This is a genomic window from Brevibacillus humidisoli, from assembly GCF_020923435.1.
In the GTDB taxonomy this organism is placed as follows: Bacteria; Bacillota; Bacilli; order Brevibacillales; family Brevibacillaceae; genus Brevibacillus_E; species Brevibacillus_E humidisoli.
In genome coordinates this window covers 2,012,869-2,128,211 of sequence record NZ_CP087263.1, presented here as the reverse complement: position 1 = coordinate 2,128,211, position 115,343 = coordinate 2,012,869, and the positions used below count along the sequence as shown (strand labels likewise).

The 115,343-nt window shown below is 51.5% G+C and carries 121 protein-coding genes, 1 tRNA gene and 1 other annotated feature (1 of these 123 running past the window's edge); of the genes, 105 read left to right on the top strand and 17 right to left on the bottom strand.

What is annotated here, in order from left to right; genetic code table 11:
• From LOK74_RS10525 to LOK74_RS10515, 3 genes are all read right to left on the bottom strand, one after another.
• On the bottom strand, window positions 1-376 hold the 5' portion of the coding sequence (locus LOK74_RS10525; protein ID WP_230046583.1) for a hypothetical protein. 278 nt of this gene lie to the left of the window's left edge; the window shows 376 of its 654 coding nt (coding positions 1-376); it begins with the start codon at window positions 374-376; the stop codon falls past the left edge of the window.
• A 39-nt stretch (window positions 377-415) separates the two neighbouring features.
• The gene (locus LOK74_RS10520; RefSeq protein WP_230046582.1) at window positions 416-1,168 is read right to left on the bottom strand and encodes a MerR family transcriptional regulator; all 753 of its coding nucleotides are present in this window, start codon (window positions 1,166-1,168) and stop codon (window positions 416-418) included.
• Between the two features lie 192 nt (window positions 1,169-1,360).
• Window positions 1,361-1,636 carry a DUF2627 domain-containing protein gene (locus LOK74_RS10515; protein WP_230046581.1) on the bottom strand — a complete coding sequence of 92 codons (276 nt, stop codon included), beginning with the start codon at window positions 1,634-1,636 and terminating at the stop codon, window positions 1,361-1,363.
• Window positions 1,637-1,750: 114 nt separating this feature from the next.
• Here LOK74_RS10515 and LOK74_RS10510 point away from each other — a divergent pair, with 114 nt between their 5' ends.
• The 12 genes from LOK74_RS10510 to LOK74_RS10455 all read left to right on the top strand — a co-directional run bounded on the left by LOK74_RS10510 (window position 1,751) and on the right by LOK74_RS10455 (window position 19,780).
• Window positions 1,751-3,802, top strand: a complete 2,052-nt coding sequence (locus LOK74_RS10510; RefSeq protein WP_230046580.1) for a sigma 54-interacting transcriptional regulator — start codon at window positions 1,751-1,753, stop codon at window positions 3,800-3,802.
• 300 nt (window positions 3,803-4,102) lie between these two features.
• Window positions 4,103-5,194 carry a Leu/Phe/Val dehydrogenase gene (locus LOK74_RS10505; protein ID WP_230046970.1) on the top strand — a complete coding sequence of 364 codons (1,092 nt, stop codon included), beginning with the start codon at window positions 4,103-4,105 and terminating at the stop codon, window positions 5,192-5,194.
• A gap of 197 nt (window positions 5,195-5,391) precedes the next feature.
• Window positions 5,392-6,813 (top strand): dihydrolipoyl dehydrogenase, encoded by a 1,422-nt coding sequence (gene lpdA, locus LOK74_RS10500; protein WP_230046579.1) that lies wholly within the window; start codon window positions 5,392-5,394, stop codon window positions 6,811-6,813.
• 20 nt (window positions 6,814-6,833) lie between these two features.
• Window positions 6,834-7,835, top strand: coding sequence for a thiamine pyrophosphate-dependent dehydrogenase E1 component subunit alpha (locus LOK74_RS10495; protein ID WP_230046578.1), 1,002 nt, complete (start codon window positions 6,834-6,836; stop codon window positions 7,833-7,835).
• Between the two features lie 14 nt (window positions 7,836-7,849).
• Complete coding sequence (locus LOK74_RS10490) at window positions 7,850-8,833, top strand: alpha-ketoacid dehydrogenase subunit beta (RefSeq protein WP_230046577.1); 984 nt, start codon at window positions 7,850-7,852, stop codon at window positions 8,831-8,833.
• Window positions 8,834-9,038: 205 nt separating this feature from the next.
• The gene (locus tag LOK74_RS10485) at window positions 9,039-10,367 is read left to right on the top strand and encodes a dihydrolipoamide acetyltransferase family protein (protein WP_230046576.1); all 1,329 of its coding nucleotides are present in this window, start codon (window positions 9,039-9,041) and stop codon (window positions 10,365-10,367) included.
• 304 nt (window positions 10,368-10,671) lie between these two features.
• Window positions 10,672-12,720: a copper amine oxidase N-terminal domain-containing protein gene (locus LOK74_RS10480; protein WP_230046575.1), complete on the top strand. Its 2,049-nt coding sequence runs from the start codon at window positions 10,672-10,674 to the stop codon at window positions 12,718-12,720.
• Between the two features lie 379 nt (window positions 12,721-13,099).
• Complete coding sequence (locus tag LOK74_RS10475) at window positions 13,100-14,752, top strand: acyl-CoA mutase large subunit family protein (RefSeq protein WP_230046574.1); 1,653 nt, start codon at window positions 13,100-13,102, stop codon at window positions 14,750-14,752.
• 38 nt (window positions 14,753-14,790) lie between these two features.
• Window positions 14,791-15,636, top strand: a complete 846-nt coding sequence (gene mce, locus LOK74_RS10470; RefSeq protein ID WP_230046573.1) for a methylmalonyl-CoA epimerase — start codon at window positions 14,791-14,793, stop codon at window positions 15,634-15,636.
• Complete coding sequence (locus tag LOK74_RS10465) at window positions 15,629-17,185, top strand: acyl-CoA carboxylase subunit beta (RefSeq protein WP_230046572.1); 1,557 nt, start codon at window positions 15,629-15,631, stop codon at window positions 17,183-17,185. Before mce ends, LOK74_RS10465 begins: the two co-directional genes overlap by 8 nt.
• An 84-nt stretch (window positions 17,186-17,269) precedes the next feature.
• Window positions 17,270-18,385, top strand: coding sequence for a M20/M25/M40 family metallo-hydrolase (locus LOK74_RS10460; protein WP_230046571.1), 1,116 nt, complete (start codon window positions 17,270-17,272; stop codon window positions 18,383-18,385).
• Between the two features lie 132 nt (window positions 18,386-18,517).
• On the top strand, window positions 18,518-19,780 hold the full coding sequence (locus LOK74_RS10455; RefSeq protein ID WP_230046570.1) for a DUF3866 family protein: 1,263 nt from the start codon (window positions 18,518-18,520) through the stop codon (window positions 19,778-19,780).
• On the opposite strand, the gene mciZ is transcribed toward LOK74_RS10455, so the two are convergent.
• Window positions 19,701-19,922, bottom strand: a complete 222-nt coding sequence (mciZ, locus tag LOK74_RS24240; protein WP_338148652.1) for a Z-ring formation inhibitor MciZ — start codon at window positions 19,920-19,922, stop codon at window positions 19,701-19,703. The two genes, LOK74_RS10455 and mciZ, sit on opposite strands and share 80 nt — an antisense overlap.
• An 18-nt stretch (window positions 19,923-19,940) precedes the next feature.
• Here mciZ and LOK74_RS10445 point away from each other — a divergent pair, with 18 nt between their 5' ends.
• The 22 genes from LOK74_RS10445 to LOK74_RS10340 all read left to right on the top strand — a co-directional run bounded on the left by LOK74_RS10445 (window position 19,941) and on the right by LOK74_RS10340 (window position 41,684).
• The gene (locus LOK74_RS10445; RefSeq protein ID WP_230046569.1) at window positions 19,941-20,498 is read left to right on the top strand and encodes an NUDIX domain-containing protein; all 558 of its coding nucleotides are present in this window, start codon (window positions 19,941-19,943) and stop codon (window positions 20,496-20,498) included.
• Window positions 20,499-20,523: 25 nt separating this feature from the next.
• Window positions 20,524-21,678, top strand: a complete 1,155-nt coding sequence (locus tag LOK74_RS10440) for an endonuclease Q family protein (protein WP_230046969.1) — start codon at window positions 20,524-20,526, stop codon at window positions 21,676-21,678.
• Between the two features lie 102 nt (window positions 21,679-21,780).
• The gene (gene spoIIM, locus LOK74_RS10435) at window positions 21,781-22,407 is read left to right on the top strand and encodes a stage II sporulation protein M (protein ID WP_230046568.1); all 627 of its coding nucleotides are present in this window, start codon (window positions 21,781-21,783) and stop codon (window positions 22,405-22,407) included.
• 92 nt (window positions 22,408-22,499) lie between these two features.
• Entirely contained in the window at window positions 22,500-22,961 is a 462-nt protein-coding gene (gene fur / locus LOK74_RS10430; RefSeq protein WP_230046567.1) for a ferric iron uptake transcriptional regulator, read from the top strand.
• Between the two features lie 94 nt (window positions 22,962-23,055).
• Window positions 23,056-24,186, top strand: coding sequence for an alanine dehydrogenase (gene ald / locus LOK74_RS10425; protein ID WP_230046566.1), 1,131 nt, complete (start codon window positions 23,056-23,058; stop codon window positions 24,184-24,186).
• Between the two features lie 64 nt (window positions 24,187-24,250).
• Window positions 24,251-24,490, top strand: coding sequence for a DUF4227 family protein (locus LOK74_RS10420; protein WP_230046565.1), 240 nt, complete (start codon window positions 24,251-24,253; stop codon window positions 24,488-24,490).
• Between the two features lie 114 nt (window positions 24,491-24,604).
• Window positions 24,605-25,492, top strand: a complete 888-nt coding sequence (gene xerD / locus LOK74_RS10415) for a site-specific tyrosine recombinase XerD (protein ID WP_230046564.1) — start codon at window positions 24,605-24,607, stop codon at window positions 25,490-25,492.
• A 66-nt stretch (window positions 25,493-25,558) separates the two neighbouring features.
• The gene (gene deoB, locus LOK74_RS10410) at window positions 25,559-26,734 is read left to right on the top strand and encodes a phosphopentomutase (protein WP_230046563.1); all 1,176 of its coding nucleotides are present in this window, start codon (window positions 25,559-25,561) and stop codon (window positions 26,732-26,734) included.
• Between the two features lie 29 nt (window positions 26,735-26,763).
• A complete protein-coding gene (locus LOK74_RS10405) occupies window positions 26,764-27,573 on the top strand; it encodes a purine-nucleoside phosphorylase (protein ID WP_230046562.1) in 810 nt (269 codons plus the stop codon).
• Window positions 27,574-27,585: 12 nt separating this feature from the next.
• Entirely contained in the window at window positions 27,586-28,407 is an 822-nt protein-coding gene (locus LOK74_RS10400; RefSeq protein ID WP_230046561.1) for a purine-nucleoside phosphorylase, read from the top strand.
• A gap of 4 nt (window positions 28,408-28,411) precedes the next feature.
• Complete coding sequence (locus tag LOK74_RS10395) at window positions 28,412-29,722, top strand: pyrimidine-nucleoside phosphorylase (protein ID WP_230046560.1); 1,311 nt, start codon at window positions 28,412-28,414, stop codon at window positions 29,720-29,722.
• A 589-nt stretch (window positions 29,723-30,311) separates the two neighbouring features.
• Window positions 30,312-30,782, top strand: a complete 471-nt coding sequence (locus LOK74_RS10390; protein WP_230046559.1) for an Lrp/AsnC family transcriptional regulator — start codon at window positions 30,312-30,314, stop codon at window positions 30,780-30,782.
• An 89-nt stretch (window positions 30,783-30,871) separates the two neighbouring features.
• Entirely contained in the window at window positions 30,872-32,536 is a 1,665-nt protein-coding gene (locus LOK74_RS10385) for a peptide ABC transporter substrate-binding protein (protein ID WP_277613434.1), read from the top strand.
• Between the two features lie 244 nt (window positions 32,537-32,780).
• Complete coding sequence (locus LOK74_RS10380) at window positions 32,781-33,713, top strand: ABC transporter permease (RefSeq protein WP_230046557.1); 933 nt, start codon at window positions 32,781-32,783, stop codon at window positions 33,711-33,713.
• 7 nt (window positions 33,714-33,720) lie between these two features.
• The gene (locus LOK74_RS10375) at window positions 33,721-34,635 is read left to right on the top strand and encodes an ABC transporter permease (protein ID WP_230046556.1); all 915 of its coding nucleotides are present in this window, start codon (window positions 33,721-33,723) and stop codon (window positions 34,633-34,635) included.
• Between the two features lie 11 nt (window positions 34,636-34,646).
• Window positions 34,647-35,642 (top strand): ABC transporter ATP-binding protein, encoded by a 996-nt coding sequence (locus LOK74_RS10370; RefSeq protein ID WP_230046555.1) that lies wholly within the window; start codon window positions 34,647-34,649, stop codon window positions 35,640-35,642.
• 15 nt (window positions 35,643-35,657) lie between these two features.
• Window positions 35,658-36,617 (top strand): ABC transporter ATP-binding protein, encoded by a 960-nt coding sequence (locus tag LOK74_RS10365; protein ID WP_230046554.1) that lies wholly within the window; start codon window positions 35,658-35,660, stop codon window positions 36,615-36,617.
• Window positions 36,618-37,034: 417 nt separating this feature from the next.
• Window positions 37,035-37,850: a HesA/MoeB/ThiF family protein gene (locus LOK74_RS10360; RefSeq protein ID WP_230046553.1), complete on the top strand. Its 816-nt coding sequence runs from the start codon at window positions 37,035-37,037 to the stop codon at window positions 37,848-37,850.
• 24 nt (window positions 37,851-37,874) lie between these two features.
• A complete protein-coding gene (locus LOK74_RS10355) occupies window positions 37,875-38,213 on the top strand; it encodes a hypothetical protein (protein ID WP_230046552.1) in 339 nt (112 codons plus the stop codon).
• A 17-nt stretch (window positions 38,214-38,230) separates the two neighbouring features.
• A complete protein-coding gene (locus LOK74_RS10350; protein WP_230046551.1) occupies window positions 38,231-38,401 on the top strand; it encodes a hypothetical protein in 171 nt (56 codons plus the stop codon).
• Window positions 38,402-38,492: 91 nt separating this feature from the next.
• Window positions 38,493-39,314, top strand: coding sequence for a hypothetical protein (locus tag LOK74_RS10345; protein ID WP_230046550.1), 822 nt, complete (start codon window positions 38,493-38,495; stop codon window positions 39,312-39,314).
• Window positions 39,315-39,581: 267 nt separating this feature from the next.
• Window positions 39,582-41,684 (top strand): methyl-accepting chemotaxis protein, encoded by a 2,103-nt coding sequence (locus LOK74_RS10340; RefSeq protein WP_230046549.1) that lies wholly within the window; start codon window positions 39,582-39,584, stop codon window positions 41,682-41,684.
• Window positions 41,685-41,776: 92 nt separating this feature from the next.
• Here LOK74_RS10340 and LOK74_RS10335 read toward each other — a convergent pair whose 3' ends face one another.
• A complete protein-coding gene (locus LOK74_RS10335) occupies window positions 41,777-43,345 on the bottom strand; it encodes an IS1182 family transposase (protein WP_230042947.1) in 1,569 nt (522 codons plus the stop codon).
• 196 nt (window positions 43,346-43,541) lie between these two features.
• Here LOK74_RS10335 and LOK74_RS10330 point away from each other — a divergent pair, with 196 nt between their 5' ends.
• The 16 genes from LOK74_RS10330 to LOK74_RS10255 all read left to right on the top strand — a co-directional run bounded on the left by LOK74_RS10330 (window position 43,542) and on the right by LOK74_RS10255 (window position 57,950).
• Entirely contained in the window at window positions 43,542-44,720 is a 1,179-nt protein-coding gene (locus LOK74_RS10330; RefSeq protein ID WP_230046548.1) for a D-alanyl-D-alanine carboxypeptidase family protein, read from the top strand.
• A gap of 136 nt (window positions 44,721-44,856) precedes the next feature.
• Window positions 44,857-45,207 carry an anti-sigma F factor antagonist gene (gene spoIIAA / locus LOK74_RS10325; protein ID WP_230046547.1) on the top strand — a complete coding sequence of 117 codons (351 nt, stop codon included), beginning with the start codon at window positions 44,857-44,859 and terminating at the stop codon, window positions 45,205-45,207.
• A gap of 18 nt (window positions 45,208-45,225) precedes the next feature.
• The gene (spoIIAB, locus tag LOK74_RS10320) at window positions 45,226-45,654 is read left to right on the top strand and encodes an anti-sigma F factor (protein ID WP_420908782.1); all 429 of its coding nucleotides are present in this window, start codon (window positions 45,226-45,228) and stop codon (window positions 45,652-45,654) included.
• Window positions 45,655-45,664: 10 nt separating this feature from the next.
• On the top strand, window positions 45,665-46,420 hold the full coding sequence (gene sigF, locus LOK74_RS10315) for an RNA polymerase sporulation sigma factor SigF (protein ID WP_230046546.1): 756 nt from the start codon (window positions 45,665-45,667) through the stop codon (window positions 46,418-46,420).
• Between the two features lie 123 nt (window positions 46,421-46,543).
• Window positions 46,544-47,158: a stage V sporulation protein AA gene (locus LOK74_RS10310; protein WP_230046545.1), complete on the top strand. Its 615-nt coding sequence runs from the start codon at window positions 46,544-46,546 to the stop codon at window positions 47,156-47,158.
• Complete coding sequence (locus LOK74_RS10305) at window positions 47,155-47,574, top strand: stage V sporulation protein AB (RefSeq protein ID WP_277613432.1); 420 nt, start codon at window positions 47,155-47,157, stop codon at window positions 47,572-47,574. The genes LOK74_RS10310 and LOK74_RS10305 overlap by 4 nt, the downstream gene beginning before the upstream one ends.
• A 106-nt stretch (window positions 47,575-47,680) precedes the next feature.
• Complete coding sequence (gene spoVAC / locus LOK74_RS10300; RefSeq protein ID WP_230046544.1) at window positions 47,681-48,154, top strand: stage V sporulation protein AC; 474 nt, start codon at window positions 47,681-47,683, stop codon at window positions 48,152-48,154.
• Between the two features lie 19 nt (window positions 48,155-48,173).
• Window positions 48,174-49,199 carry a stage V sporulation protein AD gene (gene spoVAD / locus LOK74_RS10295; RefSeq protein ID WP_230046543.1) on the top strand — a complete coding sequence of 342 codons (1,026 nt, stop codon included), beginning with the start codon at window positions 48,174-48,176 and terminating at the stop codon, window positions 49,197-49,199.
• 143 nt (window positions 49,200-49,342) lie between these two features.
• The gene (gene spoVAE / locus LOK74_RS10290) at window positions 49,343-49,693 is read left to right on the top strand and encodes a stage V sporulation protein AE (protein ID WP_230046542.1); all 351 of its coding nucleotides are present in this window, start codon (window positions 49,343-49,345) and stop codon (window positions 49,691-49,693) included.
• Between the two features lie 22 nt (window positions 49,694-49,715).
• Window positions 49,716-50,354 carry a stage V sporulation protein SpoVABEA gene (gene spoVAEA, locus LOK74_RS10285; protein WP_230046541.1) on the top strand — a complete coding sequence of 213 codons (639 nt, stop codon included), beginning with the start codon at window positions 49,716-49,718 and terminating at the stop codon, window positions 50,352-50,354.
• Window positions 50,293-51,774, top strand: a complete 1,482-nt coding sequence (locus LOK74_RS10280) for a spore germination protein (RefSeq protein WP_230046966.1) — start codon at window positions 50,293-50,295, stop codon at window positions 51,772-51,774. The genes spoVAEA and LOK74_RS10280 overlap by 62 nt, the downstream gene beginning before the upstream one ends.
• Window positions 51,775-52,003: 229 nt before the next feature.
• Entirely contained in the window at window positions 52,004-53,326 is a 1,323-nt protein-coding gene (gene lysA, locus LOK74_RS10275) for a diaminopimelate decarboxylase (protein ID WP_230046540.1), read from the top strand.
• A gap of 123 nt (window positions 53,327-53,449) precedes the next feature.
• A complete protein-coding gene (locus tag LOK74_RS10270) occupies window positions 53,450-55,747 on the top strand; it encodes a bifunctional diguanylate cyclase/phosphodiesterase (protein ID WP_230046539.1) in 2,298 nt (765 codons plus the stop codon).
• A 79-nt stretch (window positions 55,748-55,826) separates the two neighbouring features.
• On the top strand, window positions 55,827-56,261 hold the full coding sequence (locus LOK74_RS10265) for a peptidylprolyl isomerase (protein WP_230046538.1): 435 nt from the start codon (window positions 55,827-55,829) through the stop codon (window positions 56,259-56,261).
• A 290-nt stretch (window positions 56,262-56,551) separates the two neighbouring features.
• On the top strand, window positions 56,552-57,523 hold the full coding sequence (locus tag LOK74_RS10260; protein WP_230046537.1) for a hypothetical protein: 972 nt from the start codon (window positions 56,552-56,554) through the stop codon (window positions 57,521-57,523).
• 49 nt (window positions 57,524-57,572) lie between these two features.
• Entirely contained in the window at window positions 57,573-57,950 is a 378-nt protein-coding gene (locus LOK74_RS10255) for a hypothetical protein (RefSeq protein ID WP_230046536.1), read from the top strand.
• A gap of 117 nt (window positions 57,951-58,067) precedes the next feature.
• On the opposite strand, the gene LOK74_RS10250 is transcribed toward LOK74_RS10255, so the two are convergent.
• A complete protein-coding gene (locus tag LOK74_RS10250; protein WP_230046535.1) occupies window positions 58,068-58,520 on the bottom strand; it encodes an Lrp/AsnC family transcriptional regulator in 453 nt (150 codons plus the stop codon).
• Window positions 58,521-58,814: 294 nt separating this feature from the next.
• Here LOK74_RS10250 and LOK74_RS10245 point away from each other — a divergent pair, with 294 nt between their 5' ends.
• The 13 genes from LOK74_RS10245 to LOK74_RS10185 all read left to right on the top strand — a co-directional run bounded on the left by LOK74_RS10245 (window position 58,815) and on the right by LOK74_RS10185 (window position 71,548).
• Window positions 58,815-59,483 carry a site-2 protease family protein gene (locus LOK74_RS10245; protein WP_230046534.1) on the top strand — a complete coding sequence of 223 codons (669 nt, stop codon included), beginning with the start codon at window positions 58,815-58,817 and terminating at the stop codon, window positions 59,481-59,483.
• A 49-nt stretch (window positions 59,484-59,532) separates the two neighbouring features.
• Entirely contained in the window at window positions 59,533-60,321 is a 789-nt protein-coding gene (locus LOK74_RS10240; protein WP_230046533.1) for a segregation and condensation protein A, read from the top strand.
• Window positions 60,290-60,886: an SMC-Scp complex subunit ScpB gene (gene scpB, locus LOK74_RS10235; RefSeq protein ID WP_230046532.1), complete on the top strand. Its 597-nt coding sequence runs from the start codon at window positions 60,290-60,292 to the stop codon at window positions 60,884-60,886. The genes LOK74_RS10240 and scpB overlap by 32 nt, the downstream gene beginning before the upstream one ends.
• A gap of 84 nt (window positions 60,887-60,970) precedes the next feature.
• Window positions 60,971-62,152 (top strand): D-alanyl-D-alanine carboxypeptidase family protein, encoded by a 1,182-nt coding sequence (locus LOK74_RS10230; protein ID WP_230046531.1) that lies wholly within the window; start codon window positions 60,971-60,973, stop codon window positions 62,150-62,152.
• Window positions 62,145-62,735: a nucleoside recognition domain-containing protein gene (locus LOK74_RS10225; protein ID WP_230046530.1), complete on the top strand. Its 591-nt coding sequence runs from the start codon at window positions 62,145-62,147 to the stop codon at window positions 62,733-62,735. The genes LOK74_RS10230 and LOK74_RS10225 overlap by 8 nt, the downstream gene beginning before the upstream one ends.
• 11 nt (window positions 62,736-62,746) lie before the next feature.
• On the top strand, window positions 62,747-63,280 hold the full coding sequence (locus tag LOK74_RS10220; protein ID WP_230046529.1) for a spore maturation protein: 534 nt from the start codon (window positions 62,747-62,749) through the stop codon (window positions 63,278-63,280).
• Between the two features lie 105 nt (window positions 63,281-63,385).
• A complete protein-coding gene (locus tag LOK74_RS10215; protein WP_230046965.1) occupies window positions 63,386-64,129 on the top strand; it encodes a pseudouridine synthase in 744 nt (247 codons plus the stop codon).
• A gap of 187 nt (window positions 64,130-64,316) precedes the next feature.
• Window positions 64,317-64,844 (top strand): thiol-disulfide oxidoreductase ResA, encoded by a 528-nt coding sequence (gene resA / locus LOK74_RS10210; RefSeq protein WP_230046528.1) that lies wholly within the window; start codon window positions 64,317-64,319, stop codon window positions 64,842-64,844.
• A 4-nt stretch (window positions 64,845-64,848) separates the two neighbouring features.
• On the top strand, window positions 64,849-66,522 hold the full coding sequence (gene resB / locus LOK74_RS10205) for a cytochrome c biogenesis protein ResB (RefSeq protein WP_230046527.1): 1,674 nt from the start codon (window positions 64,849-64,851) through the stop codon (window positions 66,520-66,522).
• A 46-nt stretch (window positions 66,523-66,568) separates the two neighbouring features.
• Complete coding sequence (gene ccsA, locus LOK74_RS10200; protein WP_277613431.1) at window positions 66,569-67,795, top strand: cytochrome c biogenesis protein CcsA; 1,227 nt, start codon at window positions 66,569-66,571, stop codon at window positions 67,793-67,795.
• Window positions 67,796-67,875: 80 nt separating this feature from the next.
• Entirely contained in the window at window positions 67,876-68,592 is a 717-nt protein-coding gene (locus tag LOK74_RS10195) for a response regulator transcription factor (protein ID WP_230046526.1), read from the top strand.
• Window positions 68,593-70,356 carry an ATP-binding protein gene (locus LOK74_RS10190; RefSeq protein ID WP_230046525.1) on the top strand — a complete coding sequence of 588 codons (1,764 nt, stop codon included), beginning with the start codon at window positions 68,593-68,595 and terminating at the stop codon, window positions 70,354-70,356.
• A 58-nt stretch (window positions 70,357-70,414) separates the two neighbouring features.
• Entirely contained in the window at window positions 70,415-71,548 is a 1,134-nt protein-coding gene (locus LOK74_RS10185; RefSeq protein WP_230046524.1) for an HAD family hydrolase, read from the top strand.
• Between the two features lie 62 nt (window positions 71,549-71,610).
• Here LOK74_RS10185 and LOK74_RS10180 read toward each other — a convergent pair whose 3' ends face one another.
• The 7 genes from LOK74_RS10180 to LOK74_RS10150 form a co-directional block, all read right to left on the bottom strand.
• Window positions 71,611-71,886: a hypothetical protein gene (locus LOK74_RS10180; RefSeq protein ID WP_230046523.1), complete on the bottom strand. Its 276-nt coding sequence runs from the start codon at window positions 71,884-71,886 to the stop codon at window positions 71,611-71,613.
• Window positions 71,887-71,930: 44 nt separating this feature from the next.
• Entirely contained in the window at window positions 71,931-73,208 is a 1,278-nt protein-coding gene (locus LOK74_RS10175) for an ArsB/NhaD family transporter (protein ID WP_230046522.1), read from the bottom strand.
• Between the two features lie 112 nt (window positions 73,209-73,320).
• On the bottom strand, window positions 73,321-74,904 hold the full coding sequence (serA, locus tag LOK74_RS10170; protein WP_230046521.1) for a phosphoglycerate dehydrogenase: 1,584 nt from the start codon (window positions 74,902-74,904) through the stop codon (window positions 73,321-73,323).
• Window positions 74,897-76,051 carry a pyridoxal-phosphate-dependent aminotransferase family protein gene (locus LOK74_RS10165; protein WP_230046520.1) on the bottom strand — a complete coding sequence of 385 codons (1,155 nt, stop codon included), beginning with the start codon at window positions 76,049-76,051 and terminating at the stop codon, window positions 74,897-74,899. The genes serA and LOK74_RS10165 overlap by 8 nt, the downstream gene beginning before the upstream one ends.
• 64 nt (window positions 76,052-76,115) lie before the next feature.
• Window positions 76,116-76,361, bottom strand: a binding site (T-box leader).
• Between the two features lie 253 nt (window positions 76,362-76,614).
• Window positions 76,615-77,112 (bottom strand): inorganic diphosphatase, encoded by a 498-nt coding sequence (locus LOK74_RS10160; protein ID WP_230046519.1) that lies wholly within the window; start codon window positions 77,110-77,112, stop codon window positions 76,615-76,617.
• Between the two features lie 160 nt (window positions 77,113-77,272).
• Entirely contained in the window at window positions 77,273-77,482 is a 210-nt protein-coding gene (locus LOK74_RS10155; protein WP_230046518.1) for a ferredoxin, read from the bottom strand.
• Window positions 77,483-77,583: 101 nt separating this feature from the next.
• The gene (locus LOK74_RS10150; protein ID WP_230046517.1) at window positions 77,584-78,507 is read right to left on the bottom strand and encodes a hypothetical protein; all 924 of its coding nucleotides are present in this window, start codon (window positions 78,505-78,507) and stop codon (window positions 77,584-77,586) included.
• A gap of 84 nt (window positions 78,508-78,591) precedes the next feature.
• Here LOK74_RS10150 and LOK74_RS10145 point away from each other — a divergent pair, with 84 nt between their 5' ends.
• From LOK74_RS10145 to LOK74_RS10120, 6 genes are all read left to right on the top strand, one after another.
• The gene (locus LOK74_RS10145; protein ID WP_230046516.1) at window positions 78,592-79,701 is read left to right on the top strand and encodes a YpbB family protein; all 1,110 of its coding nucleotides are present in this window, start codon (window positions 78,592-78,594) and stop codon (window positions 79,699-79,701) included.
• A gap of 1 nt (window position 79,702) precedes the next feature.
• Window positions 79,703-81,286, top strand: coding sequence for a RecQ family ATP-dependent DNA helicase (locus tag LOK74_RS10140; protein WP_230046515.1), 1,584 nt, complete (start codon window positions 79,703-79,705; stop codon window positions 81,284-81,286).
• Window positions 81,283-81,855: a CPBP family intramembrane glutamic endopeptidase gene (locus tag LOK74_RS10135; protein ID WP_230046514.1), complete on the top strand. Its 573-nt coding sequence runs from the start codon at window positions 81,283-81,285 to the stop codon at window positions 81,853-81,855. The genes LOK74_RS10140 and LOK74_RS10135 overlap by 4 nt, the downstream gene beginning before the upstream one ends.
• A 380-nt stretch (window positions 81,856-82,235) precedes the next feature.
• The gene (locus LOK74_RS10130) at window positions 82,236-82,604 is read left to right on the top strand and encodes a LysM peptidoglycan-binding domain-containing protein (RefSeq protein WP_230046513.1); all 369 of its coding nucleotides are present in this window, start codon (window positions 82,236-82,238) and stop codon (window positions 82,602-82,604) included.
• 59 nt (window positions 82,605-82,663) lie between these two features.
• Window positions 82,664-83,587, top strand: coding sequence for an NAD(P)/FAD-dependent oxidoreductase (locus LOK74_RS10125; RefSeq protein ID WP_230046512.1), 924 nt, complete (start codon window positions 82,664-82,666; stop codon window positions 83,585-83,587).
• A 105-nt stretch (window positions 83,588-83,692) separates the two neighbouring features.
• The gene (locus LOK74_RS10120) at window positions 83,693-84,160 is read left to right on the top strand and encodes a hypothetical protein (protein WP_230046511.1); all 468 of its coding nucleotides are present in this window, start codon (window positions 83,693-83,695) and stop codon (window positions 84,158-84,160) included.
• On the opposite strand, the gene LOK74_RS10115 is transcribed toward LOK74_RS10120, so the two are convergent.
• A complete protein-coding gene (locus LOK74_RS10115) occupies window positions 84,157-85,047 on the bottom strand; it encodes a polysaccharide deacetylase family protein (protein WP_230046510.1) in 891 nt (296 codons plus the stop codon). The two genes, LOK74_RS10120 and LOK74_RS10115, sit on opposite strands and share 4 nt — an antisense overlap.
• Before the next feature lie 368 nt (window positions 85,048-85,415).
• Here LOK74_RS10115 and LOK74_RS10110 point away from each other — a divergent pair, with 368 nt between their 5' ends.
• Window positions 85,416-86,012: a genetic competence negative regulator gene (locus LOK74_RS10110; RefSeq protein WP_230046509.1), complete on the top strand. Its 597-nt coding sequence runs from the start codon at window positions 85,416-85,418 to the stop codon at window positions 86,010-86,012.
• Between the two features lie 170 nt (window positions 86,013-86,182).
• On the opposite strand, the gene LOK74_RS10105 is transcribed toward LOK74_RS10110, so the two are convergent.
• On the bottom strand, window positions 86,183-86,929 hold the full coding sequence (locus LOK74_RS10105) for a PIG-L deacetylase family protein (RefSeq protein ID WP_230046508.1): 747 nt from the start codon (window positions 86,927-86,929) through the stop codon (window positions 86,183-86,185).
• Between the two features lie 339 nt (window positions 86,930-87,268).
• Between LOK74_RS10105 and LOK74_RS10100 the strand changes: the two genes are divergently transcribed.
• A complete protein-coding gene (locus LOK74_RS10100; protein ID WP_230046507.1) occupies window positions 87,269-88,561 on the top strand; it encodes a Glu/Leu/Phe/Val family dehydrogenase in 1,293 nt (430 codons plus the stop codon).
• Window positions 88,562-88,622: 61 nt separating this feature from the next.
• Here LOK74_RS10100 and LOK74_RS10095 read toward each other — a convergent pair whose 3' ends face one another.
• A complete protein-coding gene (locus LOK74_RS10095) occupies window positions 88,623-89,591 on the bottom strand; it encodes an asparaginase (RefSeq protein WP_230046506.1) in 969 nt (322 codons plus the stop codon).
• Window positions 89,592-89,678: 87 nt separating this feature from the next.
• On the opposite strand from LOK74_RS10095, the gene prsW reads away from it, so the two are divergent.
• The 15 genes from prsW to LOK74_RS10020 all read left to right on the top strand — a co-directional run bounded on the left by prsW (window position 89,679) and on the right by LOK74_RS10020 (window position 101,688).
• Window positions 89,679-90,353, top strand: coding sequence for a glutamic-type intramembrane protease PrsW (gene prsW / locus LOK74_RS10090; RefSeq protein ID WP_230046505.1), 675 nt, complete (start codon window positions 89,679-89,681; stop codon window positions 90,351-90,353).
• A gap of 22 nt (window positions 90,354-90,375) precedes the next feature.
• Window positions 90,376-90,537 (top strand): hypothetical protein, encoded by a 162-nt coding sequence (locus tag LOK74_RS10085; RefSeq protein ID WP_230046504.1) that lies wholly within the window; start codon window positions 90,376-90,378, stop codon window positions 90,535-90,537.
• A 113-nt stretch (window positions 90,538-90,650) separates the two neighbouring features.
• Window positions 90,651-91,187, top strand: a complete 537-nt coding sequence (locus LOK74_RS24365) for a cell wall hydrolase (RefSeq protein WP_420908756.1) — start codon at window positions 90,651-90,653, stop codon at window positions 91,185-91,187.
• Between the two features lie 21 nt (window positions 91,188-91,208).
• Entirely contained in the window at window positions 91,209-92,588 is a 1,380-nt protein-coding gene (ypeB, locus tag LOK74_RS10075) for a germination protein YpeB (RefSeq protein WP_230046503.1), read from the top strand.
• A gap of 98 nt (window positions 92,589-92,686) precedes the next feature.
• Entirely contained in the window at window positions 92,687-93,397 is a 711-nt protein-coding gene (locus LOK74_RS10070; protein ID WP_230046502.1) for a flagellar brake protein, read from the top strand.
• Entirely contained in the window at window positions 93,394-93,576 is a 183-nt protein-coding gene (locus LOK74_RS10065; RefSeq protein WP_230046501.1) for a hypothetical protein, read from the top strand. Before LOK74_RS10070 ends, LOK74_RS10065 begins: the two co-directional genes overlap by 4 nt.
• 194 nt (window positions 93,577-93,770) lie before the next feature.
• Entirely contained in the window at window positions 93,771-94,442 is a 672-nt protein-coding gene (gene cmk, locus LOK74_RS10060; protein WP_230046500.1) for a (d)CMP kinase, read from the top strand.
• Entirely contained in the window at window positions 94,439-95,032 is a 594-nt protein-coding gene (locus LOK74_RS10055) for a lysophospholipid acyltransferase family protein (protein ID WP_230046499.1), read from the top strand. The genes cmk and LOK74_RS10055 overlap by 4 nt, the downstream gene beginning before the upstream one ends.
• A gap of 169 nt (window positions 95,033-95,201) precedes the next feature.
• Complete coding sequence (gene rpsA / locus LOK74_RS10050; protein ID WP_230046498.1) at window positions 95,202-96,380, top strand: 30S ribosomal protein S1; 1,179 nt, start codon at window positions 95,202-95,204, stop codon at window positions 96,378-96,380.
• Window positions 96,381-96,459: 79 nt separating this feature from the next.
• Window positions 96,460-97,542 (top strand): type 2 isopentenyl-diphosphate Delta-isomerase, encoded by a 1,083-nt coding sequence (fni, locus tag LOK74_RS10045; RefSeq protein WP_230046497.1) that lies wholly within the window; start codon window positions 96,460-96,462, stop codon window positions 97,540-97,542.
• 60 nt (window positions 97,543-97,602) lie between these two features.
• Window positions 97,603-98,259 carry a YphA family membrane protein gene (locus LOK74_RS10040; RefSeq protein WP_230046496.1) on the top strand — a complete coding sequence of 219 codons (657 nt, stop codon included), beginning with the start codon at window positions 97,603-97,605 and terminating at the stop codon, window positions 98,257-98,259.
• Window positions 98,260-98,378: 119 nt separating this feature from the next.
• Window positions 98,379-99,692 carry a ribosome biogenesis GTPase Der gene (gene der, locus LOK74_RS10035; protein WP_230046495.1) on the top strand — a complete coding sequence of 438 codons (1,314 nt, stop codon included), beginning with the start codon at window positions 98,379-98,381 and terminating at the stop codon, window positions 99,690-99,692.
• An 11-nt stretch (window positions 99,693-99,703) separates the two neighbouring features.
• A complete protein-coding gene (plsY, locus tag LOK74_RS10030) occupies window positions 99,704-100,315 on the top strand; it encodes a glycerol-3-phosphate 1-O-acyltransferase PlsY (RefSeq protein WP_420908755.1) in 612 nt (203 codons plus the stop codon).
• Window positions 100,316-100,331: 16 nt separating this feature from the next.
• Window positions 100,332-101,354 carry an NAD(P)H-dependent glycerol-3-phosphate dehydrogenase gene (locus tag LOK74_RS10025; RefSeq protein ID WP_230046494.1) on the top strand — a complete coding sequence of 341 codons (1,023 nt, stop codon included), beginning with the start codon at window positions 100,332-100,334 and terminating at the stop codon, window positions 101,352-101,354.
• A 76-nt stretch (window positions 101,355-101,430) separates the two neighbouring features.
• Window positions 101,431-101,688, top strand: coding sequence for a stage VI sporulation protein F (locus LOK74_RS10020; protein ID WP_230046493.1), 258 nt, complete (start codon window positions 101,431-101,433; stop codon window positions 101,686-101,688).
• A gap of 131 nt (window positions 101,689-101,819) precedes the next feature.
• Here the strand turns inward: LOK74_RS10020 and LOK74_RS10015 are convergent, their stop codons facing one another.
• A complete protein-coding gene (locus tag LOK74_RS10015) occupies window positions 101,820-102,317 on the bottom strand; it encodes a hypothetical protein (protein ID WP_230046492.1) in 498 nt (165 codons plus the stop codon).
• Between the two features lie 15 nt (window positions 102,318-102,332).
• Here LOK74_RS10015 and LOK74_RS24235 point away from each other — a divergent pair, with 15 nt between their 5' ends.
• The 19 genes from LOK74_RS24235 to hepT all read left to right on the top strand — a co-directional run bounded on the left by LOK74_RS24235 (window position 102,333) and on the right by hepT (window position 115,336).
• Window positions 102,333-102,626, top strand: a complete 294-nt coding sequence (locus LOK74_RS24235; RefSeq protein WP_338148651.1) for a DUF2768 domain-containing protein — start codon at window positions 102,333-102,335, stop codon at window positions 102,624-102,626.
• 11 nt (window positions 102,627-102,637) lie between these two features.
• Window positions 102,638-102,934, top strand: coding sequence for a 2Fe-2S iron-sulfur cluster-binding protein (locus LOK74_RS10005; RefSeq protein ID WP_230046491.1), 297 nt, complete (start codon window positions 102,638-102,640; stop codon window positions 102,932-102,934).
• 12 nt (window positions 102,935-102,946) lie between these two features.
• Window positions 102,947-103,294, top strand: coding sequence for a 2Fe-2S iron-sulfur cluster-binding protein (locus tag LOK74_RS10000; RefSeq protein WP_230046490.1), 348 nt, complete (start codon window positions 102,947-102,949; stop codon window positions 103,292-103,294).
• A gap of 14 nt (window positions 103,295-103,308) precedes the next feature.
• Window positions 103,309-104,037 carry a hypothetical protein gene (locus tag LOK74_RS09995; RefSeq protein WP_230046489.1) on the top strand — a complete coding sequence of 243 codons (729 nt, stop codon included), beginning with the start codon at window positions 103,309-103,311 and terminating at the stop codon, window positions 104,035-104,037.
• Window positions 104,038-104,221: 184 nt separating this feature from the next.
• Window positions 104,222-105,700: a stage IV sporulation protein A gene (gene spoIVA / locus LOK74_RS09990; protein WP_230046488.1), complete on the top strand. Its 1,479-nt coding sequence runs from the start codon at window positions 104,222-104,224 to the stop codon at window positions 105,698-105,700.
• A 253-nt stretch (window positions 105,701-105,953) separates the two neighbouring features.
• Window positions 105,954-106,226, top strand: a complete 273-nt coding sequence (locus LOK74_RS09985; RefSeq protein WP_230046487.1) for an HU family DNA-binding protein — start codon at window positions 105,954-105,956, stop codon at window positions 106,224-106,226.
• Window positions 106,227-106,455: 229 nt separating this feature from the next.
• The gene (folE, locus tag LOK74_RS09980; protein ID WP_230046486.1) at window positions 106,456-107,019 is read left to right on the top strand and encodes a GTP cyclohydrolase I FolE; all 564 of its coding nucleotides are present in this window, start codon (window positions 106,456-106,458) and stop codon (window positions 107,017-107,019) included.
• A 115-nt stretch (window positions 107,020-107,134) separates the two neighbouring features.
• Window positions 107,135-107,211 (top strand) — tRNA-Pro (locus LOK74_RS09975).
• A 149-nt stretch (window positions 107,212-107,360) separates the two neighbouring features.
• Window positions 107,361-108,050, top strand: coding sequence for a lytic transglycosylase domain-containing protein (locus LOK74_RS09970; protein WP_230046485.1), 690 nt, complete (start codon window positions 107,361-107,363; stop codon window positions 108,048-108,050).
• A 179-nt stretch (window positions 108,051-108,229) separates the two neighbouring features.
• Window positions 108,230-108,640, top strand: a complete 411-nt coding sequence (locus LOK74_RS09965; RefSeq protein WP_230046484.1) for a hypothetical protein — start codon at window positions 108,230-108,232, stop codon at window positions 108,638-108,640.
• A gap of 51 nt (window positions 108,641-108,691) precedes the next feature.
• Complete coding sequence (locus LOK74_RS09960; RefSeq protein ID WP_230046483.1) at window positions 108,692-109,255, top strand: hypothetical protein; 564 nt, start codon at window positions 108,692-108,694, stop codon at window positions 109,253-109,255.
• A 135-nt stretch (window positions 109,256-109,390) separates the two neighbouring features.
• The gene (gene mtrB / locus LOK74_RS09955) at window positions 109,391-109,642 is read left to right on the top strand and encodes a trp RNA-binding attenuation protein MtrB (protein ID WP_230046482.1); all 252 of its coding nucleotides are present in this window, start codon (window positions 109,391-109,393) and stop codon (window positions 109,640-109,642) included.
• A gap of 65 nt (window positions 109,643-109,707) precedes the next feature.
• A complete protein-coding gene (locus LOK74_RS09950) occupies window positions 109,708-110,229 on the top strand; it encodes a hypothetical protein (protein ID WP_230046481.1) in 522 nt (173 codons plus the stop codon).
• Window positions 110,230-110,427: 198 nt separating this feature from the next.
• Entirely contained in the window at window positions 110,428-111,261 is an 834-nt protein-coding gene (locus LOK74_RS09945) for a heptaprenyl diphosphate synthase component 1 (RefSeq protein WP_230046480.1), read from the top strand.
• A gap of 19 nt (window positions 111,262-111,280) precedes the next feature.
• Window positions 111,281-111,985 carry a demethylmenaquinone methyltransferase gene (locus LOK74_RS09940; RefSeq protein WP_230046961.1) on the top strand — a complete coding sequence of 235 codons (705 nt, stop codon included), beginning with the start codon at window positions 111,281-111,283 and terminating at the stop codon, window positions 111,983-111,985.
• Between the two features lie 40 nt (window positions 111,986-112,025).
• Window positions 112,026-112,901 (top strand): UbiA-like polyprenyltransferase, encoded by an 876-nt coding sequence (locus LOK74_RS09935; protein WP_230046479.1) that lies wholly within the window; start codon window positions 112,026-112,028, stop codon window positions 112,899-112,901.
• On the top strand, window positions 112,892-113,494 hold the full coding sequence (locus LOK74_RS09930) for a UbiX family flavin prenyltransferase (RefSeq protein WP_230046478.1): 603 nt from the start codon (window positions 112,892-112,894) through the stop codon (window positions 113,492-113,494). Before LOK74_RS09935 ends, LOK74_RS09930 begins: the two co-directional genes overlap by 10 nt.
• The gene (locus tag LOK74_RS09925; protein ID WP_230046477.1) at window positions 113,491-114,360 is read left to right on the top strand and encodes a menaquinone biosynthetic enzyme MqnA/MqnD family protein; all 870 of its coding nucleotides are present in this window, start codon (window positions 113,491-113,493) and stop codon (window positions 114,358-114,360) included. The genes LOK74_RS09930 and LOK74_RS09925 overlap by 4 nt, the downstream gene beginning before the upstream one ends.
• A gap of 10 nt (window positions 114,361-114,370) precedes the next feature.
• Window positions 114,371-115,336 carry a heptaprenyl diphosphate synthase component II gene (gene hepT, locus LOK74_RS09920; RefSeq protein WP_230046476.1) on the top strand — a complete coding sequence of 322 codons (966 nt, stop codon included), beginning with the start codon at window positions 114,371-114,373 and terminating at the stop codon, window positions 115,334-115,336.
• Window positions 115,337-115,343: the final 7 nt, after the last annotated feature.

Below are 115,343 nucleotides of genomic sequence, written 5' to 3'. Positions count from 1 at the left end.
GGGCAAAGCCGTACGAGCTTCGTTTCATCTGACCTGTTTCTTCATCAGGCAAAGGGATGCCTTTCCACGTCGCCACCCGTCTTCTGACAAAAGAGTCGAGTCGCGCCAAGTCTTTCTTTCCGTATACCACAGCGTAGAGAAGGAACAGGAAGATGACGACTTGGAAGGTCTCAATGGTTCCTGTACGCAAATAATCAAGCACCCCGATAAACAGCAGCCAGAGATCGCTGGCCAAGAACAGGAGAAGAAACACGCTGCTGTATCCAACCAACCCTAACCAGTAGCGAAAGAATAAGAAACTGAGGATACTGCCCCAGAAAATGACTTCGCCAAGAACAAAAAACGTCCATTTATGATCTAGGACAAAATCGACCATTGTTCCACTCCTTGTCTTTCGCTTCTATGATACAAGCGGCTACTTTGTATGTCGCTGTTCGTAGATGTCGAACGCTTTGTCGAGAAAGGCTAGCAGTTCTGGCTCTAGGGGATACAAATGCATCTGGCGTGATTGCTCCGGTGACTTCCGAATATCCCACAACTTCTTCATCAGCTGTTCGTCTCCGTCGAGCAGCTTCTCCGTACTTATGATCATCCGTTCCACAAGCTGCTGCACTTCCGGGGAAGCGGGATCGTCCCGTAGTCGTCGGCGTGCTTCATCAAGCAACCCCATCCATTCACGGCTCACCTCGTCATTTCGTGCCGTATTGGGCAGACGGAGGATCAGCTCCCGTTCTTTCTCGCTAAAATGGGTTTTGCGGAACTCGTCGCGCACGGAGGATGGCTGCATGGATAATTGGATCAATTCATAGAGTAGTGGTGTTTTCAAGCCTCCCTCAAACCGGGCGATGGTTACGATCTCCTGCAGGCGCCGTTCTCTCACCTGCCACTCTGCTATTTGTTCACGCACCAGTTGCAACTGTCTTTCCAGATAGCTTTCCCAACTCCACGTCTGCATGTCCAGCATCTGTTGAATGTCAGACAGGCGGAATCCAAGCTGTTTGAGGAACAGGATCACATAGAGCTTCTCTATATCCTGCTGCGAATAGAGACGGTGCCCTCCGGGTGTGCTCCCGGACGGCCGCAGTAATCCGAGCGAATCGTAATAACGCAGTGTACGGTCGGTGATTCCGGTCTTCCGTTTCAATTCTTTGATCGAAATCATGTCCATAACGCTTCTCCCTTTCTGTTGTATGAGTAGTAGTATAAAAGATGACGTAACGTCAAGTTCAACTGTTTTTTTGCCTCTTCTGGCCATCATTTTTCCCAAGTTGCCTGCAGCCTCGCTAGCGGAGCAAAAAAAGACCTGCCCACAGCTGGAAATACAGCCGGGACAGGTGACGCCCATCCTTTATTCTCTCGGTTACACTTCTTCATCTTCTTCATCCGGTTCCCGCTTCATAAAGCGGGGCTGGACGCGGTTCCGCTTGCGGTCGTGGTGCAGGATGAACCCTCCGATAAAGAAGACAGGTACGACAAAAAGCAATAGTCCAAACAAGAATGGCCCCCACAAGCTCCCACCGGTGTATTCTGGATCAAAGGCGAGGTAAAACGTGTCTCGCATCAACTTGATTCCGTATACGGCAATTGCAGCCGGTACCAGCATAATCAACAGAGCAACCAGCTTTTGGCCCAGCATCGCAGTCACATCCTTTTTTTACACTATCACTCATCTTAAAACATTCCTCCGCCCTTGTCCATTGAACCGTAAAATGGGGTACAATTGGGGAGGATGCGGAAAAGAGGTGAGGGAATGCATAAACTCCTGATCGTCGGAGCAGGTCGAGGTGGAACAGCTCTTTTGCAGGTTTTGCAGAAAATGGAGAAGATTCAGGTGGTCGCATTGGTCGACCGTCGTCAGGATGCGCCGGGGCTCGCCCTGGCAAGGGAGTATGGCATCGAAGTGGCGACCGATTACCAACCGTATCTGGCACAAGTGGACGTGATTTTGGAAGCGACGGGAGACCCAGTCGCTTATGAAGATATTTTGCACAAGAAACCGGACGCTACCGTATTGATTCCCGGTACCTTTACCAGCCTGATTATGCGTTTGATCCATGAGCGTGAGCAGTTGATCGCCAAACTGACGGACAGTCAGCGGGAATACGATACGATGCTGGACTCCACGCATGACGCGATTATCGCCGTTAACGCACAGGGTATTATCACCTTGTTCAACAAAGCAGCAGAGCGATTGATGGGAATCAAGGCAAAGGACGTACTGGGCACCGAAGCGTCCGCGAGCATTCCCAATACCCGCCTGCACATTGTGCTAGAGACGGGACAGCCGGAGTTGAATCAGGAGCAGGTCTTGCCTAACCATACACGGATTATCACGAACCGCGTTCCGGTGCGGGACGAACGCGGGGAGCCTGTTGGTGCTGTAGCTGTTTTCCGTGACATTACCGAGATCATGAGCCTGGCAGAAGAAGTTACCGATTTGAAGGAATTGAAAAGCATGCTGCAGGCGATCATCAACTGCTCAGATGAAGCAATCTCCGTTGTAGATGGTGACGGAAACGGTCTGCTGATCAACCCGGCTTACACTCGGATTACCGGGCTTACCGAAGAAGATGTGATCGGAAAACCGGCTACCGTCGACATCTCGGAGGGAGAGAGCATGCACATGCAGGTGTTGAAGACACAAAAGCCGGTGCGGGGCGTTCCGATGAAACTAGGACCAAAGCGGAAGGACGTGATTGTCAATGTCGCGCCGGTGATGGTCGATGGGGTATTAAAAGGCAGTGTCGGTGTGATCCACGATATTACCGAGTTTAAGAGCTTAACCGAAGAACTGGAGAAGGCGAAACGGATCATCCGTACGCTAGAGGCGAAGTACACGTTTGAAGAAATCACTGGTGAGAGTGAGCCGATGCGGGTGGCCATCGAACAAGCCAAAAAGGCGGCACTGACACCAGCGACCGTCCTGCTGCGGGGCGAATCGGGGACGGGAAAAGAGTTGTTTGCCCACGCGATTCACAACGCCAGTGAACGGAAGTACAACCAGTTCATCCGGGTCAACTGTGCGGCCATTTCAGAATCCCTTCTAGAAAGCGAACTGTTCGGCTATGAAGAAGGTTCGTTTACCGGGGCCAGGCGGGGCGGGAAGCGCGGCTTGTTTGAGGAAGCCAGCGGCGGTACGATTTTCCTCGATGAGATTGGCGAGCTCTCCATGAGCATGCAGGCCAAACTGCTGCGGGTGCTGCAAGAGAGGGAAATCGTCCGTGTCGGCGCGACCAAGGCAACACCGATCGATGTGCGGGTGATCGCGGCGACCCATGTGAACCTGGAATCGGCAATTCAAGCAGGCCGGTTCCGCGAGGATTTGTACTACCGGCTTCAAGTGGTCCCCATCCACATCCCGCCGCTCAGGCAGCGCCAGGAAGATATCAGGCCGCTGGTTATGCACGTGCTGCGCAAGCACAACCAGGAGTACGGTCGTAACGTCAAGCAAATCGCGGACGAGACGCTGCAGATTCTACGCGCTTATCACTGGCCGGGAAACGTGCGGGAGTTGGAAAATGTACTGGGGCGGGCGATGATCAACATGAAGTTCAGCGAAACGTGCATTGAGCCGGAGCATCTGCCGCCCCTCGGCAGCAGCCTGGAAGAAGCGGCTGGAGAGCGGGGTAGGTCCTCTACGGCAGCTGCGCTTTCTTTGAAAGAGGTATTGGAGGAGGCGGAGCGAAAGCACATCGCCACAGTGCTCGCCGCTTGTGAGGGAAACCGTACGGAGACAGCCCGTCGCCTAGGGATATCGATCCGCAGCCTCTACTACAAGCTGGAGAAGCTTGGTATCGAGTAGCAGGTAGCAAAATCTGTTACTCTGATCCAAAGTGTGCATGTTATCTTCATAACATAATAATTATTATGTAAACAAAATGGCTTGTGCATTTTCTTGCACGCAAAATGTTGCAGCAACCTGCATCTTTTTGCGTGCTTCTTTATGGGCTGGCAGCGAGGGAGCACCAAAAATAAAGCGCTTACATTTTTATCTCCGTTTTGGCACGCTCATTGCAAAAGCTACATAGTGGATGTAATGAGAGTAAACCCTATATGCTATGAAGCTGTTTCAGAATGAGACCGAACGACGGAGGGACCGATGATGCAGATTTTTGAATACATGCAACGGTATGATTATGAACAACTGCTGCTTTGCCATGATCAATCGTCAGGTTTGCGGGCGATTATTGCAATTCACGATACCACACTGGGGCCGGCTCTCGGAGGAACCCGGATGTGGACCTACAACTCCGAGGAAGAGGCAGTTATTGATGCACTGCGTCTGGCGCGTGGCATGACATATAAGGCAGCCGCAGCCGGACTTAATCTCGGAGGTGGAAAAGCAGTCATTATCGGCAACCCCAAAACAGACAAAAGTGAAGCCTTGTTCCGTGCATTTGGCCGCTATATTCAAGGGTTGAATGGGCGTTATATCACCGCTGAGGACGTGGGAACCACCGTCGCAGATATGGACATGATCCACGAAGAGACTGATTTTGTCACAGGCGTCTCTCCTGCATTTGGTTCCAGCGGCAATCCGTCGCCTGTGACGGCATACGGCGTCTATCGCGGGATGAAGGCAGCGGCCAAGGTGGCTTATGGCAGCGACAGTTTGTCAGACAAGGTAGTCGCTGTACAAGGGGTAGGCAATGTCGCATACAATCTCTGCAAGCACCTGCATGAAGAAGGAGCCCACTTGGTGGTTACCGATATCAATGAGGAAAATGTCAGCAGAGCGGTGGCCGACTTTGGAGCCAAAGCAGTCGGCGTTCAGGAGATCTTTTCTGTCGAGTGCGACATTTTCTCACCCTGTGCACTGGGTGCAGTGGTCAATGACGACACCATTCCGCTGCTCAAGGCGAAGGTGATTGCCGGCGCAGCGAACAATCAGTTGAAAGAAGAGCGCCATGGCGATCTGATCCACGAAAAGGGGATTATCTATGCTCCGGACTACGTCATCAATGCTGGAGGATTGATCAATGTCGCTGACGAATTACAGGGGTACAACCGTGAAAGGGCATTGAAAAAAGTAGAAGGGATCTACGATAATATCATGCGTTTGTTTGAAATTGCCGAGCGTGAAGGGATTCCCTCCTATCAGGCGGCTGACCGAATGGCAGAAGAGCGAATCGCCCGGATCGCCAGCTCCCGCAGTATGTTTGTGAGAAACGAAAAGTCGATTTTATCCAGATAGTCAGGTATGATGGGAGAGGTAAGGATTTGCCTCTTCTCGCATTTGGTCGTTGCGGCGGCTGCTACACGGCAGCCGCCCGATGATGGCAGATAGCCAGTTTGCGCATCTTGGCCAGTCCTGTGAAAAGGCAGGATACAGTGGCTTGGGAGCGTACTAGGGGTATGCGACGGCAAACTGATATAAAGGAGATTAGCCCTATGTCTCAAGAATATGATCTTGTTGTACTTGGCGGCGGCACAGGAGGATATGTGGCAGCGATTCGCGCTGCACAGTTGGGGATGAGCGTCGCAATCGTCGAAAAGGAGAAGCTGGGCGGTACATGCCTGCACCGCGGCTGTATACCGTCGAAGGCGTTGTTGAGAAGCGCCGAAGTCTATGCGACGATGAAACAGAGTGAAGCGTACGGGGTTCTCGCGGAAAACGTCAGCCTCGACTTTTCCAAGGTGCAGACTCGCAAGCAAGGGATTATCGACCAACTGCATAAAGGCGTACAATATCTGATCAAGAAGGGCAACATCAAGCTGTATCAGGGATACGGCAGGGTGATGGGGCCGTCGATTTTTTCGCCGCAGGCGGGTGCCGTGCGTGTGGAGATGGCAGACGGTGAACAGGAGATGATTGTCCCACGTTTTCTGATGATTGCGACCGGTTCCAGTCCGCGTTCACTGCCAGGACTTGCAATTGATGGAGAATACGTGATTACCAGTGACGAGGCGCTGCAGCTAGACCAATTGCCTCAGTCGATCTTGATTGTCGGCGGAGGTGTGATTGGAATTGAGTGGGCTTCGATGTTAAGCGATTTTGGCGTTGAGGTGACCATCCTGGAGTATGCAGAGCGCATCTTGCCCCTCGAAGATGAAGAGATTTCCCGTGAAATGACCAGACTGTTGAAAAAGCGGAAGGTAAAAGTGGTGACCGGGGCCAAAGTTCTGCCGGACACGCTGAAAAAAGCAGAGGGAAGCGTAGAGGTTCATGCTGTTATCGGAGAGGGTGAACAGCGTTTCGAGGCGGAGAAGGTGTTGGTCTCCGTCGGACGAAAGCCTAATGTAGAGAGTCTGGGATTGGAAGCGACCGAGATCAAGCTAGAGCAGGGAGCGATCGCCGTCAATGCTTACTACCAAACGGCGGAGCCGCACATCTACGCGATCGGCGACTGCATCGGCGGGCTCCAATTAGCTCATGTCGCTGCCCGTGAAGGCACGATTGCTGTTGAACATATGGCTGGTTTGTCGCCAGAGCCGCTCGATCCCGCCAAGGTGCCCCGCTGTACATACAGCCGCCCGGAGATCGCCAGTGTTGGCCTGACCGAAGCGGAGGCGAAGGCACAGGGTTACGAGATCAAAACAGGCAAGTTCAGCTTCAAACCGCTCGGCAAGGCACTTGTTTTCGGTGAAAACGACGGTTTTGTCAAGCTGGTTGCTGATGCCAAAACAAACGATTTGTTGGGCGTGCACATGATTGGACCCAACGTGACTGACCTGATCTCCGAGGCAGGTTTGGCGATGGTGCTGGATGCAACTCCCTGGGAGATCGCACATGCGATCCATCCGCATCCCGCTCTGTCCGAGGCGATTGGCGAAGCGGCGCTGGCCGTTGAAGGAATCGCCATTCATAGTTAATTGATAAAGGGGGCATACCGATGACAAAATCGACCCAAAACCGTCACGCCGCTGTAGGCTTGACTGACCAACAGGTGCTTGACATGTATTATTATATGCTTCTGGCGCGTCGGATTGACGAGCGACAGTGGCTGTTGAACCGGGCAGGAAAAGTGCCGTTTGTCATCTCCTGCCAAGGGCAGGAGGCAGCACAGGTAGGTGCGGCGTTTGCCCTGCAAAAGGATAAAGACTACCTCTGTCCGTATTACCGTGATCTGGCGATGGTGCTGGTGTTCGGCCAGACAGCACGCGACTGCATGCTGTCCGCATTCGCCAAGGCGGAAGATCCGAACAGCGGCGGACGGCAGATGCCCGGCCACTTTGGCAGCAAAAAATACAACATCCTGACAGGTTCCAGTCCGGTTACCACCCAAGTTCCCCATGCAGTCGGCATTGCACTGGCCGGCAAGATGCAGAAAAAAGACTTGGTGGTGTTTACCTCTTTTGGGGAAGGGTCAAGCAACCAGGGAGATTTTCACGAGGGTGCCAACTTCGCCGGCGTGCATAAGCTTCCCGTTATTTTCTTCTGTGAAAACAACAAATATGCGATTTCGGTGCCGGTCACGAAGCAGCTCGGCTGCGAGCGGGTATCGGACCGGGCCGCTGGATACGGCTTCCCGGGGATTACGATTGACGGGAACGACCCGCTCACTGTGTATGAGAGCATGAAGCAGGCCGTGGATCGCGCCCGGGCTGGTGAAGGGCCCACACTGATTGAAGCGATTACGTATCGGTTGGTTCCCCATTCCAGTGACGATGATGATCGCACCTACCGTACCAGAGAGGAAGTAGATGAGGCGCGCAAAAAAGACCCGATCTTGCAGTTTGCCGCCTACCTGAAAGAAGCAGGTGTGATGGACGAGGAGAAAGAGCGTGAGATCGCTGAACGTGTCCAGGCAGAAGTGGATGAGGCCACGGAGTATGCGGAAAACGCACCGTACCCAACTCCGGAATCGGCACTGGACCACGTATATGAGGCGTGAGGGGGACGAGAGAGATGGCAGTGATTTCGTTTATTGATGCAGTTACCCAAGCGATGCGTGAAGAGATGCAGCGAGACCCCAGCGTGTTCGTGCTGGGAGAAGACGTTGGTGTTCGCGGAGGCGTATTTCGGGCAACAAACGGGCTGATCGAAGAATTCGGCGAAGAGCGGGTGATTGACACACCGCTGGCGGAATCGGCGATTGCCGGTGTAGCGATTGGTGCAGCAGCGTATGGAATGCGCCCGATCGCTGAGATTCAATTTGCTGACTTTATCATGACTGCGGTCAACCAAATCGTCAACGAAGCGGCGAAAATGCGGTATCGCTCCAACAATGACTGGAACTGCCCGATCACTATCCGTGCACCGTTTGGCGGTGGAGTGCACGGGGCCCTCTACCATTCGCAATCCGTGGAGGCTATGTTTACCAATATCCCCGGATTGAAAGTAGTTGCCCCGTCTACTCCTTATGACGCCAAAGGGCTGTTGAAGGCAGCGATACGTGCCAATGATCCGGTGCTGTTTTTTGAACATAAGCGCTGTTACCGTCTGATCAAGGGAGAAATACCGGAAACTGATTATGTCCTGCCTATTGGCAAAGCCGACGTAAAGCGGCAAGGAGATGACATAACGGTGATTTCATACGGGCTTACTCTCCACTTTGCCCTGCAGGCAGCGGAAAAACTGGCTCAGGAAGGGATCAGCGCCCATATCCTCGACCTCAGGACCCTGTATCCTCTAGACAAAGAAGCGATTATGCAAGCTGCCTCGAAAACGGGAAAAGTGCTGATTGTACACGAGGACAACAAAGAGGGCGGCGTTGGTGGCGAAGTAGCCGCCATCATCGCAGAGCACTGTCTGTTTGATCTGGATGCCCCGATCAGACGACTGTGCGGTCCGGACGTACCGGCCATGCCCTACAGTCCGTCGCTGGAGAAGTTTTTTATGTTGACCCCGGACAGTGTTTTGGAAGCGATGCGTGAACTGGCTCACTTTTGATAGGGGTACTCGGGTCTGGCTGCAGAGAAGTTCGTTCGACGCAGCAGTCGCCAGTATGAGGTACCTGAGGGCACCTGGATCTGGCTCAGCGAGGAAGTGTATTCGACGCAGCAATCGCCAGTATGAAGTACCCGAGGGCACTTGGATCTGGCTCAGCGAGGAAGTGTATTCGACGCAGCAATCGCCAGTATGAAGGAGGAGCGAAATGGCTACGAGTGTGCTGATGCCGCAATTGGGGGAGAGTGTAACGGAAGGCACGATCTCCAAGTGGCTCGTTAAAGTAGGTGATGTCGTCAACAAGTACGATCCGCTGTGCGAAGTGACGACAGATAAAGTAAATGCGGAGGTACCGTCAACCGTCTCCGGCAAGGTGGCGGAGATTGTAGTGCCGGAAGGGGAGACGGTAGAAGTAGGCACTTTGATCTTGTATATTGACGAGGGTGGAGCAGAGGCTGGCGATCCCTCTCCCGGGCGGGGAGAAGTTGATGCGAGCGCCTCGGTGCAACCTGCTGAGTCGGCGGGATCTGCTAGGGAGTCGACCGGCCAAGAGCGGGACCGGTCCGGAAAACAGCGGTACTCTCCGGCGGTCATGCGCTTGGCGCAGGAGCACAACCTGGATTTGATGAAGATCAAAGGAACGGGTGCAGGCGGACGAATCACCCGTAAAGATGTGCAAAAGGTAGTTGATCAGGGTGGTCTGCCTGTGGAGGCATCCCAGCAGTATACAGACGCCATCCCTGCAAATAGCGGACTGGTTCATGAGACAGCAGAGCAGTCCGCCCATCTGTCCACTGCTGGGCAGATTGGGCAAGGAGCCCATGATGTTTCCACTGCTGAAGGCGATCAGGTGATCCCGGTCAGCGCGATTCGTCGGACGATTGCCAACCGCATGGTACAGAGCAAACACGAGGCGCCGCACGCTTGGACGATGGTGGAGGTGGATGTCACCAATCTGGTCCAGTTGCGCAATCGGGTGAAAGACGAATTCATGAGAAAAGAAGGTGTGAACCTTACGTTCCTGCCGTTTTTTATTAAGGCTGTGGTCGAGTCATTGAAAGAATATCCGATGCTGAACGCTACCTGGGCAGGGGACAGCATTATTGTCAAAAAGAATATCAACATTTCGATCGCTGTCGCTACCGATGAAGCTCTTTTTGTGCCTGTCATCAAAGATGCCGACCAGAAATCGATCTACGGGATTGCCAGAGCGGTCGAAGACCTGGCCGCTCGTACCAGGGCCGGCAAGCTGACCATGGATGATATGAGCGGTGGCACGTTCACCGTGAACAATACTGGCTCGTTTGGCTCCGTGCTGTCGATGCCCATCATCAATTCGCCACAGGCGGCGATTCTAAGTGTCGAGTCGATCGTTAAACGCCCTGTCGTTATCGAGGACATGATAGCCATCCGTTCTATGGTCAATCTCTGTCTGTCACTTGACCACCGGGTTCTCGATGGATTGATCTGCGGCCGATTCCTGCAGGCGGTCAAGCGGCGGTTGGAATCGATCGGACCGGATACCGCTCTGTATTAAGTGGAGATCTACACTGTCGAGAAGGGAAAAAAACCAAGGCTGAAAACGCCTTGGTTTTTTTCAGATACACTCCCTCGCACTCAGCGAACGGAGTGCGAAAAAAGACCCAAAAAAAGAAGCAGTTATGAAAATTTTTTAAAAAAATATGTAACCTTTTCCTCACCTGTGCGTCATACATTATGGGATATCTTTATTTGAGCGGCTTAGGTTAAATAAAGATTCATTAAATTCTCTTGTTGGTTCGTGCCTCTGCTGGTACAACTATGCTAGAATGAGAACGATTACTAGAATTGGGGAGGAGAACATGAAGAAGACAAAAAAGCGACTTTCGTTTGTACTCGCGGCTACAGTTGCAGCAAGTACGTTCGTTGCTGCACCGCAAGCCTATGCCATTGATGATTTAGATGTAGATCCAGAGACAGATCAAGCGGACGAAGAGAGTAAATATACGATTACATTTACCTTAGAGGATGATCTCGAGAAGGGTGATGAGATCACCATTCGTTTTGAAGATGAGTATGAGATAGACGACAATATCGATGAGCGGGACATCGAGGTGAACGGTGATGATGCCGATGAGGTAGAGGTGGATGACCGCGAGAATGAGATTGTGATTGAGGTTCCGGAAGATCTGGAGGACGGCGATGACGTAGAGATTGAGATCAAGGACGGGATTACCAATCCGGATAAAGACGGCGAGTTTTATGTTAAAGTAAGGACGGAGCACGAAAGCTGGAAAACCTTCGATGTGGACATCGAGGAAGACGATGACGACGATGAAGAGTTCTCCGTCGACATCGACGAAGATGACGCAGGTGCCAAAACCTCCTACACTTTGGGGAAATTTGACCTGAAGGGCAGCGACGAGCTGAAAAAAGGAAAAACGATCACCGTCAAATTCCCTGATGACGACATGCTCCCCAGCAGCATTGACACAGATGACGTAGAAATTAACGGTGAAGAAGCGGAAGACGTCGATGTAAACGGTGATGAGGTAGACATCGAAATCCCTGATGATGTGGACGGTGACGATGACCTCAAAATCGAATTCAAAAAAGCTGCCGGCCTCAAAAATCCAAGCAGTAAAGGGGATTATACGATCGAGATCGAGTATGACGGAGAAGACTACGAATCGGAAGAGTTTGAGATCAAAGGCTCCAGCAGTTCTGCCAGCACCGATTTCACCGTCGACCTGTCTGATAAGTCAGTAGGGGCCAACTCTTCCTACAGCTTTGAAGTGGATCTCGGCAGTAAAAAACTTTCCTACAACAACGAGATTCAGGTGGAGTTCCCGTCGAGCGAAATGGTCCCAAGCTACATAGCACCGGCAAGTGTCACCATTAACGGATCAAAAGCGAGCAGTGTTTGGGTATACGGAAACAAAGTATACATTTCCACGCCGTTTAGCTTCACCCCGGACAACAACGTAAAAGTGGCGTTCTCAAAAGATGCTTACATCACCAATCCGAAATCGGCCGGCAACTATAAACTGTCGGTGAAGATGGCTGGCACAACGATCGAGTCCAAAAACTTCTCCATTAGCGGTACGATGATTTCCGTACCAAATGGATCGGTCGACAACAGTACCGCTACCGTCACGCTGTCCAAAACGGCACTAAACACGCCAACGGCGATTACCGTAGGTATCAAAGGATTGGCGGCACCACTCACCCGCGGCCAGGACTTCCTGGAACTGGCGATTCCTGCTGAGTTTGCCGTGCCAACTGCGATTAACGCCTCCCATGTCAAAGTGAATGGACTGGCTCCCAGCTACGTGACCACGCGGGGACAGAATGTGGTGATCTATCCGTCTCAAGATCTGTACGCCAATGCGGCGGTTAGTCTGGCAATCGCCGAGACAGCCAACATTAAGACACCGTCGACAGCGAAAGCCTACAGCATCGGCGTCTATTCCTCCGAAGAGCGCGAACCGTTGTTTGTACGCTCTGTCGGGGTTGGCGGCGTCAATGTGCCACCGCCGGTTCCCGCAGACGCAGCCCGCTTAAAACTAAACGTGGCTTCCTTTACCAAAAATGGCCAATCACATGCGCTGGCCGTTGCCCCGTACACGGCAAACGGGAACACACTAGTACCAGCCCAGTTCTTCCGGGACGCATTGGGGCTTAGCACACAGTGGAACGGCAACTCGGCCGTGGTTGTCAGCGGCTCCACTGTGATCCGCTTCACCGTCGGTTCCGATACTGCCATGATCGGCCAGACGACAGTGAGACTGCCGGTTGCCGTCCAGGTAAAAGAAGGCATGCCGATGCTGCCGATCCGCTTCGTCTCCGACACGCTGAAGTATACGCTTGGATGGGATGGTGCGACTTCCAGCATCGTGATGTACAAGTAAACGGTTTGTAGCACAAAAGACTCCTCGACCACGAACACCTCGTGGGAGGAGTCTTTATTGGTTGTGGTGCTTGCCCTACCAAGGCTGGGCCATCAAAAAGGTAGGGATGACCAGCGACAACACCAGCAATATGATAACCACCTTCATCGCTGTCGATCGTTTCATCTTTCTTGCCTCCTTTATGAAACTGCGTGTTGGATGTAACTATCAGCTGCTACAATCATTCAGAAACACTCACTGCTGTCTAAACCGGTCAGTATAGAGATCACCGATTTATTGAAAAACCGGCAAGCTGTGCTAGAATTGATACGAAGGTTTCTCACCGATTGGCCAAAAAAGAAACGGAATTCACAATCCAGGAGAAACGGGGGGAAAATATGTGTCCAACAAAGATTTTACCCAACTCTATCAGGAGTGGCAACAGCAGGTAGCGGCACGATTGGCAAAAGTGCCGGAGCGAAAGGAACGGTTCGCTACCTCTTCCGACATCGAGGTGGATCGTCTCTATCTGCCCGATCAGATTGATGACGCTTACATGGAAAAGCTTGGTTTTCCCGGTGAGTATCCCTACACCCGTGGTGTACAGCCTACGATGTATCGCGGGAGACTGTGGACGATGCGGCAATATGCCGGTTTCGGCACCGCAGAAGAGACGAATAAACGGTTTCGTTATTTATTGGAACAGGGGCAGACCGGATTAAGTGTTGCCTTTGATCTGCCGACACAGATCGGATACGATTCAGACGATCCGATGGCTGCCGGTGAAGTAGGGAAAGTGGGGGTGGCCATAGACTCCCTGGAGGACATGGAGACACTGCTCAACGGGATACCGCTTGACAAGGTCAGTACCTCGATGACGATCAATGCGCCAGCTTCTGTGCTGCTGGCGATGTACATCGCTGTCGCGGAAAAGCAGGGGATCCCCTCAACAAAGCTGTCGGGCACCATCCAAAACGATATACTGAAAGAGTACATCGCGCGAGGTACATATATATTCCCGCCCAAACCGTCAATGCGCCTGATTACGGACATCTTTGCCTACTGTGCCGAGCATGTGCCGAAGTGGAATACGATCAGTATCAGCGGCTACCACATCCGCGAGGCCGGGGCAACGGCCGTTCAGGAGGTCGCCTTTACTCTCGCAGACGGGATTGCCTATGTGGAGGCGGCATTGCAGGCCGGTTTGGACATTGACCAGTTCGCGCCACAGCTCTCCTTCTTTTTCAACGGACACAACGATTTTCTGGAGGAGATCGCCAAGTTCCGTGCGGCCCGTCGCATGTGGGCACGTTTGATGCGGGAGCGGTATGGGGCGAAGAATCCCAAATCGTGGCAGTTTCGCGTTCACACCCAGACAGGCGGCTCCACTCTGACCGCTCAGCAGCCGGACAACAACATCGTCCGGGTGACGATTCAGGCGCTGGCCGCTGTGTTGGGTGGCACGCAAAGCCTGCATACCAATTCGCGCGATGAAGCACTTGCCCTGCCCACCGAAGAATCAGCGCGGATCGCACTGCGGACACAGCAGATCATCGCCTATGAGAGCGGTGTTACGGATACCGTGGACCCGTTGGCCGGCTCTTATTACATCGAGTACCTGACTGATCAAATCGAACTGCGCTCATTGGAATACATGGAAAAAATCGAACAGATGGGCGGTGCGGTGGCAGCAGTGGAGGCCGGCTACATGCAGCGGGAGATCCACAAGCAGGCGTATGAAACGCAGCGCCGGATCGAAGCAGGAGAAGAACTGGTCGTTGGAATGAACTGTTTCCAGATCGCAGATGAGGCGCAGCCGGAACTGCTGCGTGTCGATCCAACGCTGGGCAGGAGGCAAAAAGAAAAGCTGGATGCTCTGAGGACTAGACGCGACAACAGCGCAGCAGAGCAAACGCTCGCTCGGTTGCGTCGGGGTGCCGCCGGGGCGGAAAACCTGATGCCGCTGATCCTCGATTGTGTGCGGCAGTACGCCACCATCGGTGAAATCTGTGGAGTACTGCGCGAGGTCTTCGGGGAATATCGTGCAGTCTGATACAGCCTCAGCCAAAGTAGCAAGGGGGAATAGTAGGCATGGAGAGAAAGATTCGCGTACTCGTTGGCAAGCCAGGCTTGGATGGTCATGACCGTGGGGCTTTGGTCATCGCCCAGGCTCTGCGCGATGAGGGAATGGAAGTGGTATACACCGGACTGCGTCAGACACCTGCGCAGATCGTCAGCGCGGCGATTCAGGAGGATGTTGATTGCATTGGGCTGTCGTGCCTGTCAGGGGCCCATAACGAGCTCTTTCCCGAAGTGGTTCGGCTGCTGAGAGAGCAGCAAGCGGATGACATCCTGGTGGTAGGGGGCGGTGTCATACCGAACGAAGATATTCCCTATCTGGAGTCACAAGGCATCGCCAAGATTTTTACGCCTGGTTCACCCACCAGAGAGATTGCCGGCTTTATCCGGGAGCGCGTGAAGCCCAAGCAGACGCGTTTTGTTGAGCCACCAAAAAAAATAGTCCATATCGGGATTGCCGTCAACAAGATTGAGACGGCTCTGCCTTTTTACTGTGGTCAGTTGGGACTGCCCCTGCTCGGGCAGGAAGAGGTAGCGAGTGAGCAGGTAAAAGTGGCGTTTCTCGGGATTGGTGACACGCGTCTGGAACTGTTGGAACCGCTTGGCCCGGATAGTCCGATCGCTTCGTTTTTGGCGAAACGCGGTGAAGGAATTCATCACATCGCACTGGAAGTAGACGATCTCGAGCAGCGTTTGGCCACGCTGCGGGAAGGTGGGGTCAGGCTGATCCACGAGACGCCAAAGGAAGGGGCGCATCAGGCACTGATCGCTTTTCTGCACCCGAAACAGGCGAATGGCGTTTTGTTTGAACTGTGCCAGTACCCGCAGCAGAGCAAGGAGGAGACGACAGATGAGTGAGGAGATGTACCAAAAGATCGATGAGATGTACGAGCGAAAACGCAAAATAGAGTTGGGCGGCGGTGACAAGCGGATCGAGGCCCAGCACCACCGCGGCAAACTGACTGCGCGGGAGCGGATCGACATCCTGCTGGACCGAGGGACGTTTGTCGAGTTGAACCCGTTTGTCAAGCACCGGGCAACCAACTTCGGCATGGATCAGTTGGAAGGACCAGGCGAGGGAGTGGTGACCGGATACGGCAAGATAGAGGGTCGTTTGGTCTACGTGTTTGCCCAGGACTTTACTGTGTTCGGCGGTGCGCTCGGCGAGATGCACGCCAAGAAGATCGTCTCGGTTATGGATCTTGCCGCCAAAAACGGCGCACCGGTCATTGGATTAAACGATTCTGGCGGCGCTCGCATTCAGGAGGGCGTCGTCTCACTGGACGGCTATGGTCACATTTTTTATCGCAATTCGATCTACTCCGGGGTGATTCCGCAGATTTCCGTCATTCTGGGACCTTGCGCCGGCGGGGCTGTCTATTCTCCAGCGATCACTGATTTTGTCTTTATGGTGGAAAAAACTTCCCAGATGTTTATCACCGGACCGAAAGTGATTGAGACGGTCACGGGTGAAAAGATCAGCAGCGAAGATCTGGGCGGAGCCAGTGTCCATTCCGCGATTAGCGGGAACGCCCACTTTAGCGCTCCAACCGAGCCGGAGGTGCTGGAGCAGGTTCGTACACTGCTCGGTTTCCTGCCGCAAAATTACCGGGAAGCTCCGCCACGAATTCCTTATCAGGGGGAAGCGGGAGATTGGCTGGAAGAGATGATCGAACTGGTGCCAGTAGCCGGCACAAAAGTGTACGATGTGAAGAATGTGCTCAAACTGATCGTAGATGACGGCAACTTCCTGGAGGTACAGCCCAACTTTGCGCGAAACATCGTGGTCGGTTTTGGTCGGATCGATGGACAGAGCGTCGGTCTGATAGCAAACCAACCGAAAGTGATGGCGGGCGGGCTGGACATCGATTCATCAGATAAACTGGCCCGCTTTATCCGTACCTGTGACGCGTTTAACATCCCACTGATCACCTTTGTCGACGTGACTGGGTTCTTCCCCGGCATTAATCAAGAGCACGGCGGGATTATCCGGCACGGTGCCAAAATCTTATATGCCTACTCGGAAGCAACAGTGCCCAAAATCAGCGTAATTACCCGCAAAGCCTACGGCGGGGCATATGTGGCGCTCAACTCCAAAGCGATTGGAGCAGATGTGGTCTACGCGTGGCCAAATGCAGAGATTGCCGTGATGGGACCAGAGGGGGCAGCCAATATTATCTTCGCCAGGGAAATCGAGCAGAGTGACAACCCTGCTGCCGTCCGCCAGGCGAAAATCGCCGAATACCGTGAAAAGTTCGCCAACCCGTATGTGGCGGCGGAGCACGGCATGGTGGATGATGTGATCGATCCTCGGGAGACGCGCAAACATCTGAAGCAATCGCTGGAGATGCTGGCCGGCAAGCAGGAGAGCCGTCCGGCCAAGAAGCATGGCAATATCCCGCTCTAACCTGCTTGGAAGAACCCGGGAGATACGCTATACTGGAGTGGCGTGAGGGCACTGATTTGATCGAGATAAGTAGGAGGGTTACGATTGATTAATCAAGAGCGTTTGCTGGAAGAGTTTCTGGAGTTGGTCCAGATCGATAGCGAGACCAAACATGAAGCGGCGATTGCCAAGGTAATCAAAGAGAAGCTGCATGCTATGGGGTTTACTGTCGAAGAAGACGAGGCAGCAGCCAAAACAGGCCATGAGGCCAACAACCTGATCGCTACGCTTCCCGGCACGGCGACGGGACCGACCATTTTGTTCAGCAGCCATATGGATACGGTGGTTCCCGGCAATGGGGTGAAACCAACGATTCGCGACGGGTACGTCTACTCGGACGGAACGACCATCCTGGGAGCGGACGACAAAGCTGGGATCGCTGCCATCTTTGAAGCAATCCGCACATTAAAGGAGAAAAATCTGCCTCATCCCACCATTCAGGTGGTCATCACGGTTGGGGAAGAATCGGGATTGGTCGGTTCCCGGGCCATGGACAGCTCACTGTTGAAAGCGGAAATGGGCTTTATCATGGATTCTGATGGAAAAGTGGGAGAGATCATCGCTGCAGGAGCTGGGCAGTATCGGATCGTCACCAAGATCTACGGCAAAGCGGCTCATGCTGGTGTCAATCCGGAAGATGGCATTAGTGCCATCAATGTGGCGAGCAAAGCCATTTCCCGTATGCCGCTGGGGCGGATCGACGAAGATACGACGGCCAACATCGGACGATTTGAGGGTGGCAAGGCATACAACATCGTATCCGACTATGCAGAGGTCTGGTCGGAAGCGCGCAGCCTGGTGATGGAAAAGCTGGAGGCCCAGGTAAAGAAAATGACCGAAGCTTTTGAGTCGGCTGCAGCGGAGATGGGAGCCCGTTGTGAGAACGAAGTGATGTTCATGTACCATGGATTTAAGTTCGATGAGAATACGCCTGTCGTGGCCAAAGCCATTGCTGCTGTTAAACGGATTGGCAGAGAGCCCAAACTGGGCAGTTCTGGTGGCGGCAGCGATGGCAATGTGTTTAACGGATTTGGCATCCCTACGGTGAACTTTGGGATCGGATATGAACAGATTCATACGACCAACGAGCGGATGCCGCTGGAGGAGCTGTATAAGGCATCGGAACTTGTTCTGGCCTTAGTCGAAGAGTCATTGGCGTAAGAAGACCGACAGAGAGGCTACATAACAAATGGAAAAGAGGCAGAGGGAAAACGAAAGGCCCGGCCTCTTTTTTGTATCTCCTCCTCCTGTCCGGCATACGATCTAGGGAGAAAACGGAAAGAGGGGAGCCGAATGCTTGAGGTCGTTACCGGTACGGTGCTAAGCGTGGTAGAGGAAGATGCAAGAATGCAGATCTTAGAGGTAAGGTGTGGAGCGGAGCGAGCGGGCGAACAGCCAGAGCGGGCAATCTATTTCTGCAGTGGCAAAGAGCGTTGCGCGGCAGGCGACAAAGTGCTGCTCAATGTTACCGCTGTGCGGATGGGACTGGGTACGGGAGGCAGTCACTTCGTCATCGGCAGGTGGACAAAGAGGCCTACAGATTACCATCCTACCGATTGGGGACATATTGTAAAGATGCGATACTCTCCTTGGCAGTTGACGGTAGATGCGGTGGAGGAGCAAAACAGCCCATGGCACGATGTGTTCCTGGACGAGTCACGTCACCTGGAGCGAACGCCAGTGCTAATCGGAGAACTGCATAGTCTGCTGCCGTTTCTTGTGCTCACACTCAAGCGGATTCGTCCGCAGGCGCGAATCGTCTATGTGATGCCAGATGGCGCTTCCCTACCCATCGCACTGAGCCGTCATGTCCGACACCTCAAGCAGCAGGGACACCTGGAAGCGACAGTAACGACCGGACACGCCTGGGGCGGCGACCTCGAAGCGGTCAATCTCTATACAGGATTGCTAGCGGCCAAGCATGTGACCAACGGGCAGTTCATCCTCTGCATACTGGGGCCGGGTGTAGTTGGAACCGGTACACCGTACGGGTTCTCTGGCATGCAGTTGGCTGAAGCGATCCACGCCGTCTCCCTGCTGGGAGGCATTCCAATCTATGTGCCGCGGATCAGTTTTTCTGATCGGCGCAGCCGTCACTATGGCATGAGCCATCATACCTTGACCCTGTTGAAACGCTTTGTTCTGCAGCCCTCACTGGTGCCAGTACCTCATTTTGGTGATGAGCGGGACAAAGTGATCGGCGAGCAGGAGCGACGGGCAAACCTGTACCAAAACCATTGCCGCCTATCTGCTGCTGCTCCTTCACTGGAGACGGTTGCTAGGGTTCAACGGGACTACCCGGAATCGATCACGACGATGGGCAGGGGAATCCAGCATGATCCCGCTCCATTACAGACCGCTTATGTGGCGGCACAGGTAGCCGATTTTTGTCGCAGTTGGGCTGATCGGGAAGCGAACAGCTCCAGACAGGTCGCTTCAGATGAACTGACTGTCAGCGGCAGACAGCAGCAGGGGGCTAGCGCTGTACCGCCCGATCGAGACGAGCTAGCCACTCTTGCAACGTTATGGGCTTGTTTGACAGACGGCGCAGAGTAGCGCGGATTTCCCATGCTTTTCCGACCAGACGCAGGTGATGTAGATCGGTATAGGTTTTCATTTGACAACGCCTCCTGTTATGATGAGATGGGACAAGCAATCCTGTTGCTACTCTATGGAGCTTACGATCACTGTAGAACACCTTTTTGGAGGGGAAATCATGCGGAATACGGACCGCTTTTACGAGAAGACGATCAGTAGCGAACAGATCTACGACGGACGAATTATCAAGGTGAAAGTGGATGAAGTGCTGCTCCCCAACGGGAAAACCGGCAAGCGCGAAATCGTCAATCATCAGGGAGCAGTTGCCGTTCTGGCGCTCACAGACGATGAAAAGCTGGTAGCAGTGCGCCAGTTCCGCAAACCACTGGAGCGGACGATCGTTGAGATTCCCGCCGGCAAGCTGGAACCCGGGGAAGATCCGCTCGACTGTGCCAAGCGGGAGTTGGCTGAGGAAACAGGCTATCAAGCAGAACAGTTTTCCCATATAAGCTCGTTTTATACCTCGCCTGGCTTCGCCGATGAGCTGCTCCATCTCTACCTGGCAACTGGATTGCAGCCGGGGGCGGCACAGCCGGATGAAGACGAGTTCGTGGACGTATTGGAACTAACCATGGAAGAAGCAAAGACGCTGCATGAGACGGGGGAGATCCGGGACGCCAAGACGGTGCTCGCTTTGTTCGCCTGGGAGAATCGGGTGTTGAAACAACGTGGTTAATGCGCTTCCCAGCTATTTCTGCGACATGCATATTCACATCGGTCGGACATGGAGCGGAAAGCCGGTCAAGATCACCGCATCCCGTCAGCTTACCTTGACCCGCATTCTGGAGGAGTCGTCTGAGCGAAAGGGGATGGACATGATCGGGATTATCGACGCTCATTCGCCAGAGGTGCAGGTTGAATTGGAGGATCTGATTGCCCAAGGTCAGGCAGCGCCGCTCCCGGAAGGCGGCATTCGTTACAAACAGACGACGTTGATTCTCGGCTGCGAGGTGGAGATCAAGGAGGCTGGGCGCGGGGAGGCCCATTTTCTGTGCTATCTTCCTTCCCTCGAAGAGATGAGGCGCTTCACCCGTTGGTTGGCCGATCGCTGTAAAAACGTACAGCTTAGCTCCCAGCGGATCGGTGCGACAGTGAGGGAACTGCAGGAGTACACCACAGAGCTAGGCGGGGTGGTTGTACCGGCGCATATCTTTACACCACATAAGGGGTATTACGGCAATTGCGCCGATCGGCTGAGCGAGCTTGCTGATCCGGCTCTGATTTACGCAGTGGAGTTGGGGCTTAGTGCCAACACGGAGATGGCAGACCGGATCAGCGAACTGCACGACAAGACATATCTTACCAACTCCGATGCTCACTCGTTGGCCAAGATCGGTCGCGAGTACCAGCAGGTACGGATGGCGGAGCCAACGTTTGCCGAGTGGCTCAAGGTACTGCGACGGGAGGAGGGGCGATGCGTTGGGACCAATTACGGACTGCACCCTCGTCTTGGAAAATATCATCAAACGAGATGCCAAGCCTGCCAATCTCCGCTGCCTGAACAAGGGGATGGACGATGTCCGGCTTGTGGATTTCGTGCAATTGTCAGAGGAGTAGAAGAGCGGATCGCCCAGCTTGCCGATCTGCCGGCTGGTAACCATCCGGGACATCGTCCGCCTTATGTAGAGCAGATCCCGCTTGAGTTTGTGCCGGGACTAGGCCCGAAGACGATCGGCAAACTGTATACTGCATTTGGCACCGAGATGAATGTGCTGCATCGAGCCAGTCAGTCTGATCTGGCAGTGGTCGTCGGGGAGAAAACAGCCCATCTGATCGGCTTGGCAAGAGCCGGTCAACTCCCGATCAAAACAGGAGGGGCCGGTGTATATGGCCGGATTGACCGTCCACTTGCATAAGACCGCCAGCATAGGCCGAGCTTGCCGCCAGCGGCTGCTTGTCATACTTGTCCACTTGATTGCATAGAGATACAGTATCCAGCGATCAGGAGGCGAGCAGGCGTGCGCAATCGCTTTGGGCAAACCATCCAGCTCTACCTTGTGGAACACCGGACTCTTTACCTGTTTACCATCGTCTTGTTTGCGATGGGGATTATCTTTGGGACATTGATCGTCAACGCATTAGCGGCAGAACAGAAGCAGGAATTGCTCTCTTTTCTCCAGTACTTTTTCGGCAGTGTGAGTGACCAGGGTATTCCTGAGACCAATCAGCACTTTCAACAGTCTTTCGGACAATATCTGAAGACGGTAGCGGTGATGTGGGTCTTCGGTCTGTCGATTATCGGCCTGCCGGTTATTCTGCTGCTATTGTTTTTAAAAGGGTTGATCGTCGGCTTTACTGTCGGTTTCTTGGTCAACCAGTTAAAGTGGCAGGGTGTCACCTTTTCGCTTGCAGGCGTTCTACCGCAAAACATGTTGGTCGTCCCTGCGCTGCTGATCGTCGGCGTAGCCGGCATCTCTTTTTCCCTTCGATTAATTCGCACCCGGCTGCTGACCAGACAGGGTCAAATCCTGCCTCACTTTCTGAGCTACACCTGTATCTCTCTGGCCATGCTGGGTGTGATGACGATGGCTGCTCTGTTCGAGACGTTTGTCTCGCCTCACCTGATGCGTTACGTGCTTAATTAAGAATAATTATCACTTGATAACGTATTTGACTTACTCCAAGCCGCTCCTCTATAATAGGAACAGGTTTCATGCGCACGGGGAGGGGCATTTTTATGGAAGATAAAATAGAAAAAATTAAACAGCAGCTGCATTCCCGTAACTATAAGCTGACACCGCAGCGGGAGGCCACGGTTCGCGTATTGCTCGAGCACGAAGAAGACCATCTGAGTGCGGAAGACGTCTACATGCTGGTGAAAGAGAAAGCCCCTGAGATCGGCCTTGCTACGGTTTACCGTACGTTGGAACTGTTGAGTGAACTGCGCGTCATCCATAAAATGAACTTTGGAGACGGTGTAGCCCGTTACGATCTCCGTGACGACAACGCCGAGCGCCATCACCATCACTTGATCTGTATGAACTGCGGAACGGTGGATGAAATCTTTGAAGATTTGCTTGGCGGGGCAGAAGATAGGGTGCGAAACGCATACAACTTTTCCATATTGGATCACCGGCTCAATTTTTATGGCATTTGCCACCGTTGCATCGACAAAGTGAATCTCGACGACTTCAAGTAACCGCTTCTCTCTTTACGAGAGAAGTTTTTGTTTGCAAACTGTCCCTCTGAGACATGATAAGAACGTACATCATGTCATAGGAGGCAGAGACGAGATGATCATTGGGGTTCCGAAAGAAATCAAAAATAATGAGAACAGGGTGGGACTTACACCCGCTGGTGTCGTTGCCTATAGCCAGGCTGGTCACGATGTGCTGGTTGAGACAGAGGCCGGGCTGGCAAGCGGATTTTCCGATGAGGAATATCAGCGGGCGGGAGCGCAAATCGTTTCCGATGCGGCTGAAGTGTGGGGGCGGGCCGAGATGATTTGCAAAGTGAAGGAGCCGCTGCCGGAAGAATATGAACGGTTCCGTGACAATCAGATCTTGTTTACCTATCTCCATCTCGCAGCCGCACCGGAGTTGACGCACGCACTGATAGAGAAAAAAGTAGTTGCGATCGCTTACGAAACCGTCCAGTCAAAGGACGGTTCTCTGCCGCTGCTCACCCCGATGAGCGAAGTAGCTGGACGGATGTCGGTACAAGTCGGGGCACAGTTTTTGGAGAAACCGCACGGCGGCAAGGGCATTCTGCTGGGCGGGGTTCCCGGAGTACTGCCAGGGCGGGTCGTGATCATCGGCGGGGGCGTTGTCGGCACCAATGCAGCCAAGATGGCGATGGGGTTAGGAGCGGAAGTAACCCTGCTGGACATCGACGCTGATCGGTTGCGCGAGTTGGACGACCTGTTCCACGGTCGAATCCGCACCCTGATGTCCAACCCCCATCATATCGCCGAGATGGTAAAAGAGGCCGATCTGCTGATTGGTGCCGTTCTCGTGACGGGTGCTCGCGCTCCCCGGCTCGTCACCGAGGAGATGGTGAAACAAATGCTGCCAGGTTCGGTTATCGTTGATGTCGCGATTGATCAGGGGGGATCGATCGAGACGATAGACCGGATCACCACCCACAGTGATCCCGTCTACATCAAACACGGAGTCGTTCACTATGCGGTCGCCAATATGCCTGGCGCAGTGCCACGCACGTCCACGTTTGCACTGTCCAATGTGACCGTTCCGTACGGGCTGCAGTTGGCAACCAAGGGATATGAACGAGCTATTCGCGAAAACAAGGAACTGGCACGCGGTGTCAACGTAATTGACGGACGGGTCGTATACGAAGCCGTCGCCACTTCTCTCAATCTGCCCTATACTCCTCTGAGTGACGTTCTTGCCGGTGTACCGGTTTGACATGACGTCCACAGAGAGCGCATAGACTTGAGCATAGGGCTTGTTTCACGAATGGGGGATATCGATGGGCGGCAGATTTCGACGAATCATGGACGTCGTTCGCTTCTTTCTCGTGTTTGTGACCTGTTCACTGTTGGGCTATGGAATCGTCACGTTTCTGTCGGAAAACTTTTTGCCGGCAAACCCGTATCGTGAACCGCAGGGCAATGCTGTCAAAGTGGTTCGTTTGCTGCAGGAGAATAGCTCGACTGATCTCGATTGGTATCTGGAGCGCCTGCAGCTGTTTTATCTGGTAGGAGAATAGGGACAGTGCTCGGTAGTAAAGGCCACAGTCCACGGTGACTCGTGCAAAAAGAGGAATTTGGGAACAGGTGTGGAATGCAATAGTGAAATCCACCCAATTGAAGGAGAGCACCCGATGGACTTGCTGATCGACAACTTTACCCACTTTCTAGCAGTCGAAAAAGGGTTGGCTGCCAATACGCTTGAATCGTACCAGCGCGATTTGGTGATGTATGTATCGTATCTGCGTGATCAGGGGATTGAGCAAATTGAGCAGACAAGCCGAGCCCACATCGTTGGCTATCTGATGATGCTGCAGGAAAAAGGACGGGCTACGGCGACGTTGTCCCGCAACATGGCTTCGATTCGCGCTTTTTATCAGTTTTTGGTGCGCGATAAGTATCTGGACAAAGATCCCTCCATTCACCTGGAGACCCCCAAGATTGAAAAACGGCTGCCAAAAGTGTTAACCATCGACGAGGTAGAGCGCCTGCTCGAAGGACCGCCCCTTCATCATCCGGCCGGCATCCGTGACAAGGCGATGCTGGAACTGCTCTATGCGACAGGTATTCGAGTGTCTGAACTGGTCAATCTGAACCTGGGCGATGTCAATCTTGAGATGGGATTTCTCAAGTGTATGGGAAAAGGCTCAAAAGAGCGGATTATACCACTTGGCAAAATTGCGATTGAAATCGTCCGCCAATACATGGAAACCGGCCGTCCCCGTCTGTTCAAGGGAAAGACGGAGACGGCCCTCTTTCTCAACCATTTGGGCAAACGGATCAGCAGACAAGGCTTCTGGAAAATCATCAAAAAATACGCGCAGCAGGCCAACATACGGACTGAAATCACGCCGCATACACTGCGTCATTCGTTTGCTACACACCTGCTGGAGAATGGGGCCGACCTGCGCTCCGTACAGGAAATGCTCGGTCATGCCGACATCTCCACTACTCAGATCTATACGCACGTGACACGTACGCGGATCAAGGATGTGTATGCCAAAACGCATCCGAGAGCATAATCTCTTTTTCAGACTGTTGGCAGACGTCAGTCAAACAAACAAACATACATACATAGGAGGGATACGATGCCGCGTTTTCGTCGTGTTTTTTTAATCGTACTGGACAGTGTCGGAATTGGCGCACTGCCCGATGCTGCCGCATTTGGCGATGAAGGTGCGCATACGCTGGGCCACATCGCCCAACGAGTAGAATCTTTTGCCCTGCCCCATCTGGCATCGTTGGGGCTCGGCAACATTGAGCCACTGCGCAATGTGCCCCCTACAGAGCACCCAAAAGCGCACTGGGGGAAAATGAAGGAAATTTCCGTCGGCAAGGATACAACGACCGGCCACTGGGAAATAATGGGACTTCATGTGTCCAAGCCGTTTCGCACCTATCCGGATGGCTTTCCCGATGCCTTGATCCGATTGCTGGAAGAAAAGACGGGGCGCAAGGTGGTAGGGAACAAAGTGGCATCCGGGACAGAGATCATTGAGGAACTGGGCGAGCACCAGATGAAAACGGGTGATTTGATCGTCTATACGTCGGCTGACAGTGTGCTGCAGATTGCGGCGCACGAAGAGGTGATTGGGCTCGACGAGTTGTATCGGATTTGTGAGATCGCCCGTGAACTTACGTTGCGCGATGAGTTTGCTGTCACCAGAGTGATCGCCAGACCTTACCTCGGCCAGCCCGGTTCGTTTACCCGCACGGCCAACCGACATGATTATTCCGTCAAACCGTTTGGGCCAACCGTGATGAATCGGTTGCAAGATGCCAACTACGACTCGATTGCGATCGGCAAGATAGCTGACATATATGCGAACGAAGGGGTTACCCGTGAGATGCGGACTGATGACAACATGGATGGAGTCGATCAACTGCTGAAGACGATGAGAGAGAGCTTTGAAGGGCTCAGCTTTGTCAATCTCGTCGACTTTGATGCAAAGTACGGCCATCGGCGCGATCCGGAAGGATACGGACGGGCGCTGATGGAATTCGACGCGCGCGTCCCGGAACTGCTCGCAGCTCTTGAAGAAGACGATCTGTTGATCATTACGGCCGACCATGGTAATGATCCCGTACACCATGGAACGGACCATACCCGGGAGTATGTGCCGCTGCTGGTCTACGCCAACAACACGGGGCAGGCCAGTCAGCTTGGAGTGCGCGAGACATTTGCCGATATAGGCGCTACGATTGCCGACAACTTCGGTGTAACTATGCCGGAGATTGGCACGAGCTTTTTAAACGAGATATGAATCAATCTTGAGAGAAGGAGAGGAAAGCGATGAATGCAATCGAACAGGCAAAAACGTTCATAGAAAGCAAGATAAACGCACAGCCGGAGATTGGTCTGGTGCTCGGGTCGGGACTTGGTGTGCTGGCAGATGAAGTGGAAGAGGCCGTCCGGATTCCTTACGAGGAGATTCCCCATTTTACCAAGTCGACGGTAGAAGGGCATAAAGGACAATTGGTGATTGGGAAGCTCCGCGGCAAGACGGTGGTGGCGATGCAGGGTCGCTTCCACTATTACGAGGGGCACAGTCTCGACGCTGTTACCTTCCCGATCCGCGTGATGAAGGCGATTGGGGTGAACAAGATTGTCGTGACCAATGCAGCTGGCGGCATCAACTTTGATTACCGGCCAGGCGATTTGATGTTGATCACCGATCATATCAATTTTACCTTCCGCAATCCGTTGATCGGTCCCAATGACGATACGTTGGGTGTCCGCTTCCCGGATATGTCAGAGGCGTACTCCAAACGACTGCGCGCTCTTGCCAAGGAGTCAGCTGCAGCATTGAACATCCCCTTGCAGGAGGGAGTATACGTCGGTCTGCTTGGGCCCAGTTACGAGACGCCTGCTGAGATTCGGATGTTGCGTACGCTGGGTGGTGATGCAGTAGGGATGTCAACCGTACCGGAAGTTATTGTCGCCCGTCACGCCGGTATCGAAGTACTCGGGATCTCTTGCATCAGCAATGTGGCAGCAGGGATTTTGGAGCAGCCCTTGTCTCATGAAGAAGTGATGGAGACGACGGAGCGGGTGAAGGAGAAGTTTCTCTCGCTCGTACAGGATATTGTTGGCAGGATGTAGGAGGACGCCACGATGACCAATCGATTGCAGCAGATCCGCGAGACGGCAGCATACATATCTGCCAAGATGCAGCTGAAACCACGTGCAGGGCTGATCTTGGGTTCTGGACTTGGCGTATTAGCCGATGAGATTGACAACCCTGTCACGATCCCGTTTGGAGAGATTCCGCACTTCCCTGCCTCCACAGTGGCCGGACATGCAGGAAAACTGGTGATGGGGATGCTCTCGGGCACTCCGGTTATTGCGATGCAGGGCCGCTTTCACTATTACGAAGGGCACAGCATGCAAACCGTGATCTTCCCTGTCTACGTGATGAGGGAACTGGGTGTTGAGACCCTGATCGTCACTAACGCCTGCGGCGGCATGAACCGCTCCTTTGCTCCGGGGGATTTGATGATCATCACCGACCACATCAACATGATGGGTGACAATCCGTTGATCGGTCCCAATCTAGACGAGTTCGGGCCTCGTTTCCCCGACATGTCCAGCGCCTACACACCGGAGTTAGTGTCACTGGCAGAGGAGAAGGCCGAGCAAGCAGGGATCGTCATCCACAAAGGCGTATGCTGCGGTGCGAGCGGTCCCACCTATCTGACACCGTCCGAGCTAGCGATGCTGGCACGGCTCGGCGGCGACGCCATCGGGATGTCGACCGTCCCTGAAGTGATCGCAGCCAGTCACTGCGGGCTTAAAGTGCTAGGGATCTCCTGCGTGACAGATATGGCAATCGGCGAAGAATTAGAGCCGCTGACGCATGAGCAGGTGGTAGCGGTGGCCAACCGTACCCGTCCTCGCTTCATCGCCTTGATGAGAGCGATCATACAGGAGGTGTAGCCGGATGAACATGGTGGACTTGATCGCCAAGAAGCGAGACGGTGGTGTCTATGCACCAGAAGAGATTGCCTTCATCATTCGTGGATACACGGATGGGTCGATTCCCGACTACCAGATGTCAGCCTGGGCGATGGCCGTTTTCTTCCAGGGCATGACCCCGCAGGAAACGGCAGAACTTACCCTGCAGATGGCCGAGTCTGGTGAACAGCTCGATTTGTCGCCGATTCCTGGCTGCAAAGTTGACAAGCACAGTACGGGAGGGGTAGGGGATAAAACGACGCTGATCGTCGCCCCGCTGGTGGCGGCGGCCGGCATTCCTGTTGCCAAGATGTCGGGCCGCGGGCTTGGTTTTTCCGGCGGGACGATTGACAAGCTGGAATCGTTCCCCGGTTTTCAGGTGGAACTTAGCCGTGATCAATTTTTTCAGCAGGTAAGAGACGCCGGCTTGGCTATCATCGGCCAGTCCGGGAACCTGACCCCTGCTGACAAAAAGCTGTATGCCCTACGGGACGTGACAGCGACGGTGGAAGCTGTTCCGTTGATCGCCAGTTCGATCATGTCAAAAAAAATTGCGGCGGGAGCAGACGCCATTTTACTCGATGTGAAGGTAGGCCGAGGTGCATTTATGAAAACATTGGACCAGGCTAACGAATTGGCTCAGGCAATGGTGCAGATCGGTCATAATGTAGGGCGGCAGACAGTTGCCGTGATCAGTGACATGAATCAGCCGCTCGGATTTGCAGTCGGAAACGCACTGGAAGTGAAGGAGGCAATTGCCGTGCTCTCCGGTCAGGGGCCGCGAGATGTGGAAGATCTCGCTCTCACAATAGGAGCGCATATGCTGTTGCTGGCCGGCCAAGAGACGGAGTTGGAAGCCGCCTATCAACGTTTGCAAACCATGCTGCAGAACGGCAAAGCACTCGCCAAGCTAGCGGAGATGGTACAGGCACAGGGAGGCGATCCGGCATTTGTTTACGAGCCGGATCGTCTGCCACAGGCAGCCTATACACGGCAGCTACTTGCTTCCCGCTCCGGTTATCTATCCCAAATGGATGCAGAAAAAATAGGGCAGGCAGCAGTATTACTAGGTGCAGGAAGAGTAACCAAAGAGACCCCTATTGATTTAACTGTCGGGATATTGTTGAATAATAAAGTAGGAGATGCAGTGGAAAAAGGCGGAGTACTGGCTGAAATCCATGCAAATGACCTTGGAAAAGCGGAACAAGCGATTAAGAAAATAGAATCAGCTCTGGAAATCGTTGATCAATCAAGTAGTACACAGAGATTGATCTATGACGTTGTGAGTGCTTCGTAATAGGAACAGGGAGAAAGCTCATAGCTCTCTCCCTGATTTCCATGCGATTCCTGACCCAATCTTACTTCCTAAGTTTTTGCATAGAATTTCTCTCATCGACGATCAAATCACTTGTAGGGTGAGCACAGTTGGACGTGAAGGGAGAGACGTATGCTTCCAGCGTGGAAAAGCTGTCGCGGGAACACCGGGGACAAAATTCCCTAACCAGTTTTCCCTTTAGCAACGAGCGGAACCCGATCTTTTTCAAAGGGACGACAGGGATTTCACAATGAGTGCAATACTTCATAGAGCCCACCTCCACATGTATATTTACAGTTTATTCTAAATAGACTGAATTGAATAGTAGCAGCTTGAATGGATTGGGCTGCATTTGCAAAAAAATATTTATTGTTAGGATTCAGTTTATAATTTTTTATTTTTTAGCCCGCCAAATTTCGTTGACACCGTTATCAAATCAGTATATTTTAAATTTGACAGCTAAATTGTTAAGGAATTTTACGTTTTTCGTAAAAAATGCGCAAGCTATATTCCCATATCGAAATCAGTCATCTATCTGCTGCATGCTTAGACACAACGGAGTGGTTTGGGATTGAAGAAGACAATCGATCAGGTAGACAAGCAAATTCTGCAGATCCTGCGGCAGGACGGACGGACTGCTTACACGGAAATTGCGCATCAGTTGGGGATCAGCGAGGGAACGGTACGATCGCGAATTACCCGGTTGCTGCAGGAGGGTGTATTTGGTTTTAGTATTCATACCGATCCCAGCAAGTTGGGCCTGCATGTACAGACCATTGTCGGGCTTACCACCAAGCTCGGGCTCCAGCAAAACGTTGCAGAAGAGTTGTGCAAACTGCCGGAGGTGTATTTTGTTGGAGCTTTTAGCGGCAAGCACGACCTGATTATCCAAGCCTGCTTCCAGGACAACGAAGAGTTAATTACCTTCGTCAACGAACGTCTCTCACAGATTGAGGGTATCCTTGCTGCCGACGTGTCACTTGAGTTAAAGCGGTATAAGGATTCAATCTCCTTTGTTCGTCACGACGAGGTGGTCATATAACGAAAGGGGTTGATGCCTCTCTTGACAGCAGGCATTGGTTCGCTTTTTGTAAGTTCAGAAAATAAACAAAAGTAATGGGGGTTGTAACGTTGAAAAAAAGTGTGTTTGCATTGGTAAGTTCCGTTCTGGTTCTTGGTACGGCTCTAGCGGGTTGCGGAGGCGGCGATCAGTCCGCGTCGCAAGGCAACAACAGCGGCGGTGACACCACGCAACAAGAACAACCAGCTGCTGGTGAAAGCGATAAGCCTCAGGTTTTGCGGGCCAACCTTCACTCCGAACCGCCGACCGCTGACCCAGGACTTGCGGAAGACTCTACTTCCGGTGCCATCGTGCGGGCTACGTTTGACGGTTTGACTCGTCTCGACGAGAATGGAGTTCCCCAACCGTCTGTTGCCGAAAAGATTGAGAAGTCGGAGGACCTGAAGACATACACCTTTACCATTCGTGATGGTGCTACTTGGAGCAACGGCGACCCGGTAACAGCACACGATTTCGAATACGCATGGAAACGGGCACTCGACCCGGCGACTGCTTCCAACTATGCATACCAGCTCTACTACATCAAAAACGGTGAGAAGTTCAACAAGGGTGAGGAGGGTGTAACCGCTGACCAGGTCGGCGTCAAAGCGCTGGACGACAAGACCCTGCAGGTTGAACTGGAAAACCCGACACCTTACTTCCTGGAACTGACCGCATTCTACACCTACTATCCGGTCAACAAAAAAGTAGTTGAAGCCAATCCGAAATGGGCTGCCGAAGCGGCAACGCACGTAGGGAACGGTCCATTCAAGTTGGAGACCTGGGAACATAAGAGCAAGCTGGTCCTGGTGAAGAACGACAGCTACTGGGACAAAGAGAACGTGAAGCTGGACCGCATCGAATTCGCGATGATCGAGGATCTGAGCACCGAGCTGTCCATGTATGAAAACGGTGAGTTGGATTGGGCCGGTGAACCGACAGGCGACCTTCCGCTGGATGCCATCCCGGCGCTGCGCGATGAAGGCAGACTGACCACCCAGCCGATCGCCGGTACCTACTGGTACAAGTTTAATACGGAAAAAGAACCGTTCAACAACGTGAAGGTCCGCAAAGCTTTTGCCTATGCGATCAACCGTCAAATGATCGTAGACAACGTAACGCAAGCGGGTGAAATCCCAGCAATGGGTGCGGTACCTCCGTCGATGAACCTGAACACGGAACCGTTCTTCAAGGACAACGACGTAGAAACAGCCAAGAAGCTGCTTGAAGAGGGTATGCAAGAGTTGGGCATTTCCGAACTGCCGCCGATAACGCTCTCGTACAACACCCACGACGGGCACAAAAAGATTGCGGAAGCGATCCAAGACCAGTGGAAGAAAGCGCTTGGCGTAGATGTTACCCTGAAAAACACCGAGTGGAAAGTGTATATCGAGGATCTGCATGAAGGGAACTATCAAATCGGCCGGATGGGCTGGTTGGGTGACTTCAACGATCCCATCAACTTCCTTGAGCTGTTTAAAGACAAATACGGCGGTAACAACGATACGCGCTGGGAGCATCCGAAGTTCAAGGAACTGCTGAACAAATCCGCGGTTGAGACCGATCCGGAAGCGCGCAAAAAGCTATTGGCTGAAGCCGAGCAGATCTTTATGGAAGAAATGCCTGTTGCACCGATCTACTTCTATACCATGTCCTGGGTGAAAGACGAAGATGTAAAAGGCGTTCTCGTCGGCGGACTTGGCAACGTAGATTACAAGTGGGCTTATATCGAATAGGAAAACACCCATTGGAATAAACGCGTGTAACTAGATCCACGCAAGGTTCTGCAAGTTAAGGTATATGGGTCACCATATACCTTAACTTTTGCAGACCGTTCAAAAAATAGAGAGAGAAAACAGGAGAGCATCGCTCCGGATGGGGTTATTCCACAATCGATTTTTGCACTGTGGGGGCGCACTCACCCGGCAGTGTGAAAATGGGAAGTGAAAGCAGCTAATCCACATGAGGGGGTAAGTCACATTGATTCGCTATATCGGCAAGCGCATTGTATACATGATCGTTGCGCTGTTTCTCATCGTCACCGCCACGTTCTGGCTGATGCAGGCTGTGCCAGGCGGACCGTTCACCGCAGAGAGACAGGTACCACCAGAGATTGAGGCGGCACTAAACAAGTACTATGGTTTGGATAAACCGCTCTATGAGCAATACGTTGAATATTTGGGCCGGGTCGTTACCTGGGATCTGGGGCCATCTTTTAAAGAGAAATCATCCACTGTTAATCAGATCATTGAACGCGGCTTTCCCGTTTCCTTGCATCTGGGCTTGCAATCTCTCGCCATTGCGATCTTCGGTGGAATCACCCTCGGCGTGATTGCAGCTTTGCGACACAACAAATGGCAGGACTATTCAGCGATGGTGATTGCCGTGTTGGGGCTGTCCGTACCCAACTTTATTCTCGCCTCTTTTTACCAATATATCTTTTCGATCAAATTAGGCTGGTTTCCGATCGCTCAGTGGGAAGGGTTTGAGTATACGGTACTACCCTCATTTGCGTTGGCAGCACTGCCACTGGCCTTTATCGCTCGGTTGACCCGTTCCAACATGATTGAGGTGATGAGCCAGGACTACATCAAGACGGCCAAGGCGAAGGGACTAAGTACCTTTACAACTACTGTCAAGCATGCGATTCGCAATGCCTTGCTGCCGGTTATCACCTACCTGGGCCCGCTCAGCGCCAATATTCTCACCGGTTCGTTTGTCGTAGAACGGATCTTCGGTGTTCCTGGCTTGGGACGTGAGTTTGTGATCTCGATCAGCAACCGTGACTATACGGTGATCATGGGAACGACTGTCTTTTACGCTATCATTCTCGTGGTTCTCGTACTGTTGGTCGACCTGGCGTATACGTTAGTCGATCCTCGGATTAAACTGGCCGGCGGCGGAAAGGAGTAGGATAGCGATGCAACTGACAAAAGAACATTTCCAGCCCATCTCTGTAGATCTTCACGAGGCCGAACAAATCAAGCGTCCGTCCCTTTCCTTTTGGGCAGATGCGTGGCGCCGACTGAAAAAGAATAAGGTAGCGATGGCCTCGTTGGTCTTTCTGATCCTGCTGATGCTTTGTGCCATTCTCGTACCGTTTTTCAGCTCCCACGATTATTATACGACTGAATTAACCAATAAGAACAAAGCGCCGTCTGCTGAACACTGGTTTGGCACCGACGATCTGGGACGTGACGTGTTCGTCCGTATCTGGCATGGGGCCCGGATCTCGCTGGAGGTAGGATTTGCCGCCGGGATCATAGATTTGATCATCGGGGTGATCTGGGGCGGTATTGCTGGGTTCTTCGGAGGACGAGTCGACGAGTACATGATGCGTTTTGCCGATATTTTGTACGCTGTACCGTACCTCCTGGTCGTTATCCTGTTGCTGGTTGTGCTCTCACCTGGGGTGGGGACAATCATTATCGCCTTGACCATTACCGGTTGGATCGGGATGGCTCGGATCGTGCGTGGTCAAGTTCTACAGTTAAAAGCCCAGGAATTCGTACTGGCGGCTCGTTCACTGGGGGCGGACAATGCACGGATTATCTTCAAACACCTGATTCCAAACGCACTGGGCCCGATTCTGGTTACGCTCAGTCTGACCGTACCGCAGGCGATTTTCACGGAGTCCTTCCTTTCTTTCCTCGGTCTTGGTGTTTCCGCACCGGTCGCATCATGGGGAACGATGGCTTCCGAGGGATTATCTGCGATGCGCTACTACCCGTGGCGTTTGCTGTTCCCGGCTATATTCATCAGTATCACCATGCTGGCATTTAACTTGTTAGGTGACGGTATACGCGACGCCGTAGATCCAAAACTGCGGAAATAGGGGGGAGCATAATGGAGCGCATACTCGAAGTAAACGATCTGCACGTATCTTTTCACACCTATGCCGGTGAAGTAAAAGCTGTTCGCGGCGTAAACTTTCACGTGAATAAAGGGGAGGCAGTGGCGATTGTCGGCGAGTCCGGCTGTGGGAAGTCGGTGACCGCACAATCATTGATGAAGCTGATCCCGATGCCTCCAGGTGAAATCAAATCAGGGGAAATCCTCTTTCAAGGGCAGGACATAGTCAAAAAATCGAACAAGGACATGGAAGAAATTCGCGGAAAAGATATCGGCATGATCTTCCAGGATCCGATGACATCCCTTAATCCAACGATGACGGTAGGAAACCAGATCGTTGAAGGCTTGATCAAGCACCAGAAAATGAGTAGATCGGCAGCTCGCAGCCGCGCTGTTGAACTGCTTGAGATGGTTGGGATTCCTCAGCCGGATAAACGGATCGATCAGTACCCTCACCAATTTTCCGGTGGAATGCGTCAGCGTGCGATGATCGCGATCTCGCTCGCCTGCTCACCCAAGCTGTTGATCGCCGACGAGCCGACGACAGCACTTGACGTGACCATTCAGGCGCAGATCCTTGAACTGATGAAAGACTTGCAGCAGAAAATGGATACCTCCATTATCTTGATTACCCACGATTTGGGGGTTGTTGCCGAGGTTTGTGACCGGGTCATCGTCATGTATGCCGGGAAAGTGATTGAAACTGGAACGGTTGACGATATTTTCTACAACCCGCAGCATCCCTATACAAAAGGGCTGCTTCGTTCAGTTCCGCGCCTCGACCTGAACAAGGACGAACCGCTTACCCCGATCTTCGGTACGCCGCCGGACCTGTTGAGACCGCCGGTGGGCTGCGGATTCACTGCCCGCTGCGAGTCAGCGATGAAGGTGTGCCAGGAGATCGATCCCGAACTAGGTGAGGTAAGCAAAACACAAAAGACGGCTTGTTGGCTGCAGCATCCGCTCGCACAAAGCCGAGTTGGTTCTTAGGAAGGAGGGGCAACTTTGTCAAATCAAGAAGCGTTGTTACAGGTTCGCAACCTGAAGAAATACTTTCAAGTAGGCGACCATACGTTAAAGGCGGTCAATGACATCACCTTTGATATCAAGCGTGGCGAAACGCTGGGGATCGTAGGTGAATCAGGCTGCGGAAAGTCGACGGCAGGCAGAACCATTCTGCGTCTGTATGAGCCGACAGCAGGCGAAGTAATATTTGACGGCAAAAACATCAATCAGCTGAATGCACAGGAAATGAAGGCGATGCGGCGCAGCATGCAGATGATCTTCCAAGACCCGTACGCATCCCTTAACCCGCGGATGACCGTTGGCGACATCATCGGAGAGGCATTGGACATCCACGGCTTGGCAACAGGCCAAAAACGGAAAGAGCGGATTCAAGAACTGCTTTCGCTCGTCAGCCTAAACCCTGAGCACATGAACCGGTTCCCTCATGAATTCTCCGGGGGACAGCGTCAGCGGATCGGGATTGCCCGTGCCTTGGCGGTAGAGCCGAAGTTTATTGTCTGTGACGAGCCGATCTCGGCACTTGATGTGTCGGTGCAGGCGCAGGTAGTCAATCTGTTGGAACAACTTCAGGAAAAAATGGGCTTGACCTACATGTTTATTGCCCATGACCTGTCAATGGTGAAATACATCTCCGACCGTGTCGGCGTGATGTACTTGGGGAAAATGGTGGAGATTGCTGAGAGCGACAAGTTGTACGACAAACCGCTCCACCCTTATACACAAGCCCTCCTGTCAGCGATTCCGATCCCGGATCCGGAGATTGAGCGGAAGCGGGAGCGGATTGTCCTGGAAGGTGATGTCCCTAGCCCGATGAACCCGCCGAGCGGCTGTCATTTCCGGACTCGCTGTCCGAAAGCAATGCCGGAGTGTGCGGAGATCGAACCAGTGTGGAAAGAGGTAGAGCCAGGACACTATGCGGCTTGTCATCTGTACAGTTAGTCCATGTTGAAATCGTACACACGATTAGGTAGTTGTCGACTGTCTACTAGATAGTGACCGTGTAGGACAAAAAAAGCAGGAATTGTTTCTATAGCCTGGGGATCGGTATGATAAAGTACCGATTTTCAGGCTCTTTTTTTCCTTGGAGCAAAACAAAAAATCTTAAATCAAAAAAATATTATTGACAGGCACAGGATTGTCTTTATAATAAAAATTGTAATAAAATACAAAATATTTTGTGAGTTTAGAATTTATGAAAATTAAGGCAAAAAAAGTGGAAAGTGTTCGCACGACGGTTTTCACGTCCAACGTTTAAACACCTCAGATGAATCACGTTCAGGTTTTTGACACGAAGAGATGACGGCATGGTCTTATGCCGTCTCTCTTCTTACTTCATTTTTGGGGGAGGAGAGGCGAGTGGCGGTAGATTTGTATCCCAAATTTAAAGCGATTCACCCCATTTACCGGTTTGACGATCGTTCGCTTCGTCTGGGCGATGTTCCCGGGATTGCGGTTGATGTAGAAGATGAAATAGGATTTGTAAGCGAACTGACAAAAATGTTGGATGGAAGTCGATCGGTGGAAGTGATTCACAACGAGCTGTTGTTGAAGTATCGGGAGTTAGACTTGGAAGATGTTCAGGAGGCTATTGATGAATTAAATACTCTTGGGTTTATCGAGAATGAATCGTTCGGCACCCAAAATAGCTTGACAGATCGGCAACGGGAGAGATATAAAGCCAACGTTCGCTATTTCTCTTTTTTTACCGATGCACACTACAGTCCGTACGCCGTACAGGAAAAGCTTTTGCAAACAAGGGTCACTGTCCTTGGCATGGGAGCGTTTGGCTCCAGTATTCTGGTTAATTTGACCGGGCTGGGATTTGGCCATATCCGGATTTTGGATTTTGATACAGTAGAGTTGAGTAATTTAAACCGGCAGTTCATGTTTAAAGAGGGTGATATAGGACGCAAAAAGATAGAGGTTGCTCAAACCTTCGTCAATGAGTTCAATTCTGACCTTGCGATTGAGACGCTTTCTGTCCAATTGAGATCGGTAGACGAGATTCGTACAGCGATACAAGGGAGCGATCTTGTCTTGCTAGCCGCTGATCAACCATTTGTCATTCTGCAGCGTATGGTCAACCAGGCGTGTGTAGAGCTGGGTATTCCCTTGATCGGGGGAGGCATCAATCTGACAGAGGGAATGGTATACACCATCATTCCCGGGTAGACCGGTTGTGTCGATTGCCTGCATTTGCACCGCAGCAGGGAAGAGAGCTATCCTCGCTTTTTATCAGAAGTGATGGAATCCAATTATCGCCACCCCACCGCCGCTGTCTGTCCCAATGTGATGATCACAACCGGTATGATCGCAGCAGAAGCGATGAATCTGATAACGGGGATTGCAGAGGTTCAGTCTCTGAATAAAATCATCTCGATTCGTTTACATACCTTTGAGAAGAATACAGTCATCGAATGGGGAAGGAATGAAGCCGATTGCCCGACATGCGGGAGGGGGACGGGTGAACACCGTATCTTTCAAGTACTGGGGCAATATGATACGGGCATTCCCGAATTCGTTCGTAGAGGATAGAGAAAGGAGTGCTGACCGTGCAGGTATCGGAAGACAGCATCCTCATCATGCACGAGTTGCAGTCTAGAGAGGAGAACGAGGAGGAAATCTTAATTGGCCGACCCGATGTGAGCAACTACATTGTACCCCGACTATCGGAGTACAGATTATTCATCTGCTTGATCAGGGAAAGACGGTCGCCGAAGTGAAACAAATCGTCGAAGAAAAACTCGTATCTCGTTTGGTCTATATCTCATCCTATTTCTCTCCGCTGTCTTGCTTTGTCTGCTGCAGCCAGGGTTGATTCCACAGCATGCCGATCTGTTTTTCTCCCCTTCCCTGTCCATATCCCTGATTGTTGCTTTTGCCACAGGTTGGGTGCTGGTCTTTTTACACGAATTGGCTCACTTGATGGCCGCTCGTTCCCTCGGAGTGGGCAGTCGCATCGGACTCAGCCATCGGCTTGTTTTTGCCGTTGCTGAAACAAACATGTCCAATATCGTGCTGCTTCCCCCTGCAAAACGATACCGGGCCTACTTCGCGGGGATGGCATGGGATGTGACTTTTTTGTCCCTTGGAATCTGGGTTCTGTTTGCACACGATGTAGGGTGGCTTTCGGTCCCCATCGAGGTCGTTGCCTTCTTGCAGATGGTGAATCTGATCATCATCATGTCGCTCGTTTTTCAATTCATGTTTTTTATGGAGACCGACATATATTACGTTTTTACTACACTGTTCCGCTGTCAGAACTTGCTCGCCAACACAAGGCTTTATTTGCGCAGGTTTTTCTTTAGACTCTCGGACGATGAGCTAGCCATGTGGGAGTATGTAACCGATCATGAAAAAAAGGTGATTCAATGGTACGGTTGGTTTTATCTTTTTGGCTTGGGATGGACGGTTTGGTTCTTTTACGCGTTTCAACTTCAAATCGCCATCGACTTCATCGTCAGAATTGTAGGCAACATATATCATCAATCCATTTTCTCGTGGGCGTTTGTGGATGGCATGCTGCTGATCCTGCTCACGCTTGTGCCATTTATCATTGTAGTGTCGTACGTATCAAGAGCGGAAGCGGCTGCAGCGGGTTACCGAACGTTCGGCCTCTTAGTCGATCCAACATAAAAAAACAGCAGCAAAAAAGCAAGGAAGACCAAGAAAGCAATGATGTGAGATTGATGAACAACGACAGAGGGGATCCCTTCTCATTAGGGAACCCGTCTTATTTTTTATGGTCTTTTCTAAGTAACCTCTGTTCAAGCTACTGCAAATGAAAAAGGATACAAGGGAATGATCCAGAAGACCTGATGGAAAATTGGTTCAAAAGAAGGATTTTTACGGGAAAAAGAGAATTTATTATTGGATCCGGCATGTATGAAAGGGGGCTTCATGATGACCACGACGAAAAAAAGAGAGTTCCTTGGTCCTAGTCAAAAAGGGTGGAGTCGGCTGTTGGGGAGCAAAGAGAAGAAGCAATGGTCAAACGAAGATGGCAAACCGGAGCAGATGAAGCAAATGAACGGTTCGCTTGCCAGAAAGATGGTTGGGTTTGGAATTGTTCTTGTCATCCTTATTATGGTATTATCTCAATTCATTGCCTTGACGTATTCCAAAGAAACGTTGATGAGCATAACCTCCAGACAGGCTAAAATGTTGGCAGAGCAGCACAGTGCCAGCACGGAAGAATGGTTGCAAGGATTGATCAACTCGACGAAAGCGACGGCATCCAAACGGGTGATGACCACCGATTTGGAGACGTTGATTCTGGAGCAGTTCCGTCTCTTGGCGCAAAGCCATCCAGAGGTGATCAAGGTATTCCTGTTGAACGGAACGACAGGCCAACAGTTGTTTTCGCTGACAGGCAAAATCGATGAGAACTTTGTCGACAAACAGTACGTTAAACAGGCTGTGCAAACCAAAGCGACATACATATCAGATGAAGAAATTGTCCCCGGTGCGGAGCGAAGCGTCCTCTACATCGCAGCTCCAATCGGTGATCAAAATAGTGACCCGAGTCGTGTTCTCGTTGTCGGCTTCTCCATTCAGCAGCTTATCGATAAAGTATCCGCGATTCCATTCATGGAGCAGGGATACGCCTACATGGTCAATGGAAATGGCTTGGTGATCGCACATCGTGACACCAAACACAACAACACGCTGGAACTGCACAAAGATCCTGCTTATCAGGAAATGTTGGAACGGATGAAACAGCAGCAAAGCAGCAGTTTGATCTATGACCGAAACGGTGATTCTTCCTTTGCTGCATTTGCGCCAATCCCTTCCATTGGCTGGAACATCGTGCTTACCACCTCCGTTGATGAGATTTACGGTGAAGTGGATCATATGGGGCAGTTTTTCCTGCTGATCAGTATTCCGATCATCTTGCTGGCTGCACTTTGCATTTGGTGGTTTGCACGGCGCATTCGCCGCTCCCTTCATCAGATCGCCCAGGACATGCAGCGCATCGGCAGTGGAGACTTCAATATACAGGTAGATGTGCGCGGAAACGATGAATTGGCACTGCTTGGCCAAACGATGAACCGGATGGTAGGGGAACTACGCGGTTTGATCTCTTTGGTACAGGGGCAAGCCTCTCATCTAAACGAAGCGGCAGAGGATCTCCATGTGTTCGCCCAATCAAACCGGCAGGCTGTTGATCAGATCTCCGACAATATTGGTGTGATTTCGGAGAGGGTCGGTCAGCAGACGAAAGAGGTCCAGTCAGCAGCTGCCACCGTGACAGAGATCTCACAGGGCGTCGAACAGGTGGCGATTGCAGCCGAGTCTACTTCAACGGCGACCACTCGTACATTTGAACGTGCACAGAGCGGAGTCACCCTGGTACAAGAAGTAATCGACAAAGTGAGGAACGTAACTACGGAAGTGGAGCAGACGACAAAACGGATGCACAGCCTCCGCGACCGAGCCAAGGAGATCACCAGCATCGTGGAGATGATTACGACGATCGCATCCCAGACGAATTTGCTTGCGCTCAATGCTGCAATCGAAGCGGCACGCGCGGGAGAAGCGGGGAGAGGTTTTTCCGTAGCGGCCAGCGAGGTACGCAAGCTGGCGGAGGAAAGCAGTGCCTTTTCAGAAAAAATTGCCAACATCGCCCACTCGATTAACGAAGAAGCTACTGATATGAGCGGCAACATGGACCAAGTCGTACAAATGGTTGGCGACGGACTGAACGCAGTCGAAACAGTAGGGGAGTCTTTCCAGCACATTCTCCGGGAGATTCAGTCAGCTGCCGAACAGAGTGAAGCGATGACGGCTACCTCGGAGGAAATGGCGGCGGGCAATCAGGTGGTCATCTCCTCCATGCAGCGACTCTCTGCCATGTCAGATGAAATCAACGGCTCCATCGGTGGCGTAGTGGGGACGATCGATCAGCAGCTTGACTCGATTGCCCAGATGACGGAAAACGTAGAGAATCTGAAGAAACTAGCCGACGATCTAGCCAAACAAGTGAAACGGTTCGTCATCTCGTAAGGACTAACGAGGGTGTCCCAAAAGTAAACTTAGGAACGACCTCATCAGAAAAAAAATTAGATAAGTCTCGGAAGAAACAAAAAACAAAGGAGCTAAGCGACCTGTTCTCGCTTAGCTCCTTGTCTTTGGGCGTCCACTGCAGCCTTCTTGAGCAAATTGTGGGCAAGGGAAAGCCACCCGACCTCCAGACTTACTTTCGGTAAGCCTCGAAGCAGGAACCTTTTGAACCCTCGATTGTTCTTCATAGCACCAAACACGGGCTCCGGCTCAATCATGCGCCTCACTGCCAGGGCATACCCTTCTTCGCTGCGGAGCTTCTGCTTTGCTTGGTTCTTTAGCCGCAAATACTTCATGCTGACTTTGACTTCGCGATTGCCTTGGGCTTTCGTACACTGAGACTTCAACGGACAGTCCTCGCAACCGGCGCTTCTGTAATGACGGTACACGATTTCGTATCCACTTTCCGTTTTCTCCTTGCTCTCTCTTCGGAAATGGAGGGTTTGCCCCGCTGCGCATGTCCACGTATCTTGCTCACTGTTATACGTCCAGTTGTCGATCTTGCTGATGTCCCTTTGCCATGCCTTGCTTTTTTCGCGGTGATACGTGCTGTATTTGACGATGGCTTCGACTTCGTTTTGTTCGAGATAGTCATAATTCTCTTCGCCGCCATAACCCGCATCTGCGATGACGCTTCTCGGTAGCTTTCCGATCTGCGCCTTTACTTTTTCAAGATGAGGGATAAAGCAGCGCGTATCGGTCGGCCGCTGATGCACACTGTAGCCGACAATGAATTGATTTTCGGTGCCAATCTGCACATTGTAGCCAGGTTTGAGCTGGCCGTTTCGCATGTGGTCTTCCTTCATTCGCATAAAGGTAGCGTCAGGGTCCGTTTTGCTGTAACTATTTCGAGTGCCTAGTATCTTCTCATGTGTTTCATACTTTTGGAGGCGAGGAAGCAGGTCTTTGCGGATGGTGCGAACCGCCTTCTTTAGTGGCTTGTCTTTTGGCTTCTCCTGCAGGCGTTCCTCCAATTGCTTGACGGCATGCTCCAGCTTTTCACTTGTGAGGGTAGAGGACTCGCCCAGCTCGCGAAGATCTTGGCCCCCGTGCGCTCCTTCTTCTTGCTTTTCGGCTTCCTCAATGGTGGCAAACAAGGTCTTCACTTTCTCCTGGAGCTTGGCTTTGTGCTTGACGACAGCCTTTCCCCAAACAAACGTATACCGATTCGCATTGGCTTCGATCTTGGTACCGTCCACAAAGTAATGCTCCAGCTGCACGTAATTCTCCTCGACCAAGAATTGAAGAATGGCGGTAAACACAGTCTCCAGTACGGGTTTCATTCGTTCCGAGCGAAAGCGGTTGATGGTGCGGAAGTCCGGACGTTGTCTGCCTGCGATCCACATGAACATTATGTTTTCACGGACGGCCTTGGCAATCTGGCGAGAAGAGTAGATGCGCTGGGTGTAGGCATAGATGATGATTTTGGTGAGCATCTTGGGGTGATAGCTGTCTCGTCCGCCTCCGGGGTAAGCCGCGTCAAAGATGGCGTCGTCGAGACGATTGACAGCGGCGTTGACCACACGAACGAGATGATTGGCGGGAATGTCCTCTTCTACATCCATTGGTAAACAAAGTTGATCCATGGTATATTGAATGTACAAAGAAACCACTCCTTTTGTATGTGTTGGGTCGCACTTACATTTTACCAAAGGATGGTTTCTTTTTGTTTTTCTAGATTGAAAAAAAAGGGGGATCCCTCAGCCATTATTCATGGCTTTTGGGACACCCTCTTTTTTGTGAATATTTTCCTCTATCCTTGGAGAGAATAAGAGCATGAAATGGAGGGAAGAGAGCGTCATGAAAAGCAGATATCGCAGTCTGGTTTGTACCATCCTTTGTTTCGTCTTTTTTTCCTCGCCAGTCCTGGCTGCATCGGAAGCAGCTCCTGAGTTGAATATGGCGCCAAAGGCCACCTCAGCCATTCTGATGGAGATGGATTCAGGAACCGTTCTGTACGAAAAAAACAGTCACCAAAAACTGCCTCCAGCCAGCATCACCAAGGTTATGACCCTGCTGTTGATCATGGAAGCGATTGACCGCGGAGAGTTGAAGTTGACGGATACCGTGCGAACCAGTGAACGCGCTGCTTCCATGGGTGGCTCGCAGATCTTCCTGCAAGCTGGTGAAACGATGACCGTAGAAGATATGATCAAAGGAATCGCGGTCGCGTCCGGCAATGATGCTTCCGTAGCAATGGCTGAGCACATCGGCGGAACAGAAGAAGCGTTTGTCGCCAAGATGAACCAGCGGGCCAAGCAGTTGGGGATGAAAAACACCCATTTTGTCAACTCGAACGGACTGCCCGCTCCCGACCACTACTCAACCGCCCACGACATCGCGATCATGTCGCGAGAACTGCTGAAATACGAACTGATCACCAAGTATACGGGAATCTATCAGGATTACCTTCGCAAGGAAAGCAACAATCCATTCTGGTTGGTCAATACCAATCGACTGGTACGTTTTTATGAGGGGGTAGACGGTTTAAAAACGGGCTACACCTCACAAGCCAAATACTGCCTGTCCGCTACGGCGAAACGGAACAACATGCGGGTGATTGCCGTGGTGCTTGGCGAACCGGACACCAAAACACGCAACAGTGAAGTAACCGCCATGTTCAACTACGCCTTTAATCATTACCAAGTGTACCCTATCTACAAAAAAGGGGAACCCGTAAAGCAGCTTTCGGTCGATAAAGGACGAGAACCGCTAGTCAATGCGGTCACCTCGCAAGATGTGAGTCTGCTTACCAAACGCGGCGAAAAACCGGAGATGTTTACACGGGAAGTGGTGGTCAAGTCATTTGTCCAGGCTCCTTTGAAAAAGGAAGAGGTGATCGGTCATATATTCATCAAAAAGGATGGAGTCGAGGTTGCCCGTATCGATCTGCATCCGGAAAAAACGATACAGCAAGCAAGCCTGTGGGAGATTCTCAAGCGAACATCCAAGCAAATCTTGATCCACTATCACTCCTGACAATCTACGCAAAGAATCGAGATGTCCCGGAATCGACATGGCTTCTCGATTTTTTTGTTCTTTTGTCGACTGGGAGGAATTGCCTGCTGGTGCGGAGAAAAGAGAGTCTATCAACGGGAAGAGGAGTGTTCCGAACATGAGTCTGTCTGTCGACATGGAGACGAAACACGATGTTCTCGTCGTTCGCCTGCGAGGAGAGCTGGATCATCACACGGCTAACGATCTGCGTAACAAAGTGGATGAGGTTCTTCGTAATGCGGATATACGTCACATTGTACTAAGTCTAAAAGACCTGGAGTTTATGGACAGTTCCGGAATCGGTGTGATTCTTGGGCGGTATAAACAGGTATCAGCCCGTTCGGGAGAGATGGTTGTTTGTTCGATCAATCCGACCGTTCAACGGATCTTCGAAATGTCGGGACTGTTTAAAGTGATCAAGTTTCGTGAGAGCGAAGCAGAAGCTTTGCACGTATTGGGGGTGGCGTAAGTGAGTCTGCGGAATTTCATGCGCCTCCAGTTTGCTGCCCTCAGCCAAAATGAATCGTTTGCCCGTGTCGCTGTCGCATCGTTTATCTCCCAGTTGGATGTGACGATGGAGGAGATGGAAGAGATCAAGACGGTCGTATCAGAAGGGGTCACCAATGCCATCATCCACGGATACGAAGAAAATCCGGAGGGGATCGTCTACATTGAGGTATCGATCCAGGATGACTTAATTGAACTGGTCATTGAAGATAACGGGAAGGGCATCGACGACCTGGATCAAGCGATGCAGCCGCTGTACACGACAAAGCCGGAGCTGGAACGATCGGGTATGGGTTTTACCATTATGGAGAACTTTGTGGATTCAATCGAGGTGGCAACCAGCGTCGGAAAAGGAACGAGAATACGCATGACCAAGCGTCTCTCCTTCGCAAAAGCCATGCAAAACTAGGGGTAATGCCATGGGAGCTGAAATCAAACAACCAGGTCAGCCGTTTTTGACGAATGAACAAGTAAAAAAGTTGATTGCAAAGAGTCAAAGCGGGGATGCCGAGGCCCGCGAATGTCTGGTAAACAGCAACATCCGCTTGGTGTGGTCAGTCGTACAGCGGTTTATCAACCGTGGCTATGAAGCGGATGACTTGTTCCAGATCGGTTGTATCGGGCTTTTGAAAGCCGTGGACAAGTTTGACCTGAACTATGACGTCAAGTTTTCCACTTACGCAGTGCCGATGATTATCGGCGAGATACAGCGTTTCCTGCGAGATGATGGGACGGTAAAAGTAAGCCGTTCGCTAAAAGAGACGGCCAACAAGGTGCGCCGCACCAAAGACGAGCTGTATAAGCACTTCGGACGTTCGCCTACTGTGGGCGAAGTGGCCGAAGCGCTGGGCATCAGCCCGGAAGATGTTGTGTTTGCCCAAGAGGCAAGCCGGGCACCTTCTTCGATCCACGAAACCGTGTTTGAAAACGACGGAGATCCCATCACGCTGATTGATCAGATTGCTGATGACAACATGGGAAAATGGTTTGACAAGATCGCGATCAAAGATGCGATCAGTCGGCTGAGCGAGCGAGAACAACTGATCGTCTACCTCAGGTACTACAGGGATCAGACGCAGTCGGAGGTAGCGGAGCGTCTGGGCATCTCACAGGTGCAGGTTTCTCGGTTGGAAAAACGAATCTTAAAAACGATACGCGACCAGATTGAGCAGTAGCTTGATCTGGTCTTTTTTTGTCCTCCTTCTTGGCATGGGGGTCAGGGTCGCGCGCCTGTTGCATTTTCCTGTTGTCCGGGGCACATACTAGCCTATAACCAGCCTGTCAGAGGAGGGAGCTTGATGAGCGAGCCGTTGTATCTGCGCCTGCGCAAGCGTCTGTCAGTCAAACCAGGTGCAGTGATCTCGCTTGGCGATATCTGCCAGCTGTACTGGGATGGAGAAAAAGAAAAGGGTATCGCCAAACTGCACGTTTACCAAGTCAAACCGGAAGATGGGGATTTGATTATCATTGATATTATGCAGGTGATCGGCAAGTTGCGGCAGATGCTTCCCGAAGTGCCACTAGAGGTTCAGGGTGCACCACAAATAATCGTGGAAGTGGCCCGTCCGCACCGGAATCCCAATTTATTATTGGTAGGTTTTGTGTGGGTGGTTCTGTTTATCGGCTCGGGATTAGCCATCATGAACTTTCACACGGATGTCAGCATGCTTCAGGTCCATCAGCGACTTTACTATCTGATTACGGGTGAGCACAATCAACAGCCGCTGCTGCTGCAGATTCCCTATTCTTTGGGGATCGGATTGGGGATGGTGCTGTTTTTTAATCATCTCTTTCGAAAGCGGATCAATGAAGAACCAAGTCCGTTGGAAGTGGAATTGTTTCTCTATCAGCAAAACGTTGACCAGTACTACTTGCAGTACGAAAACAAGGAGAACGAAAAGACCAAACCATGAGCATGATCCAGCTATTCTTGCTGATCGTGGTAGGGTTGGGTGGAGGATTGGCCGTCGGCAGCGGCCTGGTTGCCTTTATAACCGTTCTCGACATTATTCCCAGGTTGACGCAGCTAACCAATAGCCGCCGCTATATCAGGTGGTACGAGTGGGCATTGGTCTGTGGGGCTCTGTTTTTCACCGTGACCGATTTTTTTCATCTCAAGTACAACGCTAGCCGTTACACAACACTTTTTTGGGGATTGTTTGCGGGGATCTTTGTTGGGATGCTGGCGGCCGGCTTGACTGAAGTCCTCAACGTTTTTCCCATTCTCGCTAAGCGGTTGCGGATGAATCGGTATATCATCGCCCTGCTGATGGCAATGGTTTTGGGCAAGGTGCTGGGTTCAGGTTTGCAGTGGTTGCTCCATTTATGAGTGTGGTAATAAAATCCGCTTATAGATTCGTCTGGAAACAGGAAAACTATCTGTGCAAATCAACTCGATACCGTCAAAACGTTATGTAGAAAGGATGTGATCAGCGATGGCGACGAAATCCAATCAGCGGCTCCAGCAGCTGACCAAGGAACGGTACAAGCAGCAGGCAGCGAGGTTTCAGCCAAGACGCAATGTACTGCTCAACTCCTGGCGGGCCTTTTGGGTTGGTGGAATGATCTGTCTGCTTGGTCAGGGGCTGCAGAACTTTTACATCGCCGTCTTTGATTTTACGGAGAAGACAGCCAGCAATCCAACGGTGGCAACGCTGATCTTTCTCTCCGTTCTGCTGACGGGCCTGGGTGTATATGACAACATTGGTCAGTATGCCGGAGCAGGCTCAGCCGTACCTGTGACGGGCTTTGCCAACTCGATTGCATCAGCGGCAATTGAGCATCGCAGCGAGGGGTATGTGCTGGGAGTAGGCGGAAATATGTTTAAACTAGCTGGATCGGTGATCGTATTTGGAGTAGTGGCGGCCTTCATCGCTGGCTTGATCAAGAGCTTATTCGGGCTGGCCTAGTGGGGAGGAGGTGTCAGTTGTGACAAACCTGACTGCGCCATCGCGAAAACTTGGAAAGCAAACGTGGAAATTTACTGGTAATGTGCGTTTGAAAGCATCAGCGGCCGTCGTTGGCCCGAAAGAAGGGGAAGGTCCGCTCGCAACCTTTTTTGACAAGGTTCATTCCGATCTGTATGCCGGTCAGGATTCGTGGGAAAAAGCCGAACGAAAACTGATGGAAGATGCCGTCACAATCGCCCTTGAGAAGGGCGGACTGTCTAAAGAGGATGTGGACCTGATTCTCGCAGGTGATCTGCTCAACCAAAATATCACGACATCGTTTGCTGCAGAGTTGCTGGGAATGCCGCTCATGGGCATGTATGGCGCATGTTCCACATCGATGTTGACCTTGGCTAATGCAGCTGCTCTGGTAGATGCCGGATTCGCCGACCATGTGATTGCAGCCTGCAGCAGTCACAATGCCACCGCAGAGCGCCAGTACCGCTATCCCACTGAGTACGGTGGACAAAAACCGCCATCCGCACAGTGGACGGTGACTGGCGCAGGTGCTGCTCTGGTGGGAAGAGATGGGAGCGGTCCTGCGATAACCTACGCGACGTTGGGACGAGTCTTGGATTTGGGTATTACCGATCCCTATGACATGGGCACAGCGATGGCTCCTGCAGCTGTTTCCACACTGGCGGCCCATTTTCGCGATACTCAGCGTCAACCGCAGGACTACGATCTGATCGTCACGGGTGACCTGGCTGCGGTGGGGTACCCGATTGCCAAGGAGCTGATGCGCAAGGAGGGATTTGATCTGGAACACGTCTACGATGACTGCGGGTTGATGATCTATTCGCCGGAACAGCAGGTGTTTGCCGGTGCGAGCGGATGTGCCAGCAGCGCTGCCGTTACGTATGGTTATCTCGTTTCCCAACTGCAGAGAGGTCAACTGAATAAGGTTCTGGTTTGTGCGACAGGAGCGCTTCTTAGTCCGGTTAGTTACCAACAGGGTAGTTCCATCCCGTGTATTGCTCACGCCGTAGCCTTGGAAGTATTCTGATGCAAAACGACAGTAGTTTTCAAGTGGAATCGACGAAGCAGCGCCAGTTCATTGGAAGTACCCTCTCCAGGGCACTTCAGATTCTGGCTTGCTAGGAAGTAAATCGACGAAGCAGCGCCAGTTCATTGGAAGGGGTAAGAGCAGTGGAGTATGTAATCGCATTTGTGGTGGGCGGCTTGATCTGTGTGATTGGCCAGCTGCTGCTGGACGTGGTCAAGCTGACACCGGCCCACGTGATGAGTACACTCGTTGTTGCAGGTGTCGTGCTCGACTTTGTCGGTGTATACGATCCATTTATCGAGTTTGCCGGTGCAGGAGCTACTGTACCGATTACCAGTTTCGGACACTCGTTGTACCACGGAGCGATAGCAGAAGCCGAGCAGCACGGTATTGTCGGGGTGTTGACAGGTATCTTTGAGGTTACCAGTGCTGGTATATCCGCTGCGATTGTTTTTGGATTTCTTGCTTCGCTGCTCTTCAAGCCGAGAGGGTGACCAGCATGTGGTGGTGGAACATATGGGAGAGAAGTCCCGCAAAGTAATTCTTATCACCGATGGTGATCATGTTGCCCAGCGGGCGATCGAGACGGTAGCCAAGCAGGTGGGTGGACGATGTATTTCGCTGTCTGCAGGCAACCCAACGCCGCTGAGCGGATCACAGGTGGTGGAGCTAATCAAGCAAGCTGCTGCCGACCCCGTATTGGTCATGTTTGATGACAATGGGAATTACGGTCGCGGCCTTGGAGAGCAAGCGATCGAGTATGTGATGCTCCATCCTGATGTGGAGGTCCTTGGCGTGATTGCCGTTGCCTCCAATACGCGCTGGGTGCATGGCACGAGTGTCAAGTATTCCGTAGACAACAAAGGCAACATCATTGAGGAAGCAGTCGACAAAGACGGAAATCCGGCCAAGCATCTGGAGAACCGAATCTACGGTGATACTGTCGATATCCTCAACAAATATCGGATTCCTTGTGTGATTGGAATCGGCGATATCGGAAAGATGCAGGGGAAAGACAGCGTTCGCCGCGGCTGCCCGGTTACGCGGAAAGCAGTGGAATGGATTCTGGAAAGGAGTGAGTGGGGTGGTAAACATGACAAGCCTGCGGGGGAACAAAGAAGGGGAGAGTCGACCCATATCGACCAACGTGGATGAAAATAAAGAATATCTGGATGCGAAACTGGGAGTCGGCGAGAGTTTTGACATCGATGCTCATGAGCTGAAGGTGGGCGGACGGCGAATTGTTCTGTACTACATTAATGGATTTGCCGACAATGAAATTGTAACGATGGTGCTGCGCGACCTGAACAATGTGGAAGGCAGCCAACTGGATACCGAAGAGTTGGAGAAGCTGTACCACAAATATATCCCCTTCTACCAGATGGAGAAGGTGGGGACAACCGACGAGTTCATGGATAAAGTGCTGATGGGACAAGTCGGTTTGGTCATTGAAGGGGAGCAGCAGGCCATCATCCTCGACTCCAAAAAGTATCCGGGACGTACTCCAGAAGAACCAGACCTGGAAAAAGTAGTCCGCGGTGCGCACGACGGCTTCACGGAAACCCTCGTTGTCAACACAGCTCTCACCCGGAGACGGATACGTGACGGACGGCTGCGATTTGAGATCATGAAGGTGGGTAAGCGCTCCAAAACGGATGTAGCGCTGGCTTATCTGAAAGACGTTGCCAATCCGAAACTGATCACTGCCTTAAAGGATCGCATCCAACATGTCGACATTGACGGGATTCCGATGGCCGAAAAGACGGTGGAAGAGTTCATTATCCGAAGATCGTGGAATCCGTTTCCGCTGGTTCGCTACACGGAGCGTCCGGATGTAGCGGCTATCCACCTGTTTGAGGGGCATGTCCTTGTTTTCGTCGATACCTCACCTAGTGTCATGATTACGCCCACCACCTACTTCCATCACGTTCAGCACGCTGAGGAATACAGGCAGACGCCGGTTGTTGGTGCCTATTTGCGCTGGGTTCGATTTTTTGGCATCATCGCCTCGATCTTTTTGCTTCCACTATGGGCGCTTTTGGTACTGCATCCCTCACTAGTTCCTGAACAACTGGACTACATCGGTGTCAAAGAAAAGGGCAGTGTGCCCTTGATTGCCCAGTTTATCATGGCGGAATTAGGCGTAGATCTAATGCGAATGGCTGCGATTCATACGCCTACTCCATTAGCAACAGCGATGGGCTTGATCGCGGCTATCCTGATTGGCGAAGTGGCGATGAAAGTAGGATTGTTTACGCCGGAAGTGATTCTCTACCTAGCTGTAGCGGCGATCGGCACGTTTGCAACACCTAGTTATGAACTGAGTCTGGCCAATCGGTTGGTTCGGATGTTTTTGCTGCTGATGGTAGGCTTTTTCTCGGTTCCTGGATTTGTGCTTGGGATGACGCTCGTTTTGATCGTCCTTGCGCTCACCCGTTCATTGGACACACCATACTTGTGGCCCTTTATCCCGTTTGACCACAAGGCTATGAAGGATGTGCTGATCCGGATGGCCATCCCGTACAAGAAAACGAGACCTAGCATTGTCAAGCCGCAGAACCCGTTTCGCCAATAGGATGATCTCCCATTGTCAAGCTGTCTCGCGCTGTGGTATAGTAACGAGAAGCAGCATGGTTCGCCGAACGTGCAAGTAGAGTCAGACAACTCCTACTGAACAGTTGCTTCGCCCATGTTCAGCAAGGACTTGTCGCAGTAGAATGGACCTATCGAGCAACTGGCGTCATTGCGTCAGTTGTTTTTCTTATATGATACGGAATTGAGCGAGGGTGGGGGAGGAGAAGATTATGTACTTACATGGTACCAGCAGGATAAACAGCCAAGGTCATCTCGAGATTGGCGGCTGTGATGTGATGGAACTGGTCAAGGAGTACGGTACGCCGCTGTATGTATATGATGAACAGCTGATTCGCGACAACTGCCGGGCGTTTGTCAGAGCGTTTCAAGATACCGGTTTTTCTTTTCAGGTTGCCTATGCAAGCAAAGCGTTCTGCACCATGGCGATCTGCAGACTGGTCGAGGAGGAAGGACTGTCGCTTGACGTGGTTTCAGCTGGTGAGCTGTACACAGCTTTGAAGGCTGGGTTCCCTGCCGAGCGGATTCACTTTCACGGCAATAACAAATCGTTGGAAGAACTGTCAATGGCCCTGGAGGCAGGGATTGGCTGCTTTGTCGCTGATAATTTTTACGAGCTGGAGATGCTCAATCTCCTGGCCAAAGAACTGGGAAAAACAGCATCGGTTCTGCTGCGGATTACTCCGGGAGTGGAGGCACACACACACGAATACATTTCCACTGGTCAGCAGGATTCCAAGTTTGGTTTTGACATGAAGAGTGGGCAGGCGCTGCAAGCGATTCGTACAAGTTTGCAGGGAGAAGCACTGGAACTGTTGGGCGTACACTGCCACATCGGTTCACAGATTTTTGAGACGGACGGATTCGTGGCGGCCGTCGCCCATATTGCTGAGTTTCTACGAGAGGTAAGCGAGTCGACGGGATATACGGCCCAGGTGGTCAATCTTGGTGGCGGATATGGAATCCGCTATGTCGAGGGGGACACACCTCGCGAACCGGCGGCATACATCCAATCGATGACGGAAGCGGTGCGGAGGGAGTTTGACCAACGGAAGATCCCCTACCCAGAGCTGTGGATCGAGCCAGGCCGCAGTATTGTCGGTGAGAGCGGCACCACTTTGTATCAGATTGGATCGGTAAAAGAGATACCTGGCGTTCGCAAATACGTTGCTGTAGACGGGGGCATGACGGATAACTTGCGGCCTGCACTTTACCAGGCCAAGTATGAAGCTGCAGTAGCCAACCGGATGAACGAACAGGCAAGTGAACAGGTCTCCATTGCCGGCAAGTGCTGTGAATCTGGTGATATGCTGATCTGGGACGTGCCCCTGCCACCCGTCAGCTCTGGCGATATCCTGGCTGTTCCCTGTACCGGAGCCTATGGATATGCGATGGCCAACAATTACAACCGGATCACGCGACCAGCAGTGGTTTTCGTCAAAGACGGGAATGCGCGGTTGGTTGTGGAGCGGGAAACATTGGACGACTTGATTCGTCTGGATCGCGTCCCGGATAGCGTTCAGCTTCAGAGATAACAGAATGAATCAACAGTTCTTCTTTGATGAAGGACTGTTTTTTTATTGAATATTTATGAGTGGTTCACATCTCCTTCAAAGTTGACTGCCATAATGGGTCTATTGAAGGAGGAATAAATCCCCATGTTGTCACGTTGGTTTCGTCTGCTGCGGGAACAGCCGATTTTTCTTACGGAAAAAAAGATGCGCCTGAAGTCTCTGATTAGTCAGGAGATCGCCAGAGGAGCTTCGGTGCTGCTTTTTTATGTTGATATCGTCAAGCTGACAGAGGTGGAGACGCGATACGGTGATCTGGCTGCCAAACATTTGCTGCAGCGATTCGAAAAAATTTTGTACGCCGTCTCCAGAAATTTGTTTGATGCGGCGGGAAAACTGTTGGGAGTACAAAATTTATGGGGGGACGATTACGCTGTTTACGTCTCGTTTCCCTTCATCAAAAGCGATGAAGAGTACCGGCTGTTGTCGATTAGCTTTCAGGAGCGAATCGAGAATCTGTTGAACCAGCAAAGTCCGTTATTCAGCCGCGGCGATCTGCGCATACACATCGGCTACGCGGTATTCCCTGGACGTGACATCACCAAGGAGATCTATACCACTGTACGTCATGCCGTACACATGGCCAAGTACGGGCTGACCTCCGAGAAGTATGCGAGTATCACCCAGTACCATCGCATTCTCTACGAGGAGGCGATTCACACGGTCTATATGCCGATTGTCTCTCTGCGTGACGGTATCCCACTTGGTTGGGAGGCATTAGCGCGTGGACCGGAGGAGAGTCAGTTTTACTCTCCTGGCTCTCTGTTTGCATACGCGGAAGAGACAGATACCGTTTTTCGCCTCGAACAGATTTGTCGTCGGCGGGCGTTGGAGCATCTCCGTTATGTGAAGCCGTCTGAGAAGCTGTTTATCAATCTCGATCCTCGTGCGATTGACGATCCGTATTTACTGCGGGGCAATCTGTTTAAGTGGTTGGATGAAATGGGCCTTAGCCCGAACAACATCGTCCTGGAAGTTACGGAGCGTCATGCTATTACCAACTACCGAATGTTTCGCAAGATTATTGAAGAATACAGGCGCAAGGGGTATCTGATTGCTGTCGATGACGCTGGTGCGGGTTATTCCAGCTTAGAGTCGATTGCCGAAATCTACCCGGACTACATCAAACTCGATATGTCCCTCATTCGCAACATTGATGTCGATACGATCAAACAGGCTCTACTGGAGACATTCGTCCAGTTTGCGGACAAAGTGAAGTGCCAGATCATCGCAGAGGGAGTAGAAACAGAGCGCGAACTGCAAACCTTGATCGAACTGGGCGTTCCTTATGCACAAGGGTACTACGTTGGCAAGCCGGTAAAAGGGTTGACGTCAACCAGTGGGGCGGCGATGAACCAGATCAACCAAATGCAAGAGCAGCGGCAGGAGGTATATCGTTATCAACGGATGTATGCGCCGCAAGTGGGCGAGATCATCACCAAGACAAGCTGTGTTGATTGTCAGACGAAAGTGCGGGAGGTTCACCATATCTTTGAACAAAACCAGCGGATTGAGTCGATCGTCGTACTGGAAGAGGACAAGCCGATCGGACTTGTGATGCGGTTTCAATTATATCAGGTGCTAGGAGGCCAATACGGTATCGCACTGTACTACGAGCGCCCTGTAGCCCAGATGATGAATCGCAATCCGCTGATTGTAAAGAGCAATGAAAATATCAGTGAAGTGGCACGGAGAGCGATGGCTAGGGAAACGTATCATCTCTACGACGTCGTCATCATTATCGACGATGAGGACCGCTATTTGGGAGTCGTATCGGTACAAGCGCTGCTGGACAAAATGACGACGATCCGTCTGGAGATGGCTACGTTTGCCAATCCGTTGACCGGCCTGCCGGGAAACAACGCGATAGAACGGGAACTGCAGAGCCGCCTGGAGGGGGGAAGCGAGTTTATGGTGGTCTATTGCGATCTCGATCGTTTCAAGTGGTTTAATGATCGCTACGGCTTTGAAGTGGGGGATCAGATCATTCGCCGCACCGCCCAACTATTGGAGCAGAGTATTCACAACGAGGGGGAGGGAAGCGAATTCATCGGTCACATTGGGGGAGACGACTTCATCCTGATCAGTACATCAGAGCGGGTCGAAGCGATCACAGAGGAGATTTCCCGCTCTTTTCCCACTGCTTTTCAGGAAATCTACAGTAAGTATAAACGGGATGGACAGCAACCCCCGGATCTGTCCATATCAATGGCAGGCGTTTTGATCAGACCCTCCGTTGACCAATCGGTGGAGCACATTTCAGAGCGGGCCGCAATTGTGAAGCAGGAAGCAAAACGCAGACCGGGTACCGTCTACGTCTCCGATCGTCAGGATCACCTGGCAGATGCAGCAGCTCCTCACCTAGATGGAAACCAGGTCTCCTGATCGCGCATGCTCTGCGGACCTTGATTGTGTTCTGGGGAAGGGATAAGATAGAGGGGATATCTGACAAGGAGGGCTTGGGATGAAACAAGCGAAGATTACGCTGGAAGGCGGCAAAGAAATCGTACTGGAACTGCATGAAGAAGCAGCCCCCGGCACTGTGTCTAATTTTGAGAAGCTTGCCAACGAAGGTTTTTACAATGGGCTCACATTTCACCGTGTGATTCCCGGCTTTGTGGCCCAGGGAGGCTGCCCGCACGGAACAGGAACCGGTGGCCCCGGTTATACGATCAAGTGCGAGACAGCAGGCAATCCGCACAAGCATGAACGGGGGGCTCTGTCGATGGCCCATGCAGGAAAGGATACGGGAGGCAGCCAGTTTTTTATCTGCTATGATTCCTTTCCCCATCTGGACGGAGTCCACACCGTGTTCGGCAAGGTGACCCAGGGGATGGAACATGTAGATCAGATCAAGCAAGGGGACAAAATGGAAATAGTTACGGTAGGGCAAGAGTAAGCGCTTGATTCAATAGAGGAATCTGGTCATCCAAGATCTTGCTTAACTATTTAAAGAGTGCAAATAGACCACGGCACACGACACACCCAAAAAGGGTGTGTTTGCTTTATTTTACAAAAAATTCAATCCGAACTATTTTCACGTAAGGTTGTGTGTGTTATTTTATCTTATAAATGGGGGAGAATGGTGGTTAGAAATAACATAACGTCAAAGTAACCCAGGTATTACCCATTCTTTGCTTCACAGACACCTTGAGTATCTCAGAATAATTTGTAAGGAGAGTGGTGACGATGAGAAAAAAGGGCTTTTTTGTTGTTTTGGCAACTCTTTTGTTAAGTGTTGGAGTCTTCTTTCATGGTCAAGCAGTAACCGCAAACGTTGTCCCTAACAACTATGATCCATGGGGTAAGAAAGAAGTTTTACACTATTTGCTCTGGACTGTCGATGATAAATTGAAAGAAGATGTAAAAGAATTGCAAAATAAATTAAGTTTGAGTGATAAAGAAATGAAAAAAATGAAGGAATTAGCTTCCGTAGAACATGAAAACATTGTTCAGAAAGAACGATCACCTGGGGATGGCAGTAAGATCCTCTCCAAAGAGGATGTGCAGTCGTTTAACGAGCAAGTCGACACCATTCTCAAGAAGACGGATGAGGAGGTTCACAATTTGCTCGGTGATAAAAAGTATGCCCAATTCCGTTCCTGGGTTCAAGAATGGTGGAGGGAAGAGCAGGCATATCGCTCCAAAGTACTTCAGCAGATAAGATCCCAGTTCTCGGAAATGTCAAGTATTGATCGAGTGTATGTATATGCTACCCAGTTTGACGCTGAAACGGCAAGTGAGGTTGCCTTACCAGACAGATATGTAAAATTTGCAAATCGGGGATGGTGGGGTGATATTCCAGATTCATACGAAAAGTATTACAAAAACACACCGTATACGGTTAATGTATACCATGAAGCAAAGGGGAAGAGTGTGCTAGATGTAAAAGTGAACGAAAATGGTCCTTGGAATAGGGATGACAACTACTGGGATTCTGCTGATGATGCGAACGAGCGACGAATGTTTCAAGATCTGGGGTTGGGGGAACCAGAGGCAGAGGCAGCCTACTACAATAATTACAACAATGGCAAAGATCAATACGGCAGGACTGTGGCTAATCCTGCAGGCATTGATTTGGCTAGGCAGGTTGCTACCAAGTTAGGTCTCGGTGAAAAAGAAAGCGCATGGATGTGGGTACGGTACAGTGATCTACCGTAAGATGACTCTCACGTACCATCACCTCTGGTTTTGGATACGGGTGATCCTGGTGGTTATGCTGGCAACAGTTGGTTGTCAGCAACAAGACAAGACGGTACAGGAAGAAGAAAATAAGTGGAAGCAAGTTGCTATTGACGAAGAGGAGATTCAACAATTACAACACGAGGTGGATAACGGGCATGTTCCTGATTGGCTTGATCCACATTACGTAGCCAAGCTCTTTGTAAGCAAGCAACTAGATGTGAAAGATCCGACCCTACAAGAAGTTGAAACGGAAGCAAATGATCAGAAACTCTTCCGTACTACTTTACAAGATGGCAGTACTGTCGAGATCAGTCTTATCCAGCCAGTGAAAAAAGATTCCACAGGCATATGGGCCGTTCAACAATATCGCGTAACAAAGAAAGATCAACCTATTGCAGATTGATCGCTTTTCCAATCCGCCGGGAAGAGCCGAATCGGCAAGACCGACCGGGCACGATTCGGCTTAGGTTTTATGCGGATGGGGAAGCGTCTTTTGCTTGCTGTGGGACTCACATGTAAGTTAAGGTTGCGGATGTTCGTCGGCTGGAAGCAAAATCCGCCTGGATACTGGTGAGGAGAGGACGATCGACGTATTGACTTGTCCATAAGGAATGAGACGGTCAACCAGTGCTTCGAGTCGTTCCATCGAAGAGACGGCGGCTTTTATCATGTAGCTGCTGCCGCCGGTGACACGATGACACTCCATGATGTCAGGGTCTGTTTTTACATATTCCTCAAAACATCCACCATCCGTCTTCAGCTCGCCGATCTGTATCAATACCAGGATTCCTCTGTCGATTGCCGTGCGAGAGATGCGGGCGGTGAAGCCTTCCACAATCCCTTTGTCCTGCAATCTTCGCATTCGTTCGGCTACACTGGGCCGACTCAGGTTCAGTTCTTTTGACAGCTGGCTTAGCGAGATGCGGCCGTCTGTCTGCAGCCGCTCCAAGATTTGTCTATCAATGTGATCCACTCTGTAATCCTCCACAAATGAAAGATACAATCCACCAATTGAGACGGTCTATCAAGTATAATCGGCATAAACGGTAAAAAATTGTATACAAATAAGCAAAAAATATCCGTTTTCAAAATGTTCTGCAGAATCTGCAAGGTACGTATCGGATAGAAGCGCACGTAACCGTGTTTTTTGCTGTTTCCGTTCTTGTAACGGCGAATATCTGCTGGTATGCTAATAGTTAGCGATTTTTGTTCCATAACAGAACTGGATACATAACTGGAAGCCGATGTATTTCCCGGGAGGATGTAGATGGATTTTAATTTCTTTCACTTTGATTGGAAGACGGTACCATTTCGGATGATTGCATTCGTGATTGCGTTCTCGCTGCATGAATGGGCACACGCATATGTCGCCTGGAAGCTGGGTGATGATACGGCCAAGCGGGAGGGACGCTTGACCATTAACCCGATCCCGCACATTGATCCGTTCGGCTTGATCCTGATACTGTTTGGGCCGTTCGGCTGGGCCAAGCCCGTTCCGTTCAATCCGCTGCAGTTTCGGGGCAACAAGCGTCTAGGAATTGTCTACGTTGCGGCGGCTGGTCCACTGATCAACCTGATTCTGGCCATTCTATTTGCGGTTCTTTTCCTGGCTGTCCGCCAATCGGGCGTACTGGAGACGATGGGGGAGAAAGCGGCATTTGCACTGGATTATACGCTGTTCTTTTGCGTTTTGATCAACTGTGGGCTGATGGTCTTCAACATGTTGCCCGTCCATCCGCTGGACGGCTCCAAGATTCTGCGTTTTCTCTCTCCGCGCCGTTGGGACCGCTATTTCTACCAGTTTGAGATGTACGGCCCGTGGCTGCTGCTGCTGCTCATCTTCATTCCGGGATTGGGCAGTACCATCTTGGGGGTCCCGTTGCAATGGGTGCTGATCGGTGTGCAGTACATCGCCCTCTTGATCCTTGGGATGTAAGCAGGGGCCGACAGAGGAAAAGAACATCGTGAGATAGGCGGGATGGCGCGTGGCATACAGTGTCAAACTGGATTCATTTGAAGGGCCGCTCGATCTGCTGCTGCACCTGATCGACAAGGCGGAGGTGGATATCTACGACATCCCGGTAGCCGAGATTACCGAGCAGTATCTGCAGATACTGGAGGAAGCACAGGAACGGCAGTTGGAGGTAGCAAGCGAGTTTGTTGTGATGGCGGCTACACTGCTGTCGATCAAAAGCAAGATGCTGCTGCCCAAAAAAGAGGAGCATGTCTTCCAGCCGCTGTTTGACATGGACGTGGAAGAGGCAGATCCGCGTGATGAATTGGTACAGCGGTTGCTGGAGTATAAACGGTATAAAATGATCGCTGAGCATCTGCGAGAGATGGAGACGGGACGGAGTCAGGTGTTTACCCGTCCGGCAGAGGATCTCAGTCCGTACATCCGAGAAGAACAGCCGGTGCTTAACGTTACGCTCTACGATATGTTGTCTGCCCTGGAGAAGTTGTACAAACGACGACTGCAGCCGGAACCGCTGGCCAGCGTGTCACGTGACGAGATCTCGGTCAAGGACCGGATGCGGGAGATCAAAGAAATGGTGGAGGTGGGCGGAGGGTCCGTCCGTTTCTCCCAGCTTTTTTCGGAGCGTGCCACGAAGACGGAGATCGTGACCACCTTTCTCGCCATTCTCGAACTGATGAAGGCCAAGCAGATTGCGTGCATGCAAAGCCGGTTGTTTTCCGATATTCTCATCTGTACGTATGCTGAGGCAGGAGGAGGCGAGAGCGATGGATTACGACAAGTTGAAGGGAGTCATTGAGGGACTGCTGTTTCTTGCCGGCGACGAGGGAATCGAAGCGAAACAGATCGCGGAGATTGTCGAATTGGACGAGCCTACCGTAATCGATTTGATCGAAGATATGAAAGCCGACTTTCGCCGTTCTGGCAGGGGGATGCAAATCGTTGAAGTCGCAAAGGCATATCAGTTTACCACGCTTCCCGAGCATGCACCGTACTTTGAACGGATGGCTTCATCACCGAGTCACGGTTCTCTCTCTCAGGCAGCGCTGGAGACCTTGGCGATCATCGCCTACAAACAGCCGATTACCCGTTCCGATATCGAAGAGATCCGCGGCGTAAAGTGTGAAAAGGCCATTCATACCCTCTTGTCCAAGCTGCTGATCCGTGAGGTAGGACGGGCGGAGGGAATCGGACGTCCGATCCTCTACGGCACGACAAAGGAGTTTCTGGAGTATTTCGGTTTGCGCGAGTTGAGCGATTTGCCGGAACCTCCTGTCAACATTAATCTGGATGAGGTTCATCTCGAAGCGGCAGCCTTGTTTGCCAAAGCAGAAGCAGACAGAAACGACCAGACGCAGGATTAGTTGCGGTATATCAGACGTCTCGTCCCCATATACTTTGTACAAACCAAGTATTCCGCCGAAACAAAGGATATGGGGGAGAACGTGATGATGTTCCGAAGGCGCTTGTCCCGCGTACTGGTCGTTTTTCTGTTTTGTCAGTGGCTGCTCGCCTCCCCAGATGCTGGTCTGGCAGCAGCCGCCCCTCCGCACGTGTCGGCTGAGACGGCAGCGATGATCGACGTACAGTCGGGGCGTATTCTGTATGAGAAAAATGCCGACAAAAAAATGCGGATTGCCAGCTTGACGAAGATTATGACCGCGATTGTTGCGATTGAGTCAGGAAACCTGAAAGATATCGTCCTCGTCCCTGATCATGCGGTTGGCGTGGAAGGCTCCTCGATCTATCTCAAAAAAGAGGAACGCCTCACCTTGGAAGACCTGCTGTATGGTCTCATGCTGCGGTCGGGAAACGACGCGGCAGTCGCAATCGCCGAGCACGTGGGTGGATCATTGGAAGGATTCGTCTACATGATGAACGAGAAAGCAGCCATGATCGGGATGACACATACCCACTTTATGAATCCACATGGCCTCGACAATAGCAACCAGCATTACTCTACGGCGGAGGACATGGTGAAGCTGTCTGCGTACGCTTTGAAACATCCGGAATTTCAAAAGATCGTAGCCACAAAGGTAAAGAACATTCCCTGGCAAGGAGAAGAGTGGGGGCGTCGTCTGCAGAATAAAAACAAGATGCTGACTCTCTACAAAGGGGCGGATGGCATCAAAACGGGATACACCCGATTGGCCAAACGCTGCCTTGCTTCGTCCGCGACCAGAGACGGACGACAGTTGGCTGTGGTCACCCTTAACGCACCAGATGATTGGAACGATTCGATGAGTCTGATGAACTGGGGATTTGAACAGTTTCAGCCGGTTAAGATTGCAAACAAAGGTGATACAGTTGATCCAGATGTGACCATTGATCAACGCGACCAGAACCTTATTCTGACCAGTCAAGCTGATTTTACGTACCCGTTAAAAGAGGAAGAAGTGGCAGCAATCTCTTCACGAGTCTATTTGTTCAAACATCACTTGGATCGTTCGATGATCGATCAGCATGTTGGCTACCTGCAGATCTTCTTGGGCAATCAGAGAATCGGCCAAATTCCACTCTCCGTCCAGGAAGCGAAACCGACCCTTAAAGTGGAATCATCCGTCTCCCCCGACAAATCCATCTGGCAGATGATCTGGAAGATCATGGCGGGAGGGATCCTGGATGCTTAATCTCATCTGGCTGATCTTGATTCTGTTCAGCATCGGGGTAGCCGCTGTCAACGGTAAAATCGAAGTGATCAGTCAAGCGTCGTTTCAGGGGGCTAAAACAGGGGTTACCATTTGTTTTGGCTTGTTAAGCGTACTGATTTTCTGGATGGGCATGATGAAAATCGCGGAAAAGGCGGGACTGCTGGATCTCTTGGCCAGGGGATTGTCGCCGGTCGTGCAGCGTTTGTTTCCGGATGTACCCAAGGGGCATCCTGCACTGGGCTACATCTTGTCCAATATCAGCGCCAACCTGCTGGGACTGGGCAATGCAGCCACTCCGATGGGCATCAAGGCGATGGAGGAGCTGCAGAAGCTTAACCCCAACAAACAGGTGGCGTCACCGGCCATGTGCACGCTTTTGGCCATCAACACGGCCAGTATCACGCTGATTCCAACGACGATGATCGCGATTCGCATGCAGTACGGATCAGCTAATCCGATGGAGATCGTCGGTACCACACTGGCTGCCTCGTTTGTCGCTACGGTCGTCGCACTGCTTCTTGACCGCTGGAACCGTCATGTACAGTTACACCGCAGCCGCTAGGGGGGAATGGATTGTACCAATGGATCTCGCTCGTCTCGCTCTGGGCTATTCCGATTATTCTGTCGTTTATCCTGGTATACGGATGGTACAGGCGGGTGCCGGTCTACGAGACCTTTGTCGATGGCGCAAAAGGAGGCATTATTACAACGATCAAGATCATGCCCCACCTGGTAGCGATGATGGTGGCCATTACGCTGTTTCGTGAATCGGGTGCGCTTGAGTTGGTGTTGAACACCATTCAACCGCTTCTGAACTTTCTGCACGTTCCGGCGGAGATCGTCCCGTTGGCTTTGCTGCGACCATTGTCTGGCACCGGGTCGCTGGCAGTTGCTACGGATATGATTGCTCAGTACGGTCCTGATTCGCTGATCGGCCGCCTTGCCTCTACGATGCAGGGAAGTACCGATACGACTCTGTACGTCCTTACTGTTTACTTTGGTGCGGTCGGTATACGCAACGGTGCTTATGCGTTGAAAGTAGGGCTATGGTCTGATCTGGTCGGAGTCATTGCCTCCATCCTTGTTGTCTATCTTGTTTTTTTGTAACCTGTCTCACTTCCTGATCACTTCCCTTCGACAAAGGGAAGTTTTTTCGTTTTTCTTGTCCACACTGGTAGAAATGGGTATCATGAGGGAGAGGTGAAACAGCGTATGGAACGGCTGCAAAAAGTGCTCGCCCAGGCGGGTGTCGCCTCTCGCCGCAAATGTGAAGAGTTGATCAGCCAGGGGCGGGTACAGGTAAACGGCGTAACAGTGAGCGAGGCAGGTACCAAAGTTGATCCCGCACAGGATGTGATTCTCGTGGATGGAAAAGCGATCCAGCGAGAAGCGTTCGTCTACCTGCTGCTGCACAAACCGACCGGAGTGATCACAAGCTTGCATGATCCACAAGGGCGTCGAGTTGTGACAGACCTGCTGTCTGGGGTAAAAGAACGTGTGTATCCGGTGGGCCGCCTCGACTACGATACGTCTGGTCTGCTGCTGCTGACGAATGATGGGGAGCTGGCAAATCGAATTGCCCATCCTTCATTTGAGATCGATAAAGTGTACCAGGCTTGGGTAAAAGGTGTCCCCACCTCGGAACGTGTGCGGATGCTTGCCGAAGGCGTACAGTTAACAGATGGACTCACTGCCCCAGGGCAGGCCAGATTGCTGACTACCGACCCGCCAGGTCGACGTTCGCTGCTAGAGCTCACGATTCACGAAGGACGCAATCGCCAGGTTCGGAGGATGTGCGAGGCGATCGGTCATCCGGTCGAGTCTTTGAAACGGGTTCGCCTTGGTTTTCTTACATTGGACGGATTGTCACCCGGTCAGTATCGTCATCTAACCAGTCAGGAACTGGCCCGCCTCAGACGAGAACTGTCAGCATCTGCACGGCGATTCGGCGGTTAGGATCGGTTAGGATCGGTTAGGATCGTTCAAAATCTGTTCATAAATGGTGTGCTGGCCTATTTTGTAACAACGTTATAATTAGAGTCGAGAACGGAAAAAGTGCGAAGCCGACGTGAACGGACAGGCCGACATGATCATGACTATGTCGGCAATCTAGAATACTTTCGATTGAACAGGAGAATGTGTGATGAGCAGACAGAATCGCACACCTATTCGTATCGCCATTCTCGGCGTACTTTTGGCTGCGCTGGTCTTTGCGGTATACTCCAGCTTTGCTTCGGAGTCTGTACTGCAAGCCGGAGATGCCGCGCCCAACTTTCAATTGGAGCAATTAGGTGGCGGTACGATAACACTTGATGACTTGCGAGGCAAGCCGGTTGTACTCAATTTTTGGGGAAGCTGGTGCAAGCCCTGTGAAGCAGAGATGCCGGAACTGGAAAAGCAATATCAGAAGTACGGGGACGATGTGGCGTTTATTGGCGTCAATATCGGTCAGACACCAATCACGGTGGAGAAGTTTATCGAACAGGTTGGCGTGACATTCCCGATCCTGCTTGACAGAGAGAGAGAAATTACCAAGCTCTACAATATCGGACCGATTCCAACCACTTACTTCATTGACCAGAATGGGACGATCACGGACATCCTCGTCGTTCAACTAACAGAGCAGATGATAGAGGAAAAGTTGGCAAAACTATTGCCACAAGAGAGGTAACATCATGACAGACCAACGGAAATGTGAATGCGGACATACCAATCCGATTGGCACTCTGCTCTGCGAATCGTGCGGAAAGCCGGTGGAAGGGGATAACGAGCAAAACAGCTTTCCCAGCATGCGCTACGAAGGGATGGCCAGACGCTCCAAAACCCATACGAAATCCGTGATCGATTGGATTTGGAACTTTTTTTCATCTGTCAAAATCGCGGTTGTTCTAATCCTGATCACCCTGATCGCCTCGGCGGTCGGGACAATCTTTCCACAGGAACGTTACATCCCTGTGCCGGTACCCACTGAGAGCGCAGTGGCTGCCTTTTATGAGGATACGTACGGGATACTGGGGCAGATCTACTACCTGTTGGGGTTCCACAACCTGTATTCCTCATGGTGGTTTATCACGCTTCTGGTGATGATCGGGATGTCACTGGTGATATGCAGCCTTGACAGGATTGTTCCGCTGTACAAGGCGTTGAACAAACCACGCGTAAATCCCCATCTCTCTTTTTTACAGGGGCAGAGACTGCATGGGGAGAGTGAAGCGGCGATCTCGTCTCCTGATGAGACACTGGAACAAGCGGCTGGCGTGCTGCGCAAGAAAGGGTATCGGATATACCGCGAAGGCACGTCCCTGCTCGGGGAGAAGGCCCGCTTCAGCCGATGGGGTCCTTATATCAATCATATCGGACTGATCCTGTTCCTGCTCGGTGTCCTGCTGCGAGGGCTGCCTGGCATGTATCTGGACGAGTTTGTCTGGGTTCGGGAGGGGCAGACGGTGCCTGTACCTGAGACCCCGTATTACATCAAGAATGTGGAGTACAAAACCGAGTATTACGAGGAACACGAATTCCCGGAACAAGTCGACCTGGATGGTGGAGTCGTCGCAAAAAACTTCCAGACAGACGCGATCCTGTATCTGAACCAAAATGCCGACCTGCCTGGGGCCGAACCGAAACTGAAAGAAGTGAAATCCGGCCCGATTACGGTCAACCATCCATTTGTATACGAAGACCTTTATCTCTATCAGGCATCCAAACAGGAGATGCAGCTAAAAGCACTCAACTTTACCGTAGTTGACAAACAGGCGGGCAACAAGCAGTTGGGCCAGTTGAAACTGGATCTCTACGCGCCGGACACGGAACAAACTATCGCCGATGATGTTACCGTTCGTGTCATCGATTACTTTCCAGACTTCTACCTGGATGAAAGCGGTGAACCGGCCACCCTGTCACCTACGCCCAACAATCCGATGTTTGCTGTGGAAGTCAAATCTATGACAGACGGTACAGCTGAAAAACTGATCTACGTCTCCGGCAGAATTATTCCTGAAAAGGAAAACGGCCGGTATACGCTTGAAATCAAGATGCCGGACTTTACCGATATTACAGGGCTGATGGTGCGGAAAGACAAAATGCTGCCGCTGATCTACTTTGGCAGTTTTGTCGTGATGGTCGGACTAGTGATGGGCTTCTACTGGCAGCATCGCAGAATCTGGGTGCATGTGGAACAGGGATGCCTGTATGTAGCAGGCCACACCAACAAAAACTGGTTCGGTCTGCAGCGGGAGGCAGAGTTCCTGATCGATCAGCTCTCCTTGCCGGTGTCGCTTGTCTTGGAGTCAAAGGAGAAGAAAAAAGCTTCTGGCAAGCGGACCAAGCAGCAGGTAAGGCAAACTTGATCGACTGCAGCTTGGCGAATCTCATCTAAAGGAGGGACTTGGGACCTTGTCACTCATCACAATCAGCGAATGGATGCTGTTGGTGTCCTTTATTCTCTACGTAGTAGCGACGATCGTCTTTGTGTTGGCGATCACAGGCAAACGCTGGGCCAACCGCGACCCGCAAGAACACGAACGAGCCTACGGCCGGAGCGGCTTCGTCCTGGTCGTGATTGGTTTTGTTGCCCAACTTGGCTACGTCATTGCTCGTTGGATAGCCGGGGGACACAGCCCGACCAGCAACATGTTTGAGTTTATGGCGTTCCTGTCATTCTGTATTGTTCTTGCCTTTTTGATTATCTATCGGATCTATCGGCTTACCGTACTGGGTGTGTTCGTCATACCGACAGGGATCATCATGCTTGCTTACGCCAGTGTTTTTCCCTCCGAGGTGACACCGCTGATTCCTGCACTGCAGAGCTACTGGCTGCATATTCACGTGACGACCGCTGCTTTGGGGGAAGGAATCCTGGCGGTCGGGTTTGCCGCGGGTCTGATGTATCTGGTTCGCACAGTTCCGCAGGATCGGCCCAGTAAAAGCACGTTCTGGTTGGAAACTGTGCTTGCCGTCGTCCTAATGCTGCTCGGATTTATCTTGATGGTAAGCGCCTATGCCAATCTGGATCAAAAGACCTCGTTCAGTTTCCCGCAGTTTGATGCGGAGGGCAATGTGGAATCAACACATGAAGTGGAATATGTACTGCCCGCGATCGTTGCCCCCTACCAGTCGACGATTACGAAACCGGGGCCGATGACACCCTGGTTTGAAGCGCCGGTCTGGATGGAAGGAAAAGATGCTGCCCGCAAGCTAAACACGATGATTTGGTCTGTTTTTTCCGGATTGGTTCTATACGGCCTGCTGCGGCTGACCTTTCGCAGACGGCTGGCAGCCGTGCTGCAGCCGACGGTGGCAGACATCGAACCTGATCTGCTGGATGAAATCAGCTACCGAGCGATCGCCATCGGCTACCCCGTGTTTACGCTGGGGGCGCTCATCTTTGCAATGATTTGGGCTGCAGAAGCGTGGGGACGGTTCTGGGGCTGGGATCCCAAAGAGGTCTGGGCCTTGATCGTCTGGCTGTTTTACAGTGCCTATCTCCACCTGCGTCTGTCCCGGGGATGGGTGGGGACCCGTTCGGCCTGGATGTCCGTAATCGGTTTTGTGATCATCTTGATCACGCTGGTTGTGGTTAACCTCGTCATTGCCGGGCTTCACTCGTATGCTGGGGTGTAGGTAGGATATAAGCTTGAAAGCTGGTTGTGCGACCAGCTTTTTGGCATATTAGTTGCGGATTCCCGAAAGAGGTGAATAAGATGGAAAAAGAAGCAAGGATACTTGTGGTGGATGATGAAGAACGGATTCGCCGACTGCTTAGGATGTATCTGGAGAGAGAAAACTATCAGATTGATGAAGCGGAGCAGGGAGAGCAGGCCTGGGAAATGGCGATGACAACCGATTACGACATTATCTTGCTCGATCTGATGCTGCCAGGCATGGATGGTATTGAGGTCTGCCAAAAGATTCGTGAGCACAAGGCGACACCAATCATCATGCTGACGGCAAAAGGAGAAGAGGCGAACCGTGTTCACGGTTTTGAGGCGGGAGCGGATGATTACGTGGTAAAACCGTTCAGCCCGCGCGAGGTGGTGTTTCGGGTAAAGGCGATCTTGCGCCGCTCGTCTGCTACTGCGTATCTGAAGACAGACAACGTGCCAAGTCATTCGATCATCGTCTTTCCCGACCTGACCATTGACCACGACGCTCACAAAGTGATTGCCAATCAGCAGGAGGTTAACCTGACGCCAAAAGAGTACGAACTGCTGCACTACCTGGCCCTGTCCCCGGACAAGGTGTTCTCGCGTGAAGAACTGCTGAAAGACGTGTGGCATTATGACTTCTTCGGTGATCTGCGGACGGTCGATACCCATATCAAGCGGCTGCGGGAAAAGCTGAACAAGGTTTCTCCCCAGGCCGCACAGATGATTGCCACCGTATGGGGTGTGGGGTACAAGCTTGAGGTGCCAAAGTAAGTGGAGATGTTATTCCGCAGCGTCGTCGGCAAGCTTTGGATGACGATCATTGCTTTGTTTGCACTCGTTCTGACCATCTTCAGCCTGCTGATTGTTCAATCGTTTGACACGTATTATCTCCGCAAGCAAACAGACGATCTGCGCGCCTTGGCGGAACGTTTGTCGGCCAGCCTGGATGAGGAGCAAGACAAGCGTCAAATGGTTGAATTGGCGACGAAACTGGGGTCTGTGTACCGTACCGGACTGCTCGTGGTTGACGAGCAGTCCAGACTCATCACCCAATCGCCGGATAAGTCTATCTTGCCGCATGTGGATGCGGACGAACTGCTGCGTCATCCGCAGCTGCCGCTAGAAGAAGCCCTGAGCGGCGCCCATCCAGAGCCAACGAGAATGATCTTTCACAGCGAATCATCTAATGGCAATGACCGCACCCAGATCTTGGCGGTAACGGTACCGCTTGTGATCGGAGCCGGTCAAACCGGCGCTATCGTCATGTATCAGGCACTGGAAGACTTTAACGGGACAGTAGCCGAAGTGCGCAAACTGATTTTTGTCGTCGGCGTCCTTGGTTTTATCTCGACGACCGTATTTGCTTTCTTTCTCTCATCCCGGATCACCTTTCCGCTCCGCCAGATGAAGCAGACGGCACACCGGATCGCGGAAGGGGATTTCCATGCCGAGATTCCGATCCGCACCAGTGACGAGATCGGGGAGTTGGCTTCTTCATTCAACACGATGGCGAGCAGACTGGATGGGTTGGTACACGCCGTCTCGCGGGAAAAGGAGCAATTGGCCAGTGTGCTGCGCAGTATGGTTGACGGTGTGATTATGATCGATGCGGAAGGACGGATTGCTGTCACCAATCCCCCTGCCGAACAGTTCCTGCGCGACTGGGAATACGAACAAAACAGCGTCCCCAGCCCCATCTTTTCACTCTACCAGCGGGTGCTGGAGAGTGAGTATGAGGTGACAGAGGACATCCCGCTACAGGGGAGGATCTGGTCAGTCGTCGTCGCCCCCCTCTATGTAAAGGAGCACATCGGTGGAGCGGTGGCAGTGCTTCGCGACATGACCAAAGAGCGTAAACTGGACAAACTGCGCAAGGATTTCGTTGCCAATGTGTCACATGAGCTTCGTACGCCGCTCTCGATGCTGCAGGGATACAGCGAAGCGATCGTCGATGACATTGCTGCGACGCCGGAAGAACACAAGGAACTGGCGAAAATCATTTACGACGAGTCAGTGCGCATGACCAAACTGGTCAATGAACTGCTTGACCTGGCCAGGATGGAGGCAGGACACGTCGAACTGCAGCGGGAGCAGGTCACTATTCGTCCTTATTTTGAACGGATACAGCGCAAGTTTGCCAACATTGCCCGTGAACGATCGATTGCGCTTCAATTGGAAATGAAGACACCGGTCGAAGAGGCATGGTTTGATCCGGATCGGATGGAACAAGTGCTGACCAATCTGATCGACAATGCACTCCGCCATACTCCGGCTCATGGAACCGTAAAGCTGAGTGTGCGCGGTGAAGGACCGCTGATCGAAGTGAGCGACACAGGAAGCGGGATCCCACAGGAAGATTTGCCATTTGTGTTTGAGCGCTTTTACAAGGCGGACAAGGCACGGACACGGGGCAGAGCGGGAACCGGGCTGGGCCTGGGGATTGCCAAAAATATTATCGAGGCGCATGGGGGTACGATTACGGTACATTCCAAGCCGGGTGAGGGGACAACCTTTACGATTAAACTGTCATCCTGAAGAAGGAGGAGACAGCGTTGAAATACAGTGGCGATGAGAGAAGAGAGGAGTGGACGAGATGATCAAGACTATTTTATTTGACGTTGACGGTGTAATGCTGAGTGAGGAACGTTATTTTGACGCGTCGGCGCTGACCGTTTGGGAATTGTTGCACAATCCACTTTATGTGGGGTTGGCAGGGGACCAGTTTACCCCTTCTCCCGATGAACAGACGATCCGCAGAGTGCGAGAGACCGTTTTTGCTACTGATGACGTACTCAACTTTATCAAGTCCAGGGGGATCAACTCCAACTGGGACATGGTGTTTCTGGCCTTTTCCTATCAACTGATTCGCATCTGCGAACAGCTCCAAGGCGAAAGACCGGAACTTGTGAACGAGTTGCTCTGCGGACAGGTAGATCAACAGAGATTGAGACAGCTTGGAGAAGCAGTCGGTTCAGCCGTCAGTACACCGCTGGACTACGCCGGATTTACCGCAGACTTTGCCAAAGGCAAAGCACAAAAAGCTGAGTTGTTAACCTACCTCAACCATATTGCCAAAGAACGCTGCGGTGTAGAGACGCAGAGTTTTTCGCGCAACAGTGAACTGTGGAAGTTGTGTCAGGAGACTTTCCAAGAGTGGTATCTGGGAGACGAACGGGTCGCCGCATCGATTGGCAGGGAGACGGCACAGCCGGGGAAAAAAGGCTTTCTGAAAGACGAGATACCGATTGTGGAACCGGCCAAACTGCGAGAGATCTTGCTGAAGTTAAAAGAAAAAGGACTGACCTTGGGGATCGGCACAGGACGTCCGACGATCGAGACACATGTACCGTTGGCGGAATTAAACCTGCTCGATCTCTTTGAATCGGATCGCATCGTGACAGCGAGCGATGTACTGGAGGCAGAGAGGGCATTTCCTGAACACGCTCCACTGGCCAAACCCCATCCGTATTGCTACGTAAAGGGACTGCTAGGTTTGCATACAGAGATTCAGCAGGCACTGTTTCACCCACTGCCGATCTCCAATGGCAATGAAGTACTGATCGTCGGCGATTCACTAGCTGATCTGCTGGCCGCCCGAGCCATTGGCTGCCGTTTTGCTGCTACCTTGACCGGTCTCTCCGGCCAAGCGGCACGCAGCAAGTTTGAGGAGGAACAAGCGGATTACATTTTAGATGACGTCAGTCAGATTCTCGATCTTTTTACGTAAAAACAAAACCGGCGCTGGATTAAATCAGCGCCGGTTTTGTTTTTCAGGTACGATCGCAAGCCTTACTCCCAAGAAAGCGATTGGATACAGCGAAAACGGAAGGCATGCAGCAAGAAGACCAGATAGAATTTATTGCGGACGATGACTTCGTAGTGACCGTCCTGATGCGAGTAAAACATCGCGTCGGTGTAGTCTTTGTTTTCCTCGAAGTAGGATCGCAGTTCCTTGACCCGCTCCCGCATCTCATCCGTCTTCACGATAACGTTGAATGTTACATCCTCGTCATTTTTCGATTCACTTACTTCGATTTGCGCATCATCGTACGTATAGCTGACCACATTGAAACCTCCTTCTTGTGGTGTGCACCGATCTTACTGCAGGATCAGAAGTACCGCAGGTAGACGTATCCATGGGCAATCAGAATGGACAAGATCATCAGCGGAAATGCGATTTTCATAAACCCAAGGAAACTGATGTGATGCCCTTCCTTGGCTGCCATACCTGCTACGATTACGTTGGCGCTGGCGCCTATAATCGTGCCGTTTCCACCGAGGCAGGCACCAAGTGCAAGGCTCCACCAGAGGGGTTCGAGATTGTGGATCCCCAGACTGCCCATCTCCTGGATCATTGGGATCATCGTCGCCACAAACGGGATGTTGTCTACGAAGGCAGAGGCGATTGCGCTCAACCAGAGGATCAGGATCGATGTCAGCATCGAATCCCCGCCGGTCCATTCAATTGCCGCCTCTGCCATCCGGGCAATCACCCCGGTTTCCACCAGTCCGGAGACGAGGGCAAACAGGCCGACGAAAAAGAAAATCGTATTCCACTCTACTTTACCCAATGCATCCTCCAGATAGTGCTCTCCCGTTAGCAGCAACAGCAAGAAGGCACCGGTCAGAGCGATGGTGGCCGATTCAAGATGGAACACGCCATGCAGCATGAATCCGAGAATCGTCAGAGCGAGTACGGTTAACGATTTTTTCAGCAGGGTGACATCGGTGATCTCGTCCCGTTCGTTGAGATCCATCAGTTTTGCCTGCAACTCTGGGGATGATTTCATATCTTTTCGGTAGATCAGCGCCAGCAAGGCAATGGTAACCGCGAGGATCAATACGGCAATGGGGCCGAGGTTAACCATAAAGGCCATAAAATCAAGCTCCGGAACGGCACTGCCAATCATGATGTTTGGCGGGTCACCGATCAGTGTAGCGGTACCGCCGACGTTGGAGGCGATGATTTCGCTGATCAGAAAGGGGAGCGGGTTCACCCTCAACTGTCGAGCGATACTAAATGTAACCGGTACCATCAACAAAACTGTTGTGACGTTGTCAAGAAAGGCAGAGGCAACGGCTGTGATCAGGCAGAGATAAATCAATACCTGCAAGGGATTGCCCTTCGCCAGTTTGGCCGCTTTGATCGCCATGTATTTGAACACTCCGGTCTGGGCGGTGATCGCGACCAGCACCATCATCCCGACAAGCAGTCCGAGAGTGTTAAAATCGACGTGGTGCAGCGCTTCCTCCTGGGTGACAACGCCAAACAGGACCATGAGCAGCCCACCAGCCATGGCAACAATGGTGCGGTGAATTTTTTCACTGATGATAAAAGCGTACGTTAGCAGAAAAAGTCCAATGGCTAAGATTGCTTGGTTTGTCATAGCGAACTCCTCTCAATGATATGGTGTCTTGTACCATTATATCGTATTGTCGACGAAAGAAAAGTGCTCAGTCCACCGACCGGGCACTTTCCGGGTTATTTTATTTGAAGCATCACAGTTCGATCTGGGTAACACTGGTGATCTCACCAAGTTCTCCTAGCGTATCCAATAATTCTGCAGAGAGCGCCTTGTCAACGGTGAGAACCATGATCGCATCTCCGCCTACATCACGTCGGCCAACCTGCATCGTAGCGATGTTAACCTCGTTGGAGCCGAGAATACTCCCGACCCGTCCAATTACCCCTGGTCGGTCATTGTGGTGGATATAGAGCAGTTGTCCTTCAGGGGCCAGGTCGATCGTGTAGTTGTCAATTTTTACGATTCGTGGGCCATAACCGTTCAGGCGGGTTCCGGCCACGATTCGCGTTTCCAGATTGGTGGTAATCGCCACTGTCAGCAAGTTGGTAAACCCGCGGCTTTGCGATGATTTCTGTTCGGTTACATTGATTTCGCGCACTTTGGCCAGATGAGGGGCGTTGACGAAGTTTACCTCGTCACCCAGGCGGAATGCGAGGATTCCTTTTAATATTGTTCGAGTAAGCGGAGAAGTATCCACATCTGCCAGTTCCCCACTGTACGTAATCGTAATTTCCTGCAGAGAACCTACCGTCACTTGAGCGAGAAAGCTGCCCAGTTTTTCGCCGAGATCGAAGTATGGCTGAACCTGTTCCATGACGTGTGCAGGTATAGACGGGAGGTTGACCGCATTTTTAAAGGGCTGTTCCCGAAGTACCTTCAGCAGTTCTTCGGAGACATCGATGGCTACGTTTTCCTGTGCTTCAACCGTAGATGCCCCTAGGTGGGGTGTCGTTACCACTTGCGGCAAACCGATCAGCGGGTTGTCCACGGGCGGTTCTTCTTCATACACATCAAGGGCCGCACCGGCGACTTTGCCGCTGAGAATCGCTTCATAGAGCGCCTTCTCGTCGATGATCCCGCCGCGAGCGCAGTTGACAATGCGGAGGCCGGTTTTAGCCTTGGCAAACTCAGCCGAGCTGATCAGATGGTGTGTCTCTTTGATGAGCGGGGTGTGTACGGTGATGAAGTCGGCTTCACGAAGAATGTCGTCGATGGAGCCGTTGATCACTCCCAGCTTTTGGGCCCTTTCATCCGTCAAGAAGGGGTCGTACCCAATCACTTTCATGTTAAATGCCTTGGCTCGCTTGGCAACCTCCGAACCGATCCGCCCCATCCCGATGACACCGAGCGTTTTTCCGTTCAGCTCGACACCCTGGAAGCTCTTGCGGTCCCACGTTCCGTCCACCAGCTTCTTGTGGGCTTGCGGGATGTTGCGAGCAACCGCCATCAGCATGGCAAAGGAGTGTTCTGCTGTAGAGATCGTATTTCCATCCGGTGCATTGATCACGACAATACCTGCTTGGGTTGCGGCTGCCAGGTCGATATTGTCCACTCCAACCCCGGCTCGTCCGACCGCCTTGAGCCGCTTGCCGGCGGCAAGCACTTCGGCGGTCACCTGGGTTTGGCTCCGCACCAGCAGTGCGTCGTACTCGCCGATTACTGCCAGCAGATCGCTGGGGGAGAGGTTCGTCTGTCTTACCACTTCTACGTCAGGTGCATCCAGCAGTTTCTGAATCCCTTGTTCGCTTAACGGATCGCTAATCAATACTTTATACATGGTTGATCATTACCTCCTGAGCAGCTTTTACGCCTGCACCGAGTGGCACGTCGTATCCAATCTGACGAAGAGCCATCTCAATGGCTGCAACAACCGTGATTACATCCAAAGGCTCGCAATACCCCATGTGTCCGATTCGGAAGATTTTCCCCTTCAAATGCTGCTGTCCGCCGGCCACGACCAGGTTGTGTTGGGTGCGAAGCACCTTGCGCAGTTCCTCCGCATCAAATCTGCCCTGCGGATCGATCGAGGTGACGGTAGGGGAGGCGTAAGCATCTTCAGTCATCAATGGAAGCCCCAGTGCACGCATGGCTGCACGGGTCATGTCCCGCATCCGCTCATGTCGCTCGATAACGTTGGACAAGCCTTCTTCTTCAATCATCGAGCAAGCTTCGGCAAGCCCGTACACGAGTGAGACGGCTGGCGTGTACGGCGTGGTTTTGTCAGCCAGACTTTTGCGGTAAGCCTTCAGATCCAGATAAAAGGCGAGCGGCTTCATGTTTTCGATAACCTGCCAGGCTCTCTCACTGGCTGCCAGGAAAGCGAGTCCGGTTGGGAGCATCAGGGCTTTCTGGGAGCCGGTGACGAGGATGTCAATACCCCATTCGTCCATCTCACAAGGGACGGCTCCCAGGCAGCTGACAGCGTCAACGATAAACAACGCTTCTGTTTTATTGCGGATCACCTGCGTCAGTTCACGTATCGGATTGAGGACGCCGGTAGACGTTTCGCAGTATGTGGCAAATACTGCCTTGACCCCCGGGTGTTTGTCCAGGAACGTGTCAAGTGCCTCCGGAGTAACCGCATCACCCCAAGCGACCTCCAGGCGATGAACAATGATGCCATACCGTTCGCAGATTTTGGCGAACCTGTCTCCGAAAGCACCGCTGACTAGTACGGCAGCTTCTTCGCCGGGTTGCACGGTATTGACTACACCCATTTCCAAGGCGCTGGTGCCGCTTCCGGTCAGGATGTAGACATCTTGCTCTGTGCCGAACAAGGGCTTCAGTCGTTTCGCCGTATCTGCCAACAGGGCGGAGAATTGACCGCTGCGATGTCCGACCATCGGACGGTTCATCGCCTGTTGAATACGAGGCGGGATGGGGGTTGGACCCGGAATTCGCAAAATTTGTTTGTCTGGAAACATTCTCTCTACCTCCTATCGGATGTGAAAAAAATAAAAAGCCTCCCGTACGCCCACTACCACTGTAGTGAGGGACGAGAGGCATTGCTTTCGTGGTGCCACCCTCATTTGCTTCCCTCTTCACAGAAGGAAACCTTGTCAGGTCAAAGACCTGCGAGATAACGGATCAACCGAGCAAACCTACTGGGAACACTGTTCCGTTCAGTCTGGCAACTCCGAAGGGCTCATCTGTTTCGGGAACCACCGGTTTGCAGCGACCACCGGCTCTCTGAGGGTTTCCCTTGAAACAGCTTATCTTCATCATCGTCGTTCGTTATGTGTAATAAAGGAAACTTGCTACTTACTTTATCATGCGTTTTTTGTGCCGTCAAGAGAGAATGATGGAAAAACAGGAACGTTATCAAGAAATATAATTTTATCGTTCGGGAATCATGCATTTCTTCTCTGTTTTCTTATTTCTACTTTCGGTTTTTGCCAAGTGGTCCAAGCTTACAAGAATGGAGGATAGTCGCCAGCTAATAAACGGACACGGGCAACCCCGTGTCTTTTTGCTTTCGTATGTAACGTTACTTGTTCTCCTGATAGCGGGCCAGGCATTCGTCAATTAACTTGGCCGCTTGTTCTGGACCTTGCCATCCTTCGATTTTGGTTTCTTTGTTCTCCAGGTCTTTGTACCGCTCGAAGAAATGGGAAATCTCTTTCAATACGTGCGGGGAGACATCATCGATCGACTGCACACCGTCGAAACGGGGATCGTCTACCGGTACGCCGAGCAGTTTCTCATCTTGTCCTTTGTCATCGGACATGACCAGTACACCAATCACACGGCTTTTAATCACGCAGCCGGGGAACGTCGGGAACGTGGTTAGTACGAGAATGTCCAACGGGTCGCCGTCCAAGGCCAAGGTTTGATCAAGATAACCGTATTCCGTGGGATAGTGCATAGGGGAGAAGAGCACTCGATCCAGACGGAAAACACCGGCTTCCTTGTCGTACTCGTACTTGTTTTGGCTCCCGGTAGGGATCTCAATAAACGCATCAACTACTTTGTTGGAAAACGACATGGAATCCTCCTCCTTCATTTTGCGGTCGACTGTTAAAACCTTCCCCATTATAACAAGAACAAGAAAGGTTGAAAAGCTGTGATCTGGTGCAAACATCAAGGGGTACAATGAAAAAGACCGCTCAATCGTTGATCGCGATGAGTGGCCTTTCTCGTTATCGTTATTCCTCTACTTTAATCGAATCAGTTGGACAGCCATCAGCGGCGTCACGGACGTCATCGAAGAGGATATCCGGGATTTCCGCTGTATTGGTGTTGTCATCAATCTTGTTGTAGGCAATGCCTTCATCGTCGTAATCAAATACGTCAGGAGCCGTTGCGCCGCAAGCTCCACAGGCAATACAGGTTTCTTTATCTACCCATGTTGTCATCGTGGTTTCACCTCCCATACCAGATGGTACGTCCACTGCTCATCTTCATTTTATTCATTGCGAACCAAGATTTCAAGAATGAATCCCATCTAAAAATGAACTTATTCTGTGAAAATCGGCATCTCTGGTGTTCTTACATCTGAGTAAAGGCGATCCCGCAGCGAGCGGTAGTCACCCTTGCGTACCGCATTTGTCGCGTTTAGAACACGAATGGCATAGGGGATGTCATCCCAACCGAGAGATACTGCCTGATTGGTGAGTATGACAGAATCGAGGCGAGCCGTCAAGTCCTCTGGGTTATAGCTGGTAATCGCAGGCTGTTTGGTCAGATACTCGGCAGCCAAATAATTGCGGAAGTGGAAAGAGTACGACTTCCATTGATTGAGATCGATAGCAGTGGGTACGGTATCCGGGATTTCCTTGTTGGTGATGTACGCTGACTCCCATAAGGCTATTGCTTTGTACAGATCAGCTTGTCCTCGCAGCCACAGTGAATAAAATGGAGCCAGATGACGTCCGGCTGCTATCTCCTCGGCGCTAAAAGCATGCAGATTATTTTTGTCCAATACTTGTTCAATACCATCATTATATGCCTTCAAGCTGTTGATATACTCCGTTTTGGCTTTTACCAGCAGAGGAGAGGTGCTGGGAACCAGCCCGTTTTCTGCTTCCTTACGGTGCTTTTCAACCACTTTTTTCATCTCTTCGCTTATCTCAAGCTGTTCGGCGCGAGGCTTGTCCTGCAGGTTGGCCAGATAGCGGAAATGGGAATTGCGAAACTCTTCCAACGGAAGATAGACACCATAATAAAAGCTGACAAAATCTTGTTCGCGATACAGCTTCTGTTCTTTTAGCATCAATTCACGAAAAGCCTTTTCTCGTTCTGCTTTCGTCGCTGTTTCCAGTTCTGTGCTCATTCTCGCTTTCATCACATTTGCGCCCAAAAAAAATCCTCCGACAAAACAGGCAAATGTTATGATGATCATGTAGGTAAGTAAGTAATCTGATTTTTTCAATCTTGCCATGATTCGCCTCCGTCTCGGAACTCGTTCGGTTTTGCAGATGCTGCGATCATTTCTGTACATGTACATGCAGGAAAGGAGTCAAGGATGAAACAACTGTCTGAACGTGAGTTTGATGTTCTGGCTACGGTGGTGCTGGGCGGTCTTCTACCGCTGATGGGGGAACGTACACCCCAGTCGCTTTACTATATACTGGTTGGCCGAAAAGCAAACCAAACCATTCAGGATGTTCATCATTATCGACTTCATCCCTATTATCGGCTGATTCCAAGTTTTTTGAAAGAGAACTGGCAAGATTTTGTTACATATTTTTTAAGAATGGGTTGGATGTCGTTAAAAAAGACAGGCAGTCGAAGTCGCCAGTTCACGTTTGAGATTACTTCAGACGGACGCGAACAGTGGCTTTCAGGCAGGCAGCGCTACCAGCTTGAGCGCTGGTTGAAGCCGCTGAATGGCATCGCTTACGCCGAGAGGGTGGATACATTTTGGATGCGGCTGCACTTGCTGATCCAGACGATCTCTCACTTGCGCTATCGACAGCCTTCGTTTTACCCGGTAGTGCAGCGCCGGCAGATTCAAGCGTGGGTGAAACGTCAATTGCATCATCCCCAGACGAGAGAACACTTGTCGTCCAGCCAGCTATACCATGAACTGCTCGCCGTGCTTGCCTCCTACGACGTAACTCTGCAGCGTCTCTTTGCAGACCAGTTGTCGGGTGTGACACAGGTGGGCTATACACAGGAGCAGATCGCCTATCATATGGACGAACCGCTGCTGTTGGTTCAGATCAAGATGAAGTACCTTTTGACCAGGATCTACCGGGAAGTGCTGGAGAATGAGGAAGGGCGATATCCCCTGCTGTCCAGGCTCGCTACGATCGAATCGGGACGAGACCCGCGGCTCTCTGCAAGTGCAGCGGAGACCTTTCGGCTGCTGCAAAAAGGGGTAAATATGGAGGGGATTGTTAGGCGGCGCGGCCTCAAGCAGGGAACGGTGGAGGATCATCTGGTTGAGATCGCCTTGCACTGTCCGGAGTGGGATGTGACGCCGTACCTCTCCCAAGAGCAAAAACAATTGATCCTAATGACGAGCAGACAGGCAGGCACCAAAAGACTACGCGTGATCAAGGAATTGCTGGGTGAAAGCTGTTCCTACCTGCAGATTCGACTGGCGTTGGCACAGGAGGGGGGAGAGTAGTATGGGGAAGGATGCCGACTTGCTGATCGAAACTCTTGCCCGTCACTATGGCCACTCTTCATTTCGACCGGGTCAGCGGGAATTGATCGAAATCATTCTAAAAAGGGAAAACGCATTGGGATTATTGGCGACCGGTGGTGGCAAATCGTTAACCTATCAACTGCCTTCCCTGATTCTGCCCCAGCTGACGCTGGTGGTCACCCCGTTAATCTCTTTAATGATCGATCAGGTGCAAAAACTGCGCCAACGGGGAAGACGAGACGCGACCTACATCAACAGCACATTGCGGCCCGAGGAAATCAGGCAGCAGTTGCAGGAGATCAGGGCGGGACGTTACAAGCTGCTATACATCTCACCAGAGAAACTGCAGCACACTGCGGTGATCAGAATTCTAAAGGAACGAGGTGTCTCTTTGGTGGCGATCGACGAAGCGCATTGTATCTCGCAGTGGGGTCATGACTTTCGTACGGATTACCTCCGGCTTCCTGAGGTGGTGGAAGCGCTTGGCTCGCCGCCTGTCCTGGCAGTGACGGCGACTGCCACAACCGAGGTTTCGGATGAGATCTGTCGGCTGTTTCAGATTTCTCCCAACCATCTGGTTAAACAGGAATTAAACCGTACCAATATTGCTTATGATGTGCTTGATGTACAGTCGGAGCGGGAGAAACAGGAACATCTGTTATCGCTGATTTCCGGACTGCACGGGTCTGGAATCGTATACTGCAGCACCCGTCAGGCGGTGGAACAAGTGGTGGCGTGTTGCCGGGAAGCGGGGTTCACCAGCGTGCACGGGTATCATGGCGGGATGGAGGCGATGGAGAGGGCACTGATTCAAGAACAGTTCCTCCGCAACAAGCTTCGTGTGATCATCGCGACCAATGCATTTGGGCTGGGCATCGACAAACCGGACATTCGCTTTGTCCTTCACTATCATTTTCCGGCTAGTCTGGAAGCGTATGTGCAGGAGGTAGGGCGGATCGGGAGGGATGGCCAACCGGGGTATGCCGGACTGCTTTATTTGCCGGAGGACGTCATGATCCATCAACGACTGATTGCTGGTGAGACCTTATCTGGCGATGATGTTGAGAGATTTGTCCAACTGGTTGCTGCAGCGGGAGAAAGAGGTGGCAGAATCTCTTTCGAGGAACTCCACGGGATTCTGGGCGTTGGTGAGAATCAGATGCGGGCGCTGTTCTTTTACGCTGAGCGGGTCGGAGTGGTGGAGCAGGTTGTACAGATCAGAGAGAGCTTCCAGTTTCATTCCTGTCCCGTCAGCCTTCCGGACGCGGTTCGCCAGATTACTGGACACCTCTCAAACATCCAACAATCCAAACAGGAAAAATTAGGTGCGATTGTTTCCTGGCTGCAGCAGGAAAGCTGTTTGCGGCAGCAGATCAGCGGCTACTTTGGCGAGGATGGTGCAGCTGATTACGACATCAGCTGCTGCTCTTCTTGTGGGCTGGATCGTTCGTTTTTCTGCCTTCCAACCCAAGCGGACGTACGGGAACCGGTGGAGGAGTGGCGCTTGGAGCAGGCATTGGCAGAGCTGCTAGGAGAAAAAATGGCGATAGGTGGTCAAAAGTGAGACAGGAGTGGGAAATGTTTGATGAGCGCACCCTTCGCAAGCATCTCTACTTTACCCAGGTGGTAGTGGCGTTGATCGCCATGGCGGGTTCCATTTTTCTTTATGAATGGCCCGAATTTGTAGCCATCCTGCAAATGCCCGGCTGGCAGTCATTTTTGATGGCGATCGTCGTTGCAGCACTTGTGGCGGCGATCGGATTTTTGATGGATCGCTGGCTCCCTCATCACTGGACGGATGATGGGGAAATCAACAAGCGAATCTTTCAAGGACTTCCGCTGCTTCCCACCGCTGCGCTTTGCCTGTCTATCGGTGCGGCGGAAGAGTGGCTTTTTCGCGGTGTTGTACAGCCGCTGATCGGGAATGTTTGGACAAGTCTTGTGTTTACCGTGATTCACTTTCGCTATTTTGGCAAACCAGTTCTGCTGATCAGCGTCTTTGTGACCAGCTATGTGCTCGGTATGCTATTTGACCAGACAGGCAGTCTGATTCCGCCGATAACAGCACACGCGTTGATCAACTTCTTTTCTGCAATCTTGATGCAAAAAGAATACCGCCGGAAAAATAGATAAGGGTACAATGGGAGAAAGATTTGCCAATACCTGCATCGAAAGGCCGAATGGAAAGGAGGAAGGGCCTCTTGCCGGACATAAAAAGGGAGACTCGCACCCACCAGCAAACCGGACAGGCCTTGACCACAAGCGGTTTGCCGCCTCGCAGAACGCGGCATGCCCGAAAACCGGAAGGTCGGTCGCGTAAATCATGGATCGTCCTTTGGGCCTCATGCTTTGCTTTACTGTTGATCATAGCCGTCATCTTCGGGATAACACGATCAATCCCTACAGATACGGCAAATATCGAGACAAGTCCTGCCACGAACCAGCAGAAGAGTGAATCAAGTACATTAGACTCGACGTCATTTGAAAACCAGAAACCTGAGGAGAGTAAATCATTGGGTCCATCCGATGATCGCTCCTCGACCCGAGAAAAATCTGTACAGACGGGGACCGACTCACAACAGCTGTCAGCCGCAGGGAGTCACCCGACAGAACAAGTGGAAAATCAAGAAAATTTTCCATCTGCGGCAGCGAATCCGCAGGTGGAGGGCAGCTCAGTCAACCAACTACCGACCAAGTCGACCCCCGCACCCAACGTCGTGAAGCATACGGTGCAGAAGGGGGATACCTTGTTTAAACTGTCCCGCCATTATTACGGGAACAATCAAGGCTGGAAGCGAATTGCCCGATACAATGGTCTGGATCCTGATGATTCCCTGCCGATTGGCAAGGTTTTGTCCATCCCATCACCCACCCGTTCATGATTGGGCAAGCCGCGGGGTACGCTATGGAGACGGACAACCGGTCCGTTGGAGGGACGATCATGTTCTACGATACGATCATAATTGGTGGGGGAATCGGCGGGTTGCAAGCGGCTATCCAACTTGGACGCAGTCTCCGCCGTGTCGTTGTGATCGACAGACAGACGGGCCGATCGGTTGCAGCCAAAAACTATCGCAACATTCTTGGCTTTCCTGACGGTATAAGCGGTCCCGGTCTGCGTGATTTGGGCATTGAGCAGGCGCAAAGGGTAGGAGTGGAACTAGCGTATGGAGAGGTGGCCTCTCTCGTCCGGGAAGCAGAGGATAGATTTCTGGCAACGCTTCAGGACGGACGCCAGTACCAGGCGCATACCGTTTTGATCGCAACCGGCATGACGGATGCTGTACCAGATATCCCCGGATTGGTTGACTGCCTGGGAGAGAGCATCTACATCTGCCCGGATTGCGATGGTTATGAAGTAAAACATCAGAACACACTGGTTATCGGTACAGGAGACGAATTGATCCACATGTCAGAACGGCTTCGTTATTTTACGCAGCGACAAACGTTGGTTCTCTGGGGAGAACCTGCGCCAGATGATGCGCTGCGCGACAAGCTGGAACGCTCCGGTTTTCCTTGGCATGCAGAGAGCATCCGGCAGATCGAACAGGTGGGCGGACAACTTCAGGCTGTGGTTCTTGCCTCGGGAAAGCGGATTATAGCCCATAAAGCATTTGTTGCTTTTAGTGGGAGCCAGGTGAACAATGAGCTGATAAAACCTCTGCAAGCATCGATGTTGCCCAACGGACATGTCCTGGTCGACGCTCGTACCAAAGAAACGAGTTGTCGTAATGTCTGGGCGGTTGGTGATGTAGCGGCTCACTCCCAGATGGTTGCCATCGCTATGGGAGATGGGACGCAAGCAGCGGTCTGGATTCACAAACGCCTGCTGGAACAGAAGCGAGAAGCAGTATCTCTCGCGTAAAAAACATCCCGCTCCTACGTCTCTCCAATGGCTGCCAGCCGTATATATGTATCAGGCAGAGAATCGTCTGTCAAAAATGGCTGCGTGTAATGGAGGGAGCGTGTCATGGCAATCTTTTGGCGCGACTTGCTTCTAGGGCTGCTCGCATGGGCAAGCGGCAAAGTCGCCGTCCAGGTTGCTACGTCCTGGCCTGAACCCGTGGAGGAAATCGGGTCCTCCTGGCCACAGCTTCAGATGGATCAGTTGTCAGATTGGGTCACGTTGGCTATCTTTCGGCCTGCTACGCTCGTTTTGGTGGGCCTCTGTCTATCGCTCAGCTTGTGGCTGGCCTTCCACATTGCGGGAATCCATGCCAGACATTTGCTGCGGAGACGTGCGATACCCGATCGGCACTACCTGCTGCACGTGATTTTACTGCTGTATGCTCTTGTGCTGCTTGTCATTCTATCGTCAAAAGTTCCGTTGGGGGTTGGTCTGGGCTTGCTTATATGGGGAGCGACAGCGTCCAGCAAATGGTTGAGACAACGGACGCTGCGCCGCAAGATCCTGCGAGAATACCGTAGAGGGCATTAGGATGGCTTATCGTCTGTCGGGATGACAAAACGGTACCCTGCTTTCGTCAGCCCGCTCAGTACGTTGTCCAGTTCTTGTGCCGTCCAGGTTCGATCGTGGAACAGGATGTTTCCACCACGGTGGACGTTGGACAGTACTTGCTGGGTGATTTGACCAGGATGTTTGTAGACAGCTGCATCCCAGTCCAATGAGCCGACCGACCAATTCATCGACTGCATGCCTTGTTGGGCACAGACCGTTTTGGAAACATCGGTATAGGCTCCAAACGGCGGACGAAAGTATTTCGGTTTTTCACCGATAATCTGTTCAATCACCGCACTGGTACTGAGGATTTCCTCCTGTTGACGTTCCGGGGGCAATTTCCGCAAGTTTTCGTGCCACCAAGTGTGATTACCGATCAAATGGCCGCGCTTATGGATCTCTTTTAGCAGTGCTGCCTTCTCCTCTTTTATGGTAAAGCTTCCGTCTTCTTTCTTGGTGGCCAACTGCAATCCGTTGACAAACCAGATAGATTTGGCCTGATGGCGATCCAAAACGTCTAGTAAGTCCATGGTGGCCTCTCCTGTTGGACCGTCGTCAAACGTTAGCAGGACGATCTTATCTTCTGGCAGGTCTTGATTAACAATTGTATAATTGGTTGGATTAATGATATAATTCCCCGATGGTGTTTCGTCGACGGGACTGGGCTTTATATCAGCGGGTGGTCCGTAGAAGCGTGCAGGCTCCGCATCTGGTTCAGATTGTCGGCCACCTTCTTGATCTTGCGAAACCGGGGAGCTCGAATCCGCCGACTTTTGATCCGTGGACGGCGGTTGACTGACCGCCGGGGGAGTAGAGCAGGCGGTGAGCAGCAGGATGGAGCAGGCTGTCATGACTAGTTTGTGCAAGGATGTCACCTCCAGATGTTACTTATAGTATCGGTGATACGGTAAACGGGGTGAATCCTTATTTTCTCCTGCTGCTTTGGCCCTATGTGGTCAAAAACTTTCCTGGGAAAGCGCACAATCTGACACCATCCTGCTGGAAGTTGCATACTTCTGTCGAGATGTGCGGAAAAGCCTATTCCGGTACGCGATAGACTATATTCTTGTCCCAAATATGTGGTATGATAATACATAGAAACCGCCTGCTTCTTTTCGCCTATTTTCCTGCAAATCGGTTGATTTGCAAGGGTGGCGGATGGAGCGGTGCGGAGCACCATTACAGGCTGTGCATCATACCCTGTAATACGACTGGATGGCGAGGAGGGACAGTCATGCGTGTAGAGCGCCTTGGCCAAGACAAGATACGGATCTTTCTTACATTTGACGATCTATCGGAACGAGGCATAGAGAAAGAAGATATGTGGCGTGATATTCCAAAAGTTCATGAGCTGTTCAACGATATGATGGAACAGGCCTATCAGGAGTTGGGCTTTGAAGTATCGGGACCAGTCGCCGTTGAGGTATTCGCCTTGCCAGCACAGGGAATGGTCGTGATCGTAACCAGAGGCAAGACCGGCTCAACCAGCGACAAGGAAGATGAGTACGACGATGACGTATATGAAATGGAAGTGACGCTTGAAGAAAGCGATTTAATCATATATGCCTTCCGCGATTTTGAACATATGGTGGAAGCTGCTCATCGGATCAATGCGATGCTGACCAGTGGCGGCACCTGCTATTTCTACCAGGGCAAGTATTTCCTCGTTCTGGAAGAGGTTGATCTGGATCAAGAGCGTTATCAACGCTTGATTGCCATCCTGTCCGAATACGGTGAGGCAACTCCTACGACCGTTTACGTGTTGGAGGAGTGCGGCAAGGTTGTCATTCAGGATGACGCTGTAAAAGAGATCTGTAGGCATTTTTTGTAAACAGAAAAGCACCCGGTGCGAGCGGGACGGAACTGACCCCAGCTGACCGGGTGTTTTTGTTCTGTTGTGGACAACGCTGTTTGCTAACCTGCCCTCAATGAGAGGCTCCAGCTATTCCGTGCTCGTCAACATAAAATGACAGGTCATGCGGCAAGGAATGGCAAGACGACTCATGGCGAGGCAATCCCAGCAAAGAAGTCGTTCTCTTTCCCGGTTACCGTGTATTCGGGCAGATTGTGCCACGCTAGGATATAATGATTGACATGACGCACCTGATGGAAATCTCCTTGCGTAATTCCTGGAAAGACACTTTCGACAGACTGATGCTGTGTACGGTGGGCAAGCAGGGCACGGGCCGCGATTGGTATGTACTCCGGTGCCGAGATTTCGGTCGTGATCGTTTCGTAAGGGTCCGTATAAAGGGTGCGGCCTGCAGGCATCGGCGAGGTGGACGGAATGGTACAGTAGTAAAGTTTTTTCACAGGCGAGTTTTCGGGCAAATGCTTAACTGCTGCTGTAGTGGCTTGTGAAATAGCGTGATGATCAGGATGCCCGGAGATCCCATGTGGCGCGAAGGTAACCACAATCTGGGGCTGATACGCTTTGACGGCCTGTTGAATCTTTTCGACCAGCTCCTCCTGCGGTACGTTGGTCAAGTGTTTGTCTTCGTAGTCAAGTACATCCACGGAATGGATTCCTAGGATCTCAGCGGCTTGTCGTACTTCCCGTTCCCGCACCTGAGGCAGTTCACCTGGGCTGCATAGAGGGGGATCGCCAGCGCTTCCGGCCTGACCGCGGGTCGCACAGAGTAGGGCAACAGCCGCCCCAGAATTGCTGTATTTGGCAATGGTCACCCCAGAGGTGAAGGATTCATCGTCAGGGTGGGCAAATACGAACAATAGCTGTTTTTTCATCATTTGGCTCCTCCCGTTAAGGATCAGATTCTGCTTCGATTATCGCACGAACCGCCGTTAAACGCGAGTGCCAGGGAGCCACAATTTCCCTTTCGCAGTGCTATTCGTGGAGCGGATGATCCGCTTATGAAAGCTCTCCATTTCGGAAAACCTGAAACTATCTATCTTTCTGGTTACTCGTATTGTAACCTTTCCCCATAGGGGAATACGTATGGTTTCCCCAACACACTCCAGACAAATGGTGTCAGGCAAAGAAAAAGGGAATTTATATCTTCTCATCCCTCATACAAGCGTGTATACTAAACGGTGGATTACCGACAACAATTCTGAGGTGAGTAAAGAATGGCAAATCACGAAGTGGTAACCGGAAACGCCCAAGAGCTTGACAACCCGAAGGAGAGCTTAAACTTGCTCACTTCGACACAGTGGGTGATCAAGGAAGCTCTTGAGAAGCTAGGTTACCAGGACGCGATGTATGAGCTGCTAAAGGAACCTTTACGCGTCCTTACAGTTCGCATCCCGGTTCGGATGGACAACGGTGAGGTAAAAGTATTTACCGGTTACCGCGCTCAACACAATGATGCAGTGGGGCCGACCAAGGGTGGTATCCGCTTCCATCCAGAAGTGACAGAAGACGAAGTGAAAGCGCTTTCGATTTGGATGAGCTTAAAAGCTGGGATTGTCGATCTCCCATATGGAGGCGGGAAAGGAGGCATCGTCTGTGACCCGCGTGAGATGTCGTTCCGTGAACTGGAACGTCTGAGCCGTGGTTACGTGAGAGCGATTAGCCAACTGGTTGGGCCAACGAAAGATATCCCTGCACCTGATGTGTTCACCAATTCGCAGATTATGGCCTGGATGATGGATGAATACAGCCGGATTCGCGAATTCGATTCACCCGGCTTTATTACTGGAAAACCAATCTCTCTCGGTGGTTCTCACGGCCGTGAAACCGCTACGGCCAAAGGTGTGACGATCTGCATCAGAGAGGCATTAAAACGACGCGGGATTCAACTGGAAGGGGCACGCGTAGTCGTACAGGGGTTCGGTAATGCTGGCAGTTATTTATCCAAGTTTATGCACGATGCCGGGGCGAAAGTAGTCGGGATTTCTGATGCGTATGGAGCTCTGCATGATCCAGACGGACTGGACATCGACTATTTGCTGGACCGCCGGGATTCATTTGGTACGGTTACCAAGCTGTTTACCAACACCATCACCAATAAAGAATTGTTAGAATTAGATTGTGACATCCTGGTGCCGGCCGCGATTGAAAATCAAATCACCGCTGAGAATGCACACAATATCAAAGCCTCCATCGTGGTAGAGGCGGCTAATGGACCGACTACGCTGGAAGCGACCAAGATCCTGACTGAACGAGGCATTCTGCTTGTTCCTGACGTTTTGGCCAGTTCGGGCGGAGTCACCGTATCGTACTTTGAGTGGGTACAGAACAACCAGGGATACTACTGGTCGGAAGAGGAAGTAGAGCGCAAACTGGAAGAGGTTATGGTTAAGGCGTTTGACAATGTATACCAAACCGCCCAAACGAGGCGGGTGGACATGCGATTGGCTGCTTACATGGTCGGTGTCCGTAAAATGGCGGAAGCGTCTCGCTTTCGTGGTTGGGTATAAGGATAGATACAAAACAAAACCTCTCTTGAACAGTGCCTGTTCAGAGAGGTTTTTGTTGTCGTCACCGCTCAAAATACAGCTCCAGTTGGCTGCGGTTGTTTGACTCCTGCAGGGCGACCATCAGCTTGATCCGCGCTTTTTGACCGTTGAGCCCGTTGGAGAAGATCATTCCCATTTCCCGCAGTTGGCGTCCACCACCTTCGTAGTCGTAGACATCTTGAACCTGGCCATTAAAACAGCGCGAGACGACAACGATCGGTACACCCTTTTGCAGCACCTGCTGAAGAGTGGGCAGGATGGCGGGAGGCAGATTGCCTAAGCCGAGTGCTTCTATGACGACTCCATCGACAGGCTGATCCAATAAAAACGACAGCCAGCGCGGGTCCATCCCGGCTACCGCTTTGATTACGGGCACAGTAGCATCCAACTCTTCTATCGGGTAATACTCCCGCACCAGTGGAGCGTGATGATACAAGACGCTCCGCTTTGTGACCGTACCGATCGGTCCATACTGGGGAGACTGAAAAGTGGCCACATTACTGGTGTGGGTCTTGGTAACGTGTCGGGCAGCGTGTATCTCATCGTTAAACACAACCAGTACCCCTTTGTTCCAACTTGCTGGATCAATCGCTGTTCGAACCGAAGAGATGAGATTGACAGGCCCGTCCGCACCTAGTTCGTTGCTGCTGCGCATCGCCCCGGTCACGACAACAGGTACAGTCAACGGCAGCGTTAAATCAAGGAAGTAGGCTGTTTCTTCCAGTGTGTCGGTACCATGTGTCACAACGATCCCATCGTATTGCGCTACCTGCATTTCCTGAATGATTCGCCTGCGCAGCTCGTTCATAAAACGAGGCGTAATATGCGGGCTGGGCAGGTTGGCGTAGTTCAACATCGTCACCTTGGCATAACGGGTAAGATGCGGCAAAAAACTGCTTACAGCTTGATCGTCCAACGGTTTAATGCGTTCCAACGAGTCAGCTGACATGGCAATCGTTCCACCTGTATTGATCACAAGAACATGTTTCATGATAAAGCCCTCTCCTACAGCGGGTTTTCAATCGGTATCTTTCATGGTACGATGATTTTTAGCTTATGTAAAGGAGCAGAGCGCTCTATGATTGCTCTCATCGGCGCTGCACTGGCGCCCGGTGTTGCCTTGCTCAGCTATTTTTACCTTCGAGACAACCTGCAGCCGGAGCCGATATCGATGGTGGTGCGCAGTTTTTTGTTCGGGGTTCTGCTTGTCTTTCCGATCATGATGCTGCAGTATGTGATTCAAGTAGAGTGGAACTTAACCAACATTTGGTTTCAAGCGATTGTGGCATCCGCTTTCATCGAAGAGTTTTTTAAATGGCTGATTGTGTACTACACCGCATACAAACACATTGCATTTGACGAACCGTATGACGGAATCGTCTACGCAGTTGCTGTGTCACTTGGCTTTGCAACGTTGGAGAACTTTTTTTACCTGATCACAAACGGACTGGAGATGGCTTTCTGGAGGGCGTTGCTCCCCGTTTCCGGCCATGCTCTCTTTGGTATCTTCATGGGCTACTCTTTGGGGCTTGGGAAGTTTACCAGGCAGCGCAGCGTTCAGCTCAAACGTTTGCTTACTGCCCTACTGCTGCCCGCTGGGATGCACGCTGCCTACAATCTGATTTTGCTTAGTGGCCAGTACTGGATCTGGTTGATTACGCCGTTTATGCTGTTTCTATGGTGGAGAGGCCTGAAAAAGGTAGAACTGGCCCACGATTTCGGTTCTAAAACCCGGAATACTCGTCCAGACTAATCAACTGAGGAGGAGACGTTTCGTGGCAAAACAGGATCGAACAAAAGTAATCATTCGCTGCAAGTTATGTGGTGAACGCTACACGCTGAGAGGGCGCCGCGGTACTCAAGGGTTGGTAGAGACAGGTTTTAAACAATGTTTGTGCGACAATGATCAGGACTTTGAAGTGGAAGAACAACCATAGGGCAAAAAGGGAAGATCTGGCACATGCCAGGTCTTTCTTTTTTTGCATAAACGCCGATTGCGGCACGAACACTATTCCCATAGTCACGATCCATCAACAAGGAGGAATGGTGGGTGAGCAAAGTGCGATGTACACGGTGGGTGTTAGCTGCACTTGGACTGGCAGGCGTGATCAGCTTCGCATACATACCCGTCTCTTCGTTGGTATACAGCGAACAGAGAAACGAGACGGTGGAGACGATCGAGTGGAGTGCCCCGGCCCAAAAGCAGCAATCGACCTTTCATCCGTCCAAGATATCCGGAAACGACCTCAAACTGATGGCGAACGCCGTATACGGGGAGGCACGGGGAGAACCGTATATAGGTCAGGTGGCGATTGCTGCAGTTATTCTTAACCGGGTAAAGAGCTCGTCTTTTCCCGACACACCATCGGGGGTGATTTTTGAACCGCGTGCCTTTACGGCCGTGGCTGACGGGCAGATCTGGTTAACCCCCAACGACCAGGCGAAAAAAGCGGTGCAGGATGCCCTCTCCGGATGGGATCCGTCAGATGGCTGTACGTATTACTTCAATCCTGCAACGGCGACATCCAAATGGATCTGGAGCAGACCCCAAGTGAAAAAAATCGGCAAACATATTTTCTGCCGTTAACTGGAAAGGAGGACATAATCAATGGTTTATGGAGTTGTGAGTCGCGTACTTTTTCCGGTAGCGGTCGTGGCACTGGTTGGCGCTGGTGTCTGGGGATATCAAGAGCACAATGAGAAAAACTCGATCTTGATCAAAGCAGAAAACCAGTACCAGCGGGCGTTTCACGATCTATCCTACTCAATCAACAAATTAAACGATGAATTGGGCAAATCCTTGGTCATCAATTCACAGCGTCAGGCAACACCCTGCTTGACCAACGTTTGGAGACTGGCTTATCAGGCGCAGTCCGACGTCGGGCAACTACCCCTCACGCTCATGCCTTTCAATAATACGGAAGAGTTTTTGGCCAAGGTCGCCGACTTCTCATATGGAGTAGCCGTTCGCGACTTGAATAAGCAGCCTTTGTCTGACCAAGAGTACAATACACTGAAAAGCCTTTACAACCATTCGAAAGAGATCCAGCAACAGTTGCAGCACGTACAGACGAAAGTGATTGACAAGCAGTTGCGTTGGATGGACGTAGAAACAACGCTGGCTTCCGACGACAAAAAGTCGGATAACACGATCATAGACGGTTTCCGTACCATCGACAGACAGGTGCAAGAGTTTGATGAAGTGGACTGGGGAGTCAGCATTCAGAACCTGGAAAAGAAAAAGACAGAGCGCATGAAGGGTCTCAGTGGACGCCGCATCAGCAAGCAGGAAGCAGAACAGATAGCCCGCCGTTTCCTGAGTGGGAAGCAGCGGATCGCAACCATTCAAGGGGCCAAAGTGGAAGTTGATGAGAACGGCAAAGGCGAAACGTATAATGCTTATAGTGTTCGCTTTACGCCGAAGGACGGCAAGGATACCATCCATCTCGATGTCACCAAGCGTGGCGGCAAAGTTGTCTGGTTGTTGAATGAACGTGATGTCGAGAAGCCCAAGCTCACGCTTGCACAAGCGGAAACGAGCGCACAAAAGTTTCTGCAGGCGCACGGGTACGGCCGTATGGTTGCAGCGGAAACAGATGCTTATCAAGGGTTGGGCGTGTTTACCTTTGTCCCCCAACAGAATGGAGTACGCATCTATCCTGACGCAGTAACTGTCAAAGTAGCCTTGGATGACGGGAATGTGGTTGGTTTCCACGCTGCCGAATACCTGTACAATCACAAACAAAGGGCACTGCCGAAACCAAAATTGACGGCACAGCAAGCACGCCAAAGGATCAACCCGCGACTGCAGGTCAACCAGCCGCAGCTTGCCCTGATCGAAGGGAAACGAGATGGCAAAGAGGTACTCTGCTACGAGTTTCAGACCAAGTTCGAAGACAACGTGTACATGATCTACATCAATGCGCTGACCGGTGAGGAAGAAGAGATCGTCAAGATGGCAGTGGAAAATCTGCAGGAGAGTGTATAATGGGATGGGGAAAGCTGCAAAAACGGCTTTCCCCATTTGCCGTCTTCCAAAACATAGGTGTATAATATCGATTAAGAGAAGGGAAAGGGGAAGGTGTCTTGATTGTACTGCCGCGCTTGGGTCAAGTGATCTGGCTTCGTCCGCATGCTGATAATGTGCAAAAGAGCAGCCAAACTTTCAAATCACGGATTGCCGATGTGGATGGGGCAACCGCCGCGATGGAAATTCCGACAGATGAGCAGACTGGTCGTCCCGGTTTTTTTTCACAAGGAACCAAGTGGCTTGTCTGGTATTTCGGAACGGATGGATCGCGGTATGAGTTTCAGACAGAGGTAGTCGGAAGACGGAATGAAAACATTCCACTTGTGTTGATCCACATCCCTGACAAAAACCAATTCACGCGAACACAGCGGAGAAACTTTGTACGTGTGGATGTAAACGTGGAGATTGCCGTTAAGCTGGAAGACAAGTCGCGCAACTATCACTTCCTGACCCATACAGTCGACCTCAGCGGTGGAGGATTGGCGATCACCTGTCCTGATACGTACCACTTGATCGTCGGCGATCGGCTAAAGCTGTGGATGGCTCTACCTATGCGCTCAGGGGTCATTGAGCACGTAGCAGCTGTCGGTGAATGCACTCGGATTCAGGAACAAGAATCACGCAGCAGCCGTCATTTCTGGATATCAATCAAGTTTGTGGAGATTAGCGAGAGCGACCGCGCCAAAATCATTCGGATCTGTTTTGAGCGGCAGTTGGAAAAACATAAAATCCTTCCCGAAACCGATCAGAAGGAGATCAGCGGATGAAAGGTGACTACGAGCGTCGATTCTGTCTGCTGTCCGCCCGTGTAGAAAAAGTTCTCTTCACGTTGATTGTATGCTTGGCGGTCCTGCTTGTGGCCGGACAGGCAGCTTATCAAGTCGCTCCGATCCGTCATATGCTGGTTGAGACGGAACGATGGGAGGGCGTATCAGCTCCTCGCTAGTGTTTGCCTGTGCGGTCAATTTGTGATACGATTAGTCACAGCAATGCAAGCGGATAAGCAGGCTTGTCCTGCTTTTGTTTCATCCTGAGGGAGATCTGATTCGGTTCTAACCTGCATTGCTAGCGGCAGAAGCTTGGCGTACGCCAAGTTTTCCCTATTCCCGGCACTTCGAACAGCAGTAGGTGATTACGTGAATGAACATTGCAATTGACGGACCAGCAGGGGCAGGTAAGAGCACGGTGGCGCAGATGGTAGCAGAGCGCCTCGGTCATGTATACATCGATACTGGTGCTATGTATCGTGCTTTGGCTTGGGCTGTTGACCATCACGGGATACCCGTGGAGGATGAAGCGGCTGTCGCTACACTGCTTGGCGAATCAACCATTGCACTAAAGCGAACAGAGCAGGGCCAGATTGTCCTGTGGAATGATCAGGACATTACGACAGAGATCCGTACGCCGAGAGTGAGTCAATACGCATCGATTGTCGCCAGCTACCCACTGGTTCGGGAGCAGATGCTTCATCTGCAGCGAGCGATGGCGTCTGATGGCAATGTTGTAATGGACGGGCGTGATATCGGGACACATGTTCTCCCAGACGCCGACGTCAAGATTTTTTTGACTGCCTCGATTGAAGAGCGTGCTGGGCGACGAATGGCAGAGCTGCAGCAAAAAGGGATTTCAGCGGATCTGGAGTCTTTGAAGCAGGAGATCGCAGAGCGAGACAAGCGGGACAGTGAGCGAAAAGCAGCGCCGCTCAGGCAGGCGGAAGATGCTCATCTCATCGATACGACTGGACTTGGTTTGAGTCAAGTAGTTGACCGTGTGATGCAAATCTGCAAACAGACGGGTGAACAGGACTCGTGAAATACTACATACTCTTCCGAACATTTTTTCGATGGCTTTTTTCTGTGTTCTACCGATGGCAAGTTATTGGCGCCGAACATATACCTAAGAAAGGCCCGGTAATTCTTTGCGCCAATCACATTAGCAACCTCGACCCTCCACTGCTGGGTTCCGGGATTGAGCGTCAAGTGCACTTCATGGCAAAAGAAGAGCTGTTTCGCATCCCGATCCTCTCCTTTTTGATAACCCAATTCGGGGCGTTTCCGGTACGACGCGGAGCGGGTGACCGGGCAGCGATTCGCGCCACCCTGGAAGTTCTGCAGCAAGGGAAAATTTTGGGGATCTTTCCGGAGGGATCACGCAGCAAAACGGGGCAGTTGAAACCAGGGCAGCCCGGCGCCGCCATGTTTGCGCTCAGATCTGAAGCACAGGTTGTGCCGGTAGCCATCATAGGCCCATTCCGACTGTTCCGACCCGTCAAGATCGTCTACGGTCAGCCGATTGATCTGAGCCGATTCAGGCAGGGGAAGTCGAATTCCAACACACTACGGGAAGTAACGGAACTAATCATGCAGCAGATACAGCAGTTGATTGATCAGAACAAATCATAACCGTTGAAGTATCGAAAACAGGAGATGGAAGAATACTACGATTGGATATATCTCCAGTGGAAACCGTAGACCAACCGCCATAATGGCGGAGGTTTATATAATTTAACTACACTATCCCGCTTCATCATCGTTTATCGTGTGACGGATGGTATCAAGGAGGTTTTAGTCAATGGTGGAAGAAACAAGCAACAGCTCAAGCCTGACTGAGGTGAAGACAGTCTCTGTCGGCGACATTTTAAAAGCGAAAGTAACCAAGGTTGAAGATAAACATGCTTTGGTTGATGTCGGACACAAATACGACGGGATTATCCCGATCAGTGAATTGTCCAGTCTTCACGTCGAAAAAGTTTCCGATGTCGTTTCTGTTGGTGACGAATTCGAGGTTAAAGTTACCAAGCTGAACGATGACAAAGAAGAGCTGGTGGTATCCAAACGAGCTGTCGACGCAGAAAAAGCGTGGGACGACCTGGTCCAAAAAATGGAAACGGGCGAAGTGTTTGAAGCAACCGTAAAAGAAGTGGTAAAAGGTGGACTCGTCGTCGATGTTGGTCTGCGAGGGTTTATCCCGGCATCGATGGTGGAGCGCCATTTCGTCGAAGATTTCTCCGATTACAAGGGTCGCACCCTCCCGCTCAAAGTCGTCGAACTGGACCGTGAGAAGAACAAGGTGATCCTCTCTCACAAAGCCGTACTGGAAGACGAAGTGAGCAAGAAAAAAGAAGAGGTGCTGAATGATCTGGCACCGGGACAAATCCTGGAAGGCACCGTACAGCGTCTAACCGATTTTGGTGTGTTTGTTGACATCGGTGGGGTAGACGGTCTGGTACACATCTCCGAATTGGCCTGGGAACGCGTCGAAAAGCCGTCTGACGTGGTGAAGGAAGGCGATCAGGTTAAGGTGAAAGTATTAAAGGTCGACAAGGAGAACGAACGTATCAGCCTTAGCATTAAAGAGACGCAGTCTGGTCCGTGGGAGAGAGCAGGCGAGCAGTTCAAAGCGGGTGATGTCGTTACTGGTACAGTGAAGCGACTGGTCAGCTTTGGAGCATTTGTTGAGATTGCGTCTGGTGTGGAAGGGTTGGTTCACATCTCGCAAATCGCCAACCGTCACATTGCTACACCAGGCGAGGTGCTGAAGGAAGGGCAAGAAGTACAGGTGAAAATCCTGGACGTCAATGTGTCCGAGCAGCGTATCAGCCTCAGCATTCGCGCACTGGAAGAGGAGCGGACTGAACAGGCGGAGCGCGCGAGTAGAAAAGAACACCAAGCGTATCAGCAGGAAAACAACCAAGGCTTGGGTGTTACGCTTGGCGATTTGTTCGGTGACTTGCGCGACAAACTAAAATAAGCTAACTAGCGGTTTAAAAGGGTACGCAGTTGCGTATCCTTTTTTCTATCGTTTCATCAGCTAAAGGAAGGAGAATCAGATGAGCCGATCAAAACGGAAATGGGAGCATATCCAGCATGCGCTCTCTCCTGAACACGCCCCCCTTCAGGGTTTGGACGAGGCACAGTTTGTCCCTGATAGTTTACCAAATATATCTTATGTAAACACTGTGTTGTCTGCCAACCTTCAGGAATTGAAGCTAAGCTCTCCCGTTATCATCAACGCCATGACCGGCGGTTCCCCTGAAACGAAAGCGGTCAATCAAAAGCTAGCCTTGATCGCTCGTGAAAAGAAGCTGGCGATGGCGGTTGGTTCACAAATGGCCGCTTTGCGAAATGCGGAACTAGCGGACAGCTACCAGATCGTGCGAAGAGAGAATCCTGATGGAATTGTGTTCGCCAACCTTGGAGCAGAGGCTTCCGCAGAAGAGGCCATGCGTGCCGTAGAGATGCTCTGTGCCGATGGACTGCAGCTCCACCTCAATGTGATGCAGGAACTGTTGATGCCAGAAGGGAATCGCGATTTCAGCGAGTATAGAAGAAATATCGAGCGAATCGCCAACCAACTGCTGGCAAAAGCACCCCATGTCCCGTTAATGGTAAAAGAAGTTGGTTTTGGGATGAGCCGCAAAACGATGCGCCAACTGTATGAAGCTGGCGTGGCCATCATCGATGTAGGCGGAGCAGGCGGAACCAATTTTGCCCGGATAGAGAATCAACGAAGTGAACATCCGCTTGTCATGTTTGAGACATGGGGCCTTGATACCCTGCAGAGTTTGTTAGAGGCAGGGGCAAGCCAACTGGATCAGCTATCGTTTGTTGCAACTGGCGGGATCCGTCACGGCCTTGATGCAGCAAAGGCCTTGTCGCTTGGGGCATCGGCTGTCGGGATGGCAGGCTTCTTTTTGAGGCTGGTTCAGCACGTATCGATGGAGGAGTGCCTCAGCCGGGTAGATCAGCTTCATCACCAGCTTCGTGTTGCGATGACAGCTTTGGGCGCTGCCACGCTTGCTGACCTGCAAAAAGCACCGCTTACTTTCTCTGAGAGGATCACTGTCTGGGCTGATCAGCGGGGGATTGACATCAGGAAGTATGCGTTGCGGGACGTGGCTGGCCTGTTATGAAAGGTGCAGTTTAGAGGCATAATGGAGAGGAGTACGTGGTAAAAAGGACAAGGAGTTAGTATGAACGAAGGTATTATAGCGCTGATTTTGCAGTGGAGTATCCTCTGTCTGGTTTGGATGGGAGCCCTTGACCGTACCCTTCATCACGTAAAGCTGTCCCGCAGAAGTACATTGGCCGGGCTGGCGGCGTTTATGCTCTGTTCGTTTGCTGATTGGCGTCTTTATTTCTTGTCGGTTGAAATCAACCTAAGCGGGACGGTTCTCCCGCTGCTGCTGGCTGGACGGGTGTGGCGCTCTATTGGACGTGCCAACCGGGCTTATGTGTTGGCAGCCGCTGCATTATGCTTAGCTCTATTGTTCTTTGTTCGCAAGGTACTTTTCATGGACCCGGTTCTGCTGTTGATCGATGAGTGGTTGCTGGTTCCGGGATTGCTGATGCTGATCATGCTGCTCCTGACACGTCATCAGGCGGACCAACTCCTGATCATGCTGCTGGCGTTTCCTCTGTCTGACGCACTTTATACCCTTAGTTTTTTGGGGTATGCGACAGAGTTGGTGATTGGTGCTCCTGCCGCACAGGATCTGCTATGGTGCTCATTTGCCATGTGGGTATGCATCACTTCTGTATGGTTGGCCAGCCGCAGCAGACTGACTACCGTCGCTTTTTTTCAGGTGCCGTGGTTCCGCTGGCGGACCAAGCCGCCCTCGGAGCGGTGAGGAAAATGACGGCATGACCGTGTTGTCAGGCTGATCATTGTTCGTCACAAGTAGATTATGGTATGATAGATCAGGCGTTTTTTCAGCTGATAAAAATACAGAAATGAGTGTTGAGAATCATGGGACTGCCAGTAGTAGCGATTGTCGGCAGGCCAAATGTCGGTAAATCCACGATCTTTAACCGACTGGTTGGCGAGCGAATCGCCATCGTGGAAGACAAGCCTGGAATTACGCGGGATCGCCTGTACGGCAAGGGAGAGTGGCTTAACCAATATTTTCACGTGATCGATACGGGCGGTATTGAAGTCGGAGACAGCGACGAGATCTTGACTCAAATTCGCCATCAGGCTGAATTGGCGATTGACGAAGCGGACGTGATCATACTGGTCGTCGATAGTCGATCCGGTGTCACGGATTCAGATCTGGAAGTAGCCCGCCTGTTGAAAAGGACCAAGAAACCGATCGTATTGGCCGTCAATAAAGTGGATAATCCCGAGATGAGGGCGGAAATCTACGACTTCTACCAATTAGGGGTTGGCGACCCGTTTCCGGTCTCCGGCAGTCACGGCTTGGGATTTGGCGATTTGCTTGATGATGTCGTCTCCCATTTTCCGCAGCAAGCAGATGAGGATAATGCCGAGGATATCATCCGTGTCTCTCTGATCGGACGACCAAACGTGGGCAAATCCTCTCTGACCAATGCGATACTGGGTGAGGAGCGGGTGATCGTCAGCGATGTGGCCGGAACGACGCGGGACGCGATCGATACTCCCTTTGAACTGGACGGACAGCGCTATGTACTGGTCGATACCGCCGGAATGCGCAAACGGGGCAAGGTATACGAGACGACGGAAAAATACAGCGTGATGCGCGCCCTCAAAGCGATCGAGGACTCAGATGTCGTGTTGGTCCTGATCAATGGAGAAGAAGGGATTATCGAACAAGACAAGAAGATTGCCGGATACGCCCATGAGGCGGGCAAAGGGGTCATCATTGTGGTCAACAAGTGGGACGCGGTAGAAAAAGACGACAAAACGATGCATCGCTTCAGCCAATTAATTCGTGAGGAGTTTAAGTTCCTCGACTACGCACCGATCCTCTACGTATCAGCCAAAACCAAGCAGCGTGTCCAAACCATCCTGCCAAAGGTGAATGAAGTGGCGGAAGCTCATGCTATGCGCATTGCGACCTCAACGTTAAACGACTTGGTTACCGATGCGACCATCAGGACACCACCGCCGTCTGACAAGGGTAAGCGGCTCAAGATCAACTACTGCACGCAGGTCGCCGTCAAGCCGCCGACGTTTGTGCTCTTTGTCAACGACCCGGAATTAATGCACTTTTCATATGAACGGTACATCGAAAACAAGATTCGTGAGGCATTTGTTTTTGAGGGGACGCCGATCCGCATCCTGACGCGTAAAAAGACATAGGGAGAGGGTATATGATGAACTGGCTTGCCAGTCTTGTGATCAGCTACCTGTTAGGGTCGATCAGCTTTAGTTACCTGTTGGGGAAAAAATTAGCCGGGATTGATATCCGGACGCAGGGAAGCGGCAATGCGGGCGCTACCAACACACTGCGCGTGCTGGGCACCGGTCCTGCCATTGTTGTTTTGATCCTGGACGCCGTAAAGGGACTAGCCGCGATGGGAGCAGCTCATTGGCTCACAGACGGCAACCCTGTCGTGTACGCATTCGCTGGAATTTTCGCGATCATCGGACACAATTGGCCGCTGTTTTTTGGTTTTCGGGGAGGTAAGGGTATTGCTACCGCCCTCGGCGTCTCAATCGGGCTCTCTCCAACGTCATTTCTCCTTTCTGCTCTGATCACGGTCGTCGTCATTTATGTTACCCGTTACGTATCAGTTGGTTCTTTGGTCTATGTTACCATATTTCCCTTATTCCTCTATCTATTCGGCAGTGAATTAGCCTACGTCTGGGTAAGCCTGCTGGTCACCTTTTTTGCATACATCAGACACTACTCCAATATCGTCAATCTGCTCGAGGGAAAAGAGCGTAAACTGGGAGAGCGGTCTAGTCGAAAACTAAACTGAACGGAGGAGACGCGTTTTGACCAAAAAGATAGCCGTCATCGGTGCAGGCAGTTGGGGAACCGCGCTGGCTTCGGTATGTGCCGACAACCGGCACGAGGTCACGCTCTGGGTGCGGGACCCCCGTATGGCGGATGAGATCAATACGCACCAGACGAACCAAAAATACTTGCCTGATGTGACGCTGGCTCCTTCGCTCAAAGCGGAAACCGATCTCGAGACCGCCGTGAAGAGCGCGGATGTACTGCTGCTCGCTCTTCCTTCTCATGCGATGCGCCAGATTGTCCGACAGCTTGCCCCTTTTTTACGAACAGATGTACTGATTGTACATGCGACAAAGGGGTTGGAACTGGATAGCTTGAAGCGAATGTCGGATGTCATTCGTGAAGAAGTGCCGAGAGAGATCGGTGACAGACTGGTGGTGCTGACAGGCCCTAGTCATGCAGAGGAAGTGATTAGGCGTTCTCCGACCACCGTGGTCGTCGCATCGGAAAGTCAGGCAAGCGGCCGACAGGCACAGGAATTGCTGATGAATACATATTTTCGCGTATACACAAATCCCGATATGGTGGGGGCAGAGATTGCCGGAGCATTAAAAAACATCATTGCGCTTGGCGCCGGGATGTCGGACGGCCTCGGGTTTGGTGATAATGCCAAAGCAGCGCTGCTCACCCGTGGTCTGACGGAGATTAGCCGACTTGGTGTAAAGCTGGGCGCCAATCCACTTACTTTTTCCGGTCTTGCCGGAGTGGGCGACCTGGTCGTGACCTGTACAAGCCGTCACAGCCGCAACTGGCGCGCTGGTTATCTGCTCGGGGAAGGCCAAAAGCTGGACGATGTCTTGGAGCGGATGGGAATGGTTGTCGAGGGAGTCCGAACGACCAAGGCAGCTATGGCCCTCTCCAGGCGTGAGCAAGTACGGATGCCGATCACCCAGGTCCTGTACCATATTTTGTTCGATCAGAAATCTCCGCGCCAGGGTGTAGAAGAATTGATGGCTCGAGATGCGACGATGGAGATGGAAGATCTCTATCAGGGGTAAGAGCGCGAGTACATCTGCACACACTTTCCTCTTTCCACATAGGATAAGGAGAACTCTAGGCGAAGGAGGAGTTAGTGTGGAGAATAACGTGTCGCGTCGGTTGCTGGATAAACTGCAGGGGAAGGTAGATGAGGGGCAGATTCGCAGTATTGCCAGCGGACTTACCATGCAGGACTTTTCTGATGAGGACAAACTACGGAAGCTGATCAAGATGATTGCAGGCTTGAGCGGTACCGCCATCTCCCAAGAGAAGGAGGACCGAATTGTCGGTTTAATTCGCGAGAAACAAATCAATCCAAACGACTTGCAGTCACTTGCCAAACTACTGAAATAAAGGCGACACAATTGGGCGGTTATGCCTGTTCCTTCATGCATCAAATCACATACAGTATGACTAGGAACAATCATGGCTCTACAGGGACATGGCTGGCCTACAGTAAGCAAGACGAAAAAAGAGGGGGCACTTTACCCCTCTTTTTTTCGTTTGGTTGGGCCTCCGGATTGTTGGCTGAGCAGATTTTGTACGAGCGGAGATTGCAGAATGGCCAACAGCTGATTCACATCAAGATTTCCCAAGCCGTTGCCGGACTGTGATCCTGTTGAGGAACTCGTTGACTCACCGAGCGGGTGCTTTTCCTCATCTGATTGGGGCGTTGATCGGTTCGCCGCAGTTTGAGCGGGAGGAGAAGGACGCGTCCCAGACTTCCCGAGTGAATCCAGCATCTCCATCGCTCCGTAGATCGTATCCATGGTCTCTTCCACTTGACGGATCGTGCTGCTAATCCCCTTGATGTTGGAGCGCATGCGTGATACGGACGTCCGTAGATCAGCCGGTACCAACGCCGGTTTCTTCGGTCTAACGGCCAGTGAACCGGCAAGCGACGGGCTTACGGGGTCGGCCTCACTGCGTTCATTCTGTTTGTGAATCGGTAGGTAAGGGTTTCGCCATTTTCGCCTGTTCATGTAACCATCCCTCCAATGACCAGTCATCATCGGAATAGTTTATGCGAGTGTCCGATACTAGGTTCGTGTCCCGGTGTATGCTATAATAAATGCAAAAAGAGAAAAGGATGCTCGTTTGGTATGGCTATTGATCCGATGACAAAAATGAATATTTCGATGGTGGCAATTGCTTTAATGTTTCTTTGCAACTTCCTGATGATCTTTACACGAAAGCTTACCAATAGATTGGCCGTATTTCTGATGAAAACGACTGCTTTTCTTATGCTGATAGCGGTTTTTTTTATGATCGTGATTGTCATATTTGCTTAGGAGGCTGAATCGTGGAAACACTTACTCTGGTTACCCGTAGCGGGACGCAGCAGCTGCCACCGGTAATCGATCAAACGATTGTGAAACTTGCCAAACAATACAAGATATCGTGGGGGTACGCCTGTGAGAGAGGCATCTGTGCCCAGTGTCGAACGAAAGTGGTAGAGGGAGCGGAATTCCTCAACGATGTGACCCAAGAAGAGAAGCTCAGATTGAAGAAAACGGAACGGTCGGCGGGGTTTCGATTGGGCTGTCAGATCCAGATCAAACGGCCGGGCAAGATTACACTCGCCCATGTGCCGTATTGAGAGGGACAACAGATGGCAAAAGTAACGTTTCTTCCATCAGGTAAAATAGTCAAGGGTCGCAGCGGCCAATCGTTGATCAGCTTGGCACGCTCGGCCCGCGTTGTGATTCCGCAGCGATGTGGCGGACACGCATCCTGCCACATGTGTAAAGTGAGCATTGACCAAGGCACCGTTTCTCCGCCTACCATACTGGAACGGCGCAAGATGAGAGAAGCCGACCTGAACGCCGGCATCCGCCTAGCCTGCCAAACCAGGTTGACGGACACAGACTGTACCGTTCGCCTGCACGAGAACAAACTGAAATCAGTGGTTGCTGCTGCGCTTGAGCGCGAGAAACAGCAGCAATCTGAGGATCTGTAGAAAGGATGGACCCGATGACGACGGCTGCAATCAATCGATACTTGCCCGCTGCCGTTTGGCTGCTGCTCCTCTCTTTTTTGCTTGGCGGCTGCCTCTATCCAGAGGAGCGTCGCGCCGAGAATCAGGTGCCTAGCACCGTTTATCTGGAGATGACACAAAAGGCGATCGAGCAGTATCAGGCAGATCAAGGGGTATTGCCGATTGTTACCAAAGAGTTCGATACCCCGATCTTTGAGAAGTATGAGATCGACTTTAAAAAACTGATCCCGAAGTACCTGCCGGATTATCCCGGCAATTCGTTTGAGAAAGGCGGCATGTACAAGTACGTATTGATTGACGTGGAGACCAAACCGACTGTGCGGTTAATCCATCTCGGTATTGTCAGTCAAGTGGCCGATGTGCAGCTTGCCGTGAACCGGTTTTACGGAAACCACGAAGAGTGGCCGATTGGACAGGAAGTAGCGAGCGGTTATCACATCGTTGACTTTAACAAATTAAACCGTGATGAGCAGCAGGTGGAAAGTTTGGTTACGAATCAATTGCTGCCGTTCGTAATCAGTAATCAGGGAGTCGTCGGCATTGATTACGGGGCTGATATTGCAGCCGTGATCCGCAGTACGAACGCTACGGTGCCGGAGAATACCGACCCCCGTCACATCCTGGCCAGAGAGTCGTTATTTGTGCCGATCAAATCATTTGCTTACACGATGAAAAATGACCAACCGGTTCTATACAAGCAGTAGTCCCCATGAAAAGCGGTCTCTTCCTAAAGAGATCGCTTTTTTTGTTCTAGGAATCGAATTTACACATATATTGGTACTGTCCAGACTCTAGTACAAGACTCGCTCCGCAACACTGGTCTGCGAGGGATAAATCGGAAAAACAGTCATAGAGTAGAAATAGACAAACACAAGGAGGTCATTTAAGGTGGAACGTAACGATATTTTTAAAGACATTGCGGAACGTACCGGCGGTGACATTTATCTCGGCGTAGTCGGGCCGGTCCGTACCGGAAAATCGACCTTTATCAAGCGCTTTATGGAGCAGGTTGTTATTCCGAACATTCCCTCTGAAGCGGATCGGATTCGGGCGATTGACGAACTGCCACAAAGTGCATCCGGTCGGACGATTATGACCACGGAACCCAAGTTCGTTCCGAATCAGGCCGTCTCTGTCAACGTTACGGAAGGACTGAGTGTCAATGTCCGGCTGGTCGATTGTGTAGGCTATACCGTGGTCGGGGCAAAAGGTTTTGAAGATGAGAATGGCCCCCGCATGGTAAATACCCCGTGGTACGAAGAGCCTGTACCTTTTGAAGAAGCCGCTGAGGTAGGCACCCGCAAGGTCATTCAGGAACACTCTACGATCGGCGTTGTGGTAACCACGGATGGTTCCATCGCGGAAATACCTCGTCACGGATATATCGACGCTGAGGAACGGGTAATCAACGAACTGCGTGAAGTAGGCAAACCATTTGTAATTCTCGTCAACTCTACCCGGCCGCGTTCGGAAGAGACCCAGCAATTGCGGCAGGAACTCCAGGAAAAGCACGATGTGCCAGTCGTCGCCCTCTCCGTCGATCAAATGACGGAGCAGGAAGTTCTGCTGATCATGCGCGAGGTATTGTTTGAGTTCCCGGTTCACGAAGTGAATGTGAACCTGCCCAGTTGGGTGATGGTGCTGGAGAATGGTCACTGGCTGCGTCAGAATTATGAAGATGCGGTTCGGGAAACAGTAAAGGATATCCGCCGGCTGCGTGATGTTGATCGCGTGGTGGGATTCTTCAGTGAATATGATTTCGTCGATCGTGCCATCTTGTCTGGGATGCAGATGGGGCAGGGGGTGGCAGAGATCGACCTGTATGCACCAGATGAGCTGTACGACCAGATCCTGATGGAAATCGTGGGCGTCGAGATTAAAGGAAAAGACCAATTGTTAAAAATCATGCAGGAATTCTCCCATGCCAAGCGCGAGTATGATCAAGTGGCAGAAGCACTCCACATGGTGAGGTCCACCGGTTATGGCATCGCGGCACCATCTCTGCATGAAATGTCCCTGGATGAACCGGAGATGATACGTCAGGGGTCACGATTTGGGGTTCGCTTGAAAGCAACCGCGCCTTCGATACACATGATCCGGGTCGATGTAGAATCAGAGTTCGCTCCGATCATCGGAACGGAGAAACAGAGTGAAGAACTGGTACGTTACCTGATGCAAGATTTCGACAAAGATCCGCTCTCGATCTGGAATTCTGATATCTTTGGCCGCTCGCTGCATTCAATTGTACGGGAAGGTATTCAGGCCAAGATTACGATGATGCCTGACAACGCACGCTATAAGCTGCAGGAGACGTTAGGCAGGATCATCAACGAAGGATCAGGCGGCTTGATCGCGATTATTCTATAACAGAGAGGCTATCAACAGCATTCTCATACAAAGCAAAAGGCTTCTAGCGATGCTAGAAGCCTTTTTTTCGTCATTTCCCTAGATTTCGACAGGAAAGGGCTTGAATTTATGCAAATGGTGTATTACTATTAGCTTGTCAGAGCGGTAAAAACAGCCAATAAGCGTATAAAATCTATCGTTTCTGTAAAGACAGTGTAATAACCATAAACGGAAACAGTTGTCGACAACTCCTTGAGGGGAGGTGAAGAAAGACATGAACAAGACTGAACTGATCGCGAAAGTGGCAGAAACCACCGAACTCACCAAGAAGGATGCAACGAAAGCAGTTGACGCAGTTCTTGACGCAATTGCTGACGCTCTGAAAGCAGGTGACAAAGTCCAACTGATCGGCTTCGGTAACTTCGAAGTCCGTGAGCGTGCAGCTCGCAAAGGGCGCAACCCGCAAACCGGCGAAGAGATCGAAATCGCATCTAGCAAAGTTCCTGCTTTTAAGCCAGGGAAAGCACTCCGTGACGTTATTCGTTAATCGGTAGCAAAATGGTCTATACATAGGACCGTGCAAGTAAGGAAAAAGAAAGCACCTGAGCAAGACATCAGGTGCTTTTTCTTCGTCCGCATCGGATCAATGAATACAGCATATCCAATCGAAGCAGCACGTTAGCATTGGCGATAAAGCACACCACTCTTTTGCGTTTTTTTTGCATTATGTGGTAAGATGGGCTTGTTGTTTGTTGTAGGGGTCAGGAGGTAGAAAGATGAGTGTCGATTTGGAAAAGATCCAACAAGCAGTACGCATGATTCTGGAAGCGGTAGGGGAAAACCCGGATCGAGAAGGACTGTTGGACACCCCTAAGCGGGTAGCCAAAATGTACGCTGAAGTGTTTGAAGGAATGCGGATTGACGAGGAAGAATACTTCAGCACGATTTTCAGCGAAGAACACGAGGAAATGGTTCTGGTGAAGGACATCCCGTTTTTCTCCATGTGCGAACATCATTTGGTACCGTTTTTCGGCAAAGCGCACGTGGCATACATTCCTCAGGGAGGACGCGTGGTCGGACTGAGCAAGTTGGCACGGGCTGTAGAAGCGGTCGCCCGCAGACCACAACTGCAGGAGCGGATCACGGCTACGGTTGCGGATGCGATCATGAAAAAACTGGAGCCACATGGTGTTGTTGTCGTTATCGAAGCGGAACACATGTGCATGGCGATGCGTGGCGTGAAAAAGCCGGGAGCGGTTACCGTTACGTCTGCCGTACGAGGTATCTTTGCCAACGACAGCGCAGCGAGGGCAGAAGTGTTCAGCTTAATCAAGGATTGATCGCTAACAAGATTGATGTTTACTGGAGTTGCGGCAGTTTATAAAAATGTTTAGTAATGGTAAAGTTTTATCTTGACTTTTCTTTGGTCATTGTGTATACTTTCATGTGTGTAGTCGGGATGTGGCGCAGCCCGGTAGCGCGCACCCTTGGGGTGGGTGAGGTCCAGGGTTCAAATCCCTGCATTCCGACCATCTACCATTACATAAAAAAACTCCTCATTGATATGAGGAGTTTTTTTGACTTTGTCGCTTTGTCCATCTTGGTGCAGCAGCTCGGGACATTTATAATAACGGTATAACAGAAAAGCTCTTTCTCTACTTTCTCAGAGGCTGGTGTACGAATGAACATCGATTTGCGCTACTACTTGTGGAAGCAGATAACGGGACAGTCGGCTGCATCGGGTACTCAACCCGGTGAAATGTCGACTAGTTCATCGCTGAGAGATTTCTCTCAGTTTCTCGCTGAGGAACTGGATAGTGGTGTCCCTGGCAAGCGGGTTATCGCTGCCGAACAGATCCTGGCTGAGCTAGATGGCAGACCAGCTCGCAGCGACATTGACCGATTGACTGGCGCTTTCCATCCCTCACATATCGACTCCTGGTCGCCTCGACTGGTAGCTGCCGGAAGGTCACAGATTGAACAACTGATTCGCCAGGCCGCCCAGCGCTTTGGCGTTGCGATGGAGCTGGTGCGTGAGGTGGTCTGGGCCGAGTCCAACTTCCAACCGTCTGCCACATCACGAGCAGGAGCAAAGGGCTTGATGCAGTTGATGGACCGCACAGCGCAGATGCTGGGCGTGCGAAACCCGTACGATCCCGCAGAGAATATAGCGGCAGGCACACGTTATTTGAAGCAGCTGCTCGACAGATACAACGGTCATGTCAAGGTTGCCCTCGCGGCATATAATGCCGGTCCGGGTCGTATTGATCGCTTGGGGATCAGGACGGATGCCGACTTGGAAGAGAAGGCGTACCTGCTGCCTCGCGAAACACAGCGGTATGTGGCCAAGATTAGTAAACGGCTGCAATAGCTGTAACACTTTTACATGTTTTAGGAAAAGTACATCACAGGTTATGAAAAGAAAATCCTTGGTTGAAACAACTAAGGATTTTCAATTTTTTCACTGCATGGATATTTTTGGTTGAAGGTTATTGTCATTTCCTATACCATTATTTGTGCATGAGAACGTGAATGGAGGGGAGATTTCCTATGCATCAGAAATTGTGGACCAAATTAAGGATGTCATTACTTGCATCGACGATTGTCTTTTCGGCAAGCCTGCCAGCTGCGGCGTGGGACGGAGTGTCTGCCTACGCCACGATCAGTTTTTCGGAGGGTAGTGACTATTATATCGCAAACGGTACTGGAAAAGTATACGGGTCTGGAAGCAATACGGGAGACCAGTTGCTTGTCAATGTTACTCACTTCACAAGTGATGCTTATTTTGTAGGGTCTAACGAAGAAAGTGGAACAAGTAGTCCTGTCACACAAACCTTAAAGAGTGATCGGGAGGGAGATAGAATAACTTGGGCCCTTACTGTGCGAGGAATGGTTTGGGAAGGAGGAAGATACGAGTACTCCGATAAGGACAGTGATGAAAAAACTCACCCAGGTATATAACAGGCATATTTTTTGGCGAGATTCGATTAATGATAAATGGAGGGATGACTGATGAAAGTTCATAGGTATCTCATAATAGGTGTTCTGGTTGCTGCCTTGACCATCACAGGAATCGCGGTATCTTCCACAGAAGCTGATACGGATCACTTCACACCCAAGACGGCTGAAGAGAAAGCATGGATGGATTACGTTTACAAGGAAATCAACAAAAAGTTGTTTGAAGCGTATGACGATGGGATGGCGGTATTTGGGATTGACAAGGAGAAGTACCAATACTATGACTTGCACGCTGATTCAGAGGAGATAAAAGAACTCTCGGAAGACTCGGCTCAACAACTTTTCAGCACGGTTTATTCCAAAGTATTGGGAAAAGACAAAGACATCAAACAAGGAGACATCAAGCCAGGCTTGTTCATCAACAAAGAAGATCTGAAAGAGGCGTTCGTCCTTTTCAAGGCAACCGAAGACGGCAAAAACTACATCTACTGGTTCCAACGAGACGAATCGGAGAATACCTGGTCCCTCTCCAAAAAGAACGTAAAAGCTGGCAAAAAGCTGAAGCCATTGAAAATGAAAAAGCTGGAGGAATTTAAAGCTTCCCAGCAAGCCGACTAAAAAGAGTAACCCCGATAGGCACATCCATCGCCGTGTATAGCGTATCGCCCCCCCTCGTGGCAGAAACCGTTTGACATCAGCAGGCAAACTAAGCGATAGTAATAGATAGGAATCAAGCCAAGAGGGGGAGCTACGTTGGATCAGCGAAAAGATGCGTCTCCAAACGTTTATAACCATCAGGACTTTTTTGTCATCAAGGCAAAGGAAAACGGTGTCCACGTGATTGGATTGACCCGCGGAACGGATACCCGCTTTCACCATACGGAAAAGCTGGACAAGGGTGAAGTGATGCTGGCCCAGTTTACCGAGCACACCTCAGCGATTAAGGTGCGCGGAAAAGCGGAGATTCTGACCCGGCACGGCATTGTCGACACAACAGAAGAGTAGTTCCGCAGAAGCAGGCATAGCCTGCTTTTTTTATTTGTAAAATGGTGAGGAGAGGAGGATTGTCTATGCCCCGCAACATGTTAGCGGCGATTGCTGTATCGACTTGCCTTGCCTTCATTATTTCACTAGTCCCCACGGTGCCCCGGAGCGGCAGCGGCGGCGAGATCGCGGCTTATCGCCCGTATACGCCGCTGTTCTTGAGCGAGCAAAATCTGGTTGATTTATTTACAATGCTACCAACTCATTATAAGATAAAGCATGTAAAGTGGCAGAACGATTCCTTGTATGTGGATATTGCTGTCACGCCGTCCGAACGACTGGAAGAACACCTGCTCTACGGCGACGTTTACTCACTCCTCTATCGTTCCTTCCAACTCACCCGCAATGTGGACCACCTGTTCTTCCGCCTGCTGGAAACGGAGGGGGAGCGTTCGGTGAAGCTGTTGGTGGCGATACAACTGGATCGTCCCCCAGGTGTTTTTCACTTTCCGCCCCCTGAGCAGATGGAGAATCCTCAGCAACTCATCAACGGCGTGGCCTCTCTGATCCGATTGGAGACAGGATATGAAGAGAGGCTTAGCCGATAATCAGAAAATATGTTATACTTGGGGATGGTGACTTTGAGGTGACGAATTCGCTCTCATAAGGAAGCTTTGCTGCCCAATCAGTCAAAAGAACCTTTTCGCTTTGGGATGAAGACCTATCGGCCCAAGCTTCCTTATACAACAGGGAGTACTTCTGAAGAAAAGTCTTGGAAATGAGGCTTTTCCCATTGGAGGAAGCATATGTACAAAGACACAACCGTTTTTACGAACGACATCAGGGAAATCGCGGATCGTGTTCATCGACTGATCGGTAACACGTATATCGTGCGGTATGTCGACTTGCCGCCGATTGCAGAAAACCGCCTGGCTCTCCTGTACTTTTTCTTGTGCGAAAACGGGATTGCCAGATCGCGGGCGCAAACGCTTTGTGTCACCACTGCGCTTATCCAACTTGGTTTGGACATCCATGAGTTGGTAAGGCTGCAGTACGACGACACGCTGCCTGAAGAGCGCAACCGCCAGCTGTCTGTCCTGGCCGGAGATTACTGCAGCGGCTACTACTACCATCTGCTCGCCGAAGCTGGCGAGTTGGAAGCGATCCGGATACTGGCACATGCAGTTGAAGTGATCAACGAAGCAAAAATGGAGCTGTACATAGGGGAACAGCAGAACAAGTTGCCCTGGAAGTCGTATCAAGCGCTTCGCAAAACGATTGATACTGCCCTGTACGTGGGATTTGTGGAGCATTATGCACAGACAGCGGAAACACGAACCTTCTGGCAGACACTGATCGAAAAAACATCTGCTGTCGAACAGGTGATCGAAGAGTGGGAACAACTGCAGTGGGAACAGCGGGTACCATTTGGCTTTTCCCGGTATTTGCTGCAAAAGCCCGGATCGACGATCGCTCATGTGATTGACGCGATCGAACAGAAAGTGATGGAGTTGATCGGGGTGTGTGAAAAGTTGGTCGGCAACCTGTATCCGTCGGAACAGCAAAATGTGCTGACATGGTTGACCTCCCGCTACACCCATCGCGTGGACCGCTTGAAGCGGGTAGTGGAGGAGTTGTAGCATCGTGAACAATCAACAGATGCGCCAAAAAGCCGAGTTCGTCCATTCCGTGTTTGAGAGTATCGCCGACCAGTATGATCGGATGAACAACGTGATCAGTTTTGGATGCCATGTTCTATGGCGAAACTACACGATGAAACAGATGAGCGTACAGCCTGGACAAGCTGCTCTTGACGTCGCATGCGGCACGGGAGACTGGACGATCCAGTTGGCACATGCCGTTGGGAAGACCGGGCGTGTGGTCGGACTGGACTTCAGTCAGAATATGCTGGACGTAGGAGCATACAAGGTAGCCAAGGAAGGCTTGGGGGACAACGTTGCGCTGGTCAATGCGGACGCGATGCAGCTTCCTTACGAAGACAATACGTTTGATTACGCTACGATTGGCTTTGCCCTGCGAAATGTGCCAGATATTCAGACGGTATTAAACGAGATGGCGCGGGTGGTGAAACCCGGGGGACAAGTCGTTTCACTGGAGGTTTCAAAACCACCGTTCCTCCCGTATCGACAGCTATTTTACCTGTACTTTTATAACATCCTGCCGCATATCGCCAAATGGTTCGTCAACAAGTATGAAGAGTACGCCTGGCTGCCCCAGTCGTTGACCCACTTCCCCGACAGCCGCGAACTGGCGGCGATGTTTCAACAGGCCGGATTGGACCCTGTCAGAGTAAAACTGTTTCTCGGCGGGGTTGCCGCCCTGCATATTGGGATTAAAAAGTAGCGCGAACGGAAGTAATGATACAGATCGGAAGTGCGTAGGTATGGTCTTTCGGAAAGTAAACATTATTTTGGAAATGATTAAGTTTGAACATACGATTTTTGCCCTTCCTTTTGCGTTTATGGGCGCTGTGCTCGGCAATTTCGTGGTTGAAGGGGATTGGCCGACGTGGAGTGAAATATTTTGGGTTACAGTGGCCATGGTGGGAGCACGCAGTGCCGCGATGTCGCTCAACCGATTGATTGACCGGTATATCGATGCGAAGAATCCGCGGACGGCCAACCGGGCGATTCCCGCAGGGCTGCTTTCAGTGGGAGAAGTTATTCTCTTTATTATCGTGTCCTTTGCCATGCTGTTTATCGCTGCCTACCAGCTTAATGACTTGGCCGTGAAGCTGCTTCCGCTTGCCGTTTTAGTGCTGATCCTGTACTCGTATACCAAGCGTTTCACTTGGGCGTGTCACTTTGTGCTCGGCGTGGCGATCGGTTTCGGACCGCTTGGCGGGTGGATTGCCACCACGGGCATCGTGGACAGTACGGCTCTGCTGCTGTTTGTAACGGTGATGCTTTGGACGGCTGGGTTTGACATCATCTATGCCTGTCAGGATACCGAGTTTGACCAACGAGAGGGGTTGTACTCAATACCTAGTCGGTTTGGGATTCCCAAGGCCCTGCTGATCGCAAGAAGCTGTCATCTGCTTACCGTCATCGGCTTGTTCGCCTTATACCAATTAGCATCGCTCTCGGTATGGTTCCTGTTAGGGGTGATCTTGGCCTCCCTGATTCTGCTCTATGAACATAGTCTGGTCAAGCCGACGGATCTGTCCAAGCTGGATGTCGCTTTTTTTACGATGAACGGGATTCTCAGCGTCGTCGTCTTCACCTTTACCCTGATTGACCTGGTGATCACATGGGTGTAAAAAGAATAGCAGTTGGGATTACCGGAGCGAGCGGCGCCATCTATGGCGTGCGCTTCGTACAGGAGGTTTTGAAGGCCGGGCACAAGGTTCACCTGATGATTACAGAAGCTGGTTGGCAAGTATTTCGCGACGAGTTGGACTGGTATTCCGATGATCGGGAGCAGCTGCTGCAGGACAGGCTGCAGCAGCAGTTTCCGGGCAGCCTGCACTATTGGACCATGCGCGATTTCTCGTCGCCGGTTGCCAGCGGGTCGGCTAAGTCGGATGGGATGATCATCATTCCATGTTCGATGGGGACACTCTCCGGGATAGCCAATGGAGCATCAGGCAATCTGTTGGAACGGGCAGCCGATGTCGTGCTAAAAGAGGGGCGGCAATTGGTGTTGGTCCCGAGGGAAACACCGCTCAACGCGATTCATCTGGAAAACATGTTGAAACTAAACCGCATGGGGGCAAAAATCATGCCGGCGATGCCTGGTTACTACCACAAACCGCAGACGCTGGATGATCTGGTCCATTTTATCGTGGGAAAGGCATTGGATGCCTTTGACATCCCCCATACGTTGTTTACACGCTGGGGGAGTGAAACATGAGTCAGAAACAACTGCGGATTGGGCAGATTATCTATACCAACACACTTCCGGTCTATTTCTTTTTTGAAGAAGAACGATTTGCTGACAGCATTGATTTTATCACGCAGTATCCAGCTCAACTAAACCAGGCGATGGCGCAGGGGGAGATAGACGTCGGGCCGATCTCATCCTTCAGTTATGCCGAGCATCACCGACAGTACCAGGTACTGCCGGACCTGTCGATCAGCGCAAAAGAGAAAGTCCGCTCTATCTATCTGTTCAGCAAACGCCCTATCGAGGAATTGAACGGGGCGACGATCGCTTTGACCAACACGTCGGCTACTTCTGTCAACCTGCTGCGGATCATCCTGCAGAAGTTTTTAGCATTTGACGTACAGTATCAGGCACATAATCCGGTACTGGAGCAAATGATGACCTTCGCGGATGCCGCTCTGCTGATCGGCGACGAAGCTGTTGTCGCTTACCGGGATCATCACCATCGATACCATGTGTACGATTTGGCTGAACTTTGGTATCGTTACACCGGGTATCCGATGACGTTTGCGGTGTGGGCAGTGCGGAAGCAGGCGGTGCAGGAACAAGGACCGCTTTTGCGCCAGGTTCACGCTGCCTTTTTGGAGAGCAAACAGCGAAGTCTGCGTGAACTGGATAAAGTGGTTGCCTACGCACAAGAGAAGTTTGGCGGCGATCCATCATTCTGGTTTACCTACTTCCGTGGATTGCGATACGACTTTACTGCTGAACTAAGCACGGGGTTGGAGTACTATTTTGCCTTGGCGAAAGAGTTGGGGCTGCTGCCGGCTACGGTAAAGGTAGAGCGTTGGCAGGAAGGTATGCGAGAGACGAATACTACGTTTTTGAGTTAGGGTGGAATGGATGAAGCTCGTAGATATTTACGTACAACTAAAGGGGGATGTGGAATCCATCGAACGGACACTGGAGCAATCGATGGATACGCGAACCCGGGAACTGTATCAGTCCTCTACCCATCTGTTAAAGGCGGGAGGAAAGCGAATACGTCCCGTCTTTGTCCTGCTGGGCGGAAAATGGGGAGAATACGATATTGAGCGGCTGAAGCACGTAGCTGTGCCACTGGAATTGATCCACATGGCCACCTTGGTGCACGATGACGTAATTGACGATGCGGACAAGCGGCGGGGCCGTGAGACGGTAAAAGCAAAGTGGGACAACCGGATTGCGATGTATACGGGAGACTACATCTTTGCGCGTGCGCTTACGATAGCCACAAAACTGTCCAATCCACGCATCCATCAGATCTTGTCCAAAGCGATCGTGGAGATGTGCAAAGGCGAAATCGAACAAGTGCGCGATCTCAATAACTGGGATCAGGGATTAAAGCACTACCTGCGACGCATCAAGCGGAAAACGGCCTTGCTGATCGCCATCAGCTGTCAGTTGGGAGCAATCGCCAGCAATGCGCCAGAAGATCGGATTCGCTCGATGTATCGCTACGGATACAACGTAGGGATGGCGTTCCAGATCGCCGATGACCTGCTCGATTTCACGGCCAGCGAGAAGCAGTTGGGCAAGCCGGTCGGCAGTGATTTGCGTCAAGGCAATATTACGCTGCCTGCCTTGTACAGTTTGTGGTTCGGCCAGGAGAGGAGACGCCTGCGTGACTGGCTGGAGCAGGACGCTATCCACGAGCATATAGAAGAAGCGATTGCCTTGATCCGTGAAGGAGAAGGCATTGCCTACGCCCGTTCACTGGCTCAGCGGTATTTGAATCGCGCCCGGACAGCTTTGAGCGATCTTCCTGACAACAAAACCAAACGCTCGTTGTTGGAGATCGCCGATTTTATTATCGAGCGCAATTTCTAGCATTTTT

Coding starts and splice junctions, on each gene's coding strand:
- LOK74_RS10520 (WP_230046582.1), bottom strand. CDS start 1,168: ATGGACATGATTTCGATCAAAGAATTGAAACGGAAGACCGGAATCACC.
- LOK74_RS10515 (WP_230046581.1), bottom strand. CDS start 1,636: ATGCTGGGCCAAAAGCTGGTTGCTCTGTTGATTATGCTGGTACCGGCT.
- LOK74_RS10510 (WP_230046580.1), top strand. CDS start 1,751: ATGCATAAACTCCTGATCGTCGGAGCAGGTCGAGGTGGAACAGCTCTT.
- LOK74_RS10505 (WP_230046970.1), top strand. CDS start 4,103: ATGCAGATTTTTGAATACATGCAACGGTATGATTATGAACAACTGCTG.
- lpdA (WP_230046579.1), top strand. CDS start 5,392: ATGTCTCAAGAATATGATCTTGTTGTACTTGGCGGCGGCACAGGAGGA.
- LOK74_RS10495 (WP_230046578.1), top strand. CDS start 6,834: ATGACAAAATCGACCCAAAACCGTCACGCCGCTGTAGGCTTGACTGAC.
- LOK74_RS10490 (WP_230046577.1), top strand. CDS start 7,850: ATGGCAGTGATTTCGTTTATTGATGCAGTTACCCAAGCGATGCGTGAA.
- LOK74_RS10485 (WP_230046576.1), top strand. CDS start 9,039: ATGGCTACGAGTGTGCTGATGCCGCAATTGGGGGAGAGTGTAACGGAA.
- LOK74_RS10480 (WP_230046575.1), top strand. CDS start 10,672: ATGAAGAAGACAAAAAAGCGACTTTCGTTTGTACTCGCGGCTACAGTT.
- mce (WP_230046573.1), top strand. CDS start 14,791: ATGGAGAGAAAGATTCGCGTACTCGTTGGCAAGCCAGGCTTGGATGGT.
- LOK74_RS10465 (WP_230046572.1), top strand. CDS start 15,629: ATGAGTGAGGAGATGTACCAAAAGATCGATGAGATGTACGAGCGAAAA.
- LOK74_RS10455 (WP_230046570.1), top strand. CDS start 18,518: ATGCTTGAGGTCGTTACCGGTACGGTGCTAAGCGTGGTAGAGGAAGAT.
- LOK74_RS10445 (WP_230046569.1), top strand. CDS start 19,941: ATGCGGAATACGGACCGCTTTTACGAGAAGACGATCAGTAGCGAACAG.
- LOK74_RS10440 (WP_230046969.1), top strand. CDS start 20,524: ATGCATATTCACATCGGTCGGACATGGAGCGGAAAGCCGGTCAAGATC.
- fur (WP_230046567.1), top strand. CDS start 22,500: ATGGAAGATAAAATAGAAAAAATTAAACAGCAGCTGCATTCCCGTAAC.
- ald (WP_230046566.1), top strand. CDS start 23,056: ATGATCATTGGGGTTCCGAAAGAAATCAAAAATAATGAGAACAGGGTG.
- LOK74_RS10420 (WP_230046565.1), top strand. CDS start 24,251: ATGGGCGGCAGATTTCGACGAATCATGGACGTCGTTCGCTTCTTTCTC.
- xerD (WP_230046564.1), top strand. CDS start 24,605: ATGGACTTGCTGATCGACAACTTTACCCACTTTCTAGCAGTCGAAAAA.
- deoB (WP_230046563.1), top strand. CDS start 25,559: ATGCCGCGTTTTCGTCGTGTTTTTTTAATCGTACTGGACAGTGTCGGA.
- LOK74_RS10405 (WP_230046562.1), top strand. CDS start 26,764: ATGAATGCAATCGAACAGGCAAAAACGTTCATAGAAAGCAAGATAAAC.
- LOK74_RS10400 (WP_230046561.1), top strand. CDS start 27,586: ATGACCAATCGATTGCAGCAGATCCGCGAGACGGCAGCATACATATCT.
- LOK74_RS10395 (WP_230046560.1), top strand. CDS start 28,412: ATGAACATGGTGGACTTGATCGCCAAGAAGCGAGACGGTGGTGTCTAT.
- LOK74_RS10375 (WP_230046556.1), top strand. CDS start 33,721: ATGCAACTGACAAAAGAACATTTCCAGCCCATCTCTGTAGATCTTCAC.
- LOK74_RS10370 (WP_230046555.1), top strand. CDS start 34,647: ATGGAGCGCATACTCGAAGTAAACGATCTGCACGTATCTTTTCACACC.
- LOK74_RS10340 (WP_230046549.1), top strand. CDS start 39,582: ATGACCACGACGAAAAAAAGAGAGTTCCTTGGTCCTAGTCAAAAAGGG.
- LOK74_RS10330 (WP_230046548.1), top strand. CDS start 43,542: ATGAAAAGCAGATATCGCAGTCTGGTTTGTACCATCCTTTGTTTCGTC.
- spoIIAA (WP_230046547.1), top strand. CDS start 44,857: ATGAGTCTGTCTGTCGACATGGAGACGAAACACGATGTTCTCGTCGTT.
- spoIIAB (WP_420908782.1), top strand. CDS start 45,226: ATGCGCCTCCAGTTTGCTGCCCTCAGCCAAAATGAATCGTTTGCCCGT.
- sigF (WP_230046546.1), top strand. CDS start 45,665: ATGGGAGCTGAAATCAAACAACCAGGTCAGCCGTTTTTGACGAATGAA.
- LOK74_RS10310 (WP_230046545.1), top strand. CDS start 46,544: ATGAGCGAGCCGTTGTATCTGCGCCTGCGCAAGCGTCTGTCAGTCAAA.
- LOK74_RS10305 (WP_277613432.1), top strand. CDS start 47,155: ATGAGCATGATCCAGCTATTCTTGCTGATCGTGGTAGGGTTGGGTGGA.
- spoVAC (WP_230046544.1), top strand. CDS start 47,681: ATGGCGACGAAATCCAATCAGCGGCTCCAGCAGCTGACCAAGGAACGG.
- spoVAEA (WP_230046541.1), top strand. CDS start 49,716: ATGGGAGAGAAGTCCCGCAAAGTAATTCTTATCACCGATGGTGATCAT.
- LOK74_RS10280 (WP_230046966.1), top strand. CDS start 50,293: ATGACAAGCCTGCGGGGGAACAAAGAAGGGGAGAGTCGACCCATATCG.
- lysA (WP_230046540.1), top strand. CDS start 52,004: ATGTACTTACATGGTACCAGCAGGATAAACAGCCAAGGTCATCTCGAG.
- LOK74_RS10270 (WP_230046539.1), top strand. CDS start 53,450: ATGTTGTCACGTTGGTTTCGTCTGCTGCGGGAACAGCCGATTTTTCTT.
- LOK74_RS10265 (WP_230046538.1), top strand. CDS start 55,827: ATGAAACAAGCGAAGATTACGCTGGAAGGCGGCAAAGAAATCGTACTG.
- LOK74_RS10260 (WP_230046537.1), top strand. CDS start 56,552: ATGAGAAAAAAGGGCTTTTTTGTTGTTTTGGCAACTCTTTTGTTAAGT.
- LOK74_RS10245 (WP_230046534.1), top strand. CDS start 58,815: ATGGATTTTAATTTCTTTCACTTTGATTGGAAGACGGTACCATTTCGG.
- scpB (WP_230046532.1), top strand. CDS start 60,290: ATGGATTACGACAAGTTGAAGGGAGTCATTGAGGGACTGCTGTTTCTT.
- LOK74_RS10230 (WP_230046531.1), top strand. CDS start 60,971: ATGATGTTCCGAAGGCGCTTGTCCCGCGTACTGGTCGTTTTTCTGTTT.
- LOK74_RS10225 (WP_230046530.1), top strand. CDS start 62,145: ATGCTTAATCTCATCTGGCTGATCTTGATTCTGTTCAGCATCGGGGTA.
- LOK74_RS10215 (WP_230046965.1), top strand. CDS start 63,386: ATGGAACGGCTGCAAAAAGTGCTCGCCCAGGCGGGTGTCGCCTCTCGC.
- resA (WP_230046528.1), top strand. CDS start 64,317: ATGAGCAGACAGAATCGCACACCTATTCGTATCGCCATTCTCGGCGTA.
- resB (WP_230046527.1), top strand. CDS start 64,849: ATGACAGACCAACGGAAATGTGAATGCGGACATACCAATCCGATTGGC.
- LOK74_RS10195 (WP_230046526.1), top strand. CDS start 67,876: ATGGAAAAAGAAGCAAGGATACTTGTGGTGGATGATGAAGAACGGATT.
- LOK74_RS10185 (WP_230046524.1), top strand. CDS start 70,415: ATGATCAAGACTATTTTATTTGACGTTGACGGTGTAATGCTGAGTGAG.
- LOK74_RS10175 (WP_230046522.1), bottom strand. CDS start 73,208: ATGACAAACCAAGCAATCTTAGCCATTGGACTTTTTCTGCTAACGTAC.
- serA (WP_230046521.1), bottom strand. CDS start 74,904: ATGTATAAAGTATTGATTAGCGATCCGTTAAGCGAACAAGGGATTCAG.
- LOK74_RS10165 (WP_230046520.1), bottom strand. CDS start 76,051: ATGTTTCCAGACAAACAAATTTTGCGAATTCCGGGTCCAACCCCCATC.
- LOK74_RS10160 (WP_230046519.1), bottom strand. CDS start 77,112: ATGTCGTTTTCCAACAAAGTAGTTGATGCGTTTATTGAGATCCCTACC.
- LOK74_RS10155 (WP_230046518.1), bottom strand. CDS start 77,482: ATGACAACATGGGTAGATAAAGAAACCTGTATTGCCTGTGGAGCTTGC.
- LOK74_RS10150 (WP_230046517.1), bottom strand. CDS start 78,507: ATGGCAAGATTGAAAAAATCAGATTACTTACTTACCTACATGATCATC.
- LOK74_RS10145 (WP_230046516.1), top strand. CDS start 78,592: ATGAAACAACTGTCTGAACGTGAGTTTGATGTTCTGGCTACGGTGGTG.
- LOK74_RS10140 (WP_230046515.1), top strand. CDS start 79,703: ATGGGGAAGGATGCCGACTTGCTGATCGAAACTCTTGCCCGTCACTAT.
- LOK74_RS10125 (WP_230046512.1), top strand. CDS start 82,664: ATGTTCTACGATACGATCATAATTGGTGGGGGAATCGGCGGGTTGCAA.
- LOK74_RS10120 (WP_230046511.1), top strand. CDS start 83,693: ATGGCAATCTTTTGGCGCGACTTGCTTCTAGGGCTGCTCGCATGGGCA.
- LOK74_RS10110 (WP_230046509.1), top strand. CDS start 85,416: ATGCGTGTAGAGCGCCTTGGCCAAGACAAGATACGGATCTTTCTTACA.
- LOK74_RS10105 (WP_230046508.1), bottom strand. CDS start 86,929: ATGATGAAAAAACAGCTATTGTTCGTATTTGCCCACCCTGACGATGAA.
- LOK74_RS10100 (WP_230046507.1), top strand. CDS start 87,269: ATGGCAAATCACGAAGTGGTAACCGGAAACGCCCAAGAGCTTGACAAC.
- LOK74_RS10095 (WP_230046506.1), bottom strand. CDS start 89,591: ATGAAACATGTTCTTGTGATCAATACAGGTGGAACGATTGCCATGTCA.
- prsW (WP_230046505.1), top strand. CDS start 89,679: ATGATTGCTCTCATCGGCGCTGCACTGGCGCCCGGTGTTGCCTTGCTC.
- ypeB (WP_230046503.1), top strand. CDS start 91,209: ATGGTTTATGGAGTTGTGAGTCGCGTACTTTTTCCGGTAGCGGTCGTG.
- LOK74_RS10065 (WP_230046501.1), top strand. CDS start 93,394: ATGAAAGGTGACTACGAGCGTCGATTCTGTCTGCTGTCCGCCCGTGTA.
- cmk (WP_230046500.1), top strand. CDS start 93,771: ATGAACATTGCAATTGACGGACCAGCAGGGGCAGGTAAGAGCACGGTG.
- rpsA (WP_230046498.1), top strand. CDS start 95,202: ATGGTGGAAGAAACAAGCAACAGCTCAAGCCTGACTGAGGTGAAGACA.
- fni (WP_230046497.1), top strand. CDS start 96,460: ATGAGCCGATCAAAACGGAAATGGGAGCATATCCAGCATGCGCTCTCT.
- LOK74_RS10040 (WP_230046496.1), top strand. CDS start 97,603: ATGAACGAAGGTATTATAGCGCTGATTTTGCAGTGGAGTATCCTCTGT.
- der (WP_230046495.1), top strand. CDS start 98,379: ATGGGACTGCCAGTAGTAGCGATTGTCGGCAGGCCAAATGTCGGTAAA.
- plsY (WP_420908755.1), top strand. CDS start 99,704: ATGATGAACTGGCTTGCCAGTCTTGTGATCAGCTACCTGTTAGGGTCG.
- LOK74_RS10015 (WP_230046492.1), bottom strand. CDS start 102,317: ATGAACAGGCGAAAATGGCGAAACCCTTACCTACCGATTCACAAACAG.
- LOK74_RS24235 (WP_338148651.1), top strand. CDS start 102,333: ATGACCAGTCATCATCGGAATAGTTTATGCGAGTGTCCGATACTAGGT.
- LOK74_RS10000 (WP_230046490.1), top strand. CDS start 102,947: ATGGCAAAAGTAACGTTTCTTCCATCAGGTAAAATAGTCAAGGGTCGC.
- LOK74_RS09995 (WP_230046489.1), top strand. CDS start 103,309: ATGACGACGGCTGCAATCAATCGATACTTGCCCGCTGCCGTTTGGCTG.
- LOK74_RS09985 (WP_230046487.1), top strand. CDS start 105,954: ATGAACAAGACTGAACTGATCGCGAAAGTGGCAGAAACCACCGAACTC.
- folE (WP_230046486.1), top strand. CDS start 106,456: ATGAGTGTCGATTTGGAAAAGATCCAACAAGCAGTACGCATGATTCTG.
- LOK74_RS09970 (WP_230046485.1), top strand. CDS start 107,361: ATGAACATCGATTTGCGCTACTACTTGTGGAAGCAGATAACGGGACAG.
- LOK74_RS09965 (WP_230046484.1), top strand. CDS start 108,230: ATGCATCAGAAATTGTGGACCAAATTAAGGATGTCATTACTTGCATCG.
- LOK74_RS09960 (WP_230046483.1), top strand. CDS start 108,692: ATGAAAGTTCATAGGTATCTCATAATAGGTGTTCTGGTTGCTGCCTTG.
- LOK74_RS09950 (WP_230046481.1), top strand. CDS start 109,708: ATGCCCCGCAACATGTTAGCGGCGATTGCTGTATCGACTTGCCTTGCC.
- LOK74_RS09945 (WP_230046480.1), top strand. CDS start 110,428: ATGTACAAAGACACAACCGTTTTTACGAACGACATCAGGGAAATCGCG.
- LOK74_RS09940 (WP_230046961.1), top strand. CDS start 111,281: ATGCGCCAAAAAGCCGAGTTCGTCCATTCCGTGTTTGAGAGTATCGCC.
- LOK74_RS09935 (WP_230046479.1), top strand. CDS start 112,026: ATGGTCTTTCGGAAAGTAAACATTATTTTGGAAATGATTAAGTTTGAA.
- LOK74_RS09930 (WP_230046478.1), top strand. CDS start 112,892: ATGGGTGTAAAAAGAATAGCAGTTGGGATTACCGGAGCGAGCGGCGCC.
- LOK74_RS09925 (WP_230046477.1), top strand. CDS start 113,491: ATGAGTCAGAAACAACTGCGGATTGGGCAGATTATCTATACCAACACA.
- hepT (WP_230046476.1), top strand. CDS start 114,371: ATGAAGCTCGTAGATATTTACGTACAACTAAAGGGGGATGTGGAATCC.